This is a genomic window from Streptomyces marincola, from assembly GCF_020410765.1.
Taxonomy (GTDB): Bacteria; Actinomycetota; Actinomycetes; order Streptomycetales; family Streptomycetaceae; genus Streptomyces; species Streptomyces marincola.
Genome location: NZ_CP084541.1, coordinates 3157843 through 3270532, shown reverse-complemented (window position 1 = coordinate 3270532; position 112690 = coordinate 3157843). Strand labels below are relative to the sequence as shown.

Below are 112690 nucleotides of genomic sequence, written 5' to 3'. Positions count from 1 at the left end.
CCCCGGGCGCGGGGTTCACCAGTAGACGACGACGCGGTCGCCCTCGTTCACTGCGTCGAACAGCTCCGCGATGGCGGCCTCGTCGCGGACGTTCACGCAGCCGTGCGAGGCGCCGTTGTAGCCGTTGGCCGCGAAGTCCTCCGAGTAGTGCACGGCCTGCCCGCCGTCGAAGAACATCGCGTACGGCATCGGCGAGTCGTACAGCGTCGAGTGGTGGTTGCGGGACTTCCAGTACACGTCGAACACGCCCTCGCGGGTGGGCGTCTCCTCGGCGCCGAACCGCACGTCCACCGTCATCCGCACCTCGCCGTCGACGACCCAGGCCATCGTGTTCGACGTCTTGGAGATGCACAGGACGCGGCCTTCGAGGCAGCGCTCGTCGAGGCCCTGCGCGGGCTCGACCTCCGGGACTTCGAGCGGCGGATGGGTCTCGTCCCGGGTGGGCGTGGTCGTCTCCGCCCGCAGCGCGTCCCAGGTCGGCTCGAACACCGTGCCCGTCGCCTCGATGCCCGCGGCCTCCTGGTAGGCCCGCACGGCCGCCGCGGTCACATCGCCGTAGTACCCGGTGGGATTGTCGGCGAAGTGACCCAACTGCTTCAACCTGGCCTGGAGTTCACGCACCTGGTCGGAGTTGTCCCCGTAGCCCATCACCTGCTGCGGCGGGTACAGCTGCTCCTCGGTCGGCGCGGCCGTCGCGCCCGTGAGCGCCGCCCACGTGCTCTCGAACACCGTGCCCGACACCTCGAAGCCGGCCGCGCGCTGGTACTCGGAGACCGCGCCGACCGTGACGTCGCCGTAGTACCCGGTGGGCCGGGCCGCGAAGTGCCCGAGCTGTTCGAGCCGCGCCTGCAACTCCCGCACCAGGTCCGACTCGTCACCGAAGTCCAGCACGACCTGCTCGGCCGGCTCCTCGCTCTCCTCGGCCCCGTCGTCGCCCTCGCCGTCGTCCGGCGGCGCGGTCGTCTCCTCCCGCTCGGCCGCTTCGGTGGGAGCGCCGGACGCCTGGCCCTCCTCCGCCGAGCAGCCGGTCAGCAGCAGCGCGGTGGCGGCGGCGGCCGACACGGCGAGCCTGCGAACGTACGCGGAGCGCATGGATGTTCCCCCCTGGCACGACCAGATCTCTCAGACCTCATGGGTAAAGATGCGCGAACCCGGCGGATTGTTGCGCCGACAGCCATAACGATGGAGCCACGATCCGCGTTACCGGTCGCCCGCCGCCGCCGGACCCGTTCATCGGTTCACGGCGGCAACGCCCTGATCAGCGCAGCAACGCCCTGACCGCGGCCACCCGGTCGGCGTCGGCCGGGGCCTTGTCCGTCCGGTAGCGCAGCACGCGCGCGAACCGGAGCGTGACACCGGCGGGGTAGCGCGTGGAACGCTGCACGCCGTCGAACGCGACCTCCACCACCAGCTCCGGGCGCACCCGCACACCCCACGCGGCGCGTTCGACGGCCAACGCGCCCAGGCGTTCCGTCTGCCAGGCGAGCAGCGCGTCCGTCAGCCCCTTGAACGTCTTCCCCAGCATGACGAACGAGCCGTCGTCGCCGCGGGCCCCCAGGTGCAGGTTCGACAGCAGGCCGGTGCGCCGCCCGTGCCCCCACTCGGCGCCGATCACGACCAGGTCGAGCGTGTGCACCGGCTTCACCTTCAGCCAGGACCCGCCGCGCCGCCCCGCTGCGTAGGGGGCGCCGAGCGCCTTCAGCAGCACCCCCTCGTGCCCGCGCGCGAGGACCGCGCCCGCGAACTCCCGCACGGCGGCCCGCACCTCGGGGCGGTCCGGGTCCTCCGCCACGAGGCGGCGCACCCGGCGCGGCTCGGGGGCCAGCCGGGCCAGCTCCGCGTGCCGCTCCTCGGTGGGCAGGTCGAGCAGGTCCCTGCCGTCGAGCGCGAGCAGGTCGAAGAAGACGGGCGACACCGGCAGGGTGCCGCGCAGCGCGCCGACCCGCCCCGCCAGCTCCTGGAACGGGCGCGGCCTGCCCGTCTCGTCCAGCGCGATCACCTCGCCGTCGAGCACGGCCCGCTCGGCGGCCAGTTCGAGCGCGGCGGCGCGGACCTCGGGCAGCCGTTCCGTGATCTCGTCCAGCGTCCTGGTCCAGATCCGCACCTCGGCGCCCTCGCGGTGCACCTGCACCCGGACGCCGTCCAGCTTCTCCTCGACCGCGCACGGGCCGAGCCGGTCGAGCGCGGCGTCCACGTCCGGCGCGCTGCCCGCCAGCATCGGCTGCACCGGGCGGCCCACGCGCAGCCGGAACTCCGCGAGCGCCGCGGGACCGCCGGCCAGCACCGCGCCGGCGACCGCGCCGAGCGAGCCGCCCAGCATGACGGCCCGGCGCACCTCGTCGGGCGCCGCGCCCGCCGCCTCGGCCAGGGCCTCGGCCGCGACGGCGTCCAGCGCGCCCTGCCGCAGTTCCCCCGAGACGAGACGGATGAGGAAGTCCTGCTCGGGCGCGGTGGCCGCCGCGAGCAGTTCGCCGAGCAGCCGTCCGCGTTCCGCCGTGGCGCCAGGGCCCGAGACGGCCGCGATCCGCGTGAACGCCGCGTCGGTCTCCCGCACGGTCAGCCGCGCCCGCGCGGCCGGCGCGGGCCGCCGGGCCAGGGCCCGCGGGCCGACCCCGAGGCGCCGCTGCGGCAGCCGGCCCGCCAGGTAGGTGATGACGACGGGCGCGTCGGCCGGTTCCGTGGCGCGCAGCAGCCGCGCCAGCGCGGCGATCTTCGTGGTCCTCGCCGTGTCCGCGGCCACTTCCCGCCAGACCCGGGCCGGCTCGGAGAGCAGCATGCCTCCATCGTCGCCCGCGCCCCGCGTTCGCGCAGTCCGGCGCCCGCGCCGCGCCGGGCTCAGCGCAGCAGGTTCAGGCTGGCCACGACCGTGAACGCGAGCACAAGGCGCTCGAACTTCTTCTGGTCGAGCCGCTTCACCCCGGCCCGCCCGATGAACGCGCCCAGCAGCAGCGCGGGCAGCAGCGCGGCGTTCAGCGCCAGCGAATCGGCCGTGATCAGCCCGAGCCCCGCGCTGAACGGCACCTTGAACAGGTTCACGATCAGGAAGAACCAGGCGGCCGTGCCGAGGAACGTCAGCATCGCGTACCCGGCCGCCAGCAGGTAGAGGGACATGACGGCCCCGCCCGCGTTCGCCACCATCGTCGTGAACCCGGCGAGCAGCCCGTAGCAGAACGCGACCCACCGCCCCGCGGGCCGCGGCGGCGCGCCCGCGGGCCCTGCCTCGGCGGCGGCGCGCCGCCGCCTGCGCCGCTGCCACAGGTGGACGGCGACGACGGCGAGCAGCAGGCCGCCGATCGTGCGGCGCATGGCGGTGTCGTCGACTCCGGCCACGAACACCGCGCCGACCAGCACGCCGGCCGCCACCGAGGGGAAGAGGCGCAGCAGGGCCGGCCAGTCGACGTGCCGCCGGTAGGCGTGCACCGCGAACAGGTCGCCCACGATCAGCAGCGGCAGCAGCGCGCCGCTCGACTCGCGGGCCGGGAGCACCGCGGCGAACAGGGCCACGCTGATGGCGCCGACCCCGCCGATGGCCGTCTTCGCGATCCCCACGAGCAGCGCGCCGAGCGCGAGGACCGCCAGGTCCGCGGCCCCGAGCCCGCTCACGGCTCCCCGAGGTGTCGGCGCTCGCTCATCGGTGTCAACGATCCCCGGGTGCGCGTAGGTATCTGTACGAAACTGTTCGATTGCCCATCATGCCCGACCCGCTCCCCGCCGGGCCAGGCCGCCCCCGGCCGTCGCCCCGCACGGACCGGGCCACCCGTTCCGAACCGGGCCACGCCGGGCCGACCCCCCCGCCGAACCTAGGACCCGCGAACCCCCGGAGCTCGGGAACTCCCCCGCCCGGCGGGACGTGACACACGGTGTGACCACCGATCGACTGCGCCGCCTGGCGCGCGCCGCGCGGCCCCGCATGCCGCGCACGGTGCCCGGCAAGCGCCGGGCCGTACAGGCCGTCATGGCGCTGCTCGTCCTCGCGCTGCTGCCCTCCGCGTGGCTGCACGTGACGACGGACGGCCGGGTGCGCGACCTCGCCGACGCGCCCGCCGCGCCGGTGACCGTCGTCTTCGGCGCGGGCCTGCGGCCCGACGGCGAGCCGACCCAGTGGCTGGCGAACCGGCTCGACACGGCGGCCGAGCTGTTCCACAGCGGGCGGACCCGCGCGATCCTGGTGACCGGGGACAACAGCACCGAGGACTACAACGAGCCGGACTCGATGCGCCAGTACCTCATCGACCGCGACGTGCCGGGCGACCGCATCGTCGCCGACTACGCGGGGTTCAACACCTGGAACTCATGTGCACGGGCCCGTTCGGTCTTCGGGGTGACCGAGGCGCTCCTGGTGTCCCAGGAGTTCCACATCAGGCGCGCGCTCGCGCTCTGCGAGGCCGCGGGCATCGACGCGTGGGGCGTCGGAGTGCCGGAGCGCATGAGCGGTGTGTGGCTGTTCAGCGGGGTGCGGGAGATGGCGGGCGCGGTCACGGCCGCCTATCAGGCCGCGTTCGATCCGGCGCCTGAATTCGCGGGCCCCCGGGAAGGCGCCCTGGATGAGATCCTGGCAGAGCACTGACTGAGGACTCCCGGTGGTCGGCGCGCGCGCCGGCACCCGACGGTATGCCGTAGTTCACCTGACAGTCACTTCCCGGCGGCGGGACATTGCCGGAAGTCGGCTAGAAGTTCACGAACAACGGTTCCCGGAGCCAGGTCCGGTGCCACCGTTGGCAGCCAAGGACAGTCGTTGACAGTCTTGGACAGCCGTTGACAACGGGATGCCCACACCCAGCCAGACCCTGCGATCGGAACCCATGCCCGCCAAGAGCGCACCCTCCGCGACCCCGCAAACTGGGGCGGTCACGGACAAAGACGACCTGAACCCCGTGCCCGCTCCCAGGTCGGAACCGAAGCTGGAACACCGGTTCGACATCGATCTCATGCGGCTGATCTGCTCCTGCGCCGTGATCCTCGGACACGTCGCCGGCGCGTTCATCCTCGCCGTCGACCGGGAGGAGTCGAACGGCCCCGCCGCCTACTGGGTGGGGCACATAGCGGACGGCGCGAACGCGTTCGCGGTACCCATGTTCTTCGCCATGGCCGGCTGGGCCGTGCTGATGGGCGCCCCGCCGCGCGATAGCGCCCGCATGTGGACCCGCATCATCCGCAACGGCACGCCGCTGTTCGTCTGGACGGCCCTCTACCTGGCGTGGGCCTACCTGCGCGACCGCAACACCGACCCGATGTCCGACATGGCGGTCGAGGCCGTGTTCGGCTCCGTGCGGCCCGCGTACCACCTGTGGTTCCTCTACTCGTACATCCCGATCATCATGGCCCTCGGCTTCGTCGTGCTGATCCGCGCCGGGCGGCGCCCGTGGGGCCTGGGCATCGCGCTGCTCGTCATCGCCGGGCTGCCGCACCTGCTCGCCACCGTGGGCGAGTTCACCGGCTGGTCGCCGCCGCCGGTCGGCTGGAGCTTCGGCACCTACTCGGTGGTGTACGCGATCGGCGGCGCCCTGCTGTTCGCCCACCCGAAGCGCCTGTCGCGCCGCGCCCTGTGGCTGGTGGCCGCAGTGATGGTCGCGGCCATGGCCGGCTGCGTCTGGTGGGATACGCAGGTCCACTACGTGATCCCGAACGCGCACCCGTTCGTCGCCGTCCTCACCCTGTGCCTCCTGGCGCTGGTCAGCCGCATGCACATCAAGGAGTCCTGGCGCCCCCGGCTGACCAAGCTGTCCGCCGCCGCGATGGGCGCCTACATGGTGCACGTGTTCTTCGTCGAGGAGCTGGTGAAGCGCTGGGTGTCCGCCGACTCGGGCGCCGTCGAGGCGAGCGCGATGCTCGTCGCGATGGTCGCGATGACGATCGCGCTCTCGTACGGCGCGAGCCTGCTGTGGGGCAAGCTCGGAGCGCGCCGCTGGCTCGGCTGAGCCGCCGCGCGGCGACGGGCCCGCCCCGGCCCGCCCGCACCCCGGAACGCCCCCGGCCGCCGCACTGCTGGACGCGGCGGCCGGGGGCGTTCCGGTGCGGTGGCCGGGCCCGCGCGGTCAGCGCTTGGCGTTGTTGCGCAGGGTCGCCTTGCGCACCTTGCGGGCGAACCGCATGGCGGTCCCGCCGCCCGGCAGCTGCCGCGTGATCTGCGAGGCGAACCCGCCGGGCAGGGCCAGCGCGGTCAGCCTGGCCCGCTTGAAGTAGCGCCACGTCGTCTCGTCGAGGTGGGCGTCGAGCCACGCCTCGGCCTCGCCGCGCAGGCCCGGGTTCGTCTTGGCCTGCATGCAGTAGCCGACGGTCCGCACCAGCGGCGCGACCCGCGCGGCGGCGTCGGCGCGCTCGGTGACGACCTCACCGGCCCGCTGGGCCTCCAGGTCGGGCACCAGGGCGTCGACGATGGTCAGCGGGATGCGGTTGCTGTTCTGGTACGGGGTGATGCGCTGCATGAGCAGGTCCGTGCCGACCCGGGCGATCGGCACCCCGTAGTACGCGGACGCGGTCATCAGGGCCGTGGAGAAGCAGCCGACCACGAGACCGGGCCGGTAGTGCTCGAACACGGTCTCGGCGAGCATCGGGGTGTCGAGCACGGTCAGCCGCACGCCGGCCTCGGCCGCGGCCTTCTCCAGCGCCCTGGAGTACTGGACCGGCGCGGTCGGATGGGGCTTGAACACCACGTCGCGGAACCCGGCCGCCGCCGCGCCGCGCAGCATCCGCTCGTGCAGCTGCTCCTCCTCGGCGGGCGTGAGGATGTCGATCGCGGCGAGGTACTGGCCGAGCAGGACCGCGACCCGCCCCGGCGCGGCGGCCTCGGGGCCGTCCGCCGTGCCGTCCGCGTCGTCCGCCGTGCCCGTCTTCTCACCGTCCGCGGCCTCGCCGTCGGCCGCCTCGCCGTCCGGCGCCCCGGGGACCACGTGCTCGGCGCCGATCTCGTCGAGCACCGCGCGGAACGCCTCGCCCGGCACCACCTCGGCCGGCACCCCGTGCTCGGCGAGCAGCAGCGGTGCGAGCCCGGGCACCAGGTCCAGGTGCAGCAGGCGCTGCACGCGGATCGCCGTCTCCGGCGAGATCCGGTCCCGGGTCGGGCCGTAGCTCATCAGCCCGTCCGCGTACACGTGGACGTCCGCGTCACCGAAGATCTTGGCGAGCGCGGACGCCGGCTTGGCGTGCACGGACTCCACGGCCAGCTCCACCGGGCCGTCCCCCAGGCCCCAGTACCGGCGCAGCAGCCGTTCCCAGATCGGCGCGTCCCGGTCGGCCGGGCCCCAGTCGCTCGGGTGGTGCGGACGGATGGTGTCGTTCCAGTTGATGACCCGGTCGAAACGGGTCGTGATCCGCGCCCAGCCGGTCATGTCCGTCAGCGCGGCGGCCGTTTCCGGAATGGTCGCGTTGTTCGACACAAGGAGCACGCGCCGCGTGCCCTCCTCCCGGCCGAACTGCCCCGCGTCCAGTGCCGCCGCGAGCGTGGCGGCTCCGTAGAGCGTCGAAACCTCGAAGATCTGCGTGCGCACACCCATGGCTCAGGCCGCCTTCCTTCCCCGGCCGAGCAAGCGGCGCAGCACCTTGCCGCGCTCGTCGCCCATCGCCACCAGTGTCTTCTCCAGCAGCTGCGGAGGAAAGCCGCGCAGGGCCGCCGCCGACTCCTGTTTCAGCCGGCGCGCCGCGTCGGCCTCGTAACTCGCCGCGTTGCCCGCGTGGAACGCGATCATCGCGCAGTAGGTGCGCACGATCTTGGGCAGGAAGCGCTCGGCCTCCGGGTCCTGCTGGACCTCGCGCAGGATCAGGTCGTGCGCCGGGATGAAGTCCAGCTGCCGGTCGTCCTTTATCTGCGTCAGCGAGGTGGTCACACCCCGCCGGTAGAAGACGCCGAGCAGCCCCACCGTCGCGAACGTCCGCGCGCGCAGCTGGAGTTGCCAGCAGAACACCCGGTCCTCCGCGGTGCGCAGGTGGGTCTGGAACCGCAGCCCGTCCTCGAACAGCTCGCGCCGGTACACCCCCGCCCACACGAAGGGGTAGTCGACCATCGTCTTCTTGTCCGCCGGGGTGATCGCGTCCCTGGGGCTCATGGGAACGCCGCGGCGCGGCGCGGGCGCGCGGTTGACCGTGCGGCGCCTGCCGTTGGACTGCACGTGGTCGGTGCGCACGTAATCGCAGTCGAGTTCGTCGATGGCGTTGGTCAATTCGTCGAGGTAGCCGGGCGCGTACCAGTCGTCCCCGTCGAGGAAGGTCAGGTATTTGCCGCGCGCGGCCTCGATCCCGGTGTTGCGCGCGTGCGAGATGCCCAGATTCGTGTCGTGCCTGATCACTCTGGCCCGCGGCAGCTCCCCTTCCGCACGGCCGAGGATCTCGCCGGTCGCGTCGGTGGACCGGTCGTCCACGAGGATGAACTCGGTCTCCGGCCCGGCGTTGGTGGCCAGGCTGCGCAGCGTATTGGGGACGAAATCCTGCACGTTGTGGCAGGCGACGATGACAGAGAGCTTGGGCACCGGTATTCCATGAGCTGTGAGCAGGACGAACGCGACGGTAAACACGCGAGCAGCGCGTCGTGGGTCGCTCAGATGACCACGCGGTGAACGCCGACTGTACGGTCGGCCAATTCCCCCCTTTTTCGGCGCGGATCGGTAACGGACATGCCCCCAGCATGCCATCCGGCCGGACCGGCCCGCGACGGACCGTGTCCGGCCGTGATGGCCCGCCGCCGGGTCAGTGCCCGCGGTCGATCCACTCCGCGAGGTGCGGGGCCTCGGCGCCGATCGTCGTGCTCTCGCCGTGCCCGGTGCGCACCACCGTGCCGGGCGGCAGCGCCAGCAGCCGGTCGCGGATCGAAGCGATGATCGTCGGGAAGTCGGAGAACGACCTGCCGGTGGCCCCCGGGCCGCCCTGGAACAGGGTGTCGCCGGTGAACACCGTGCCCAGCGCCGGCGCGTACAGGCACACCGCGCCCGGCGCGTGCCCCGGCGTGTGGAGCACGGTCAGCTCGGTGCCCGCGACGGTGAGCACCTGCCCGTCGGCCAGCTCGCCGTCCGGCTCGCGGTCCGGGTGCGTCAGCCGCCACAGCGGCAGGTCGTCCGGGTGCAGCAGCACCGGCGCACCGGTGCGTTCCGCGAGGGCGGGCGCCGCGCCGACGTGGTCGTTGTGCGCGTGCGTGCTGATCACGGCCCGCAGCGTCCGGCCGCCGAGCGCGGCGGCGATGGCGTCCGCGTCGTGCGCGGCGTCGATGACGACGGCCTCGCTGTCGTCGCCGACGATCCACACGTTGTTGTCGACGTCCCAGGTGCCGCCGTCGAGGGCGAACGTGCCCGAGGTCACGAGGTGTTCGACGCGCGCCCCGGCCATCACAGCACCACCACGGAACGCAGCACGTCGCCCGCGTGCATGCGGTCGAAGGCCGCCTCGACGTCGCCGAGCCCGACCGTTTCGGTGACGAACGCGTCCAGGTCAAGGCGCCCCTGCCGGAACAGGTCGACCAGCATGGGGAAGTCGCGCGAGGGCAGGCAGTCCCCGTACCAGGACGACTTCAGCGCCCCGCCGCGCCCGAAGACGTCGAGCAGCGGCAGCTCGATGCGCATCTCGGGGGTCGGCACGCCCACGAGGACCACCGTGCCCGCCAGGTCGCGCGCGTAGAACGCCTGCCGGTAGGTCTCCGGCCTGCCCACGGCCTCGATCACCACGTCGGCCCCGAACCCGCCGGTCAGCTCGCGGATCGCCTCGACCGGGTCCGTTCCCGAGGCGTCGACGGTGTGGGTGGCGCCCAGCCGCGTCGCGGTCTCCAGCTTCCTCGGGTCGATGTCGACGGCGATGATCCGGGCCGCGCCGGCCAGGCGCGCGCCCATCACCGCGGCCCCGCCGACTCCGCCGCAGCCGATGACCGCGACGCTGTCGCCGCGGCCGACGCCCCCGGTGTTGATGCTCGCGCCGATGCCCGCCATGACCCCGCAGCCGAGCAGCCCGGCCGCGGCCGGGGAGACCTCCGGGTCGACCTTCGTGCACTGCCCTGCGGCGACGAGGGTCTTCTCGGCGAACGCCCCGATGCCGAGCGCGGGCGTCAGCTCCGTTCCGTCGGTCAGCGTCATGCGCTGCCCGGCGTTGTGCGTGCTGAAGCAGTACTGCGGGCGGCCCCGCAGGCAGGCCCGGCAACGCCCGCACACCGCACGCCAGTTGAGGACCACGAAGTCGCCGGGCTCGACCTCGGTGACGCCCTCGCCCACGGACTCGACGGTGCCCGCGGCCTCGTGCCCGAGCAGGAACGGGAACTCGTCGGTGATGCCGCCCTGCTTGTAGTGCAGGTCGGTGTGGCACACCCCGCACGTCAGGACGCGCACCACCGCCTCGCCCGGTCCGGGGTCGGGGATCACGATGGTCTCCACCCGGACCGGCTCGTTCTTGCCCGGCGCGATGACGCCGCGTACTTCGTCCGCCATGGAAGGTGCCTCTCCGATCAGCCGGATTGCTTCGTTTCGCGTTGCTTCGTTCGCGTTGTTTCGTCGGTGTTGCTCGGTCGTCGCTGTGCGGCAGCGATTTGTCGATCATGCCGTGTTCGTGCCGGTGCCATTCTCGGGGAGAGCGCGCGGGGCGTCCACGCGGGGGGCGCGCCCGGCCGGGGCGCGGACGGGAGCGCGCGCCGCGCGGGAGAACGCGCGCTCGACCGCGCGTGCGAACGCCGCCGCCGGGGCAGGGTCGCAGGGGAGTCCGGGAGTCCGGGAGTCCGGGAGTCCGGGAGTCCGGGAGTCCGGGAGGGCGTCTGGGGGAGGGCGAGTGCCGCAGCGGCTGCTGAACCGGCGGATGTTCCTGCTGCTCGTCGCGTCCCTCGGCGGGATGAGCGGCTTCAACGTGCTGCTCTCCGTCGTTCCGCTGTACGTGGCCGCGGGCGGCGAGGGCGGGGTCGGCGCGGGCCTGACCACCGGCGTGATGATGCTCGCCACGGTGCTGACCGAACTGGCCGTGCCGCGCCTGCTCGACCGGTTCGGCTGCCGGGCGCTGGTCGCGGCCGGTCTCGTGCTGCTCGGGGTGCCCGCAGCGCTGCTCGCGCTCTCGCCGTCCCTGCCCTGGACGCTCGCGGTGTGCCTGGCCCGCGGCGCCGGGCTCGGGATCGTCGTGGTGGCCGGCACGACGCTCGCCGCCCAACTCGCCCCGCCCGGGCGGCGGTCGGAGAGCCTGGGGCTCTACGGGGTGGCGATCGGGGTGCCGCCGGTGGTCGCGCTGCCGCTGGGCGTGTCGCTGAGCGACAGCCTCGGGTTCGCGCCGGTCTTCCTCGGCACGGCCGCGCTCACGCTCGCGGCGCTCGCCGCCGTGCCCGGGCTGCCGGGCCGGGCGGAGGCACCGGCCGTGGAGGCCGTGGAGGCCGTGCCGTCGGGCCCGGCCGCGCCCGGCCCGGCCGCCGGCGGCGGCGGCGTGCTCGGCGGGCTGAAGGTGCCCGCGCTCGCCCGCCCGACGCTGATCCTCGCCGCCGGCACCCTGGTGGCCGGGGTGGTGGTGACGTTCCTGCCGCTCGCCCTGATCGACGCGGACCGGAACCTGGTGGCCGCCGCCCTGCTGGTGCAGGCGGCGACCGCGCCTGTGGCCCGCTGGTGCGCGGGCTGGTACGGCGACCGGTTCGGCTCGGGCCGGCTGCTGGTCCCCGCGGTGTGCGCCGGGGCGGCCGGCACGGCGGCGCTCGCGTTCCCCGGCGCCCCGTGGGGGGTGCTCGTCGGCATGGCGCTGTTCGGGGCGGCGTACGGGGTGCTCCAGAACGTCACGCTCACGGTCATGTTCGAGCGCGTGCCGCGCGCCGCGTTCGGGCGCGTGAGCGCGCTGTGGAACCTCGCGTTCGACGCCGGCATGGGCGTCGGCGCGGTCGGGTTCGGCGTGCTGATCGGCTGGACGGGCTACTCCACCGGGTTCGCGCTCACCGCCGCGCTGCTGCTGGCCGCCGTCGTGCCCGCGTGGCTGGACACCAGGGCCGGGGACCGCGGCCCCCGGCCCGCCCGTCATTTGAGCAATCCGCGTTCCGCGGCGAGATAGCCCGCCTGGAACCGGCTCTCGGCACCGAGTTCGTCGAATATCTCGGCAACGTATTTCCGGCAGGTGCGCAGGGAAACACCGAGCCGCCGCGCCATCGTCTCGTCCCGCGCCCCCTCGCTCAGCAGGCGCAGCACACTGCGGTGCAGATCGCTGAGTACCGCGGGTTCGAGACGGTAGTTCTCCACGGGGGTGGCCCGTTCCCACGCGTGATTGAACGCCGTGCACAGAAAGGAGATGACGGAGGGGTCGCGGATCACCGCGGCACCGCCAGGAACGGTGTGGTGGGGGAGGAAAGCCACGGCCCGGTCGAAGACGATCATGCGGCCGAAGAGTTCCGTGCTCGTGCGCACCTCGGCGCCTGCGGCGGTGACCTGGTCGACATAGGCGCGCGTGGCCGTGTGGTGGCGCGACGCGTGCTGATAGAGGGTGCGCATCTTCACCCCGCGGTCCAGCATCTCGATATCCCGGACGACGGCCTGCTCCAACTGCTCGGGCGGGCGTCCGCCGCCGGGCTGCGAACTGATCATCTCGACCTTGCAGCCGGCGCTCGCCTCGTCGATCAAGGAAACGACATCGGTAAGCGCGCCGACGATCTCGATCGCCTTCCTGCTGCCGCCGCCGGAACCGAGAATCGAGTAGACATCCGACAACTGCTCGAAGTCCTGCCGCGCGCTGCTGAGGTCCACCATCAACTGCCGCAGCCTCGACTCCGTCGCGGCCAGCCTGGCCGCCGCGATCTGCGGGTTCAGCGCGCGCCACCGCCGTCCCGGGTCCGGGGCCGCCGCGTCCTCGGGCGGTCCCGAGGCGCCGGGCCCCGGCCGTTCCTCCATCAGGCGGGCGGCGACCAGGGTGCCGAGGGCCTCTCGCGCCTCGCCGCTGGCAAGACCGAGTACATCTGTTATTTCTTCCAACGAAACAAAGTTACGTGCGATGGCCCACTTATAGACGCGGGTGGAGGTCGCATTCAGCCGCTGAGCGGATAAGGCATCGCCCGCTAGATCCCATTTGTCCACTTTGCCTCCATGCAGCTTGCTGCTTGCAGCATGATGTCCCCGGGCCTTGCTTGACGCAAGATGCCCAGGCCAGGAACCTGAAATGGCCGAGAACATTCGGACTGGTCGTATTCAATTTCGGGGGAAGGACAGAAACCATGTCGCCCATGAGAGCAGCCGCGATAGCGGCACAAATGATCAGTTTTCCGTTCGAAATGACTCCCCGGCCCGCAGCGGAACTCGCCCACCGCGCCCCCGGAAATGGGGGCGACGACAGCGGCTGGGGCTGACACGGCGGCAGGCAGCCGCAACGGCAGGCCGAATCGCGCCCATCGACCCCCCACCCGTCGGTAACCCACCGGTCATGCCGGTATCTCAGCGCCGCTTGCCGAGGACGCGCGAGTCCGCCGGCCGCCTGGCACGCCCGGCCCGCATGACAGGTCATTTCCGCCTCTTACCCGCCCCGTCCTGACAACGCCCGTTCGTCACCCCCGTGTCCGGGGCGCCCGCACCAGTCATGCTCACACGCTGGAAAGCGTGATTTCTCCACGCTTTCTCACGAGCGAAAGAGAAGACGATGGCCACCGCACATTCCCACCCAACGGACGCAGAAATTCCCGCGGGCGCGGGCGACGCGCTCGATACCACGTGCCTGCCCGATCTGCTGGCCGAGCAGGTGCGGGCCCACCCGGACCGCGTCGCCGTCGTCCACGGCGACCGGCACCTCACGTTCCGCGCGCTCGCCGGGCGCGCGGACGAACTGGCCGCCCGGCTGCGGCACCTCGGGGTCGCGGCCGACGACCCCGTGGGCATCTTCGCCGAACCCTCGCTCGACCTCATGGTCAGCGCCTGGGGAGTGCTCCACGCGGGGGGCGCCTACCTGCCGCTCTCGCCCGACTACCCCGAGGAGCGCCTGCGCTACATGATCGAGGACGCCCGCGTCCGCACCGTGCTCGCGCCCCGCCACCTGCACGACCGGCTGCTCGCCCTGGCCCCGCCGGGCATCCGCGTCGTCGCCCCCGAGGACGCCGGCGCCCCCCGCCCGGCCCGCGCGCCCGCGCCCGCCGGGCCGCCGGGGCCCGACCGGCTCGCCTACGTGATCTACACCTCGGGCAGCACGGGACGGCCCAAGGGCATCATGATCGAACACCGCGGCATCGTCAGCCAGATGCGCTGGCTCGCCGCCGCCCACGGCCTCGACGGCACCACCACCGTGCTCCAGAAGACCCCGATGAGCTTCGACGCGGCCCAGTGGGAGATCCTGGCCCCCGCCTGCGGCAGCCGCGTCGTCATGGGCGCGCCCGGCATCCACCGCGACCCCGAGCAGCTGATCGACACGATCCTCCGGCACGGCGTCACCGCGCTCCAGTGCGTGCCGACCCTGCTCCAGGCCCTCCTCGACAGCGAACGGTTCCACCACTGCACCTCGCTCACCCAGGTGTTCAGCGGGGGCGAGGTCCTCTCCAAAGCGCTCGCGCTCCAATTCTTCGACACGCTCCCCGGTACCGCGCTCATCAACCTCTACGGACCCACCGAGACCACCGTCAACGCCTCGGCCCACACCGTCGACCCGCTCACCGTCGCCGACGGCCCGCAGGCCGTCCCCATCGGCACGCCCGTGGACCGCACCGCGTTCCACATCCTCGACGCCGCGCGCTCCCCCGTGGCCGCCGGAGAGGTCGGCGAACTGTACATATCCAGCGTGCAGTTGGCCCGCGGCTACCTCAACAGGCCCGAGCTGACGGCGGAACGCTTCCTCACCGACCCGCGCCTGCCCGGCACCCGCCTGTACCGCACGGGCGACCTCGCGCACTGGAACGCCGACGGCACCGCCCAGTTCGTCGGCCGCGCCGACAACCAGGTCAAACTCCGCGGCTTCCGCGTCGAACTCGACGAGATCCGCCTCGCCGTGGAGGCGCACGACTGGGTCAAGAACGCGGCCGTCCTGGTCAAGGACGATCCGCGAACGGGCTTCCAGCACCTCATCGCGTGCGTCGAGCTGAGCCCCAAGGAAGCCGCCCTGATGGACCAGGGCAACCACGGCGCCCACCACCAGTCCAAGGACAGCAGGCTCCAGGTCCGCGCCCAGCTCGCCGGCCTCGGCACCCGCGAGGACGCCGACCTCGCCGGCCGCCCGGCGTTCGCCCTGCCCGGCGCGACCGCCACCGCACACCAGCGCCGCCGCGTGTTCGCCCGCAAGACCTACCGCTTCTACGAGGGCGGCGAGGTCACCCGCGCCGACCTGCTGCGGCTGCTCGCCCCGCGCCGCGCGCCCGGCGCCGCCCCCCGCGCCCCGGAAACGCTCACCGCGGCCGGACTCGGCGAGATCCTGCGGTACTTCGGCCAGTTCCGCAGCGAGGAGCGGCTGCTGCCCAAGTACGGGTACGCCTCGCCCGGCGCGCTCTACGCCGCCCAGCTGTACATCGAGACGGCCGGCGTGCCGTTCCTGCCGGACGGACTGCACTACTACCACCCGGTCCACCACCGGCTCGTCCTCATCGGCGGCCGGGCCGCCCCCGCCGGCGGCGCGCCCCGGCTGCGCGTCCACGTGGCCGGCAAGCGGCAGGCCATCGAGCCGGTGTACCGCAACAACATCAGGGAAGTGCTGGAGATCGAGACCGGCCACATGGCCGGGCTGTTCGACGAGGTCCTGCCCGCGCACGGCCTCCGCCTGGGCGAACCCCTGTGGGAGCCGGAGGTCCTGCCCGCACTCCACTGCGCGGACGACGACTTCTACCTGGGAACGTTCGACATCGGCCCGGCCGCGGGACCCCGGCCGCCCGACCCCTGGGACCTCTGGGTGCAGGCGCACCCGGGACGCGTCGCGGGCCTGCCGGCCGGCCAGTACCGCTACCGCGACGGCGACCTGCGCCACGCGACCGACGAGGTCGTGCGCAAGAAGGACGTCATCGCCATCAACCAGCAGGTGTACGAGGCGGCCGGCTTCGGCATCACCGCCGTCAGCAGGCGCCGCGCCGGCTGGCCGCGCTACATCGACCTCGGCCGCGCGCTCCAGCGGCTGATGATGAACGACGAGGGCATCGGCCTGATGTCCTCCGGCTACAGCTCCGAGACCGGGCACCCGCTGCCCGCGGCGGAACGCGTCAACCGCGTTCTGCGGGCGGCCGGCGAGGAGCCCGGGCCCTCCTACTTCTTCGTCGGCGGCCGGGTCAGCGAGCGGCAGCGGCGCAGCGAGGGCATGCACGAGGACAGCGTCCACATGCGCGGCCCGGCCGAGATGATCCGCGCCGACCTGACGAACCTGCTGCCCGACTACATGGTGCCGGGACGGGTCGTCGTCATGGACCGCCTCCCGCTCACCGCGAGCGGCAAGATCGACGTGCGGGCCCTTGAGACGGCCGAGGCCGTCACCTCCGCCGCGCCCGACCGGACGTTCGTCGCGCCGCGCACGCGCACCGAGGAGCGCGTCCGCGACATCTGGGAACGGCTGATGAAGCGCGACGGCGTCTCCGTCCGCGACGACTTCTTCGCCACCGGGGGCAACTCGCTGATCGCCGTGGGCCTCGTCGGCCGGGTCAACAAGGAGTTCGGCGCCGCGCTGCCCCTCCAGGTCCTCTTCGACTCCCCGACCATCGAACGCCTCGCCGCGGCGCTCGACCGGGCCGGGGCCGCCACCGCACCGGAACCCGCCTCGCGCCTGGTCAGGCTGCACGCGGGGAGCGGCGGCCCGCCCGTGTTCTGCTGGCCAGGACTCGGCGGCTACACGATGAACCTCAGGCCGCTGGCCGCCGGGCTCGGGGACCGCCCCTTCTACGGCGTGCAGGCGCACGGCATCAACCCGGGCGAGACGCCCTACGGCACCATCGCGGAGATGGCCGAGGCGGACATGGCGGCCATCCGCCGCCTCCAGCCCGAGGGCCCCTACACGCTGTGGGGCTACTCGTTCGGGGCCCGCGTCGCCTTCGAGACGGCCTACCGGCTGGAACGCGCGGGCGCCGAGGTGGCGCACCTGTTCCTCATCGCGCCCGGCGCACCCCGGCTCGACCCGGCGCCCGCCACCGCCCCCGCGCCCCCGCGGCCCGAGGGAGCCGATCCGGCCTACGCCGACCGGGCGTTCGTGACGATCCTCCACTCGGTCTTCTCGGGCAGCGTCACGGGACCCGCGCTCGACGCCTGCCTGCGCGCCGCGCACGACGACGACAGCTTCGCCGCGTTCATCACGGGCACGCATCCGCACCTCGACCGGGACCTGGTGCTCCGCGTGGTCGCGGTGGTGCGCAGGACCTACGAGTTCACCTACACCTTCCGCGAACTGGCCAGCCGGCGCATCGACGCGCCCGTCACCCTCTTCAAGGCCCGGGGCGACGACTACGCGTTCATCGAGAACAGCAGCGGCTACGCCGCCGCGCCGCCCACGACGGTCGACCTCGACGCCGACCACTACAGCCTGCTCAGGGAGCCGGATGTGCGCACCCTGCTGAGCGCCGTGCACGCGCGCCTCGCCGCCGGGGACGCGCCGTTCGCGCAGGCGGCCGGGGGGACGGAGGAGGCGGGCGAGTCGCAGGAGACGGGAGAGACACAGGAGACAAGGGGAGACATCGTGCCGCACGTCAACATCAAGCACTTCCCGGTGCCGCTCACCGAGGAGGAGCAGTCGCGGCTCGTGGCCGCCGTGACCACGGCCGTGCAGACGGCCTTCCGCTGCGACGAGGGAGTCATCTCCATCGCGCTCGAACCCGTCGAACAGGAGGCGTGGAACGAACGCGTCTACATCCCCGAGATCGTGAACCGGAAGGCACTGCTCCGCAAGTTCCCGCAGTACTGACCGGCACCGACACCGCAACCGCACGACCCAACCACGGAGTCCAGATGCTCAACGCAACCGCCGGCCGGTTCCTGCTCCTCGCGCTGCTCTGGGGAAGCAGCTTCACGTTCATCAAGGTGTCGCTCGAAGGACTGACCCCGGGCCAGCTCGTCCTCGCCCGCCTCTTCCTCGGCGCCGCCGTCCTCTCCCTCATCGTCGCGTTCCGCCGCGTGCCGCTGCCCAGGCAGCTCGGCGTGTGGGGCCACGTGGCCGCCGCCGCGCTGTTCGGCAACGTCATCCCGTTCCTCCTCCTCTCCTACGGCGAGCAGACCACGGGCGCCGCCATCGCCGGCGTCCTCATCGGCGGCACCCCGCTGCTGACCCTCGCCATCGCCACCGCCGCCCTGCCGAACGAGCGGGTCACCGGCCGCAAGGCCACCGGCCTCGCCTTCGGCTTCATCGGGGTCGTGGTGCTCATGGGCCCGTGGGGCGACGCGCTCGGCTCCTTCGGCGGCCAACTCGCGTGCCTCGGCGCGGCGGTCAGCTACGCCTGCGGTTTCGTGTACGTGCGGAAGTTCCTGTCGCCCAAGAAGCTGCCCGCCATGGGCGCCGCCGCCTCCCAGCTGATCGCGGCGTTCGCCATCCAGGCCGCCGTGACGCCGTTCCTCGCCTGGGAGACGCCCGACTTCACCGGCCGCGTGACCGGCAGCATCGTCGTGCTCGGGCTGTTCAGCACGGGGCTCGCCTACGTGCTCTACTTCCGGCTCATCAACGACGTCGGCGCCACCACGGCCTCCGCGGTCAACTACGTCGTGCCGGTCGCCTCCGTCCTCGTCAGCATCGTCGTGCTCGACGAGACGATCACCTGGAACCTCGTGGCCGGCGGCCTCATCGTGCTCCTGGCCATGGGCTACGCCGAGAACCGCGACGGCCAGCTGCGCCGCGGGCCGGGGGCCGCGGACGCCGCCCCCGCGCCCAAGGCCCCGCCCGCCGCCGCGCAGCCCGGAGCCGCGGAGTCCACAACCGCCGCCGGCCGCGACGAGCCGGTCGCGACCAGGGCGGCGGAGGAACGGCGTTGAGCCCCCGCGGGACGCCGGGGCCGCGGACCCCGCGGCGGGCCTACCGCCGGGCCGTCCGCGACCTCGACACCGTCAGGGCGCGCGACCCCTCGGTGCGCTCCCGCACCGAGGCGCTGCTGCACCCCGCGGTCCTCGCCATCTGGAGCCACCGCGTCGCGCACCGGCTGCACCGGCGCGGCCTGCGCCGCACCGCGCGGCTGTGCTCGGTCCTGGCGAGGCTCGCGACCGGCGGCATCGAGATCCACCCGGGGGCCACCATCGGGCGCGGCTTCTTCATCGACCACGGCGCCGGCGTCGTGATCGGGGAGACCGCCGTGATCGGCGACGACGTCACGATCTTCCACCAGGTGACGCTCGGCTCGGTCGGCTGGTGGCACGACCGGGAGCGGGGGGAGGGCGCCCGGCGCCACCCGCGCGTCGGCGACCGCGTCGTCATCGGCGCCAACGCCAGCCTCCTCGGGCCGATCACCGTCGGCGACGACGCCGTGATCGGCGCGCAGGCCCTGGTGATCGACGACGTCGCCGGCCGCACCCGCGTCCTCGCGCCCCTCGCGCGGGCCCGCACCCGCACAGCCGCGACCGCACCCGGTCCCGTCACCCGCCCCGTTCCCGTGCCCCCGACCGCGCCCGCCCTGCCCCGGGCCGCGCCCGCCGCGCCCCGCTCCTTCCCCGTCTGGTGACCCAGCCGGCCCGCCGACCGCCGACCGAACGGAGGACACCATGCTCACCTCGACCCCCCGGAGGCCCGCCGCAACGCTCGACCACCTGATCGGCGGCACCCCCGTCATCGCGCTCGACCTCGGTCTCCCGCACGCCGGTACCACCGTCTACGCCAAGCTCGAATCCGCCAACCCCCTGTCCAGCGTCAAGGACAGGACCGCCCTCTACATGCTCGACGCGGCCGAGCGGCGCGGCGCGCTGCTGCCCGGCGTGAGCACCGTCGTCGAGGCCACCTCGGGCAACACCGGCATCTCCCTGGCCGCGCTGTGCGCCGCGCGCGGCTACCCGTGCGTGATCGTGCTCCCCGACAACGCGACCGGTGAACGGATCAGGCTGCTCCGGGCGTTCGGCGCGGAGATCGTGTTCACCCCGCACGAGGAGGGCTACGCGGCGGCCGTCGAGAAGGCCGAGGAGATCCACGGCTCGCTGCCCGACTCCTGGTTCGCCTGCCAGCACGAGAACCCCGACAACGTCCAGGCCCACTACGCCACCACGGGCCCGGAGATCTGGGCCGACACCGAGGGCAGGGTCGACGTCTTCGTGTGCGGCGTCGGCACCGGGGGAACGCTGTCCGGCACGGCCCGCTACCTCAAGGAGCGCAACCCCGACCTGACCGTCGTGGCCGTCGAGCCCGCGTCCTCGCCGGTGCTCAGCGAGGGCTGGGGCGGCCTGCACCGCATCCCCGGTCTCAACGGCGGGTTCCTCGCGGCCACCACGGACACCGACGTGATCGACGAGGTCGTCACCGTGTCGGACGCGGACGCGTTCGCCACCATGCGGCTGCTCGCCAGGACCGCGGGGCTGCTGGTCGGCGTCTCCTCGGGGGCCGCCGCGCACGCCTGCCGCGTCGTCGGCTCCCGCCCCGAGCACGCGGGCCGCACCCTCGTCGGCCTGTTCCCCGACACCGGCGAGCGCTACCTCTCGTGGCTCGACGCGGAACCGCCGGCCGAGCCGGCCGCCGAACGCCCCGACGGCCCCGCCACAGAACGCGCCACCGAGCCCGCCACCGAGCCCGCCACCGACCGCACCGCCGACCAGAGGAGTGAGTCCCGATGACCATGCTGCCCCGCATCCTGCTTCCCGGCGACGGCGAGAAGGTGCAGATCGGCACGACCACGCAGACCACGTTCAAGGCGGTCGGCGGCGAGACCGACGACCGGCTCGGCATCTTCGAGCACCGCATGGACCCGGGCGCGCCCGGCGCCTCGCCGCACGTCCACCGCGAACAGCTCGAAGCGTTCTACGTGCTGCACGGAGTCGTCGAACTCCACCTGGACGGCGAGACGTTCGCCGCGCCCCCGGGCACGTACGTCAACGTGCCGGAGAACATGTCGCACGGCTTCCGCAACCCGTACCAGGACCAGGCGACCATGCTCATCATCTTCACCCCCGCGATCAACCGCGAGGAGTACTTCCGGGGCTTGGCCGAGCTGTACGCCGACGGCAACCGGCCCACCGAGGACGAACTGCTCGACCTCATGGCCCGCTACGACCAGTTCGAGCTGACCCTCGACGGAACAGCCCCCGGCTGGGGCCGCCACTGACGCCGGGCACCCGCCCGGCGCACGGGCCCCGCCGGGCGGAGCGTTCCGCCCGGCGGGGCCCCGCGCGTTCCCGGGGAACGCCTCGCGCGAGCGGGTGACGGTCGGCATGAAACGGCCGGACGTGGGCATTCACTGCCAGTCCGGGCAGCGACCGGAACCACGCACACACCACCCGAGGACACGATCATGAGCGGCACGACCGACGGGACCGGCGACCGGACCGGCGAGACGACCAGTGAGGGACAGGACACCGCGGCGGGCGGCGGGGACGGCAACTCCCAGTACGGCAGGAAGAAGTTCAGCCGGTCGCCCGGCCACTTCGCCGACCGCGTCACGGCCGACGGCGCCGACGGCTGGCCGGTGGCGGCCGGGCGGTACCGGCTCGTCGTCAGCCGCGCCTGCCCCTGGGCGAGCCGGGCCCTCATCTCGCGGCGGCTGCTCGGCCTTGAGGCCGCCCTGTCGCTCGCCGTCGTCGACCCGATCCAGGACGACCGCAGCTGGCGCTTCACGCTCGACCCCGGCGGCAAGGACCCCGTGCTCGGCATCCGCTTCCTGAGCGAGGCGTACGACGCGCGGGAGACCGGCTACCCCGGCGGCGTCAGCGTCCCCGCGGTCGTCGACGTGCCGACCGGCGTGCTCGTCACCAACGACTACCAGCGGATCACCCTCGACCTCGCCACCGAGTGGACCGCCCTGCACCGCGAGGGCGCCCCCGACCTGTACCCGGAGGCGCTGCGCGAGGAGATCGACGAGGTCATGGAGGGCGTCTTCCGCGACGTCAACAACGGCGTGTACCGGGCCGGGTTCGCCACCGATCAGGGCGAGTACGAGGCGGCCTACCGGGACGTGTTCCGCCGGCTCGACGAGCTGTCGCGGCGGCTCGCCGACCGCCGCTACCTGGTCGGGGACACCATCACCGAGGCGGACATCCGCCTGTTCACGACGCTGGTCCGCTTCGACGCCGTCTACCACGGCCACTTCAAGTGCAACCGGAACAAGCTGACCGAGGACCCCGTGCTGTGGGCCTACACGCGCGACCTGTTCCAGACGCCAGGATTCGGCGACACGGTCGACTTCGACCACATCAAACGGCACTACTACCTCGTGCACACCGGCATCAACCCGACCGGCGTGCTGCCGGCGGGGCCCGACCTCTCCGGCTGGCTGGGGCCGCACCACCGCGAGCAGCTCGGCGGCCGGCCCTTCGGCGACGGCACGCCGCCGGGGCCGCCGCCCGCCGTCGAGGAGGTGCCGCCGGCCGGCCGGCCCTGACCGCTCGGCCGCCCCTGACCGCTGGGCCGCACGGCGCCGCGCCCGCGGCGCGGCCCGCCGGGCGGTCAGCGCGTCACGAACTGCGTGAGGATCGCCTGCACCTCGTAGATGTCGACGCCCTTGGTGAACGTCTTCTCCACGGGGGTCGCCGCGCCCGAGATCCAGATCTTCAGCTCGGCGTCCAGGTCGAACGTCCCCGCCGTCTCCACCGCGAAGTGCGAGATGCTGCGGTACGGGATGGAGTGGTACTCGACCTTCCTGCCCGTGATGCCCTGCTTGTCGACGAGGATGAGCCGCCGGTCGGTGAACAGGATCGTGTCGCGGATCAACTGGAAGGCCGCGTGGACCTGTTCGCCCTGACCCAGCAGCCGCGCGTACTCCTGCTGCGCCGATACCGGATCGATGGTGTGCGCGTTCCCGAAGAGTGCCACAGCAGTCCCCCGCCCTTGAGAGTGCCCGGTGCGCTTTCCTCCGCACTGTAACCCGCGGCACGCGCCGCCCGCAGGGCCCGACCGCCTCGGTCCTGCCCCGGGGTGCGCGGCGCGCGCGCCCGGCGCGACGGCCGTTCGGTACGAACGGCCTTGGGGCGCGCGCCCGTTCACACCGGCGCGTGAGCCTCCAGGAACCGCCGGGCGTGCGCCGCGCCCGCGGCCGTCTCCCAGTCGCCCGCGCCGACGACCGCGGCCAGCAGCTCCTCGGTGACGTCCCCGTCCGCGGCGATCAGCGCGTCGACCGCGGCCTCGGACGGCGCGGGCCGCGACGCGTCCCGCCGCCCGCCGCGCGGGTCGTACCGGCAGGCGTCCGCGATCCGCCGGTGCGTGGCCTCCCGGGTGAGCGCGGGCAGGTTCACCGCGCGGAAGCCGTCGTCGACCTCGTACGGGGCGCGCGACCACGCCGCGCCGTCGAACCCGTACAGGAACCCGACGAACTCGTACTCCCTCACCGCCGCCCGCAGCACGGGCGCCCACCACTCCGGCGCCCCGGCCAGCAGGTCGATCCCCTCCTCCGGCTCGGGCGAGCACTCGTGGTCGTGCCCGACGAGCACCGCCCGGCCCCCGTCGAGGTGGTGCAGCTCCAGCCAGTTGCCCCCGCCGTCGTCGTAGTGCCACACCGGCCCCGCCGCGCGGCAGCCGCGCCCCGCGCGCCCGGCGCGGTGCACCGCGGCCCAGGCCGCCCACCGCCCCCGCAGCGCGGCGGGCGCGGGCAGGTCGAGCGCGACACGCTCCATGGGGTTCCCCTCCCGTTCCTCGCACCGGGAACGCTCCGTGGCCCGGCACTAGGCCCCGCCGGGGCGCGGGCAACCCGGTGCCCGCCTCGTGGGTCATCTCATAGGTTGAGTGTCGGTGCCGGTGACGAGGCCGGCGCGGTGTGCCGGGACGGTGAAGTCCCGCAGGGGAAGGGCTGGGGCCGCATGGGTCGTCGTTCTCAAGGGGTGGTCGGGGCATGGGCGCAGGCCCAGCGCCAGCAGCAACTGCGGGCGCAGGCGGCGCAGCGGGCCTGGTCGCAGCAGCAGCGTGAGCAGGAACGGCAGCAGCGCGCCTGGGAGCGCGAACGCGCCCGCACCGAACGGGAGCAGCAGGCCGCCCACCGGCGCGGGCGCGAGGCGAGCGCGCGCCGGCGCACGGAAGAACTGGAGGCGCGCGTCACCGCGTTGACCGGCCTGCTGGCGGCCGGCTGCGCCGCGCCCGCGTTCCGCACCGAGGCGCTGCTGAGGCCCGAGGCGGTCGAGCCGTTCGACCCCGGCCCGCTCGGCGTGCCGGTGCCGGTGCCCGACCCGTTGCGGTACCGGGCGCAGAGCGGCGGCTGGTCGTTCGGGGCCGGGCGGCGGGCCGAGGCCGAGGCGCGGGCCAGGTACGAGCACGACCTGCGCGCCGCCCAGGCCGCCGAGGCCCAGCGGCAGCACCAACTCGCCGGCTACCGGCAGCAGTACGACCGCTGGGCGCACGAGCGGATCGCGGAGATCCGCCACCACAACGAGGGCGTGGCCCGGCTGCGCGACCGGCTCGCGCGCGGCGAGGAGGAGGCGGTCGAGGAGTTCTTCACGGCCGCCCTGTACGCGGCGGCGGCCTGGCCCGAGGACTTCCCGCGCCGCGTCGAGGCGTCGTTCGACCGGGCCGCGGGAACGCTCGTGCTCGACTGGGAACTGCCCGCGTTCGCCGTCGTCCCCGAGGCCAGGTCGGTGCGGTACGTCGCCTCGGCCGACGAGGAGCGCGAGACCGCGCGACCCGCCGCCCAGCGGCGCGCCCTCTACCGGGACGTGCTGGCGCAGAGCATGCTGCTGGTGCTGCGCGACCTGTTCGCCGCCGACGCCTCGCGCGCGCTGAACTCCGTGGTGCTCAACGGGTTCGTCGACGACCACGACCCGGCCACCGGGCGGCGCGCGGAACTGGTCCTGGCCGCCGTGACCGTCCCGCGCGCGACGTTCGACGGACTCGACCTCGCGCGCGTGAACGCCGTCGACTGCCTCGTGGACGGCCTCGGCGGCCGGCTGTCGGCCCGCCCCGACCAGTACGCCGCCGTCGCGCCCGGCCCGCGGCCCGCCGACGTCGGCCAGGGCGGTACCGCGCTCGGCGACGACGTGCCCGACCTGCTCGCCATGGACCCGGTCGCGTTCGAGCACCTGATCGCCGAACTGTTCAGGGCCAGGGGCATGCGCGCCGTCACCACCCAGCGCAGCAACGACGGGGGCGTGGACGTCGAAGCCCTCGACCCCGACCCGGTCAGCGGCGGGCGGATCATCGTCCAGGCCAAGCGCTACCGGGCCACCGTTCCGCCGAGCGCGGTCCGCGACCTGTACGGGACCGTGCAGGCCGCGGGCGCGAACAAGGGCATCCTGGTCACCACGTCCGGCTTCGGGCCCGGCTCGTACGCGTTCGCGAACGGAAAGCCCCTGACGCTCATCGGCGGACCGCAGCTGCTCGAACTGCTCGACGCGGCCGGGCTCTCCGGCCGTCTCGGCGCCCCCGGCCCGCCCGCCGCCGGGCCCCGGGCGCAGGACCCGGCGCCCGCGCCGGCCGGCGCGGGCGCCGAGGAGAACGTCCTCGGCATGGCGTGGCGCGGCGCCGTCGCGCTCGACGTGTGCGCGCTGCTCTGCCAGGGCGGACGCGCCCTCAGCGACGAGCACTTCGTCTTCTACAACAACCCCGCGACGCCGGAGGGTACGCTCCGCTCCGTGCCCGCCTCGGGGCCGGACAGGGCCGCGCTGCGCGTCGCGTTCGACGCCCTGCCGGAACGCGCCGACCGGCTCGTGCTCGCCGCGGCCGTCGACCCGGCCGCCGGCCCCGAGGCCGACCTGTCGGGCTTCACGGGCGCACACATCCGCCTGGCCGACGCCTCGGGTGCGGAACTCGACCGGCTCGACGTCTCGGACGGGCGCCCGGGCGAGACCGCCCTGGTCCTCGGCTCCTTCAGGCGCCGGGCGGGCGGCGACTGGACGTTCGTGCCCGGCGGCAAGGGCTACCCGGGCGGCCTCGCCGACCTCATCGCGGACTACGGCATCGACAGCGAATGACGCCTCGGCCGGGCGGGGGGTGCGCCCCCACCCGGCCGCGCTCGCCCGCGAAGGCGGCGTTCAGCTCACCCAGATGTTCGACCTGCCGCTGCTCCGGTAGCCCTCGGTCGCCATGATCATGTAGTAGCGGAACTGGCCGAGACCCATGCCTGCCCTCGACCACGCGTCGAAGTGGTTGCCCGTGGAGACGACGCCGTTCATCCGCTTGGCCTGCCGGACGCTCCAGTACTGCGGGAAGGTCTTGGTGCCCTCGACCGACGGCGCGTTGTAGCGCATCGTCCGGTAGATGTCGTACGTGCCGCCGTCGCTGTGGACGGTGCCCCGGTGCTCGCCCGTGGGCCGGTAGTCGCCCCAGTTCTCGACGATGTAGTACTCGACGAGCGGGTTCGACGTCCAGCCGTAGAGGCACAGGTAGCCGTTGCCCGAGGGCTGGAAGTTCCCGGAGAAGTTGACGTTCCTGCGGGAGCCGTTGCTCCAGCCCTTGCCGGCCACGAAGTTGCCGGTGTTGCTCCAGGTCGTGCTGTAGTTGCCGCCGGAGCCCAGCGTCATCGAGACCGTTCCGTTGGCGTCGGTCCAGAACGAGTAGTAGTAGCCGCTGTGCGTGCCGGTCTGGTTGTTGGTGATCGTCTGCGCGTTGGCGACGCCCGGCACCACCAGGGCCGACGCGGTCAGCGCGAGGCCGGCCCCGCCGATGAGGCTCCTGCGGCTGATGGGGCGTGCGGGGATGTGGTTGGCGTTGTCCATGCTTCCTCCTCGTGAGGGCCGGCGGGCGGCCGGGCAGCGTGGTACGACCGGCGGGCCTTCGAAGTCCGGGGCGGGGCCAGGGCGTTCGCGGGGGGCCGCCCGGCGCGCCACCGGTCGTCGTGCGGCTCGTGACCGGGGCCGGCGAGGGCTGCCGCTGTCGTTGCCATGACAGTGCTCCGGCCCGGCGGAGCTGTCAACGACTTCCGCAAGATTCCCGGAACGCTCCGGCGTTCGGCGCCCAGCATCGAAAAGGGATAGTGACTGTTCAGTCGCCTTTGAGGCCGATCAGAGGTGCGCACGGCCGGGGCAGCGCCGCCGCACGTTCCGGATTTTCGGCCCGGTCACATGAAAATTATCGGAGTCGTTCCGGATGGTGCACGGGGGCCCGGAGGCCGCCTCAGCGGGACCGGCGGCGCGGCTTCCCGCGCCGGTCGCCCTTGGGGCCGCCGCCGCGCCGCGCGTTCCGGCCGGCCGTTCCCGCCCGCCCCGCCCCGCCGGAGTCCGCGCGCTTGGGCTTGGGCTTGGGCTTCGCCTTCGGCTGCGGCGGGGTCGGCCGGCCGCGCGAGCTGTTGACCGTGCGCCCGCGCACGATCCCGATGAAGTCCTCCACCTGGTCGGTGGTCCTCTCCTCCGGCCACGCCAGCCCGACGCGCGACTCGGCGGCGCCTGGCATCGGCCGGTAGGTCAGGTCGCGGCGGTGGTGCAGGCGGGCCAGCGACTGGGGGACGACGAGCAGCCCCACCCCCGCGGCCACCAGCTCCACCGCGTCAGCCGTCGTCGCGGGACGCTCGCGCGCCGGGCGGCCGGGCGGCCGTTCCCACGGCAGCACGTCGTCCAGCGGATGCAGCACGATCTCGTCGGCCAGGTCCTCGGGCGCCACCTCGTCGACCGCCGCCACCGCGTGGTCCTTCGGCACCACGACCACCGTCGTCTCGGTGTAGAGGGGGATGACGCTCAGCTCCGCCCGGTCGGCCGGCAGCCGGAGGAACCCCGCGTCGGCCTCCCCCCGCCGCAGCAGGTCGGCCGCCTCGGCCGAGGGCACGGTGCGGAGGTGCAACGGCAGGTCGGGCAGCCGTTCGTTCCAGATCCGGACCCATTTGCCCGGCGTCACGCCGGGAACGTACGCGAGGCGGAACGAGGAGGGCGCATCCGAGCCGGTCATCGCGCCAGGCTATCCGCTCGCGGTCGAGGCCACCGCACGCGCTCGTTACCCTTGGCGGTATGAGCCCGCGACCGACGACCCAGACCATGAAGCCCGCCACCGCGGCGAAGAAACTGGGGGTGTACCTCCAGGCCACCCCCGCGGAGTTCCAGGAGGGCGTCGTCTCGCGCGGCGAGCTGAACGCGTTGCAGACCGACCCGCCGCAGTGGCTCGTCGAGCTGCGCCGCGACGGCCCCCACCCCAGGCCGGTGGTGGCGGCCAAGCTCGGCGTCTCCATCGCGGGGCTCGCCCGCGCGGGCGTCACCGACGCCCTCACCACGGAGGAGATCGAGGCGCTCAAGCGCGAGCAGCCCGCATGGCTGCTGCGGGAACGCGCCACCCAGGCGGAGGTGCGCAAGGAGGCGGCGCGCGTCAAGGAGAAGAACGCCGCGCGCGAGGACGCCACCGGCCACCGGCGCGCCTGACCCGCGCCGCTCGCCGCGGCGCGGCGGGTGGCCATGCGCACCGGAGGGGGTGCAGATAAGTACACGGTGATCCGGGTGTCGCGGGCCAATGTCCCGCGGTCGGCCGAACGAGAAGCTTTAAGCACTTGTTCGGACGCACCAGGAGGCCATCGTGAACCGCCGCCGCATCACCGCTGTTGCTCCCGTCGCCGCCGCCCTGCTGGCGGTGTCCGCTCCCGTCGCGGCCGCCGGAGGCGGGCAGCCGGGCGGCGGCACCGACCCCGTGCAGCGGCAGCTCGACCGGCTGGTGGCGGAGAACGGCGTGCCCGGGGTGCTCGCCCACACCGAGTCGCGGACGTGGACCGCGGGCACGGCGGAGACCGGCAGCGGGCGGCCGATGGTCGGGGCCGACGGGAGCGTCCGGGTGGCGAGCAACACCAAGTCGTTCACCGCCGTCGCGGTGATGCGGCTGGTGACCGAGCGGCAGCTCGGGCTCACCGACCGCGCCGGCCGCTACGTGCCGCAGCTCGCCGACAGCCGGGTGACCGTGCGGCAGTTGCTCAACCAGACCAGCGGCCTGCCCGAGCACGTCGCCCACATGGACTGGTCCGACCAGGACCAGACCCCCGAGGACCTGCTGGCGCTGGCCCTCGCGCAGGAGCCCGCCTTCGAGCCCGGGGCCCAGTGGGGCTACTCCAACACCAACTACCTCGTCCTCGGCATGATCATCGAGCGCGTGACGGGTGAGGACTTCCGCACCTACATCGAGGACACCATCCTGCGCCCGCTGCACATGGACGCCACGTACTGGCCCGAGCGCGGCGAACTCGGCCTGCGCGGCCCGCACGCCCACAACTACGGCGTCCACCCGGCCGACCCCGAGGCCGGCCCGACGGACCTGACCGAACTGCCCGGCCACCTGTTCGGCGCCTCGGGCGGGCTCGTCTCCACCCCCGAGGACCTCAACACCTTCTGGCGCGCGCTGTTCGACGGTCAGCTGCTGCCCCGCTGGGCGGTGTGGCTGATGACCCACGACACCACCGCCATCGGCGGCGACGGCATGCACCCGGCCGGCAGCCGCTACGGCTACGGCGTCGCCAGCTTCCCGCTCAGCTGCGGCGGCGTCTACTGGGGCCACGGCGGCGACCTGCCGGGCGACTCGGTGGCCGGCGGCCACGTGCCGGGACCCGACGGCGGCACGGTCACCGTGTACACCACGAGCATGGCCATGCCGGGCGAGACCCGCGACCGCCTCCACGCGGCGGCGGACGCCGCCCTCTGCACCGAACCCCGCTGACCCGGCCCCCACCGAGCCCCGCGCCCTCGGCGCGGGGCTCGGCGCATTCGGCCGGAGACCGCCGCCCGCACATGCGTGCGGCCGACGACGGCGCCCCGGCCGGCACACGGTCCTACAGCTTGCTCATCTTGGTGTAAGGACTCGGAATCCTCTCCCGCACCGGGCCGAAATCGACAAGAACGGCGACTCCTTCCTCGATGTCGATCACCCGGCCCAGGCCGTACATGTCGTGGGTGACCTGGTCGTCCACGGCGAACTGCTTGGGCGGCGGCGTGACCGGGGCCTTGAAGGGACTGGTGGGCAAGTGGCGCTTGGGCGCGGCTGACTTCGTCATTGCGGCCAGTATGCGCCCGCCAGCCGCCGTCCACACCCGCCTCGACGGCGCGCCGTCGGCCACGGCCACGTCCGATGAGCGCTCGCACCCAACGGGGCACGGAACGCCGAACGCCCCGACCGCCTGACGCTGCCAGGCCCTTTTCCGAAGCACACGGCATGCGGGCCGCGTTCGCCACCAACACCAGCATCGGCGTCCGGGCGATCTCGGCCATCGACGACACCGCGCTGCCGACCGAGCACCCCGTGCCGGCGTCGCTGCGCGACGCGTACATGAGCCTGCCGGGCGACCCTGTCCAGGGGCGCTGCCACGGAAATGGCTCGCTGGACCGGACGGGAGACGAAGGCACTACGACTCGCGCACCGCGTGACGGCCCGGGGGTTCGCCACGCTGATCACCGAACAGGCCGCAACCCGCGAGGATCCGCGCACCGAGACGTTACTCGCGTCCGACGTTCGCCAGCACCGGCGCCATCCCGCCCCGCACCGTTCTGACCTGCGGCGTAGCCACCAGCATGAGTGCTTCTGAACACCTCGGCACACCGGTGAACGCGACCAGAACGGCGACCACGTGCCTCCTACTTGCCCGGGGCGGGCCCGTACCACTGGAGTGCCTGCCCGGTGACGGCGGCGACGCAATCGAAGTCCCGGTCACGGTGCAGCAGTGTGAGTCCCTGGAGCTCGGCCGTCGCCGCCACGACGAGGTCGACGGCCCCCGCACTGCGATGCTGCCCACGCCGGGTGAGGGCTTCTTGTACCTGCCAGGCGCGCGTGTAGGCGCGATCGTCAACCGGAACCCAGCTGAAGATCATTCGCATGTCTTCGATGCCTTGTGCGCGGTCTTCGGCGGAACGTGCGCTGTAGAAGAACTCAAGCTCGGTGATCGGGCACGTGGCGATCAGCCCGGCTGCGGCAGCCTGGTCCCACCCGTGCTGCTCGGCGTCGCCGCGCAGGAACCGGGCGAGGGCGCTGGTGTCGATCAGGAACTGGGCGGCGTTCACCGACGGTAGTTCGCCTTGTCCTCGAAAAGGTCCAGGTCGAAGGCTCCTTCGTCGGCGGCGGCCCGCAGCCGGGTGAGTGCGAGTGCTCTCCGCCGGTTCTCCAGTACCTCACGCAGGGCGGTGTTGACGGTTTCCTTCTTCGTGCTGGTGCCGAGGGCCTTGGCCACGTCTGCCACGAGTTCATCATCGAGGTCGATCACGGTCCGGCTCATCTGTACACCTCCGTAGATATCAAAGATGCGACCAAGTATATCTCGCCAGGTTCTGCGGTGCCGCCGAGCGGATCGGGGTCCGGGGCGTCCGGCGGCGCCGGGCGGTGAGCAGTCGGATGGCCGAGCGCTCAGCCCGGCGGGGCGGCTCGGATGCGGGCGCGGTACATGCACGTGACCGGGGCCGTGCCGAAGAAGGTCGCGGGGCAGGTAGGGAGCGCGCTCCTGGCGGACCAGGCAGGCAACTGAGACGGAAACCGAGACGGCACGACGAAGGCCCCCGGCCGTGGATGGCGGCGGGGGCCTTCGGTCAGCCCGGTGAGAGCTGGCGGAGGATACGAGATTCGAACGCCGCCCGTCGGGGTTCACACTCGTTCTGACCTGCGGTGGAGCGATCCGCTTGGCGCCGACCGAACCCGGCCGGACGGGGGTGAATGAGACCAGATCTGAGACCACGCCGCCTGGGACTCGTGGCCGGTCCGGTCCACCTCGCACCTGGTCAGCCGTCCGATTCTCTGGTTGCCGAGGCGCAGGCAAGGTGAACGGTTTCGGGTCTGCAGGTCATCCGGGATTCGTCGTCGTCCGTGCGGGCCCCGCCTCGGCACGCGGACGGCTTGGCCGTCCGTCGGTCGGCCCGGAAGGACGTCGAGGTCGGGCGACGGATGCCGGGGTCGGGTGATTCGTGCCGGAGATGGGCGGGGCTGAGGGTCCCGGCCGGGCGGGTGCAGCCGACGCAGTAGCAGCCAGGTCGTTGAGAGCTGCGTTGACAACCGGCCAGCACATGTCGACCGTGTCGCGGTTGGGCCCGTGTCCGGTTCGTCGTTCTGCCGTTGGATGCACCAGGTTGCGGTAGTGTCGCACGAGTTCCGAAGCCAGCTTCGCGTCGTGCTCGATCCAACCGTTGTCGTGTGCGAGATCGACGAGCTCCTTCAGACCCATGTCCTCCGGTCGCTTTCTCAACGTCCGAGTAACTGCGCGCACCTGGGCGACGTGCACGAGAACCCCTTCCAAGAGGCTGCCCAGCATGATCACGGCTGCCGTGTACGCACTGTGCTCGTAACACGTGTGCGCCTCGTCGAGCCTGGTCTGGACTGCCGTTGCCAACGCCGGGTCGCTGATGACCTGCGACACGGAGACCTGCAGTTCGACCCTGGGCATCCGCACTGGCTCGTTGGCACCGGCCTCGACCGGTACGAGGATCGGCTGTCCCTCCGCGTAGCCGATTCGCCATCCTTCCAGGGCCAGAACTTCGTCGAGCCGGGCGACAGTGGCCTTGTACTCGCGTGGCTGGCCGACATACTCACGTCGGTCGGCGAGTCGCAGCACTGCCCTCAGGGTATCGCCCTCGCCCTCCTCCTGGTGTTCGCGAAGCAGCCCGAGCGTCCACTGGTGCCGCGGTGTGCCGTCGGGGTCGGGGACGTCCTCCCACTTCGCGCGGCGCAGGAACTCGGCGATCTCGTAGCCCTTGCGGTACAGCAGCGGTGAATCGTCGCCGCAGATCAAGGAGGCGATCTCGATGAGGACGCTCTCGTCGAACGACTGGCTCATGTCAGGTCTCCTCGGGCGTCATCGGCGGACAGATCCTCGTCATCGGTCGTTTCGTCATCAACGTCCGCGTCCTGCGCCTCGTCGTACAAGGCGACTGGGTTCCAGGTGCTCGCCCCATCAGAGGCAAACTGTTCGAATCCGGCCGTGCCCGGCTGGATATCGAGCGCTGCGAGCTTGCGCCACAGGGGTGCGAGAGCCTGGTCGGGTGCCAGCGCGAACTCGCTGCTGCGCACTCGCCAGAACGTCCATCCCGCACGCCGCAGGTCCCGCTCACGCTCGTAGTCCTCCTGGCGCTTCTTGCTGGTGGTGTGGTGAGGGCTGCCATCACACTCCACGGCCAGCCGCGCGTTCTCCCCGACCACGACCAGGTCGATGAACTTGCCAGCGACCTCCCACTGGGGAAGAACGTGGTACCCGCGCCGCCTGATCTCCAAGAAGACCTTCTGCTCGAACAGCGAGTCGAACGGGTCGCACCTCTCATCGGGAGTGACCGCCGCCAAGGTCGGCGGTGCGGGGTGCAGGGCCGGCGGGTTCTGCATGTAGGTGAGCAGGGAGTGTCGCAGATCCTTGCTACTCAGCTGGTCCGGGGTCACGGAGGTGAAGAGCCACATCTGATCACGGCCACGGCTCGCCGCGACGTTGAAGCGCCTGCCGTCGTTCAAGCCGGTCAGCGCCCGGGCGTGGTCGCCGTCCACCACCATGGAGAGCAGGATCACGTCCCGCTCGTCCCCCTGGAACTGTTCGGCGGTCCCGACTCGGATGTTGTGTCGCTCACTTGCTTCAGGACCGATCTCCGCATCGATCAGGTCCTCCAGCAACCGTGTCTGCGCACCGGACCGCAGGACGATGACGCCGATGCTCCGACCCGCGTACGCAGGGTCGCTGATCAGCTCCCGCAGCTTGCCGACCAGCCGTTCCGCCTCGGGCCGGTTGACGAGGCGCTCACGCGCCCCCTCGCAGTAGCCTTCGCGCACATGGACGACTTCCAGGGGCCTCAGCCGGTCGGCGCCGTACTGGCGCAGGGGAACCAACTCGTTGTCCGGGTAGAACTGCTGCGAGGACCACTTGATGATCTCCGGCATGCAACGGAAGTGCTCGGTCAACCGGATGACCTCGGGGAAGCGAGCGGACAGCAACTCGTACAGGTTCGATTTCGGGTTGAAGCCGTCTCGCTGCCAGTCGGTGAAGCCGGCAAGCCGCTCATCGACCTTCTGGTTGATCTGGTCGTGCTTGTTGCCGGTGTAGAACGGTGCGCACTGCTTGTCATCACCAACGACGATCACCCGGGGCGCCAACCACAGCAACAGCAGCCCGGACAAGCCGACCTGGCTGGCCTCATCGACGATGACGACGTCGAACGCGTCGGGTTCCGGATCCAGCATCTCGACCACCTGACGCAGCGGCATGACCCACGCGGGCACCGCTCCCCGTGCGTCACGCATCGCGGACCGGGCCGCGGCCAGATGCCGCTTTCCCTGTGCCGTGGCACCCCGGCCGGCATGCGACATCGCAGTGGCGTAGGCGCTCAGCGCCTGCTTCTGCCTGGTGGTCATCCGACTGAGGCAGTGCAGCAGCGCCCGGTCCGCAGCGAGTTGTTCCTTGACACCCTTGAGCTGCGCTTCGACCTCTGCGAGCTCGCGTTCGAGCTGCGGCTCTCGCCCCGGAGACAGCATGCGGTCCATGAAGCGCTTCGCCAGCTGCCAGGACCACGCCTGGTCAAGCGCCGCGAACCGGCCTTGCCACTGCGGGTCGGTGGGCGACGTGGCGAACGCGCGCCCGAGTTCGGGCAGTCCCTCCTGCAAATGTGTGAGCAGCTCGTACGCCTGCCTCCGGTCGGCTTCCCGCAGGTAGGCAGCTCCGACGGCGTCGATCGCCCGGGCGTACGCGGTTGCGTCACGGTTCGACGCTGCTCGGTGGACCTCGGCCAACTCGGGTACATCGGCGCCGCTCGGGTTGGGAAGCGACTCGATCAAGGAAGCGAGTTCACATTCCGCCAGCCTGGCTGACAGCACTAGCCGCGCGCGCTCGGCCGTCTGGCGTACCTCGTTCCACTGTTCCGGGGACCGCACCATGAGCCCCTTCACCCCGGCCTTTACCAGAGCGTCGTGCACGGAACGCGCCGCCCCGGTGAACGAGTCCACCGCCTGCAACAGCGTGTAGCGGTCCAACAACTCGGACAGGAGCACCTCTGAGTCGCCCTCAACCTTTGGAAAAGGGAAGGCCTTCCAGCGCTCTTGGAGCTGTCGCGCGCACTCCCGCAGTTCGAGGTGCACGACCACGGCCTCCACCTCTTCGGCCGTCCGCGGGACGCGGCCGTCGACGCGGCAGTTCTCCAGCAGGGGACGAGCCTGCTTGTGGAAGGGCTTCTTCAGCGCCCATCTGCTCGGCTGGCCGTTTGTCCTCAGATACTGCGCGAACTCGCGGGCAGCCGCCCGCTGGTGCGGCTCTTCGGTCTGCGATACCTGCGGCAGCACGACCTCCATCAGAGGCATGCTGAGCAGTTGGTCACGTTTCTCCTTGGCGCGGGCGGAGTGGCGGCGCACCCCTTCCCATAGCTGCTGACGCTTGTCAGACATGCCGTCGACCAGCGCGGTGGTCTCCCAATGGTCCTGCGGCCACGTCACCGGATCGGCTGGCAGCCCCTCCTGCTGGAGCGCTCGCTCAGCGGTGTCGAGGAGCCTGATGACGGTGTCGATCAATTTCTCTCCTCGTTCCGCCATCGTCAGCGACGCTTCCGAGGGCGCGCTCCCTGACACCTCCAGAGCGGCCTGCAGACTTCGCACGAGTTCTTCGAACCGGGCCGGAGCAGGCAGGGATTCGGGGGCAGGACACAGGAAGGCACGCGAAGTGAGCACCTCGAAACCGTGACGTCCCACGAGTCCGAGGAGCCGCTGGGCTTCTTCGGCCGTGATCGGTGGACGAGTAGATGCAGCCGCTGGCAGCTCGGGAAGCCACTCGTAGGACGCCTCTTGCCCGGAGACCAGTGCAACGATCTCTGCGAGCCGCCCGGAGTACCCCGGTGCCACTGCGGACTCGAGGTGCTCAACCCACTCGGCCTCCCGCAGGTCACGCAGGTCCGCGCGCAGTTCGACCTGCAGTTTCTCCAGGTCCGACCGGTCCTGCTGGTGCCCCTCAATGCGTTCGGCGAGCTGATCGGTTGTCACCGAGGCACTGAGATAGGACAGGGACCGGACGGACTGCCCGAGTTCGTCGCCACCCTCGTACCTGAAATCTCCCTGCAGGACGCAGAGTTGGCGCAGCTTTTGTGGGATCTTGTCGCGCAATACCCTCAGCGCCTGTGCCTTCTCGCTGGTCACCAGGACCCGCTTGCCGTCGGCCAGAAGTGCCGAGATCAGGTTGGCGATGGTGTGGGTCTTGCCGGTCCCGGGCGGTCCCTGGACCACGACACCAGTGTCCTTCTGCAACCGGCTCAGCACTTCGCGCTGTGCTCGGTTGACCGGGAGCGGGAACAACGGATCTGGTCCGAGCGCGGCCTCGAAACCTCCCGCCCCTCCAGCCGCCCAGCCCGTCCGCTCCTCAGGCTCGATCTGGAACAGCAACTGCGCGAGCCCGAGAGGGCTCACAGCGCCCGGTCGAGCCAATCGGCGGGCGATGCCGTCGTAGAACGTGACCAGCGCCCCTTGGCCGCGCTCGCGCAGCACGATCGCCGGCGTGAACGAGACGCTGGGCTCGGCGGGGGAAGTCTCGTCCGGGCGGCTCCAGGAATCGTCGAAGCGGGCCGCGTGCTCCATGCCGAAAGCCCGCTCGCACCAAGAACGCAGCACCTCCAGGGCATCCGTGGACAGAGGGTGGAAGGTGTCTTCCTCGACCCGGGACCGCAGCGCGTTGAGCAACTGTGCCGTGTAGCCGTGGGACTCGTCCAGGAAGTCCCCGTCCTCCAGCCTCGGGCTGTCACCGTCCGACAGCGAGACTGTGATGTGAATCGTCACCGGGTCCACAGCCAGCACCAAGGGGACCGTCAGAACATGCCTGTGCACCCGCTCCCTCTTGCTCCCACGGTCCAAGGACAACAGTCCGGTACTCAGGACTGCCTCGAAGACCTCTCCCTCCCGCTGGATCTGGGTCGCCATGCGGTAGAGGCGGCGGTGTAGCTGCCGGTACGGCTCTTCCGCCTGCTCACGCTGGGCCCAGCGCCTCCACTCGGGAAGCCAGCGGCTGTAGGCGCTCAGTACCTCCAGGGCGTCTTCCCTGGCGATCTCGTCGGTCTCGTAGGTGTTGCCGTCCTCGTCTTCCGCATAACCGCGGCCGGGCCCGACGTCAGCCAAATGAGGGTCCCCGGCTGTTGCGGAGGCCACGTCTTGCGGCTCGATCCAGCCCTGCAACACGTCGGGAACTGTCGGCGCGGGTCGTACCGGATAGTGCTTGACCTTGAACAGCACCCCGCTGGCTGCCAGCTTCGCGGGAACGAGCTCGTCGGGGCATTCGGCAAGCCAGAGCACCTGCTTGTACTTCGAACAGTCACGCACCGGCTTGTAGGAACTGCGTACGAATTCCCGCAGGAACTCGACCAGGTCACGCGTATGCCTGACAACCTGCGGATCATCTGCGCGCAGCACTGGCTGTTTCAAGGCTTACTCCTCCAACTGCCGTCTGTAGAAAGCCTTTCAGGATGTGTGGAAGTCGGTCACAGGGCAAACGTCGCAAGTTGTCGGCGGATGAATCCGGTCATGATCGCCATGATGGATCCATCAGGCAACAGGTCGTGCTGACCTTTGGTGGCTACCTGGCTACACCCAGGTGCTCGCGGAAACATCGGCCAGTTCGAGTACCGATCTGCTGGTTCGAGCAGTATCCGACTCGTCCTTTCTGTCTGAATATTGCCCGGGGGAAGTCTGGCGGCGGCCGTGTCACGGCCGTTGTCGAGGGACAGCGCGTCGCCTATACGTTGACGCTCAGCCTCGTGGTCCGCGCAGCTCTCGACTGACGTCGTCGGACACCCAGAGATGCCCGACGACTGCGTTCGCCTGTTACCTGGTTGCCAGAAGTTCCCCGCGCTCGACGGCTTCGCGGAGGACGGAGGCGATCTCCTGGGGCGGGAGGTTGATCGCGTCGAGGGCTTCGGTGTTTAGGGGGATGTCCTCCAGGAAGTACTCGCCTCGGCCTCCCTGGCTGAACTCGGGGCCGGTGCGGTCCCGGCAGGTGAGGTAGTGGATGGTGAGGTTGGACTCGATGGCGCCGTCCCATTCCGCTTCGCCGAGGTCCTCCCAAGGGGTGCGGGGGTAGGTGCCGGCGTTGTTGACGAGGATGTCGATCGGGCCGAGCTCGGATTCGACCTGGCTGGTCATCGCGGCGACGGCGTTCGGGTCGGTGAGGTCGGCGCTGACCTCGATTCCCGTGCGGCTCTCGCGGCGGACGTCGCCGAGGACGGCGCGGGCCTGGTGGATCTGTGCGAGGTGGTTGACGGCGACGGAGGCTCCGGCGGCGGCCAGGGCTCGGCTGATTGCGGCGCCGATCCCGGTGGCTCCGCTGGTGACCAGGGCGACCCTGCCCTGTAGGGGGAGGGCGGCGATGGGCAGTTCAAGCGGCGTGAGCGCGGTCATCGTCGGGGCCGGTGGCGGGCGCGGGCTGGGTTCGGGTGAAGGTCTCGTTGGCGGCTTCGGGGTCGTGGGCCTCGGGGAGCTTTGCCAACAGCAGGAGCAGGTCGTGGCCGGTGAGGCGGGAAGGCGGAATGACACCGAGGATCCGAAGCGCCAGGAAGTGGCGGATCTGGGCAAGGAATCGGTCTGGGCTCAGGCCGGCCGCTGGGCCGAGGTCGGCTCGGATGCGTAGCAGCAGACGGCCGATCGCTGCCTGGCGTCCGGCGCTGACCGTCCAGGTGTAAGTGACTTCGAGTCGGCGGTGGCGCTCGTCGTGGTCGACGTGTTCGAGGCGCGGGGTGGTGATCGGGGGCAGGTGCAGCGGCAGCGTGCGGGCCTACACGTCGGGCTGGTAGGTCGGCACAGGCCATCCGCCCATGTCGAGCAAGTACCAGAGGAGGATGACGATCTCACCGGCGAGCGTGTTGCGTCCGGCGTACTGGAGGTCGAGCCAGCACAGCGGGTCGGCGATGTTCGGCGCGGTTGGGTCGCCCTGGCTGAGGACGATGACTGAGCCGTACCGAGATTTGTGGAGTCCCTGATGTGCCCGGGGTTCGGCGGAGTCAGGTCGCTGGGCAATCAGTCATTCAGCGCCCCTGGAGGCCCACATGCTCCGCAAGCACGCCGATGCGCAGGCGCGCCAGCGCCAGGCGGCCGGTGACCTGTGGGTCGTGTCGGACTACGTGTTCAACAAGCGTCTCGGTGGCCCGCTGAGCCCGAACACGAACTACCACGACTGGAAGCAGCTACTCACGGACGCGAGCGTGCGGGCAGCTCGCCTGCATGACGCTCGGCACACCTCAGCCACTGTGCTGATGCTGCTCGGCGTCCCGGACCGCGTGATCGACCAGATCATGGGATGGGAACCGGGCACTCCCGCGCGCATGCGGGCGAGGTATCTCCATGAGCCCGACGCGATGCTCAAGGACGTGGCCCAGAAGATCGCGGACACCGTCTGGAGAGCCCTGGCCGCACCCGCTGTGGACAAAAACCAGGGCAACTGGGGCTGAGGCACAACGAAGGCCCCGGCCGTGGAGGCGGCGCGGGGCCTTCGGTCAGCCCGGTGAGAGCTGGGCGGAGGATACGAGATTCGAACTCGTGAGGGTGTGAACCCAACACGCTTTCCAACTGTTCGTATGGGCGTCCGGCAGAGGCTGTCGGCGTCCTGACGTGCGTCGGAGTGACCAGGCTGACCGCGTCCGGACAGCCCCGGAGGGGGCGAATGAGACCAGAACTGAGACCAGCGCTGCTGGCTGTCCCTGCGTCGTGCGCTCGGCGAGAGGCTCCCAAGGCTTCGTCTGCACTCGGCCCTGAGAGGGAAGACTGTTTCTCCGTAGCCACTACGAGCAGCCTTGCCTGACTGTCAGTCCCGATAGCTTGCGGATTGCTTTGAATGCTCCTCACGGGTAGGGCAGATGGTGTTTACTGCCCCTCTAAGGGCTGATCACATGGGGTGAGCATGAGGGGGAGGAACAGGTGGGGCAAGTAGGGAGTGGAGAGGGCGCCTCTCCGGAGCCGTCCAGTGTCAGGAACGAGATCTCCGGACAGGTGACGGGCCCAGCTATCCAGGCAGGGGCGATCCACGGCGACGTGAACATCACGATGACGAATCCACCGTCGATAGCCGAGGCTACGGACCAGGACCTCGCCGAGGAATTGCGCAGGTCGTCACAGATTTGGCGGGCCCGGTTCTCTAGTGTTGACTTGGTCAATCTGCCGCGGATGGCGATGCTTACACAGAGCGACGCGGTGGCGGCTGCGGCAAGGAGGGCCGGACTCGACAGCACGAAGCCGTTCAGGGGGCAGGGTATGGCGCCGGGGGAGTTCGTTCGAATCGTTCGCCCCTTATTTGAGACATGGGATGCGGAGGCGGTAACGCTCTGCGAACGTACGGCAGAGAGGGTGCATCGTGGCCTCCTGATCTCCTTTGAAAGCGCTATGCGCTGCAGTAACCCGCCCGAGGTTCCGCTGAAGGAGCCGACTGGAGTCCTAACTAGGGATCCCCACCTCGTTTTTCGAATCGGGGCAAGGAGGGTGATTATCACCTTCGACCCGCGTTGGCTGACGACTTCGACAGCGACTACAACGCTCCATGAAGCTGCCCGGGAGCCCCTAATGTTTTCGGGTATTGGATCCGTTGCGTCGGTCTCTGAAGGGGGATGCATTCGGATCTCCGCGCTTGTGTTCGGGCAGCCGGAGACGCCGGCGCAGGCTGAGTTTGAGTATGCGAAGAACTCTATTTTTCCAGTGCCATCTGGTTTGGCATCGGCAGACTTTCGTAACGAGTTGTCGATGTCGCGGCTATCGCAGGTCAATGAGGATCAAGCACGGGAAAGGGGAAGTGTGAGCGGCAAGAGCATCGCTCTGCTATTTGATGAAGATAAGGTGCTGCCGGGGCAGGTCGACCGAGACGTGTTGACCCAGGTCTCGCGGGTTGTTCCCGAGTATCGACGTGATCTGGGTGTGGCCGTTGCAAGTCTGATCTTCGGCAATGACGGTGCTTCGGCTTCTGACCTCGCTGCGCATTTCCTTGCTCGGGACCCCGCGCTCTGGAAGTCCTTTACGGTGCCGGGTCTCACCACCCTCATCAGGTCCTGCAACCTCGCTGTCTCTACTGTTTCTGGGCTCAGTCAGGAGCAGGCGTCAGATCTGCACGAGGTGATGAGTGAGGCAGTTGCCAGTTATCTCGGATATGTCGAGGTGGATAGAGATTTGCCCCTACATGATCAGACGCTTCCGGTGCACGACGATTACCATGTTGTCGGCTCCGAGTTGCGACTGGTCTATAGCGCAGCAAGGCGTGTTGTTGAGGAGGCTAATGGTGAGGACCTCGAAGCGCCCCTGAGTGAATGGCGACAACGAGGTTTGTTTCGCGACGTGAAATGGGAAGAGGATCTGGAACGGTCTGCGGATGAGGAGAGGGAGGCGTCGATGCTTATCGAGGCTTGGCTGAAGGCGCAGTCTGGAAATGATTTGCTTGGTTGATCGGCCCGAAAGCGCGGGCCCTGCTGACCTAGATGTTGAGCGCCTCTGGGAATTCACCCCGCAGCGCTGCTCGTGGGTCGGCATGGTTCGGGTGCGAGCCCTCGTTCCGGCCCTTGTGCTGGGGCATGTCGAAGCGGATGCGGGCCCCAAAGGGTGGCGACTGGTCGGTCGGCCCCTGCCCTGTCATTGGCGCTGCGGGCGTGCTTGACGGTGCATGTGTACGACGTGCCCGCGGGATGGAGCCCCTTCGGTCAGCGGCCGAGGATCGCCTCGCGCGCGGCGCGTGCCCAGATGGACTGTTGGCGGGTGGTGAAGCCCATGCGGTTCCAGTGGAAGAGGATGTGCCTGGCCAGGATGCTGCGCAGCCCGAGGTCAAGTTTGCCGGCGTGGGCGGCGTTTCCGAGGGCTCGTCCGGTGCTCCGCACATCGGTGAACCAGGTTCGCAGTGGCGTCAGGGGACCGTCGGAGAGAAGCGCGTCGGTGTCGAGGGTGAGGAGGCGTCGCAGTGGGTGCGCCATGCGACCGATTTGGTTGCGAGGCACGTCAGGGGGTAGTGGTCGGCTTGCTTCGACTCGACCCCAGATGTCTCCCTGTTCGCCCCCCTCCAGTTCGGCGGCGCGCAGGAGCGTGGTGATGAGAAGAAAAGACGTCTCTTTAGGTCCCAGGAGATCGCCGCTGCCGTCTGTCGCCTGCTGGTGGTAGTCGAGAACTCCGACGCTGTCTGTATGGAACAACGCGTGCGCGAGCGTCATGCCGTACGGGCCGCCGAACGCGACCGTCTCAGGCTCGTACAGGGAGGGCCACCATCGTTCGACAACGCCTCGGGATGCTGCGTGGTCGAGAGCTTCGGCGATGTTTCTGACGGTGTCCTCGCTCCGCGCGTCCGTGTCCGGCTGGACGCGTAGGCGCCAGCAGGGGTACTTGCGCACGAACCACCAAGCTCCGACCGGGCCGGTACGCAGGGACGGCAAGAGGGAATCACGAAAGGCATGTTCCGCGGTGGGGTAGTCGGCGAACTCGATGTTCACCTGTTGCCAGCCCGCAGGCTGGGTATCGAGCGCGGCCAGGCCCGCGCTGCGGTAGCGGTCAGCCATCTCGGCGAGCCGGGTCGGGGAGACGCCCGCCCTGGGGGCGGCTTCGCCCACCGGCGTTCCGGTCAGGACGGACAGGATGGCGTCTTCCATCGTGGAGGCGTCCTTGTGGTCCACTTCGTCATCTCCTCAGCACAGGAGCAGGCAGGCATCCCAGTCAGTGGCGGGCTCGGAGTCCGCTTCGGCGCTCTGGAATGCCAGGGCTGCTCCTGCCGTCCCCTCGAGAAGTCCGTCTTCTTCCGGAGGGTGGAGGGCGATGAAGCGTGCGCGGAGTTCGGGGAGATGGGACGTGAATACGGCGGGGTCCTCCGCGTCCTGGGCGACGCGTTGGGCCGTGCGGAGCAGGCCACCGATGCCGTGGCACAGGCCGCGGTTGGTAAGTCGGTCGAGTTGGAGTGGATCGGAGAGGCATGCGAGGAGTGCCCGCTCGGCCATGCGTTGCCGGTGGGGTTCTCCGAGCGCGATGGCTGCGAGTTGCTGGGCGCGGGCCAGGCCGGGGGTGCCGTAGCACCAGGACGGGGTGGCCGGGTGGGCCGGGACTGTGGTGGTCGCGGTGACCCATCGTGGCCAGCGGATTCCGTGGTGATCGCTCTGGCGTATCCGGTCCAGCCAGCGGCAGATCCGGAGCACGGCATCGTGGTGGCCGGGCACGGTGATGCCGCGCCGTGCGGCGAGCGCGAGGAGTGCGAGCGGGCCGACGATGCCGTGGGCCAGGCCGGCGTTGGCGTGGCCGCCGGGGGTGGGTGCGTCGAGGTGTGTGGGGCCGTGCCAGACCCACCAGCCCGGCAGGGTGTCCCCGTCGGGTCCGGTGATCGGCTCGGTGAGGCGTACCAGGTACTCCAGTACGCCCTTCATCGCATTGCTTTCGGGGGCGCGGCGCAGCAGGAGGGCGCCGAGTCCGGTCAGTCCGCGTAGTAAGTCGTACTCGGCGAAGCTGGTCTGGGCCCCGTCGTCAATGCGCGCGTGGGCGGCGTCCAGTCGACGACGGGTGTGCGCGGCGACGATCGTGTCCAGGGTCTGGAGGGCGCCGGCGTATCGGTCGCTGTCGGCGGCTGCCAGGTGCAGGACGTAGGTCATCGCGGGTGCGCCGAGGAAGAGGCTCGCCTCGGTGCCTTCGATGAGGGGGCCGATGGTGGCGAGCTGGGTGTGCACGGCGTGCCAGGACCCGGTGCCATGGTGGGCCCGTTCGATATGGAGCAGGGCGGCACCGAGTGGGCCGTGGGCGAGCGACTGCCGGGTGGCGTTCAACGGCGAGGCGGTCGTCACCTCGGTGCTCCTTGGTGTCGTGCGGTCCAGGACAGCGCGGCGGTGCGCGCCAGGCGGCGGCAGGTGGCCTCGCCGTCGGGGTCGATGCCTGCGGCGCGGTTGTGGTGCATGTGCAGGAGGGAGGGCAGGACGGCGAGTGGATCGGCGTTGCCCTCGTGGGTGAGGGCGGTGCGGTACTGCTCCAGGGCAGTCCTGCGGCGGGCCCAGGTTGCGGCGACGCGGTCGCCTCCGGGCAGTGAGTGCAGCGTGGCGAGGTCGGTGTCCGGGGCGGACAGGTGTATCGCCCGGTGCTGTAAGTCGCGGGCGGGCGCGGTGCCTTCCGACTTCAGCAGGTTTTCCACCAGCCAGCGGTGGCCGGTGGCCGGGTTGCCGGTGAAGGCCGCCGCGATGTCCACGAAGCTGGCCGCGGTGACGGCCGGGCGCAAGTCGGCCTGGATGACGAGAGCCAGCTGCGCGGTTGCGGCGGCGGAGTCCGCGGCGAAGAAGTGCTCGGCGGCGTCGAGGACGTGTCCCGTTCCGTAACGGCCGGTCTCGGGCTCGTCGGTGTCCCACTGGACGCGACTGATCAGTCCGTCGTCGCGGAGCACCGCCGCCCAGGTCCCGACGCGCTGGGCGGTGTCGCCGAAGGCGTGCGGGCCGGGCAGCTTGAGCCGGAGACGGAGGTGGGTGCCCGAATCGCTGTAGCGGGTGAACCACCATGGCGGTGCGCCGTCCTCCCACTGTTCGAACAACGTGGGCAGGTGCGTGGTCAGGATCTCCGCGGCGCGCTCGGGATGGCTGTAGAGCTTCAGATAGGCCCATGGGGAGGTGCCGGGCAGGCGACCGGAGTGACGGCGAACCACCGTTCCGTGGAACGGAAGTGGGGTGGCGGGCGGGAGGGTGGAGGCGAACGGCATGGTGATCTCGTGTGCGCGGCCGAGCCAGCCGTAGGCGTCCTCCTCCGGTGCCTCGTGCACAGTGACCGTGTCGGTGCGTTCCACCTCGATATGGAGCATTCGCAGGTGCGTGGGGTCGTCGAGGTCGAGGCGCAGGCGCTGGTCGTCGGAGCCGACGAAGACCGTGCGGGGCACCCCGTAGCGGCAGCGCCAGTCCATGAGTCGGCGTATCCAACCAGTGCCATCGTGCGCGCCCAAGTCGCGCTTCTTCAACCGCCAGCAGGCCGGGGACAGGATCGTGCGGCCGACGCGGATCTCGGGCAGGAAGGGCAGGCGAGCGGCGGCTCCCCAGGCGAACGGGGCCAGCACGGCGACGTGCGAGCGGTGGACCTCGGTCACGAAGCGGACCAAGGGGTGTGTGGCGTTGGTGAGTTCCACGGCGTTCAGCACCGACGGCTCGACGCGCCTGCCGGTGGCGAGCGATACCAGGTAGAGGCGTTGGGAGTCCGCGCCGACGGCGAGATCGTCCAAGTGGAGTGTGGCGGCCGGGTTGTGCTCGCCCAGGGAGAGCAGGTGCGGTACGACGGCGGGGGCCCGGCTGACGTTCTGGGTGCGCAACCGCAGCGGTGGACTGGAGACTTGAGCCCGGTCGGCGCCCGCGTCCAGAGTGGGCAAGACGGCGTACGCGGCCAGCGCCCGCTGCCGGTCGGCGTCCTCCAGCGTTGCCAGGAAGCGTCCAGTTGTCGTTCCCGCCGCCAGCGACAGGCCCGCGAGGGACAGTTTGAAGCGGCCCTGCTGCAAGGCGGCCTGGGATGTCGCTAGAACCGTGAAGCACAGCTCGACGTGCGCGGGCACCTGGGAGACATCGCCAACCGCGAGCGCGGCGAAGTCCTCTTCCGCAAGGACGACCTCCCGAACGCCATTCACTGCGGCGTCCTGGGCGAGGGCGAGGAGGTGTTCGTCCCGGCGGGTGGTCGCCAGAACGGGCCGGCTCAGGGCGGAGTCCCGGTAGCCGGCCGGGAAGCCCAGGCCGATGTCGGGGTCGGTGAGATCGCGTAGCGGGACCAGGGCGCCCATGCTGTACCGCTCCAGGAAGCGGGCGCGGTAGTCCTGCCAGGCCACGGGCCCGTTCGGGAACGGCGAGATGCCTGCCATGACTTTCAGGGCGCGCTCCGCCTCACGGGCGACCTCCGTGGGGAGAGCGATGTCGCAGTCCGGGCGCAGGTTCACTGCGAGTACCCGGTCGGTCGCCCCGGTCACGGCCGTCATGCGTTGGGTCGCCTCGGCGCGGATGGTCCGCTGCTCGTCGGCCGGTGCGGCGTCGTGGCGGGTGAGGCGCCGGTGGATCCCGTGAAGTTGCCCGATGGTGGATGCGGCCTCGGGGATGGCGTCCGCGCCGAGGGCGATGAGCTGGGATACAACGTGGCCGAGGGCGTCGTCGGTGGTCATGGGCGCCCGCAGGCTGGTGAGGAGAACGCGGTGCGCGACGAGGTGGCGCAGCATGTCCTCGATCACGGTGGTGGGGGTGTCGGGGTAGTCGGCCCGCAGCTTGTCCACGATGTCCGCGACTGTGATGGGGGTGCGGGCGAGATCGAGCACGGTCTCGACGGCTGGGGTGCGCCGCAGGACCACTTCCACGGGCCCGTCCACACCGGGCTGGTGCGGCACGACGACCTTGGTGCCCCGGATGACGCGGGTGGGGTCGGCCATGACGGGCAGGAGCCGCAGCAGGCCGGGGGTGGTCTCCAGGGCGGTGACGGCGTCGTTCAGCCACTTCGCGTCCGCGCGGGCGGTGACGCGGTGCCGCGTTCCCCAACGGACTTCCACGGTGTCGCCAAGGCGTAAGGGCGCGGCTCCCGCGAACAGGCCGAAGGGAGTGGCGCGGTGCCGCATTCGCAGGAGGTAGCGGACCAGGGACACGACGGCGCGTCGCACCGTACGGGGCCGTTGGATGTGGCCGGCGAGCACGCCGCGCACGGCTTCCGCCAGCCGAGGGCTGGCGACCTCGATGGCCGCCGCCGTGGTGTCGTCGGACCAGATGCGTCCCATCCACTTCCGCCAGCGGTGAACGTCGGCGGCGCTGTCGCCGTCCACGTCCGGCCAGGAGGGCGGCTCTGCCGCCAGCGGATGGGCCGCGGTTCTGATGAGCGCGGCGTCAACGGCGTGGTACATCGCTATGCCTCCTTCCTCGTCGCGGTGTGATGCCGGATCCGGGGCGGCCTCTGGGTACCGCCCCGGACCCCGTGCCGCTTGATCAGCCGCCGATGCAGGTGCTGTTGGAACAAGCGGACTGGCAGGTGGAGGTGCAGCCGTCGCCGGTGTCGTTGAGCAGGCCGGCCACGACCGGCGCGGAAGCGAGGATCTCGATGTCGAGGTCGAAATCCGAGCCGGCTTCGGGCGCGTACTCGATGCCGGTCTTGAGGGTTGCGCTGGTCTGCGGTGCCATCTCGTTCCTCCTGTGAATGTGGTGGTGGCTGTGCCCTTGCTGCCCGGCCCGTGGTGCCATCGGCGCTACGGCCAGGTGATCGTGATCCGCGTGTGCGGCCGGTCGATGACGCGGCCCGCGGGTAGCTGGTCGTCCGGCGTGTCCGCCGGATAGACCCCGATGCGGGCGCGGTTGCCGCGCTGCTCGCGGCCCCAGACCTGGATCTGCTCGACCATCGCGTCGCCGACCGCGTGCGCACGGGGGCCATGAGCGATGACGCCGAGCTCGAACCGGTCGGGGTCGTCGGTCGGCCGGACCGTCCGGTAGGCGAAGCTGTCGCCCTCGACGAGCGTGGGGATGCCGTGCGGGGAGATCGACGCGACCAGCCCCCGGGCACGGGCCGCAGGCTTGCCGGTGAGAAGCGGGAGGTTGTCGAAGACGGTGGTCAACCACAGGTCGAGGTGTTCGTTCGACTCGTCGCCCGCCAGCGTCACCCCGGACCACGTCTCGACGCGCGGAGTGTTCAGGGCGGCGCGCAGGGCCCCGGCGTCGGGCTCCGGGTGACCGTCCAGCCGCAGACCGACCTCCTCGCCCTCGACGTCGTGCATCAGCACCAGGCGGACCCGGTTCTCACCGGCTCCCTGCATGGGGACGAAGCCGCACAGCTCGAACCCGTCGCTGACCAGCCGGTGCCCGCGGCGGACGAACGCCACCGTGCGCGTCATGCCGCGCATCCGCAGCGGGACGACGAGCCGGCCCCCCTCCACGAGCTGGTCCCGCCACGCGGGAGGGATGTCGGCGGCCTGCACCGTGACGATGACGCGGTCGTACGGGGCGTGCTCCGGTACTCCCGCTTCGCCGTCCCCCGTGAGGACGCGGACCCGGCCCTCGTAGCCGGTCTCGTGCAGGAACTTCTCCGCGCGCCCGGTCACCTCCGGGTCGATGTCGGCGGTGACCACCAGACCGTTCTCCCCGACGATCTCAGCCAGGTATGCGGCGTTGACGCCCCCGGAGCCGATCTCCAGAACGCGCATGCCCGGATGGATGTCACCCTGCTCGATCTGCATGGCCTGGATGCGGGGCGCGGACACCGAACTGAGCTGAACGCCGTCGGTGTCCGTCTTCGTGATCACAGCGTGTTCCACGCGGTAGGTCGTCGCCACGTCTTGGTCGGGGGTGGCGAGATGGCGCGGGACCTTCTGGAAGGCGGCCACGGCGCGGCTGTTCCGGAGGGCTCCCATGTCGACGAGCTGCCTGACCATCTCGTCCCGCAGCTGCTGCGCTGGCACAGCGGGTTTCACGTCGTCGGTCGTCATGTCGGGGTGGTTCTCCACGGTTCTCCTTCTCGGCGTTGCGCGCCGGGTCCGGATTGAGGCTGGTGGCGACGTTCGGTAGCGGCGTCGTGACAAGAAAAACGGTGGAGGTGCCGCTCAGGGAAGGAACTTCTGCCGAACTTCGGTCGCGCCGGCAAGGCTGGGTCTGCGGCTCCGCGGCCGAACTCGCCCCTGCCTCCGGACGAAGAGGGCGGTGGCTGCGGAACTTCTGCTGAACTTCCGCGTCAATTCGCAGTCTGCGGGGTCGGGTGCCCAAGCACCCGCTGCCACACTGACCCGTGTGATGGAACTGAACGGACGCCCCGCCAATCCCGAGTCCCTGAAGGCCCTGGCGCTGACCAACTATGGGCACTTCACCTCGATGCGCGTGGACGACCAGCGGGTACGCGGTCTTGCCCTGCACCTGGAGCGGCTCGAACGGGACTGCCGGGCCGTGTTCGACGCCCAGCTCGACACCGACCGCGTACGGGAGTACGTGCGCCGTGCCGTGAACGGGCAGGACGGATCGTTCGTGGTCCGGGTGAGCGTCTTCGACCCGGCCCTGGACATGGGGCACCCGTCATCGCCGGCCACCCCGCACATCCTGGTGACCACGCGCCCCACCGGCCCGATGCCGCTGCCGCCACTGCGCGTGAAAACCGTGCCGTACGTGCGTGATCTGCCCGCCGTCAAGCACCTCGGCCTGTTCGGGGCCCTGCACGCCAGGCGCGCCGCGCAACTGTCGGGCTTCGACGACGCGCTGTTCGCCGGGCCCGACGGCCTCGTGTCCGAGGGCGGCACCTGGAACGTCGGGTTCATCGACGCCGACGGCGCCGTCGTCTGGCCCAAGGGCGAGGTCCTGCCGGGCGTCACCATGGCCTTGCTCCAGCAGCACCATGCCCATACGACGTCGCCCGTGCCGTTGGACGAGGCACGCGCGATGCGGGCCGCGTTCGCCACCAACACCAGCATCGGCGTCCGGGCGATCGCGGCCATCGACGACACCGCGTTGTCGGCCGAGCACCCGGTGCTGGCGTCGCTGCGCGACGCGTACCTGAGCCTGCCGGGCGACCCTGTCTAGGAGCCTTGCCATGGGGGTGGTCCGCTGGACCGGACGAGAGACGAAGGCGCTACGACTCGCGCACCGCATGACGGTCCGGGCGTTCGCCGCGCGGATCGGTGTGAGCGACCGCATGGTCTCCAAGTGGGAGAAGCGCGGTCCCGGCATCGTCCCGCGTCAGGGCACCCAGGCCGCGCTGGACACCCTCTTGTCCGTCGCCGGAACGGAGATTCAGGAGCGGTTCGCCACGCTGATCACCGAGCAGGCCGCATCCGGCGAGGATCCGCGCACGGAGACGTTACTCGCGGCCGACGTTCGCCAGTACCGGCGCCATCCCGTGGACAGCAAGCTGATGGTGCTGGTCGACGAGGGCATCTATCTCTCCGGCCCGGACAACGAGGCCCAGTGGCTCCCCGCTTTCTGGATCGACGTCTTCCCCACCACGAACGCCGACTACGCCCGGTACGTCCAGGACGCCGGCGCGGCGCCGCCCCGGCACTGGGGCGGCGACAGCCGATGTCCGGACAGCGTCCACGACCACCCCGTGGTGTGGGTGACCTGGCACGAGGCCGCCGCCTACGCCGCCTGGGCGGGCAAGTCGCTGCCGACCAGCCGGCAGTGGGAGAAGGCCGCTCGCGGCCCCCGGGGCAACGCGTATCCGTGGGGCGACTCCGCGACCGCCGCCAAATGCAACGTCCGCGAATCCGGGATAGGGCACACCACCGCGGTCAGCCGCTACCAGAGCGGGGTGAGCCCGACGGGCGTCTTCGACCTGTGCGGCAACGTCTGGGAATGGTGCGCCACCGAGTCCCGTCCCGGGCGCTACCAACTGAAGGGCAGCGCCTTCACGAGCCCCTTCGAACGCGCCGCGCCGGCCTCGTTCAACGACGCGTCCGGGAGCATGCGGGACGACGACACCGGCTTCCGCTGCGTCGCAGCGGTGGAGAGCATGCCGCCTGCCGGCTGACCGTGGTGGGGCGCGAGCTCCGCCGATGGACACGGGAACGGTGGCCGGCCGGTTCGTCGGCATCCAGTGCCAGCGATCACCAAGGTCTCCGCGCTGAGTCAGCGGCCTCTGCGCCGAGGTACGCGCGAGACGGGCGGCCAGCGCCCCATCAGCGTCCGCAAAGAGTTGCTTTAGTTGCTTCGGTAGCACCGCGACGAGCAGGTGCGCGAGCGTCTGCGGGCCCGTGGCCTGGAAGCGCCTTACCGGTGAGGGCATGAGCGCAGGGGGTGAGGCGGGGAGGTAGTCCCCGCCTCACCCCCTGCCCGTGTCTCGGTGCTGGGCGGGCTGAGTAGTTGTAGCACCTCTTCGTAGACGCCGTCCGGGTCGTCAGTCTCCAGGATCAGCATGGCCAACACGTCGAGGGCATGGTGGATCTCCCTGTCGGATTCCTTCTTCGCCTGCTCGATTCGTTCGACGTGGCGGGCCACCTCGGGCCGGGCGGAGGCGAACGCGGCGGGCAGCCTGGTGAGAGCGTCGGACAGGTTCCAGCCTTCCGGGACGAAGTACACCGCCTGCGTCGGGTCGTGGCTGAGCACCTTCACAACGGGTTCGGTGATCCGCGGCCCGCTGGTGATCTCCACGTTCAGCAGCAGTTTTGAGGCAGCGCGGTACAAGCTCGTAAGGTCTGGGTCGTGACCTTCGAGGACCACATCGAAGATGGTGATGCTCTCGGAGGAGAGGTGGACGCGCGTGAGCGTGACTGCCACGTCGAGAGACACCTGCTCGGCATCGTAAGTGGCGGTGAAACGGTTGCCGTCACGGCGCAGCATGATGGCCATCGTCTGTTGGGCGTCACCTTGGCGCAGGCAGAGTGACACGGGCTGGAGGCGCTCACGGGTGAAAATCTTCATGCCGTAACCTCCCCCTTCTGCCAGGTCCGACCAAGGGCGTCACTGTGGTCGTCGCTGTGACCGTGCTGCTGGGTGCAGGGCAGGCGGTCGGGCCAGGTGTCGTCGGTATCCGACTGGCCGTCCGTACGGTTGCCGGTCAGCGGATCGCGGCCGGGGCGTCGCTCCAGACACTCGGAACCGACAAGGCTGGTGAGGAGCGTGCGTAGCGGGGACTCGACATGGGTGCGCAGGCCGGTGATCTCCGCCGTGTGCTTGGCGATGAGTTCCGGGAGTTCTTTGAGCACGACCTGTGGGGCGCCAGCCTGTCGGCAGGTGGTGACCAGGTCATCGGCCACCTTCGCGATGACCTGTTTCCCGATCGGGGTGACCTGGCCGTTCTCAACGATGAGGGTGTCCGGCGGGAGTGTGTCGAGGGCAATGTCGTTGGTGGGCATGATCGTTCTCCTCACCTATCGCTTAAAGCCAAAGAGGGCCTACCCACGGGCTGACCAGGTGCCTGTGCTCCATCCGAGGGGTATCCGGCCGAGCCTCGTTACGGGGTGTCAGGCACCCGGACGTCTGGTGGCCAACCCGGCCGCGCGAGCAACTGGAGCAGGGCCCGTGATCGACGGGCCGCCGGATCTGGGGAGGGCGCGAGGCCCGGAGCACGGCACAGGGATGCGTCGCTCGGCAGGCGCTGCGGGCGTTGTACGCCCGCGTCCATGCCGGTCCGATCACGGCGAATGAGACGGAAACCGAGACGGCACGACGAAGGCCCCCGGCCGTGGATGGCGGCGGGGGCCTTCGGTCAGCCCGGTGAGAGCTGGCGGAGGATACGAGATTCGAACTCGTGAGGGTGTGAACCCAACACGCTTTCCAAGCGTGCGCCCTAGGCCTCTAGGCGAATCCTCCGCCGGACACGATACAAGACAACGTCGCGTGGTCGCGAACCACTGGACCCGGGGGCCGGGGGAGGCCGAGTCGTCCGGTAGGGTGGGGCACAGCCCCTCACGCGGCGCTATCTCGCTGAAACCCCCCAGGGCCGGAAGGCAGCAAGGGTAGGTGAGCTCTGGCGGGTGCGTGAGGGGCCCTTCGTCTGTCAGCGGTGGCCTATATCGTCGGAGTCGTGTCCTCCCTCGCGCTGTACCGACGTTACCGACCCGAGACCTTCGCCGAGGTCATCGGGCAGGAGCACGTCACCGATCCCCTCCAGCAGGCCCTGCGGAACAACCGGGTCAACCACGCCTACCTCTTCAGCGGGCCCAGGGGCTGCGGCAAGACGACCAGTGCGCGCATTCTCGCCCGCTGCCTCAACTGCGAGCAGGGACCGACCCCCACGCCCTGCGGCGAGTGCCGGTCGTGCCTCGACCTCGCGCGGAACGGGCCCGGGTCCATCGATGTGATCGAGATCGACGCCGCCTCGCACGGTGGCGTCGACGACGCGCGGGAGCTGCGGGAGAAGGCCTTCTTCGGGCCCGCGGCCAGCCGCTACAAGATCTACATCATCGACGAGGCGCACATGGTCACCCCGGCGGGGTTCAACGCCCTGCTGAAGGTGGTGGAGGAGCCGCCTGAGCACCTCAAGTTCATCTTCGCGACCACCGAGCCCGAGAAGGTCATCGGCACCATCAGGTCGCGGACCCACCACTACCCGTTCCGGCTCGTGCCGCCCGGGACGCTGCGCGAGTACCTGGGCGAGGTGTGCGAACGGGAGTCGATCCCGGTCGACGGAGCCGTGCTGCCGCTGGTGGTACGGGCCGGCGCCGGTTCCGTGCGGGACTCCATGTCGGTCATGGACCAGCTGCTCGCCGGGGCCGGTGCGGACGGGGTCACGTACGAGATGGCCACGTCGCTGCTCGGCTACACCGACGGCGCGCTGCTCGACGCGGTGGTCGACGCCTTCGCCGCGGGGGACGGCGCCGCCGCGTTCGAGGTCGTGGACCGGGTGATCGAGGGCGGTCACGACCCGCGGCGGTTCGTGACGGACCTGCTGGAGAGACTGCGCGATCTGCTGATCCTCGCGGCCGTGCCGGACGCCGCGGACAAGGGCCTGATCGACGTGCCCGCGGACGTGCTGGAACGGATGAGCGGCCAGGCCGGCGCCATGGGCCCGGCGGAGCTGAGCCGGGCGGCGGACCTGGTCAACGCGGGGTTGACCGAGATGCGGGGTGCCACGTCCCCGCGCCTCCAGCTGGAGCTGATCTGCGCCCGGGTGCTGCTGCCCGCGGCGTACGGCGACGAGCAGGCGCTGCTCAGCCGCCTGGACCGGCTGGAACGCGGCGTGGCGCTCGCTCCGGCCCCCGCGCCGGCCGCACCGCAGCCGCAGGCACCACCGCAGCCGCAGCAACAGCCGCAGCCGCAGGCCCACGCCCCGGCCGCCGAGCCGCCGCCGGCCGCGGTCGCGCCCCCGCAGCCGCCCCCGCCGCGTTCCGAGCCCCGGCCGCAGCCGGGGGCCCGGCCGGGCGCGTGGCCGACCGCGTCCCGGGCGCCCGTTCCGAACGCTCCGGCGCCCGCGCCGGCGGCGCCCGCCGCGCCGCCCGCCCGGCCCGCCCAGTCCGCTCAGCCCGGCGTCGCCGGTGGGCCCGACCAGGACCGGGTGCGGCAGATGTGGCCGACCGTGCTGGACGCCGTCAAGGGCAAACGGCGCTTCACCTGGATCCTGCTCAGCCAGAACGCGCAGGTGCTCGGCGTGGACGGCGGGGTGCTGCGGCTCGGGTTCACGACGCCGGGGGCACGGGACAGCTTCGTGAACGGCGGCAGCGAGGACGTGCTGCGGCAGGTCCTGAGCGAGGCGCTGGGCGTGCAGTGGCGGGTCGAGGCGGTCGTCGACCCCGGCGGCGGTGGTGGCGGTGGTGGCGGTGGTGGCGGCGGGCGCCCGGTTCCGCCCGCACCGCAGCCCGTGGCCCCCAGGCCCGCGCCCTCGGCCCCGCGACCGGCCGCGGCCCCCGTTCCCGCGTCCGAGCCGACCGCGCCGCCGCAGCCGCCGCCGGGGCCCGAGCCGGCCGGGCCGCCGCCCGTGGCGGTCGAGGACGACGTGCCCGCGGACGACGACCCGGACCTCGACGAGACGGCGCTCAGTGGATATGAGTTGATCGTCAAGGAACTGGGGGCGACCGTTATCGAGGAGTTTCAGCACGAGTGAGATTGCGGAGGCCCGAGCCCGTAGGCTCAAGGGGTAGCGAACCGTCGTCGACGAGCCAGGAGTGAGGCCGTGTTCCCCGGTGGTGGGGTCGATATGCAGCAGTTGTTGCAGCAGGCCCAGAAAATGCAGCAGGATCTTGCCGCGGCGCAGCAGGAGCTGGCCGAGACGCCCGTCGAGGGCTCCGCGGGCGGCGGACTGGTCAAGGCGACCGTCACCGGCTCGGGCGAGCTGACGGGTCTGGTGATCGACCCGCGCGCGGTCGACCCCGAGGACACGGAGACCTTGGCGGATCTGGTGATCGCCGCGGTCCGCGACGCGAACAACGCGGCCCAGGAACTGGCCAAGGAGAAGCTCGGCCCGCTCGCACAGGGGCTGGGCGGGGGCGGCGGCCTCCCCGGACTGCCGTTCTGATGTACGAAGGCGTCGTCCAGGACCTGATCGACGAACTGGGCCGGCTGCCCGGCGTCGGCCCCAAGAGCGCCCAGCGGATCGCGTTCCACATCCTCCAGGCCGAGAGCACCGATGTCCGGCGCCTCGCACGGGCGCTGACCGAGGTCAAGGAGAAGGTCAGGTTCTGCGCCGAGTGCGGCAACGTCGCACAGGAGGAGCGGTGCCGGGTCTGCCTCGACCCGCGCCGCGACCTCTCGGTGATCTGCGTGGTCGAGGAGCCCAAGGACGTGGTCGCGATCGAGCGCACCCGCGAGTTCAGGGGCCGCTACCACGTACTCGGCGGGGCGATCAGCCCGATCGACGGGATCGGCCCCGGCGACCTGCGGATCCGTGAACTGCTCGCCCGCCTCTCCGACGGCGCGGTCACGGAGCTGATCCTGGCCACGGACCCGAACCTGGAGGGCGAGGCGACCGCGACCTACCTGGCGCGGATGGTCGGCTCGCTCGGCTTGCGGGTCACTCGGCTAGCCAGCGGGCTGCCGGTCGGGGGAGACTTGGAGTATGCGGACGAGGTCACCTTGGGACGCGCCTTCGAGGGTAGGCGGCTGCTTGATGTCTGACGCGGCCCGTACGGATCGTACGGGCGCGGACGGGCACAGAGCAGCCGCAGACGCCACGACCGTTGGGGAGGCGACCCGGTGATGTCCGAGTCGACGCCGATATCGCAGACGCCACAGCACGCGGAGGGGCCGCACCGCGCCGCCCCGGGCCCGGACGACTTCGCCGTCCAGATCGCCGATCAGGTGGAGAGCTTCATCGTCGCGGTCACCGAGGTGGCCAAGGGCGACGACCCGGACAGCGCCGTTCCCTACCTGCTGCTCCAGGTCTCGCAGGTGCTGCTCGCGGGTGGGCGGCTCGGCGCGTACGAGGACATCGTTCCCGAGGAGCGCTACGAGCCCGACACCGGTCCCGAGCCGGACATGGACGAGCTGAGGGAACGGTTGGCCGCGCTCCTCGATCCGGTCGACGTCTACTCGGAGGTCTTCGACCCGTACGTGCCGCGCAGCACTCCCGTGGCCGCGCGGCTCTCGGACGACCTGGCCGAGGTCATCTCGGATCTGCGGCACGGGATGGCGCACTACCGCGCGGGCCGGGTGAGCGAGGCGCTGTGGTGGTGGCAGTTCTCCTACCTGTCGAACTGGGGGCCCACGGCGAGCGCCGCGCTGCGCGCGTTGCAGTCGCTGGTGGCCCACGTGCGGCTGGACACGCCGCTGGCCGAGTTGGACGGCCTCGACACGGACAGCGAAGCCGAGGACGGGGACCTGGAACGGCAGGCCGGCCGGGTGATGGCCGCGGAGATCGCGGCGCCGCTCGGCCTGCGGTCCAGCGGCTCCTGAGGCTTCGGCGGCTCCTGAGGCTTCGGCACGCCCCCGTGGGCCCGCAGGCCCTCGCGCCTGCGGGCCCACGCGTTGTCTTCCGGTGGTCGCCCCTGCGTTGCCGGCGGCCGCCGGGCGGCCCCCTCGCATAGCCGGCGCCGATGAGGGCACTCGGGACGGGACGTCGATTTCCCGACCTGAGGGAGGATCACATGGCGGGCCACAGCACGGGGTTGGCGAGGCGCGAAAGCAGTGGACTGGCAACGGCCAGCCTGGTGTGCGGAATTGTCGGTCTCTTCTTCGCCGGGATCATTCTGGGAACGATCGCCCTGGTCCTGGGTGGCGTCGCGTACCGGCGCGTTCCCAGCGGCATGGCGAAGGCGGGCATGGTGCTCGGTGTCGTGGACATCGTGCTGGCGATCGTGGTACTCGCGACGCTGAACTCGGACGGCGGCGGCTGGTTCATCGGCGGCTGACGCGCTGACGCGCCGGAGTGCGCCACGTCGGGCCGGCGCGCACGACGAGCAGGCGGGGGCGGGCCGTGAACGGTCCGCCCTCCGCGTGTGCCCCTCGCGAGACCCGGGCGTCCGGTCGGGCCGTCGGTGGCCGTCGGTGGAGTGTGCGAGGGCTGCCCCCAGGCCGACGGATATCCCGGTTCGGAGTGGCGTGACGCCTTTCGGGGGATTTCCCCCGCTTTCCGGTCCGATCAAAGCATCGCCCTGTGACATCCCTTACGTTTCGGGCACGTTTCCGTGTGTGCTCCGCTCCTCGGGGCAGGGGTGGTCGCTGAGCGGGCAGGTCGACGGGGCCGCTCGGTAGACTTTATCCGGCCGTGGTCGATTTTCGGCCATGGAAGTGAGAGAACGAGGAGCGAGCACACGTGGGCCTTGTCGTGCAGAAGTACGGCGGCTCCTCCGTTGCCGATGCCGAAGGCGTCAAGCGCGTCGCCAAGCGGGTCGTGGAGGCCAAGAAGCGCGGCCACCAGGTGGTCGTCGTGGTTTCGGCGATGGGCGATACGACGGACGAGCTGATCGATCTGGCGGGCCAGGTGTCCCCGGTCGCGCAGGGGCGCGAACTGGACATGCTGCTGACGTCGGGAGAGCGCATTTCGATGGCCCTGCTGGCCATGGCGATCAAAGCGCTCGGTCACGAAGCACAATCGTTCACCGGCAGTCAGGCCGGTGTCATCACCGACTCCGTACACAACAAGGCCCGCATCATCGACGTCACCCCGGGACGCATCCAGAGTTCCGTGGACGCGGGCAACATCGCGATCGTCGCCGGCTTCCAGGGGGTGTCCCAGAGCAGCAAGGACATCACCACGCTGGGGCGCGGCGGCTCCGACACCACCGCGGTGGCGCTCGCCGCCGCGCTGAACGCCGAGGTCTGCGAGATCTACACCGACGTCGACGGGGTTTTCACGGCCGACCCGCGGGTGGTCAAGAAGGCCCGTAAGATCGACTGGATTTCGTTCGAGGACATGCTGGAGCTGGCCAGTTCCGGATCGAAGGTGTTGCTCCACCGCTGTGTCGAATACGCGCGGCGCTACAACATCCCGATCCACGTCCGGTCGTCGTTCTCAGGGCTTGAGGGCACCTGGGTCAGCAATCAGCCGCTAGGAGGGCAGCCCATGGAGCAGGCAATCATCTCGGGTGTCGCCCACGACACCTCCGAGGCGAAGATCACGGTCGTCGGGGTGCCGGACAAGCCCGGCGAGGCCGCGAAGATCTTCCGCGCCATCGCCGATTCCGAGGTCAACATCGACATGGTGGTCCAGAACGTCTCCGCCGCGTCGACCGGACTCACCGACATCTCGTTCACCCTGCCGAAGTCGGAGGGGCACAAGGCGATCGAGGCGCTGGAGAAGCGGCGTTCGCTGATCGGCTTCGACGCCCTGCGCTACGACGACCAGATCGCGAAGATCTCGCTGGTCGGCGCGGGCATGAAGACGAACCCCGGGGTGACCGCGACGTTCTTCGAGGCGCTGTCGAACGCGGGGGTCAACATCGAGCTGATCTCCACGTCCGAGATCCGGATCTCGGTCGTGACCCGTGAGGACGACGTGAGCCAGGCCGTGCGCGCCGTGCACTCGGCGTTCGGGCTCGACAGCGACTCCGAGGAGGCCGTCGTCTACGGGGGCACCGGCCGCTGACCCCGCCAGGACGCCGCGCCCGCCGCCGCCACGGGCGGCGGGCCGCGGATCGCGGGTCACGGGCCGCCCGGTCGGGCCCGTGCGGGACGGCCGGAACCGGTACCCGCTTCGCGCGCATTCGATCACTGCCGCGCGTTATCGCTCACCGCGATGCTCGAAGTCATGCCTGACTCGGTCAACGTTGGCCAGATGTGAAGCTCCCGTGACCAAGTCGTAGGCCCGTACCGCTTGCTCAGGACCAATCCGCCGAGAGACCATTTCTAGTCCCCGCACCGCTGGCAACCAACTGCGGTGCGGGGTGCGTCTTTACCGGCCCATTCGGCAGGGGACGCGAACTGATCGGGATCTTCACGGCGGGCGGTGGGCGTGACACGAAGTGATTCGGGAACCGGCATTCCCCCCGCGCCGTACAACCTTTGCGGGGGAGAACGTGTCCTACAGACGTGGCAGAGGTTGCAGAGGTTCTCGGTTTCCCGGCGGCACGTCCTCGGCGCCTTCCCGTTCCCGGGAGCGCACCGGTGACCGCTCCCCTCCCCGCCTCCCGGCCGGCCCGCGTCCACGCGGCCGGCGAGGACGCGGACACGGCCATGGCTGAGAGCGCGGCCGGCACGACGATCGACTTCCTGACCGAGACCTACCGCGCCCACTACCGTTCCCTGCTCGGGCTCGCCGCCCTGCTGCTCGACGACACCGCCTCCTGCGAGGATGTCGTCCAGGAGGCGTTCATCCGCGTGCACTCCGCGCGCGGGCGCGTCCGCGACCAGGAGAAGACGCTCGCGTACCTCAGGCAGACCGTCGTCAACCTGTCCCGCTCCACCCTCCGCCGCCGCATACTCGGCCTCAAGCTGCTGTCGAAGCCGCTGCCCGACATGGCGAGCGCCGAGGAAGGCGCCTACGAGCAGCTCGAACGCGCCGACCTGATCAAGGCGATGCGCGGCCTCCAGCGCCGGCAGCGCGAGGTCCTCGTGCTGCGCTACTTCGCCGACATGTCCGAGGCCGAGGTGGCCAAGACCCTCGGTATCTCGGCCGGTTCGGTCAAGGCGTACGGCTCGCGCGGCATCGCCGCCCTCCGGGTGGCCATGGAGTCCGCCCGATGAGTGACCACGAGCCCGGCCGCCGTCCTCCTGGCGGGCCGGCGGATACGCCGCCCGGGGACCCGGCGCGGACGCCGCCGGGCGACCCCGCCGGAACGGCGGCGCCCCGGCAGGCCGCCGGGGTGCTCGACGAGGAAGAGCACCTGCGGGCCCTGTTGCGCGACGCCGTGGACGGCATCGAGCCCTCGTCCGACTCGCTCGCCCACCTCCGCGAGGCCGTTCCCGCCCGGCGCCGCAGGAAACGGCACCTGCTGCTCGGCACCGCGGCGTCCGTTGCCCTGCTCGGCTTCGGCGCCCCGATGGTCGTGACCGCGACGGTGGGAGCGGACCGCGGCGGCGGCGACCAGGCGCGCGACGTGCGCGGCTCGTTGCCCTACGACGGCGAGGACGGCGAGGGCCACCCCCCGGGCGACGCGGCGGGGTACGGCGCGCCCGGCGGCCATCCGGTGCGTCCCGGCGAGAGCGCGGAGGGCGGCGCCGACCCCGTGCGGCCGGAGGACGGCGCGGGCGGCGGCCACTCGGCGGCCCCGTCCGACCCCGAGGTGACCATGGGCGTCACGTCCCCGGTCTGCGACCGCCGTCAGCTGGGCCGGGCCGAGACCCACCTGGAACCGCCCGACGCCCAGGGCCGCGTCTACGGCCTGATCCGCCTGGCCAACGTCTCCGACCAGCCCTGCCGCGTCCGCGGCAACGGCGAACTCGCCGCGCTGCCCCTCGGCTCGGGCGGCGGCGCCGACGTGCAGATCGTCGACAGGACCGAGGGGGACCGGGCCACCGGCCTGCCCGCGCCCGACGAGTCGCGCGAGGAACTGGTCCTGCCGCCCGGTAGGGCGTACCAGATCCAGTTCGCCTGGGTGCCTACCTCGCCCGGCACCGGGACCTGCGCCGTCGACGGCGGCGAGCGCACCGCGCGGCCCGGCGGCGAGGGGACCGCGGGCCCGTCCGCCGCCCCGACGGACGCCGGCGGCACGTCCCCGTCCGGCTTCGCCCCGATGTCCGGCGACGCGGCAACGACCGCCCCGGCCACCGACCCGGTGAACGGCGGAGAACCCGACGGGGGCGCCCCGGACGGCGGAGCCGACGGAAGCACAGGGGACGGGTCGGGCGGCAACGGGGGCGGCGCCCCCGGACCCAAGCCGACGGCCCCCGACACCAGCGGCCCGAGCGACCCCGACGGGCCCGGCGGTCCCACCGACGAGCCGACCGAGGAGGAACGTCCCGGGAGCGAGGTACCGGGCGGGGGAGCTCCCGGCGCGGACGGCGACGCCGGAGGCGACAGCGGCGTGCTGCTGCGTTACACACCGGACGCGGGGGAGCCCGCCGCCGCGCAGATCCGGATGGAGGGCACCTGCTCGGGAACGGTGTATCGCACGGGTGTCCTCCAGGCCCCGAACGCGTAGCCACCGCGCGGCGCAAGTACCGTTGAGGCCGTGTACCGGTTCCTGCTGACCCCCCGCTGGTGGGCGATCAACGTCTTCGTCGTCCTGGCGATCCCGGTCTGCCTGGTCGCCGGCAGCTGGCAGCTGGCGCGCTTCGAGGACCAGGTCGACTCGCATCGCGAGCACCAGGAGCGCTCCGAGACGGCCGGTGAGCCGCGGCCCCTGGCGGAGCTGCTGCCGCTGACGACCGAGACCGTCGGCCGGCAGGCCGAGGTCACCGGCACCTACGACGCCGACCACCAACTGCTCGTGCCCGACCGGGTCCTGGACGGCGAACGCGGCCACTACGTGCTGACCCCGCTGCGGCCCGCCGACGGCGGTCCCGCCGTGCCCGTGGTCCGCGGCTGGCTGCCCGGCGCCGCCGACACGGCCGGCGCCCCGGCCCCGCCGGAGGGCGAGGTCACCGTGACCGGCGCCGCCCAGGCCGCCGAGTCGCCGAGCGAGATCACCTCGGCGACCACCGGGCTTCCCGCCGGTCAGCTCGGCGTGATCGGCGCCGCCTCGCTGATCAACATGCTGCCGTACGAGGTCTCCGACATGTGGATCACCGTGCGCGACGCGGAGGCCCCCATGGCCGCCGTCCCCGCGGAGGCACCGACCGGGACCGGGCTGGACATCGACGCGTTCCAGAACCTCGGGTACACGGCCGAGTGGTTCGTGTTCGCGGCGTTCGCCGTGTTCATGTGGTTCCGCCTGTTCCGCCGCGAGGTGGAGACGCAGCGCGACGCCGAACTGGGGATCCGCGTCCCCGGTCCCGGCGCCGCGCCCGACGCGGCCACCGCGCCGCACGGCGACGCGACGCCGCGGGACGGCGCCGCGCCGACCGCGCCCGCTACGGCAGCGGCTTCAAGTGCTGCCGCGCGAAGCGGATCTCCTGCGCCACCTGCTTGATCCGCTCCTCCACCACCAGCGAACCGTGCCCCGCGTCGTACCGGTACACCTCGTGCGGCGCGTCCCGGGCGGCGAGGCGGTCCACGTAGTTCTCGATCTGGCGGATCGGGCAGCGCGGGTCGTTCACCCCGGCGGAGATGTACACCGGCGCCCGCACCCGGTCCACATAGGTGATCGGTGACGAGGCGGACCACCGTTTCGGCACCTCCTGCGGCGTGCCGCCGAGGAGGGTGCGGTCCATCGCCTTCAGCGCCTCCATCTCGTCCTCGTAGGCCGCGACGTAGTCCGCCACCGGTACCGCGGCGACCCCGACCGCCCAGGACTCCGGCTGCACGCCGAGGCCGAGCAGCGTCAGGTAGCCGCCCCACGAGCCGCCCGTGAGCACGAGCCGTTCCGGGTCGGCGAGCCCCGAGGAGACGGCCCACTCGCGGACGGCCGCGATGTCCTCAAGCTCGATCAGCCCGATGCGGTGCTTCAGCGCGTCCGTCCACTCCCGCCCGTACCCGGTCGAACCCCGGTAGTTGACCCGGACGACCGCGAACCCGTGGTCCAGCCACGCGGCCGGGCCCGCCGCGAACGCGTCCGTGTCGTGCGCCGTCGGCCCGCCGTGGATCTCGAACACCGTCGGGAACGGCCCGCTGCCGTCCGGCGGGGTCTGCACCAGCGCGTGCACCAGGCCGCCGGGGCCGTCCACCCACGCGTCGGTAACCGGCACGGAGGACGGCGCCCGCATGCCGGGCGGTTCGAGGACGACCGCGCCCGTCGACGACCTGATCTGCGGCGGCTCGGCCGCCGACGACCACAGGTACTCGGCCGAGCCGTCCGGGCGCGCGGTGGCCCCCGAGATCGTGCCGGGCGGCGTCTCCATCCGCGCCGACGTACCCCCGGCCAGGTCGTAGCGCCACAGCTCGCTGCGGGCCTGGTGACTGTGCTCGATCAGGAGGCCCGAGGCGTCCGGATACCACTCGGCGTGCACGTCGCCCGGCAGGTCGAGGTCCGGCTCGCTCTGCTCGCCCGTCACCGGGTCCCAGATCATCGGCTCCCAGCGACCGCGCCGCTGGTGCCCGATCAGCAGCCGCGTGTCCCCGTCCACCGGCGCGAAGCCGAGCACGGAGAGGCCCAGCTCCTTCGTGCCGCCCTCGGTGTCGTCCAGCTCCGCGACCGTGCTCCCGTCGAGCCGCACCACGCGCACCGCCGAGTGCATCGCGTCGCCGTGCTCGGTGTGCTCGACGGCCAGCAGCGTCCCGTCGTGCGACAGGTCGCCGACGCCGGCCGACTGCCGGTGCCGGTAGATCTCCACCGGCTCGGCGCCCGGCCGCGCGACGTGGATCGTGCTGCCGTCCTCCTCGGTCATGCGGCCCACGACGACCGTGCCGTCCCGGCCCTGCGCGAGACCGGCGGGGAACGACGGGCCGAGCCCCGGCACCGCCGGCTCGTCCGGCCCGCCGCCGAACGGCTGCCGCCGCCACACGCCGAACTCGTCGCCGTCGGTGTCCGCGAACCACCACACCCACGCGCCGTCGGGGCTCAGCGTCCCGGCCACCGTCCCGTTCGGCCGGTCCGTGGCCTGGCGCTGCTCACCGCTCGCCCGGTCCCACGTGTACAGCTCGAACGTGCCCGTCGCGTTCGACACGAACAGCGAACGGTCCGGGGCGTCCAGCGCCCACTGCGGCAGGCCGACGCGCGGTGCCCGGAAGCGCTTCTCCCAGTCCGGCATGTCCTCGCCGCCACCGGAACCGCCACCGGAAACACGACCGGAAACACGACCGGAACCGCCACCGGCCGCCGCGGCCCCCGGCGCCGGAGCCGCGTCGTCACTCATCGCCGAGCTCCACCACCAGCTCGACCTCCACAGGGGCGTCCAGCGGCAGCACGGCCACGCCGACCGCGCTGCGCGCGTGCCTGCCCCGCTCGCCCAGCGCCTCGCCAAGCAGCTCGCTCGCGCCGTTCACCACCTGCGGCTGGCCGGTGAAGTCGGGGGCCGAGGCCACGTACCCCACGACCTTGACCACGCGCACGATCCGGTCCAGGTCGCCGACGACCGACTTCACCGCGGCCAGCGCGTTCAGCGCGCAGATCTGCGCCAGCTCCTTCGCGCGCTCGGGGCTGACCTCGGCACCGACCTTCCCCGCCGTCGGCAGCTCGCCGCCCACCATGGGCACCTGCCCCGAGGTGTACACGTAGCGGCCGGTCCGCACGGCCGGGACGTACGCCGCCACCGGCGGCACCACCTCGGGCAGCGCGAGCCCCAGCTCGGCGAGCCGCGCCTCGACCGCGCCGCCCTCCCCCGGCGCGCTCACTGCTGCTTCTCGCGCTTGAAGTACGCCACCAGCTGCTCCGGGTTCGGCCCAGGGATCACCTGCACCAACTCCCAGCCGTCATCACCCCAGTTGTCCAGGATCTGCTTGGTGGCGTGCACGAGGAGCGGCACGGTCGCGTATTCCCACTTCGTCATGGCCCTCACTCTAGCGACCGCCACCGACACTCCCCGGTGGCGTTCCGCGGCCCTCACGTACGCTCGCAGCGTGAGCGGTACAGGCGGGGAGCGCGCCGGGCCGAGCGGCCCGGCCGGCGAAGCGGGCGAGCGGCCCGCCGGGGCGTCCGAGGGAGCGGGCCCCCGGCTGCACGTCGTGAGCGGCAAGGGCGGCACGGGCAAGACCACGGTCGCCGCGGCCCTCGCGCTCGCCCTCGCGGAACGCGGCCGGCGGACCCTGCTGGTCGAGGTGGAGGGCCGCCAGGGCATCGCCCAGTTGTTCGAAACGCAGGCGTTGCCGTACGAGGAGCGCAGGATCGCCATCGGGCCGGGCGGCGGGGAGGTGTTCGCGCTCGCCATCGACCCCGAGCAGGCGCTGCTCGACTACCTCCAGATGTTCTACAAGCTGGGAGGCGCGGGGCGCGCCCTGCGGCGCATCGGCGCGATCGACTTCGCCACCACCGTCGCGCCGGGACTGCGCGACGTGCTCCTCACCGGCAAGGCGTGCGAGGCGGTCAGGCGCCGCGGGGCCGACGGCGGGCGGGCCTACGACGCCGTCGTCATGGACGCGCCGCCCACCGGCCGCATCACCCGCTTCCTCGGCGTCAACCACGAGGTGGCGGGCCTGGCGCGCGTGGGACCCGTCCACCACCAGGCGCAGGCCGTGATGCGGGTGCTGACCTCCGCCGAGACCGCCGTGCACCTGGTCACGCTCCTTGAGGAGATGCCGGTGCAGGAGACGGCGGACGGCGTCGCCGAACTCCGCGCCGCCGGGCTCCCCGTCGGGTCCGTGCTCGTCAACATGGTCGGGCCCGCCCGCCGCGCCGCCCGCCCGGCCGGCGGCAGGACCGGCGAGCGCGCCCTGGCCCGCGCGCTCGCCGCGGCCGGTCTGCCGGACGCCGAGGCGCTCGCCGCGCCGCTGCTCGCGCAGGGCCGCGAACACGCCCAGCGGCTGGCCCTTGAGGAGCGGCGGCGCGCGGAACTCGCCGGCCTCGGGCCGCCCGTCCACGAACTCCCCCTGCTGCCCGACGGCGTCGACCTGGCCGGTCTCTACCGGCTCGCGCGCCTGCTGCGGGACCTGGAGTGGTGACCGTGCCGACCGTCCAGGCCCCGGGTTCGGCCCCGGCGACCCCGAGGCTGCCCGCACGCCGGGGAACGCCGCCGCTCCCGGCCGCGCCACGCGTCGCGCCGGAGGGGAACGCCCGGTGCCCGGCGCCCGTCCGGCGGTCCGGGGACATCCGGCCGACCGGAGGCGTTCGGCGCGCCCGAGGCGTTCGGCGCGCCCGAGGCGTTCGGCCGACCGGAGAACGGGAAGGGAGCGGCCGTGAGCGATGAGGTCCCGGGGCTCGACATCGACCCGCTGCTCGACGACCCCGCCATCCGCATCGTCGTCTGCTGCGGCTCGGGCGGCGTCGGCAAGACGACGACCGCCGCCGCGCTCGGCCTGCGCGCCGCGGAGCGCGGACGCCGGGTCGTGGTGCTGACGATCGACCCGGCCAGGCGGCTCGCGCAGTCCATGGGCCTGGCGGAACTGGACAACGTGCCGCGCCCGGTGCCCGGCGTCGACCCGGCGGCCGGCGGCGAGCTGTTCGCGATGATGCTCGACATGAAGCGCACGTTCGACGAGATCGTCGAGGCGCACGCGGACCCGGCGCGCGCCCGCGCGATCCTGGACAACCCCTTCTACCAGTCGCTGTCCGCGGGCTTCGCCGGCACGCAGGAGTACATGGCCATGGAGAAGCTTGGCCAGCTCGCGGCCGGCGGCACGTGGGACCTGATCGTCGTCGACACCCCGCCGAGCCGTTCCGCGCTCGACTTCCTCGACGCGCCGCAACGGCTCGGGTCGTTCCTCGACGGGCGGCTCATCCGCGTGCTGGCCGCCCCGGCCAAGGCGGGCGGGCGGGCCGGGCGCAAGGTGATGAGCCTGGGCATGGCCGGGCTCTCCATGGTCACCGGCACGCTGGGCAAGGTGCTGGGCGCGGCGCTGCTGCGGGACGTGCAAACGTTCGTGGCCGCGATGGACACGATGTTCGGCGGGTTCAGGACGCGCGCCGACGCCACGTACCGGCTGCTCCAGGCGCGCGGCACCGCGTTCCTCGTCGTCGCCGCGCCGGAGCGGGACGCGCTGCGCGAGGCGGCGTACTTCGTGGAACGGCTCGGTGAGGAACGGATGCCTCTCGCCGGGCTCGTCCTCAACCGCGTGCACACCTCGGACGCCTCACGCCTCGGCGCCGAGCGCGCGGTGGCGGCGGCCGAGGCCCTGGAGGCGGGGGAATCCGGTCCGGACGGCATTGTCGATCATGGAACGGGGGAGGATGACTCCCGACGCGGTCGCCACTCTCCCGGCATCGGCTCCCCGGCGGCCCGTTCCGCGGCGTCCGCGGCTCCCGGACCCGCCGCACCCCCGTCGGGCGACGAGGCCGACGGGCACGTCCGCGACCCCGATGACGGTCGCGGTCCTGAGGACGACGACACGGCGGACGCGTTCGCGGCCCATCTGCTGCGGGTGCACGCCGAGCGCATGCGCCGGATCGCACGCGAGGCGCGCACGCGGGCTCGTTTTACGGCGCTGCATCCCGAGGTGCCGGTGGCCGAGGTGCCCGCGCTGCCCGGTGACGTGCATGATCTCGCCGGGCTGCGGGTGATCGGTGACAGGCTCGCGCGCGGGGGGAGCCGGCCGCGGGACTGACCCGCCGCCGACGGCGCGGCGGCCGTGTCAGCCGGCCTGCGCGTAGTCCTGGCAGGGCCGCAGGCGCGCCTCCGCGTACTCGCCCGTCGCCGGAACGACCGTCCGCGCCGCGCCGCGTTCGTACTCGGTGCGCGCGGTTTCGAGCAGCCGCCGCCACGAGGTGACGGTGGGCCGCCGGCGCAGCAGCGCGCGTCGCTCACGTTCGGTCATGCCGCCCCAGACGCCGAACTCGACCCGGTTGTCGAGAGCGTCCGCCAGGCACTCGGTCCGTACCGGACACCCGGTGCAGACCGCTTTCGCCCTGTTCTGAGCAGCCCCTTGTACGAACAGTTCGTCCGGATCCGTCGTGCGACAGGCTGCCTGCGCACTCCAGTCGGTAACCCAGCTCATGCCGGTGCCGTCCTCTCCCGAATCGAGGCTCCCCCACGGCGGCAAGCGGCATATTCACCCTTGCCAGAGCAGGACGTTACGGAAGGCGAGCACGGCACAACACCCCCAGCGGGCCCATTCTCGAATGGCCCGAACGGACTATGGCCTGCGCGAAGTCACCCGCACGGGTGACGCAGGTGGGGCACTCGTCAATGTTGTGGTGACGGAGGGCACGGGCCCTCCTCAAAGTCACCCCTACGAGTGATCATGTGCTTGACGTATGGCCGTTCATGTGAACCGTAAGTAGCTTAAGCGAACAGGTGGACCCCTGTCCGGGTTTTGAGAACGTAGGCTTGCGGCCATGAGTAGGAAGCGTCCCGGTGGCGGGCTGAGCGCGTCTCAGCAAGTAGCCAAGTTCCTCGGGGTCAGCGTGCTGTCGGGTGCGGTGCTCGCGGGGCTCGCCCTGCCCGCCGTGGGTGCCTTCGGCCTCGCGGCCAGAGGCACGATGGAGGGGTTCGACGAGATCCCCGCCATGATGGAGCGCCCGCCGCTCACCCAGATGACGACCATCCTGGATGCCGACGGCAACCGCATCGCGGATGTCTACTCCAGGAACCGCACGGTCGTTCCCCTGGACGAGATGTCGGAGCACCTGCGGCAGGCCATCGTCGCGATCGAGGATGCCCGCTTCTACGAGCACGGCGCGGTCGATCTGCAAGGCATCCTGCGGGCCCTCACGACGAACGCCCAGTCGGGCAGCGTCGAACAGGGCGCCTCGACCCTCACCCAGCAGTACGTGAAGAACGTGTTCGTCGAGGCAGCGGGCGACGACCCGGAGGCCGTCGCGGAGGCGACCATCCAGACCGGCGCCGCCGGCCTCGGCCGCAAGATCCGCGAGATGAAGTACGCCATCCAACTGGAGGAGGAGCTGACCAAGGATCAGATCCTGGAGAACTACCTCAACATCACCTACTTCGGCCAGCAGGCCTACGGCGCGGAGGCGGCGTCCCAGCGCTACTTCTCCAAGCCCGCCGCCGAACTCGCCCTCCACGAGGCCGCGCTGCTCGCCGGCCTCGTCCAGTCGCCCAGCCAGTACGACCCGGTGCAGTACGAGGACACGGCGCTCCAGCGGCGGAACACCGTGCTGGCGAGCATGGTGGACAACGGCGCCATCACCGAGGCCGAGGCCGACGAGGCGATGGCGCTCGACCTCGGCCTGAACGTCAGCCAGCCGCGGCAGGGCTGCATCACCGCGGTGAACGACGCCGGCTTCTTCTGCGACTACGTGAAGTGGGAGTTCCTGAGCAACCCCGTCTTCGGCGAGACCCGCGAGGAGCGCGAGGCGCTGTGGGCGCTCGGCGGCCTCACCATCAGGACCACCCTCGACCCGCAGGCCCAGGAGGCCGCCGCGCAGGCAGCGAAGGACGGCGCGTTCGCAGAGGACTCCGTCTCCGCGACCGTCGTCGGCGTCCAGCCGGGCACCGGGCACATCCTGTCGATGGCGCAGAGCCGCCCCTACGGCAACGACCCTGAGCAGCACCAGACCACCATCAACCTCAACGTCTCAAGCGAGATGGGCGGTTCCGCGTACGGCTTCCAGCCGGGCTCCACGTTCAAGCCCATCACGGCCGCCGCCGCCCTTGAGGAGGGCATCTCGCCAGCCCTCGAATACACCACGGACAACGAGATCGCCGTTCCCAAGAGCGACTTCCGCGACTGCGAGGGCCGGCCGCTGACCGACGAGGCCGAGCCCGACTACGAACTGGGCAACGAGCGCGACGACATGGTGGGCACCTGGGACATGACCGCTGCCCTCGCGGACTCGGTCAACACCTACTTCGTCGAGCTCGAACGCGAGGTCGGGCTCTGCGAGACCATGCAGATGGCCGACGAACTCGGCGTCGAACGCGGCGACAACGAGCCCCTGGCCGCCGTTCCCTCGCTCACCCTCGGCAGCGAGACCGTCGCCCCGCTCCAGATGGCCAACGCCTACGCCACGTTCGCCGCCCGCGGCATGCACTGCGCGCCGGTGTCCATCACCGCGGTGACCGACGCGGAGGGCGAGGAACTGCCCGTTCCCGAGCCCTCGTGCGAGCGCGTGATGGCGGAGGACAACGCCGACACCGTCAACGCGATGCTCCGCAACGTCGTCGAGGAGGGCACCGGCAGCTCCGTCGCGCTGCCCGACCGGCAGAGCGCCGGCAAGACCGGTACCACCAACGACCGGCGCGACGTCTGGTTCGCCGGCTACACCCCCGACCTGGCCACGGCCGTCCACGTCGGCAACGAGAACCAGAACGAGGCCATGGTCGGCATCACCATCGCCGGCCAGTACCACGCGCAGGCCGGTGGCGCCAGCGTCGCCGGGCCGATCTGGCGGCAGGCCATGAACGGCGCGCTCGCAGGCGTGGCCCCCTCCACGTTCCCCGAGGTGGACGTGCCCCGCGGCGAGGGCGACGAGGAGGAGGACGACCGTCCCGGCGACAACCGGCCCGGCCGCGACGGGGACGAGGACCGCGACAACCGCGGCCGACCCGGTCGCGACCGGGACTGAGCCGCCCAGCGGACCGGGCGGCCCCCTCGGGGGCCGCCCGGTTCAGCCCGCGAGGGCCCGCTTGACCGCGGCGGCCACCCGGCCGCCCTCGGCCCGGCCCGCGACCCGCGGGTTCACGATCTTCATGACCGCCCCCATCGCCTTCTGGCCCTCCGCGCCGCCCGCCCTGGCCTCGGCCACCGCGGCGTCCACGAGCTCGGCCAGCTCCGCGTCCGTCAGCTGCTGCGGCAGGTAACCGGCCAGCACCTCGCCCTCGGCCCGTTCCCGTTCCGCCTGCGCGGGGCGCCCGCCCTTGTCGAACGCCTCGGCCGCCTCCCGGCGCTTCTTCGCCTCCCGGGCGAGCACCTTCTGCACCTCGGCGTCGGACAGCTCGCGCGCCGTCTCGCCGGCGACCTCCTCCGTGGTGATCGCCGCGAGGGCCATCCGCAGAGTGGCGGAACGCAGCTCGTCGCGCTCCTTGATCGATGCCGTGAGGTCGTCCCGCAGCCGGGACTTGAACGTGGTCATGCCCCCCATTGTGCGGTACCGGCCATCTGAAACGATGGCTTCATGCGCGCCCGCTACCGCATCCCCCTCAACGCTGCCCTCGCCGTCACCGCCGTGTCCGCCGCCACGGTCGCCTACGCCGCCGGCTTCGAGGCCAGGTCCTTCCGGCTGCGCCGGGTCACCGTCCCGGTACTGGCCCCAGGCGCCCGCCCGCTGCGCGTGCTGCACGTCTCCGACATCCACATGGTGTCGGGGCAGCGCAAGAAGCAGCGGTGGCTGCGGTCCCTCGCCGGGCTCCGCCCGGACGCCGTGATCAACACCGGCGACAACCTCTCCGACCCCGAAGCCGTCCCCGAGGTCCTCGACGCCCTCGGGCCGCTCCTCGAATTCCCCGGCGCCTACGTCTTCGGCTCCAACGACTACTACGCGCCGCGCCTGCGCAACCCCGCGCGCTACCTCGCGGAACGCGCCACCGGCCGCCACGGCCTCAACGGCAACGCGCCCGCGCGCAACGTTCCCCGCAACCCCTGGTGGGAGCTGCGGGACGCGTTCGACGACGCGGGCTGGGCCGACCTGACCAACGCGCGCGGGCGCATCAAGGCGGCCGGCGCGGAGATCGCCCTCACCGGGCTCGACGACCCGCACATCCGCCGCGACCGGTACGACGAGGTGGCCGGCGGGCCGGAGACGGGCGCGGACCTCTCCCTCGCCGTCGTGCACGCCCCCTACCTGCGCACCCTCGACGCGTTCACCGCCGACGGCTACCCGCTGATCCTGGCCGGGCACACCCACGGCGGCCAGCTGTGCGTCCCGTTCTACGGCGCCCTGGTCACCAACTGCGACATCGACCCGGGGCGCGTCAAGGGCCTGTCGACCCACGAGTCCGCCGGCCGCACCAGCTACCTGCACGTGTCCGCCGGCTGCGGAACCAACCGCTACACCCCGGTCCGCTTCGCCTGCCCCCCGGAGGCGACCCTGCTGACGCTGGCCCCGCGCGAAAGCTGATTTCCCGTACGGGGGGGCGGTCGAGTAGAGTAGTCGTCGCTGCACCGGGGTGTGGCGCAGCTTGGCAGCGCGCTTCGTTCGGGACGAAGAGGTCGTGGGTTCAAATCCCGCCACCCCGACGCAAACGATGAGGTCAGGACCTCGCTCTTCAAGAGAGCGGGAATCCTGACCTCATCTGCGTGTCCAACTGCGTGACTACGGTTCCCGCTCCGCGCTGAAGATGCGGTCCATGGCGACGGCCCCGGTCTGGATCACGGGCCGGATCTGCTTGCGGTACACCTCCTCCGTGACGGACGTGCTGGAGTGCCCGACCAGCCGGGAGATCTCCTCCAGCGGGACTCCCCGGTCGGACAGCAGGGACACGAAGCTGTGCCGCAGCTCCCGGGGCGTCCACTCGGCCGGAACGATGCCCGCGGCCTTGGCTACGGCCCGCCGGAAGGCGCGGCGGACGTTCGCCGCGTCCAGCTCGGTGCCCACCTCGGAGGCGAAGACGAGCCCGCGATCCTGCCACTTCACGCCCGCGATCCCGCGGCGTTCCTCCTGCCGGGCGCGGTGAGCCCTCAGGGCCTCCACACAGCGGCCGGGCAGGGCGAGGGTCCGCCGGGACTTCCTGGTCTTGGTGTCGCCGCCGTGCCGGACCGACCGCCACACCGCGATGTGCGGCGGGACGGCCGGCACGGCGTGCGGGCGGCCGTCCAGGTCCACGTGGTCCCAGGTGAGCGCGCGCAGCTCCTCGGTGCGGGCCCCGGTGAGGAGCGAGACCACGATGTACGCGTGCATCGGATCGCCCTCGACGGCCCTGAGCACGGCTTCGGCCTGGGTGAGCGTGAGCGCTTTGGACGGCCGCCCGGCCCGGCCCGTGGGGACGCTGCACAGCTCGACGACGTTCCGCTTCACCTTGTCGCGGGCCATGGCCCGTTTCACGGCGCGGTTCAGGCACCCGTGGAGCGACTGGAGGGTGCGGGTGCTCAGCGTTCTCGCCTTCTCGGCAAGCCACTTGTCCACGTCTTCGGCGCCGAGATCACGGAGCTTGAGCCTGCCGAGATCCGGGAGGATGTGCGTGCGGCTGAGGATCGTGCAGGTCTGCACGGTCGCGGCGGTACGTCCGGCCAGGCCGTAGGCGAGCCAGTCGTTGACGGCGTTCTCCACGGTGTAGCCGGTGGGCGCGATGGCCAAGCCGTCCTCGTAGTCGCGCAGGACTTCCTTCAGCTTGGCCTTCGCCTCGGTCTTGGTCCGGCCGCTCCCGCGCTTGACGATGCGCTTGCCGCGACCGTCGTAGCCGAGGCTGGCCGTGGCGATCCAGCGTTCCCGCTTGGGGTCCCAGTGCAGCCCGCCGTCCCCTCTGCTGCGGCGCTTGGTCATCGGCCGCGCACCGCCTCACGTTCGAGGAGCGCCACGTAGTCGCGAATGGCGCTGGCCGGGATACGCCGAGCGCGCCCCTGCCGCACGGCCCGCAGCCGCCCGGCGCGGATCTGCTCGTAGATGACGCTGCGGCTCAGGTTCAGCACACGCATGGCTTCCTCGACCCGGTAGAGGAACGGTTCGGGGGCCGCCGCCTCATGGTCGACGGACAGAACCGTCGTCATCGCCACTCCTCTTCGCGTGCGGTGGTGCGGTGGGTCTGGTCGGTTCGGGCGAGGGTGATGGAGAGCCATGCTTCGGCGGGGCTGAGGCCGGTTCCGGCGTAGGTCCAGTGGCCGAGGACGAGGGTGGTTCCCTCGGGCCGGTCGTTGTTCTGCTGGCGTCGCCATTCGGCCCGCGCGTCGCGCAACGCGCCGAGGGTGGTGGAGTAGCGGCGGGATTTGGTGGAGAAGTGGCCGCGGAAGCCGAGCATGTGGGCCCAGGCGCGGAGGCGGAGGTGTTCGAGGTCTTTGCGTGCGCCGAGGGTCCAGGTGGTGCGGATCATGCGGCGTGCGTGGTCGGTGATGTCCAGGGGCGCGAGTTCGGCCAGGAAGCGCAGGGGCCGGTCGAGGGTGCCCGTTGCCGCTTCGGCGCCTTTGGTGGCGTACTTGGCGATGTAGCCCGCGACGGCTTGTTCGGTCAGTTCTTGTCCGTGGTCGAAGTCGGCGGAGCGGATGGTGCGGATGTCGAGCTGTCGGCCGAAGCGGAAGCGGTGGCCGCGTCCGTCAACGACTGGTCCGGCCACCTCGGCGGAGTTGGCAGCGGCTCGGATGGCGTCGGTGAGCAGGCCGGCCGTGGCCCAGGACGGTGGCGCGCTGTGGCCGCCGTCGGGGCCGTCGAGGCGGATGACGGCGTGGAAGTGGACGGCTCCGCGTTTTTGGTACTCAGCGACTTTGGCGAAGGCCATCCGGGCGTGGCTGGCGAAGGCCCGTTGGGTGATTCCGGCGCGTTTGGCGATTTCGCGGCGCAGGTAGATGGTGAAGCGGCGCCACAGGGCTCCGGCGTGGGCGTTCCACAGCACGGCCGCCTCGTAGTCGTACCGCTCCGGGTCGATCGGTGTACCGAGGGCCGGGTCATCCGGCCCGTGAACGGCGCCGCACCGGCAGGCCGGGCGCGCGTTGGGCCGGTTGTGGACGGGGCCGAAGCCGGGTGCGGTGAAGGTGGCGAAGACGCGCGGGTGCGTTCCGACGTGTTCGGGTACGCCTTTGCCGCCTTTGAGTCCTGCGGTGATGAGGTGGTAGGTGTCGCGGCGGTAGGTCTCGGCGCATGCCGCACACTGGGTGGCGCGGCGGTTGTTGCAGCGCGTGAGCAGGTTCCCGGCGGGCATGGCGTCGGAGTCGAGGCGCCGCAAAGCTGTGCCGATTTCGCCGGTGGTGATGTCGAGGTGGTGTTCGGTGCGGTGGCCGGTGAGGCGGATGGGGCGGGTGCATCCGCCGAGCGTGGAGAGTTGCCGGGCGAGGGCGGGGAGGGTGCCGGTGGCGGCGAGTTTGGTGAGTTCGGGCAGCGGTGCGGGGGTGGTGCGGGGGATGATGGGAGTGCTCCTTCGCGGGAGTGGGCCCCGGTGGCGGTGGATGCTTGGCGGTATCGAGCCACCGGGGCCGCATGTGGCTAGTTGTCTAGTCGTGTTGGTCGTTGATGATCTCGACGCCGGTGCGGGTGCCGGAGTCGATGGCGGGGGCGGCGAAGGTGTCGGAGAGGTAGAAGCCGAACAGGGCGATCACGGCGACGAGCCAGGGGCGGACGCCGAGGAACTTCACGGCGGCCCAGACGGCCAGGCCGAGGAGGACGACCAGGGGCAGGTTCACGTCCACGGGTGGTGGGCTCCGTTCAGTGGGCAGGGCAGCGGTGGGTGCGGGCGGCGAGTTCGGCGGCGGAGCGGGTGTCGTACTCGGCGGAGAACCCGCAGCGCGGCGCGGTGCACGCGGCGGTGTGTCTGGTCCGGCCGCGGCAGTCGTTGGCGGTGCCGACCTCGACCGGGCCGATACGGGCGAGGTTGCGGAAGCGGCGCAGCATGGCTGTTCTCCCTTCAGAGTTGTTGGGTGATGGCGTCGGCCAGCGGTGCGGGGACGCCGAGGCGGGCGCGCAGGGCGGGTGCGTCGATGGGTTGGCCGGTGCGGGCGTGGTGGTCGGCGGCGATCTTCCGTGCGTGCGCGAGCAGCGCGTCGGGCACGGGGATGGCGGGCCGTTCCGGTGGCGCCGGTTCGGCTGGGACCACTGCGGATTGGGTTTCTGGTTGGTGGGCGAGGAGGGTTCCGCCGAGGAAGGCGACGGCAGGCCATCCGGCCACGAGGATGCGCAGCCAGGCCGGCACGTTGCCCATGTCGAGGAGGCCAGCGGTGGCGATGTTCGCGCCGAGTGAGGCGGCAAGAGCGATGAGGAACCAGCACCACCCGGCCGCCCGGCCCGTTCCGCTGCGCAGGCGCCGCCAGGCCGCGACCATGAGCAGGTCGACGGAGATGGGGTAGGCCCAGGCTTTCCAGCCGTCCTGTCCGGCCGCTGCTGCGAGGTCGTGGATGTGGGCGAAGGACAGCGCGGCGGCGATGACCGCCTGCACCAGCACGGCATCCACCCGCGCCAGGTGAGCACGCACGAGTAGGCACCTCCTTTCTGTCTCCGGGCATGGCAGGGGTATCTGTCTCCGGGCATGGCAGGGGTAGGGACACGGCGCGAAGACGGTCACGCCGACCGTGAGCGGGGAAGCGGGAGATCAGGCGGTGGCCGGGTCGGATTCGACCGGCAAGGCCGTCAGCGGCTGGAACGGCTTGAGCGCGGGGATGTCCGGGGCCAGGTGTGCGAAGGCACGGCAGCGGGCGGAAGCTTCGGCCAGGGACAGGAACGGGGTGCGGATGCGGGACCATCCGCCGGAGGTGTCGCCTGCCACGGCGAGGCCCGGTCGTTCGGCGGGGATGGCGCAGGCCGCCGCGACGGCTTCGGGGGCGATGTCGCCCAGCGCCATCTTGGCCGATGCCTCATCGTTCACCCGGTGGCACACGCGCCCGGAGAGCTGGGCGCGCAGCATGGTCGCTCCCTTGCCCAGCTCGGCGCCGAAACGCTGCCCGCACACCTCCAGATAGATCCCCGCCGCACGGCCGAGCTGCGCCAGCCGGACGAGCTGGGTGACCATCTCGTCCCGCCGTTCCTCATCCTTCCGTGTCGCGGTGAGGAACAGTTCGGCCACCTCATCGACGAACACCACCACCGGCACGGGACGTTCCTGCTCTGGCAGACCCCAGACGTCAGAGGTGATCTCCCCGTCCGCGACCGTGGGCGGGATGCCCTGACGGGCGCGTATCAGGTCGTAGCGCTCCTCCATTAGCGTCACCAGGACCGGCAGCAACTCGGCCGCCTGCCGTGGGTCGGTCGCCAGTGCCGACAGGCGAGGGGCGAACGGCGCCAGCTCCACCCCGCGCTTGCAGTCGATGCCCACCAGGGCCACCGGCTCGGGCGCCAGGCCGGAGACCAGGTGCCGCAGGTACATCGACTTCCCCGACAGCGTCGCGCCCAGCGTCAACTGGTGTGGCACGGCGCGGTAGTCGCGCACGAACGCCGTGGCGTCCTCGCGCAGCGCCACCGGCACCCGCAGAAGACGGTTCTCTGTTCTTCTGGGCATGCGGACGTGGTGCAGGACGTCGTAGCCGACCAGCCGCAGTTCCACCTTGCCCGGCTTGATCTCCGCCACGTGCACGGCGTGCACACCCCAGGCATGCCGCAGCCGTTCCGTCGAGGCGGCAACTGCGGGTACCTGGCCCGCGCGTAGACGGCCCCGCCACCGATCGCGGCAACGGGACCCCCTGCCCCCAGCCTGTACTGGTCGGCGGTCGGCGCGCCCGTCTCGGCCGCCCGGCTGCTGGGCTCCTACGGGTCGGTGATGGACGCGTGCGGTCTGACCGTTCCGCCGTCCCGGCTGCGGGCGCTGGCGGTGCGGGCAACGCCCCGGCGTGAGGTGCGGCCCGTTCCGCCCCGGCGGGGCATGCTGCGTCCGACCGCGACCGGGCTGCGCCTGCGGCTGCGGCTCGCTCCTGGTCAGGAGGTCGCGGATCGCGGCGGGGGTGACGGCAGCGGCGCGGAAGGCGATGCCGTGGCGCTGCTGCCCGTTGAACACCGACTCCCACGGCCGCGCCACCAGCCCCGGCAGCACCACCGGGGCGCCCAGCGCCAGCCCTTCCGACACCCCCGACTCCGGCACCGTGACCTGAATTAGCGAGGACTCCCCGTCTTCGATGTAGACCACACCCAGACGCATCAACGCCTCGCCGGACACCGCGTCCTTCGCGATCTCCCCCGTCTGCCGGTCCCGCACCTTCGGCGCCGGAGCCTCCGTCAGCAGGATGGTGGCGGCGGACGTCTCAACTCGGATGGAACGCAACTCAACTTCTCCTTCTGTACCGGGATCGACCCACTAGCCAGCTAGTCGTCTAGACAAGATGCGGCGAACCGATCCCGTGAGGGGCGGTGACGCGCTCCAGCATGCCACACACTCAGCCACTCGTCTATACGAGTAGGGGAGAAGGTGCGTACAAGTCACCCGGAGAGAGGCACCCGCCCACCCGCTCCTACGTGGCGGGGAGTTGGTAGGCCAGCACGTATGCGTCGGCCGCCATGACCGTGTCGCACACCTCGACCGGCCGCCCTTCGGTGTCGAACGCGGTCCGGATCAGGTGGATGACGGGCACGCCGGAGGCCAGCCGCAGTGTCTTGACCTCCCCGGGCGTGGGCATCCGGGCCCGAATCTCCTCCTCGAAGTGGTCGAGCCGGTGGCCCAGTTCCTCCAGTCTGGCGTAGATGCCGCCGGGGCCCGGGTTCGGTTCGGCGATGGGGGTGTTCCGCGCGAGGTCCAGTGGCAGGAAGGATGCGGCGAACTCCACCGGCCGGCCATCCAGCAGATACCTGCGGCGCCGGGCCAGCACCCGGCGGGGCGAGCCCAGCCGCGCGGAGATGTCCTGTGTCGGCCGTTCCTCCTTCACCTCCAGGCTGTCGACCTCCGGACGGCTCCCCGCGGCTTCGGCCTCCACGGTGAACGCGGACTTCCCCTGCTCGCGGTGCCGCCGGGCGAACCGGTCGGAGGCCAGACGCCGCACCGGCGGCCGGGGGCGGACGAACACGCCCTTGCCGTGCTCCGAGTGCACCAGGCCCTCACCCTGAAGAACGGACAGAGCGTTGCGCACGGTCATCCGGGAGACGCCGTAGTGCTCCACCAGCTCGGATTCGGACGGCAGCTTGGCACCCTCCTTGAAGCGTCCTTTGTCGATCGCTTCCCGCAGCTGGTCAGCGATCTGGCGGAACACCGCGCGATCACTCGTGGAGTCCAGCGCGCCCAGCACGCCGGAGGGGAGAGCCACCATGTCCGGTTACTCCTTTAGGTATCTAGACGAGAAGCTGTGTTTCGTTGCTACGGTGGAAACCTTAGCCACCAGAAAGAGGCCACGACAGTGAGCACCGAACGCCCCCACTCGGTGAGCGTCGCCGGAGTCATCATCGACGGCGCAGGCCGCGCGCTGCTCATTCAGCGGCGGGACAACGGGCACTGGGAGCCGCCGGGCGGAGTCCTCGAACCGGGCGAGACGATCCCCGACGCTCTTGCCCGGGAAGTCCTCGAAGAGACCGGCATCAAGATCGCCCAGCCCGCCACGCTCACCGGCGTCTACAAGAACATGACCCGACTGATCGTCTCCCTCGTCTTCCGCTGCCAGGCGATCGAGGGCCAGGCCACCACCGGGGCCGAGACCAAAGCCCTGCGGTGGGCCACCCGCGACGAGGTCGCCAACCTGGCCGACGAGGCATACGCCGTCCGCGTCCTCGATGCCATGAACGCCACCACCCCGCCGGCCGTCCGCGCCCACGACGGCGTCCGACTCATCTAGCACAGCCATCCTGTCCATAGCCGCCCACTAGCAGAAAGCAACTTGTATGCACGAGTATATGAGTGATTGGTTCGTGTGGGTAGTCGACTGTCCAGGACTCCCCGAAGAACTCAGCCGCACCCGCGACTTCACCCACCGAATCCTGTCCGGGACCCCGTGGGCACACGACGCGGCCCTGATCATCACCGAACTGGCCACCAACGCCATCACCCACACCGACAGCGGCAAGACGACCTTCCGGCTGAACATCATCCTCACGCCGGACACCCTCACCATCACGGTCACCGACGCCGGAGGCACCGCCACCGAGCCCCGCATCACCCACCCGAACACCACCGAGCCCCACGGCCGGGGCCTGGCCCTGGTCCAAGCACTCGCCACCACCCTGACCATCCGGGGCAACCAGCACGACGGGCACGCCGTCACCGCCGAACTGAGCAGAACGAGCCCGCAGCCATGACCCCCACCATGGAACCGCGGCTCGGCTACTGGTGCGAAGCCATCGCCTACACCGTCCACGACAGCCACACGTACTGGCTCGGCTCCCGCCCCGCAGCCACACCACGCCTCGCCCTGCGCTGGCTCCGCGCACGCGCCGGCCACATCACCGACCAACTCGACCCCGCCACCGCCGGACCCGCCCACCACTGGCTCATCGACAACCGCGAGCACCAATACGCCCTCGACGTCCTGACCGAAGGAGGCATGTACACCCACACCATCCACGACGGAACCGTCCGCTACCTGCTCTCCGCCCGCCCCGCAGGCCGCACCGCCCTACCCCGACAGGACCCATGACCAACGAAGACGCCCGACGCCAGGCCGAGGAAGCCGAACACCGCTACCGCGCCGAAATCACCAACGTCATGAACGCCGTCATCCGAACCTGCGCCCACATCCTCGACCACCACAGCAACGGCCGCACCTGGACCCCACGGGCCCCCAACACCCACCACACCGACCTCATCACCCAAGCCCGCCGCGACATCCTCAACCGACTCCAACTCACCATCCACCAAGCCGAAGCAGCCACCTACGCCATCGAAGCCCACCGCCAACAACACCAACCACCACACCCCAGACGCCCCAACGAGTAACAACCTTCTCCACGACTTCAAGGCGCCGCGCGTAGCGCGGCGCGCGCGGCAGCGGCGGCCCCCGGGCCGCCGCTCATGTCTCCGCCCCGCTCCGGCCCAGGCCCGCCGACCGCGCACCAACATGCAGGCCGTAGGAAGTTGCTGTCCCGGGCGCCGTCGTGGCTGGGGGTCGGCTCCACGGCTTTACGCACCTGCCGGGCTCGGGGCCCGCGTCGGGCAAGGCCAGGGGGCCATCGGCCGGATTAACCGGGCAGGGCTCCGCCCCGCCCGATCAGCTGAGGAAGCGTACGGCCCCCTGACCATGCACGACCCCAACCCCGACAGGACACCGCCCAAACCCGCTCCACCGACGTTCGCTGACGCTTCCATGCCCTGCAAGGTAGGGCTACTCGCGTCGCCCTTTTATTGATCGGTCGATACTCTGAATCGACTGGGCAATCTTCTTCAAGCTCGCGCGCACCTCTTTTGCTTGATTCTCCATGGATAGTGAAGAAGATGACCAGGTTTCTCCCTTCATGACCTCAACGTCTAGATCGTAAGCATCTGTGTACACTTGCTTGCTATCGGCAGACTCATACGAGATTGTGACTACAACCTGCTCGGGCATGGGCTCCGAATTGACGAAAACGCCGTCTCGGGATTCTCCGACGTAGTAAATATTTTTGAGTTCGGCGCCCGGCGTCAAGGTGGGGATCTTTTTCGAATAGCGAGCCCTTATGTAGGACGCCAGGCTTTCGCTGGAAGTTTCGATAATTTCGGGTGCGAAGGTGATCTTTATATTTTTTGCCACCGATGGGCCGTAGTTTCGAATGACAAGGTACAAGGTGCTTGGGGACGGTCGAGCATCTCTGAATTCTGCGGCTACCATTGGCCTGCTTTTGCTGATGCTGTCGCGCCGGGTTTGACGGAGTGTGCGCACACCGTTTGCAGCAGCGAACCATGCTGCTCCGGCTCCCGCCGCCCCTGCTGCTGCCGCTAGCCATGCGGGACCAGTGGACATCGCCCCTCCTTCTTGTCTCTGTGTTTCAGAATACGTGTCCTGATCGAGCCATGTCCGCTGAACCTGAGAGATAAGTCAATCGAACCAGGTAGATAGGCGCCCTGCGCTAGCCAGTAGGCTGGAGCCCGAAACCGCAAAGGATCGTGAGCGGTTCTTCGAGGCATGGCGCCACGCCTGACCATGTCGTAAGGCCCGGTAGCGGTACAGCAGCGAAGTACAACCACCCCACGACCGCCCAGGGCTCATCCTGGCCCTCAACAGCCTCCGGACAGCCTGTATAGCCTCCCATGACCGGTCTCTTTCGAGTTACGGATCAGAAGGTTGGCGCCTCGGAGCGTCTCGCGTTGTCATGCCTCCCAGCGATCTTCGCCGCCGGGGCCGACCGTGATGGGTGTGACACCGTGGCCGTCCAGGCGCCAGGACTCGAACTGTGCGTCCGGGGGGACGCGCAGGCTGGCACCGTCGCCGAAGTCGAGGGTCAGCATGCCTCGACCGTAGATATCGACCGTCGTGATCGACTGGCCGAAGAGGCCGAGCACTGGGGCAAGTGAAACGCCCGACCCGGGTGTCAGTTCATGCCAGCTGTCCCCGGGAGGACGGATCAGAAATGGTGTCTCCACAACCAACTCGGCGTCGACCGCGCCGATCATGCTTGCAGGGTAGGTCCGGAGGAGGAGCCGCACCTGGTAGTCGAACGCCGTGCGCTCCACCCCCGCCCCGACCAGAGCCCTGGGTACCTTCACCGCTTCTCCTGACCGCCGACGTCCCCCTGCCATGAACCACCCGGATCCCGGCGGGCCCGACGGCCACCGTCTCAGTTTCCGTCTCATTCAGCCACGACCGCAGTCGTTCAGGGAAGTCTGTCGCGGCCCTCCGCAGCCCGACGTAGACGCACGTGAACGAGCCCGAACGGTCGGCGGGGAGGCACCAACAGACCTGGAGAGCGTGCGCCTCGGCCAGCAGGAAGGCAACCGGGGCTGCGTGACCAACTGCGTGACAACGGGTGCGAACACCGCCGGACGTCGGTGGACGCCCGCGAATGGTTGGTGCAGCTCAGGGCAGGGGGAGCGGCAGGTGCCAGGGCCAGGGTGGTTGCTTCGGGACGAAGAGGTCGTGGGTTCAAATCCCGCCACCCCGACACAGGTCAAGGGACCTACTCATTTGAGTAGGTCCCTTGTTCTGTTGTCCGTACAGCAGCGAAGTACAGCAACCGCTACGACTTGTGCCGACCCTTCCCGCCGAGGGCCTTGCCCAGCTTCCGCAGCGCCTTCCGCGTCTCCTTGGACGGCACGTGGGTGTACACCTCCATGGTGACCGCGATCTCGGAGTGCCGCAGGATCTGCATGGCGATGCGCGGGTGCACGTCCATCGCGGCCAGGAGCGACCCGCAGGTGTGCCGGGTGTCGTGCACGCGGATCACGCGGACGCCGGCCCGCTCGCAGCGGCGGACGAACTCTCGGTTGAAGTTCCTCGGAGCGATCGGTGTGCCGTACCGGGTGGTGAAGACCATGTCCGAGTCCGGCCAGACCTCTTTGGCCGCTTCCCGTGCCGCCGCTTGCTCCTTCCACCGGGCCCGGAGGGCGGCGGTGCAGATATCCGGCAGGGGCAGCACGGCTTCCGACGCCTCGGTCTTGGCGACGTCCGAATGGATCAGTCGGCGCCGGACCCGCTGAAGCTGATGCCGCACGCGCAGCTCCCCCGCGTCGAGGTCCACGTCCGACCAGGTGAGCCCCAGCACTCCCCCTTCCGCAGGCCGAGGACGAGCACCAGGACGTAGGCGGCGTAGAGGTAGTCCCGTTCCGCCTCGGCCCGTTCCAGGAAACGGCAGGCTTCCTCCACTGACAGTGATGATATTCATGGTGACGCCGCTGGCGGGTCTGACCCACCCACTGACAGTGGCCTGCTGTGCTTGCCGGCGAGGCATGGGCGCGCCGTCACTTCCCGCTGGGCCAGTGACTGTGGAAATACACTCCTGAGCATGGCCGACGTGACTTCGCTGAGCGTTCTTGACGCGCTGGACGACGCCCAGTTGGAGGCCCTGGAGGCGCTAGGCGGGCCTGTCCGGTTCCCCGCAGGGCACACAATCTTCTGGGAGGGGCAGCCTTCTCGCGATGCCCTCATCTTGCGGAAGGGGCTTGTGAAGGTGGCGCAGGCGTCGCAGTGGGGGACGGTCTCGCTCCTCGCTGTCCGAGGTCCCGGGGAGGTGCTGGGGGACGAGGGCGTGCTGTCGGGGGAGCCGCGTTCTGCCAGTGTCACCACGATCACTCCCGTCGAAGGGCTGTCGATCAAGGGCGAGGATCTGCTGTTCTTTGTCGAAGGGCAGCGGTTGTGGCCCGTGATGTATCGGGCAGCGGTGCGTCGGCGCCGTCAATCTGACGCGGCGCACCTGGCGTACCTCGCGCTTCCGGTGAGTGCTCGGCTTGCTCGTCTGTTGATCGGCTTCGCCGATGCGATGACCCGAGAGGGCGGTGGCAAGCGAGGGATCAGCGTGCCGCTCTCCCAAAACGATCTCGCGAGTGCTGCCGGGGCCTCTCGCGAAGCCGTCGTCAGGTCCTTGAGGCTGCTCCGTGACCGAGGGCTCGTGGCTACGGGAAGGGGCGCGATGGTCGTGGAGGACGTTGAGGCTCTACGGAGATTCATTGACAATCGATGATTGACACGCCCTCACGTGAGGGTAAAAATACCCACACGGTTAGGTAATTTTACGGGTGGGGGTAGGGCTGTGTCCCTGGAGGTGATCGGTGCGATCTGCGTAGCGATTGCGTTAATCGGTGGAGGCATGCGTACGCAGGACTTCGAGATCGCGGCTCTCTCCGGTCGGCGTGCGTTCGCACTCGGACTCGCAGGTTCTGTCTTCATCGTTGTCGGACTCATGGCTCAACAGTTGCTGACCTGAGGCGTTCGTCAGTCTCTGGCTTGCAGAAGGGTGCGTCACCATGAACGAGGAATTGGGACCGTTCCAGCCTCTCTGGGATGCGTGGGACGAGGCTCACCAGGCCCTGCTGAACGAGCCGCTGCTCCACTTCCGCCGGGCGTCGGACGCTCAGTTCGACGAACTGGAACAGCACTTGTTCGCGAAGAACCGCGACGCGGCTGTACGCGAAGCAGTGGACATGGTCAGCGTGGCGCTCAACGTGATGCGCTGGCTGGGATGCGGCCCCAACGAGATCGCCGCAGCAGCCCGTGAGCGTGCGGAGCAGCGGATCGTGGGGCAGACCGCGGAGATATTGGAGAAGTACTCGGTCTCGCGCGAACGTCGACCTCGTGCGTCGTCATGACCCCAGCCGCGTGCTCACAAGACTCATGGAAGACGGTTTCGGCCCAGGCCGTCAGCAGATGTGGACGGTGGCGGGAGTACCGCTTGCCCGCAGCGGGCTGGGGCCTGTCGTTCTGAGATACGCGGGCCGGGTTTCATGCCCGCTCTCCGTGCGCGCGGTCAGGGGGTGGGGGCGCAGGTGGGGCAGAGGCCGCGGTAGGTGACCTCTACGCCCGAGACGGTGAAGCCGAAGTGCTCGGAGGCCGGCAGGTCGGCGAGGGGGTCGCCGGTGGGGTGCACGTCGCGGATGGTGCCGCAGCCGGAGCAGACCAAGTGGTGGTGCGGGCGGTGGGCGTTGGGGTCGTAACGCTTGGCGCGCCCGTCGGTGGCCACTTCGAGGACCTCGCCGAGCGAGACGAGTTCGCCGAGGGTGTTGTAGACGGTCGCCCGGGATATCTCGGGCAGCCGGGCGGTCGCGCGCGCGAGCACCTCGTCCGCGGTGAGGTGGACGTGCTCGCCATCGAGCACCTCGGCGACGACCCGGCGCTGAGCGGTCATTCGCCAGCCGCGCCCGCGCAGTCGTTCCAGCAGGTCACTCATGGCCACCAATCTAACAGTGCATTGTCGGACGAATGAGCTTGTATGACCCTGGTGGTCATATTGACTTGGAATATGTCCATCGTAGGATCGGTTCCGGCGACAGCCAAGGGACAGCACCACAACGGGGAAAGGCACGTGACGGCTCCCTCCATCACCGTACGAGCTCGCCCCGGTCGAGGGCAGTCGCGGCCCTCCTTGCTCGTGGCCGCCCGTCCGGCGCGGCCGAGAGGGCGCCAACCGACGCCCGTGGCGCGGCTGTTCCGCCACCACTCATCCTGAGCACCGTCATTCGCTTTCTCCGAGAGGATTCCCATGGCCGAGAACCCCGACGCGATCGTCACCGATCCCAAGACGGAGGGGTCGGGCGGTTGTCCTGTCGCGCACCAGCGCGCCCCGCACCCGACGCAGGGCGGCGGGAACCAGCAGTGGTGGCCGGAGCGGCTCAACCTGAAGATCCTCGCCAAGAACCCCGCCGTCGCGAACCCGCTGGGTGAGACGTTCGACTACGCCGAGGCGTTCAAGAGCCTCGACCTGCCGGCCGTGAAGCGGGACATCGCCGAGGTGCTCACGACCTCGCAGGACTGGTGGCCGGCCGACTTCGGCCACTACGGGCCGTTCATCATCCGGATGGCGTGGCACAGCGCGGGCACCTACCGCATCAGCGACGGCCGCGGCGGCGCCGGGGCCGGCCAGCAGCGTTTCGCGCCCCTCAACAGCTGGCCGGACAACGGAAACCTCGACAAGGCCCGCCGCCTGCTGTGGCCGGTCAAGAAGAAGTACGGGCAGAGCCTGTCGTGGGCGGACCTCATGATTCTCGCGGGCAACGTCGCGCTGGAGTCGATGGGCTTCGAGACGTTCGGGTTCGCCGGCGGTCGCGAGGACGTGTGGGAGCCCGAGGACGACGTCTACTGGGGCCCGGAGACCACCTGGCTCGGCGACGAGCGCTACACCGGTGACCGCGACCTCGAAAGCCCGCTCGGCGCGGTGCAGATGGGCCTCATCTACGTCAACCCCGAGGGCCCCAACGGCAACCCGGACCCGATCGCCGCCGCGCGCGACATCCGCGAGACGTTCCGCCGGATGGCGATGAACGACGAGGAGACCGTCGCCCTGATCGCCGGAGGCCACACCTTCGGCAAGACGCACGGCGCCGGCCCGGCGGACGCCGTCGGCCCCGACCCCGAGGCCGCCTCGATCGAGGAGCAGGGCCTCGGCTGGCGCAACAGCCACGGCACCGGCAAGGGCGCCGACACGATCACCAGTGGTCTTGAGGGCATCTGGACGGACACCCCGACCACCTGGGACAACAGCTTCTTCGACATCCTCTTCGGCTACGAGTGGGAGCTGTTCAAGAGCCCCGCGGGCGCGAACCAGTGGCGGCCGAAGGACGGCGCCGGGGCGGACACCGTGCCCGACGCCCACGACCCCGCCAAGCGCCACGCCCCGACGATGCTGACGACCGACCTGTCGCTGCGCTTCGACCCGGCCTACGAGCGGATCTCGCGCCGCTTCCACGAGAACCCGGACGAGTTCGCGGACGCCTTCGCCCGCGCGTGGTTCAAGCTGACCCACCGCGACATGGGCCCGGTCGTGCGTTACCTCGGTCCCGAGGTGCCCCAGGAGACGCTTTCGTGGCAGGACCCGCTGCCGGCGGCGACGTACGAGCCCATCGGCGCCGATGACATCGCCGCCCTCAAGGAGCGCATCCTCGCCTCGGGCCTCTCCGTCACCCAGCTGGTGTCCACCGCCTGGGCCTCGGCCTCCACCTACCGGGGCAGCGACATGCGGGGCGGCGCCAACGGCGCGCGCATCCGCCTCCAGCCGCAGAGCGGCTGGGAGGTCAACGACCCGGACCAGCTGGCGACGGTGCTGCGCGCGCTTGAGGAGATCCAGGAGTCCTTCAACGCCGCCCAGACCGGCGGCAAGCGCGTGTCGCTGGCCGACCTGATCGTGCTGGGCGGCAGCGCGGCCGTCGAGCGGGCCGCGCAGGACGGCGGGTTCGCCGTGGACGTGCCCTTCACTCCGGGGCGTGTCGACGCGTCGCAGGAGCAGACGGACGTGGAGTCGTTCGCCGCGCTCGAACCGGTGGCCGACGGGTTCCGCAACTACCTCGGGAAGGGCAGCCGGCTGCCGGCCGAGTACCTGCTCATCGACCGGGCGAACCTGCTGACCCTGAGCGCACCCGAGTTGACGGTCCTCGTCGGCGGCCTGCGCGTGCTGGGCGTGACCGCGCCGCAGTCGTCGCTGGGCGTCCTGACCGCCAACCCCGGCTCGCTGACCAACGACTTCTTCGTCAACCTGCTCGACCTGGGCACGACGTGGAAGTCCGTGTCCGAGGACGCGAACACGTTCGAGGGCCGCGACTCCGCCACGGGCGAGGTCAAGTGGACCGGCAGCCGCGCGGATCTCGTCTTCGGGTCGAACTCCGAGCTGCGCGCGCTCGCGGAGGTCTACGCGAGCGATGACGCGAAGGAGAAGTTCGTCAACGACTTCGTCGCGGCGTGGGTCAAGGTCATGAACCTGGACCGGTTCGACCTCGTCTGACGGTGACGCGTCCGGGTCGGCCGGTACCGGTCGACCCGGACATCACTGTGCGGTGGCCCGCTACGCGACCTGGATCAACGCGTGTGTGCCGCTGGTGCGCCATGTCGCCCCCGAACGTTCCAGGGCGTCCACCGTCCCCCGTTCCAGCCCCGTGATCACGTCCGACTTCAGCGTGCGCAACGCCGCGACCGGGCCGGGGAAGTACGCGGTCACGGCGGCGAACGGCGTGGTCGGGTCCCACAGCCGGTCGCCCACGAGGCGGCGGTAGTTGAGGTCGCCCTTCAGGATGGTGAGTCGCGCGGCGGCGAACTGCTCGCGCAGGTCCGGCGGCATCTCCTCGTACGGCAGCGGGGCGCAGAAGAACGGGTGGGTGCGGACGTCCAGTTGGCCCGTCGCCATGGCGTCCCACAGCCGGCCGCCGATCCGGCCCGCCGCCCCCGGCGCCCCGGCGAGGCGGCGCAGGCAGTCGAGAACGTCCGCCAACATGGCGTCCGAGACGTAGTACGGCGTTGGTTTCACGTGAATCATCACCCGCCTCGCGAGCCCGCGCGTGAGCAGGTGGTCGATGAAGATGAGGTCCGGAACGAGTTCGCGCCCCGCGTTGTCCGCCACCACGGCCACGGTTCCGGGATGCGCGTCGGTCAGCAGCGACCACAACGCGGCGCTGTCGTCCGCGACCAGGCCCGGGGTCGCCTCGCCCGGCGCGGGCTCGTCGGCCGTGGCGCGGAAGCCGAGGTCGGCGCGGTTGCCCCACAGTGATGCCAGCAGCAGGGCGTTCGCCCGTTCCTCGGCGGGCGCGTCGGCGAGCGCGTCCAGGGCCCGCAGTTCCTCGTCCACGGTGGTCCCGTCCAACTCCGCGCGCTTGAACGGCGCGAAGGGGTCGACGCCCTGCCACGGGCCGTCGTCGAAGTACCCGACGGCGCCGAGCAGTCTGCGGTAGAAGTAGCTTTCCGCCCAGAGGAACGGCGCGTCGAACCACAGCCGTCCGATGTGCTCGCGCCCCCAGTCCGACCACTGGCGGTGGTCGTGGGCCGTGGTGGGAAGTGGGGCGACGGCGTCGCCGGTGATCTCGTCGAGCAGGCCGTCGAGGGCACGGGCCTGCCGGGGACCGTACGGGAACGCCTCGCGCACCTGCCGGATCAGGGCCGGGTGGCGCTCGGCCAGGACGCCGTGGGCGAACGAGCCGGGCTCGTTGCCCAGGATGAGTGGTGCCCGGTCCCCGCGCGGGGCGCGGGCGTCGTTGCGAGTCCGGTCGGTCATGGTGTCCGTGTCCTCCGCGCGTCCGTGGTGTGCCCGGGGCGGCGCCCGTCCTTCGGTCGGCGCCGCGACCTCCCCGTCCATTCCAGCACCACAGTGCCTCCGTGCCGCGCGTGGTCCCGGCGACGGCGTCCGTCGGCACGGAACGCGTCCGCATCGGCCGGGCTAGCTGCTGTTGCGGCGTGCGAGTGCGGAACGTTGGGTGGGCATATGGGACGTATCGCTGCGGAAGCACTGGTGGACCGGCTCGCCGACTGGGGGGTCGACACCGTGTTCGGCCTGCCGGGGGACGGGATCAACGGACTCATGGAGGGGCTGCGGCGCGCCCGCCGCCGCGTGCGCTTCATCCTCGTGCGGCACGAGGAGGCCGCCGCCTTCATGGCGACCGGCTATGCCAAGGCGACCGGTCGGCTCGGCGTGTGCTTCGCGACGTCGGGGCCCGGGGCGATCCACCTGCTCAACGGGCTGTACGACGCGAAGATGGATCACGTGCCCGTGCTCGCGGTCACCGGTACGCAGGAGACGGCCGTGCTCGGCACGGGCTACCAGCAGGAGGTGCACCTCGAACACCTCTTCCAGGACGTGGCCGCGTACAACCTGGTCGTCGGCAACCCGGCGCAGTTGCCCGGGGTCGTCGACATCGCGGTGCGCGCCGCGCTCGCCCGGCGCGGCGTGGCGCACCTGTCGGTGCCCAACGACATCCAGGTGGCCGACGCGGACGCCGATCCGTGGCAGCACGTCGTGCCGGCCAGGCCGCCGGTGTCCTCGCCGGTGTACCTGGCGCCGCCGGGAGTCCCGCGCGAGGCGGATCTGCTCGCCGCGGCCGAGGTGCTGAACGCCGGGCGCAGGGTGGCGGTGCTCGCCGGGGCGGGCGCGCTGGGCGCGCGGGACGAGGTGCTCGCCGTCGCCGACGTGCTGGGGGCGCCGGTGATCAAGACACTGCCGGGCAAGGCCGTCATCCCGGACGACTCGCCGTTCGCCGTCGGCGGGATCGGGCTGCTGGGCACCCGGCCGGGTGAGCAACTGATCGATGAGTGCGACACGTTGCTCATGGTCGGTACCAACTTTCCGTACACCGAGCACCTGCCGGACCCGGCCCGGGTCCGGACCGTGCAGATCGAGGCGGACGCGGCGCGTGCCGGGGTGCGCATGCCGACCGAGGTACCGGTGATCGGGGACGCGAAGGCGGGCCTCGCCGCGCTGCTGCCGCTGCTCGACCGGAAGCGGGACCGCGCACACCTCGCCAAGTACCGGAAGGCGATGGAACGCTGGCGCCGGGACATGGCGGCGCTTGAGGAGCCGCGGCGCCACCCGGTGGCGCCGCAGTACGTGGTGGGCGCGCTGGACGAGCTGGCGGCGGACGACGCCATCCTGACCTGCGACAGCGGAACGATCGCCACGTGGGCCGCCCGGCACTGGACGATCCGCGGCGACCGGCAGTTCTTCCTGTCGGGCAACCTCGCGACAATGGCGCCCGGGCTGCCGTACGCCATCGCGATGCAGCACGCGTTCCCCGGCCGGCAGGTGATCGCGTATGTCGGTGACGGCGGGTTCTCGATGCTGATGGCGGACTTCCTCACCGCCGTGCAGGCGAAGCTGCCGGTCACCGTCGTGATCAACAACAACAACTCGCTCGGTCAGATCCTGTGGGAGCAGATGGTGCTCGGCTACCCCGAGCACGGCGTGCGGTACCGGGAGCCGGTCGCGGACTTCGCGGCCTGGGCGCGGGCCTGCGGCGCGTTCGGGGCGAAGGTCTCGCGGGGCAAGGACGTCGCCAGGGCGCTCAAGGAGGCGCTGCGGCACAAGGGGCCCGCGCTGGTGGACGTCGATGTCGACCCGGACGAGCCGCCGATGCCGGGGCAGGTGCGGTACAAGCAGGCGAAGAAGTTCGCCGAGGCGTTCGCGAAGGGGCAGCCGCGCCGGGCGACCATCGCCACGACGCTCGCGAAGGACCGGATCCAGCAGTTCGGCAAGGCGGGTCGGGGCCGGAAGCGGGGAGCCAGGGAGTGAGGATCGGCTGTGTCGGCGCGGGGCAGGTCGGCGGCACGCTCGCCCGGTTCTTCACGGGGCTCGGTCACGAAGTGCTCGTCGCCAACTCGCGCGACCCGCGGACGCTGTCCGGCCTGGTCGCGGACATCGGCGGCGCGACGCGGGCGGGAACGGCCGCCCAGGCGGCGGCGTTCGGGGACGTGGTCGTCGTGAGCGTGCCCTGGGGCAGGTACCGGGAGCTGCCGGCCGACGCGTTGGGCGGCAAGGTCGTCATCGACACCTGCAACTACCTTCCCCGGCGTGATGGTCACGATCCGGACCTGGACGACGGAACGACGACATCGAGCGAAAAAATCCAGTCGTTCACGCAGTCACGCCTGATCAAGACGTTCAACGTGTCCTTCGCCGCGAACCTCCGCGACCGGGCGCGTCCGCCGGGCGACCCGGACCGCCTCGCCCTTCCGGTGTCGGGCGACGACGCGGAGGCGAAGGCGTTGGTCTGCGGCCTGGTGCACGCCGTCGGCTTCGATCCGGTGGACGCCGGTGGGCTCGCCGCCGGCGGGCGCAGGCACGAACCGGGCAGGCGCGTGTGCGTGACCGAGCTGCCGGCCGGGGAACTGACCACCCTGCTGCGCACAGGGGCGTGACCCGGCGCCCAAGCCGGGTGAACGCCGGGGCGCGCGCCGGAGGCCGTGCCCACGGAGACGACCGGGGCCGGGGACGGTGTCGCGACGGCGGCCGGGGCCGTAGCATCCCGGGCATGGCAGCAACCGGAGGCCAATGGTTCCCCGCGAACTGGCCCGACCGCGTCCGGGCGATCGCCCGGGGCGAGTTGACCCCCGTCCCACCGCGCCGGGCCGCGACCGTGATGCTGGTGCGGGACGGCACGGAAGGGGTGCTTGAGGTGTTCCTGTTGCGCCGGCGCGCTTCCATGTCCTTCGCCGCGGGGGCGTACGCCTACCCGGGCGGGGCGGTCGACTCGCGGGACGGCGCCCCGGGCCGCACGGCACGCCCGCCCGGCCCGGCCCCCGCCGGCCCCGACGGGGAGGGCGGCGCCGAGGCGGACGGGGGCGCCGACGAGGCACTGGTCCTCGCCGCCGTGCGGGAGACGTTCGAGGAAGCCGGGGTGCTGCTCGCCGGCCCGACCCCCGACCGGCTCGTCACGGACGTCACCGGCCAGGACTGGGAGGCGGACCGGGCGGACCTGGTGAGCGGCCGGCTCGCGTTCGGCACCTTCCTGGCCCGCCGCGGCCTGGTGGTGCGCCCCGACCTGCTCGGGCACTGGGCCCGCTGGATCACGCCGGAGTTCGAGGAGCGGCGGTACGACACGCACTTCTTCCTCGCCGCCATGCCGGCCGGCCAGCGGACCAGGAACGCCTCGACCGAGGCCGACCGCGTCCTGTGGCTGCGGCCGGCGGACGCGGTGGCCGGCTACGAGCGAGGCGAACTCCCCATGCTGCCGCCGACCATCACCACCCTGCGCGACCTCGCCGCGTTCCCCACGGTCGCGGCAGCGCTCGCAGCGGCGCGCGGACGCGAGGTCACGCCGGTCATGGCGCGGGCGCGCGTGGAAGGGCGCGACGTTGTGCTGAGCTGGCCGGGGTACGAGGAATTCGAAAGACGGGGGACGGCGGTCGACAACAGGGGGCAGAACCGGTGAACGACACGTCCGCGCCGCGCGGCGGCGCGCAAGGACCCGCGGGCACGCCGGCGACCGCGGGGGAGCCGGGCGCCCCCGAGGCCGGTGTGATCGAGGGCGCCGTGACGGAACGGGCCGCGTGCGTGCTGGCCCCCAACCCGTCGCCGATGACGCTCGACGGCACGAACACCTGGATACTCGCGGAACCGGACGCCCGGGCGGCCGTGGTCGTCGACCCGGGCCCGGAGGACGAGGGGCACCTGCGGCGCGTGCTCGAAGCCGTCGAACGCTCCGGGCGGCGGGTCGCGCTGACCCTGCTGACCCACGGGCATCCCGACCACGCCGACGGCGCGGCCCGGTTCGCGGAGCTGACCGGGTCGCCGGTGCGCGCCCTCGACCCCCGCCTGCGGCTCGGGGACGAGGGGCTCGGCGCCGGTGACGTGATCACCACGGGCGGGCTCGAACTGCGGGTGGTCCCGACCCCCGGGCACACGTCCGACTCGCTGTCGTTCCAGCTGGTGGCGGACGCCGCCGTGCTGACCGGGGACACGGTGCTCGGCCGGGGCAGCACGGTCGTCGCACACCCGGACGGGCGGCTCGGCGACTACCTGGACTCGTTGCGCAGGCTGCGGTCGCTGACCGTGGACGACGGCGTCCGCACCGTGCTTCCGGGGCACGGGCCCGTGCTGCGGGACGCGCAGAGCGCGCTCGACCACTACCTCGTGCATCGCGCGCGCCGGCTCGCGCAGGTCGAGACCGCGCTGGAGAGCGGCCACCGCACGCCGGCGGAGATCGTCGCGCACGTGTACGCGGACGTCGACCGCGCGGTCTGGCCGGCTGCCGAGCTCTCGGTGCGCGCGCAGCTCGACTACCTGCTGGAACGCGGGCTGATGTAACGCGCCGTTCCGCCGCCGCACCGCGCCGCCGCCCGGAGCGGCAGGGCCCAGGCGACCGGCGGGGGGCGGGTCAGCGGGAGCGGCGGGCGAGCCGTTCGATGTCGAGGAGGATGACCGCGCGGGCCTCAAGGCGCAGCCAGCCGCGGGCGGCGAAGTCGGCCAGTGCCTTGTTGACCGTCTCGCGCGAGGCGCCGACCAGCTGGGCCAGCTCCTCCTGCGTGAGGTCGTGCACGACGTGGATGCCCTCCTCCGACTGCACGCCGAAGCGGCGGGACAGGTCGAGCAGGGCCCGCGCCACGCGGCCGGGCACGTCGGAGAAGACGAGGTCGGACATCTGGTCGTTGGTGCGCCGCAGCCTGCGGGCCACGGCGCGCAGCAGCGCGGCGGCCACCTCGGGGCGCGCGCTGAGCCAGGGCTGGAGGTCGCCGTGGCCGAGGCCGAGCAGCCTCACCTCGGTGACGGCGGTCGCGGTCGCGGTGCGGGGGCCGGGGTCGAACAGGGACAGCTCGCCGATCAGCTCGCCGGGGCCGAGCACGGCCAGCATGTTCTCGCGGCCGTCGGGGGACGTGCGGTGGAGCTTGACCTTGCCGTCGGTGACGACATAGAGGCGGTCCCCCGGGTCTCCCTCGTGGAAGAGGGTGTCGCCGCGGGCGAGGGTGACCTCGGCCATGGAAGCGCGCAGCTCGGCGGCCTGCTCGTCGTCGAGCGCGGCGAACAGCGGGGCGCGCCGGAGAACGTCGTCCACGAGTTCCTCTCCTTGTCGGCCAGTGCGGTCGGCCAGTGCGGTCGTCGGCCGGAGCGGTGTCGGCCGTGTTGCGGTTGGCGGCCGGTCGGGTGCCGGCCGGGCGACCGGACGTCCCTCATGATGCCGGACGCCTCGGCAGTGCTATCAGTCACAAGTTTGACGTACCGGGACAGCGGGGCCCACCCAGGGGGCGCGTCGGCGGTCGATTGCGCGGAGCGCCGGGCGGATGTCCGTGCCGCCGTTTAGGCTGGCCGGGTGGTCAACGACCCCATGGCGCGCGGCGGGACGCCCGCGCGCGGCACGTGAGAACGGGAGGACCGGACGGGTGAGCGCTACCCAGGGTTCCGCTGAGAGCGAACAGGGCTCCGGTGGCGGCCGGAAGCCGGAGAGCCGGCTCGCCATGGTGCGCCGGGCCCGCAGGATCAACCGCGAGCTCGGTGAGGTGTACTACTACGCCCACCCCGAGCTGGATTTCGAGAATCCGTTCGAGCTGCTGGTGGCCACGGTGCTGTCCGCCCAGACCACCGACCTGCGCGTGAACCAGACCACCCCGGCCCTCTTCGCCGCCTACCCCACGCCCGAGGACTTGGCCGCGGCCGACCCGGCCCGGCTTGAGGAGATCATCCGGCCCACCGGCTTCTTCCGCAGCAAGGCGAAGGCACTGCTCGGCCTGTCGGCCGCCCTGCGCGACCGCTTCGGGGGCGAGGTGCCCGGGCGCCTTGAGGACCTGGTGTCGCTGCCCGGTGTGGGCCGCAAGACCGCGCACGTCGTCCTCGGCAACGCGTTCGGCAGGCCGGGAATCACTGTCGACACGCACTTCCAGCGCCTGGTGAGGCGCTGGCGCTGGACGGAGCAGAAGGACCCGGACAAGATCGAGGCCGAGGTCGCCGAGATCTTCCCGAAGAAGGACTGGACGATGCTCTCGCACCGGGTCATCTTCCACGGGCGGCGGATCTGCCACAGCCGTAAGCCGGCGTGCGGGGCGTGCCCCATCGCACCTCTGTGCCCCTCCTACGGCGAGGGGGAGACGGACCCGGAGAAGGCGCGCGCGCTGCTGAAGTACGAGATGGGCGGCAAGCCGGGGCAGCGCCTGAAACCGCCGGCGGACTACCCAGGCCGGGCCGCCGCACCGCTGGACGCGGCATGACCAGCGTCCACCGGGCCGCGGGGCCCGACGGAACGGGCGCGCCGGAGCTGCCGCGCTGGCTGCGGCCGCTGGCCGACGCCGCCCGCACGGTCACGGCGGGGCAGCTCAGCACGTTCCTGCCGCCCGCGATCGGCGGCCGGCCGTCGGCGGTGCTGGTGCTGTTCGGCGAGGGCGCGCGCGGCCCGGAGCTGCTGCTGCTCGAACGCGCCTCCAGTCTGCGCGAGCACGCCGGGCAGGCGTCCTTCCCCGGCGGTTCGCTCGACCCGGAGGACGGGGACCCGGAGGGGGAAGGCCCGCTGCGCGCGGCGTTGCGCGAGGCGGAGGAGGAGACCGGTCTCGACCCGGCGGGGGTGCAGGTGTTCGCCACGCTGCCGCGCCTGTACATACCCGTCAGCGGCTTCGTGGTGTCGCCTGTGCTCGGGTGGTGGCGCGAGCCCTCGCCGGTCGCGCCCGTCGACCCGAGGGAGACCGCGCGGGTGTTCACCGTTCCGGTGGCCGAGCTGGCCGACCGGCGGCGGCGGGCCGTCGCGGTGCATCCCAGCGGCTACCGCGGGCCGTGCTTCGAGGTCGCCGAGACCCTGGTGTGGGGCTTCACGGCCGGGGTGATCGACCGCGTACTGCACTTCGCCGGCTGGGAGCAGCCCTGGGACCACGACCGGGAGATATCACTCGACCACAAGGCGTGAGACCGTAACGGGCATGAACGCGCTCGACGTCCTGCTGCTGCTCGCCGCCGCGTGGTTCGCCCTCATCGGCTACCGCCAGGGCTTCGTCGTCGGGGTGCTCTCCGTCACGGGCTTCATCAGCGGCGGACTGCTCGCCGTCCACGGACTGCCGGTGGCCTGGCGCGAGCTGAGCGACGAGGCCGAACCGGGACAGGCCGGGGTCATCGCCGCCGTGGTCGTCGTCATCCTGTGCGCCACGGTCGGACAGGCGCTGACGACCGTCCTCGGCAACCGGCTGCGCCGTCACATCACGTGGACGCCGGCGCGCGCCCTGGACGCCACCGGCGGCGCGCTGATCAACGTGTTCGCGATGCTCCTGGTCGCCTGGCTGCTCGGGTCCGCGCTCGCCATGACCACGCTGGGCACCGTGGGCCGCGAGGTGCGCGACTCGCGGGTGCTGCTCGGCGTGTCCCGGGTGGTGCCGGACAGCGCGAACACCTGGTTCCGCGGCTTCAGTTCCGTCCTGGCGCAGCACGGCTTCCCGCAGGTGTTCTCCCCGTTCACCGCCGAGCCCATCACGGACGTACCGCGCCCGGACCCGTCGCTCGCGCAGCGCCCCGCCGTCGCCGAGGCCAGGCGTTCCATCGTGAAGGTCGTCGGCACCGCGTCCGGCTGCGGAAAGGTGCTTGAGGGCACGGGCTTCGTGTTCTCCCGCGGCAGGGTGATGACGAACGCGCACGTCGTGGGCGGCGTCGCCGAACCGACCGTGCAGGTCGGCGGCGAGGGCCGGCTGCACACCGCTCGCGTCGTCCTCTACGACTGGGAGCGGGACGTGGCCGTCCTCGACGTGCCGGGGCTTACGGCCCCGCCGCTCAAGTTCAGCGAGGGGGACGCGATCACCGGCGACGGCGCCGTCGTCGCGGGCTTCCCCGAGAGCGGCCCGTTCGACGCGGGGGCCGCCCGGGTGAGGGAACGCTTCCAGGCCGACGGGCCCGACATCTACCGGCGCGGCGAGGTCAGCCGTGACGTGTACTCGCTGCACGCCACGGTCCGGCCGGGCAACTCCGGCGGCCCGCTGCTCACGCCCGACGGCGAGGTGTTCGGCGTCGTGTTCGCCAAGTCGCTCGACGACAAGCACACCGGGTACGCGCTCACCGCGGACGAGGTCCGCGAGACGGTCACGCGCGGCCGGGCCGCCGACGAAACGGTCGACAGCCAGGGCTGCGCGATGTGAACGAGTCGGTCACGGACGACGGGGAAACGGGCCCGTTCGTCCCGGCCCGGCTCAGCTTCTGGGGTGCCGCAACCGCGCGCTCACCCAGCGCGCACGTCGGCGCAGAATATCCGGAAACCCGATCGGCGGATCCTCCATCGTGCCGCCCTGGACCCGCCGCACGGCGCTCTGCGCCTGGGTGGCGGCTCCATTGCCGCTTCGATCACGTGCCACGTCACGGTAGTCGTGCGTCCAGCCCATACTTCCGTCCCTGCCCGGACGGGAAGGTCAGTAACCTCCCCCGCGCGAAGTCGGTGGGCGTATGCGTCCGGCACATGCTGCGGCGCGCTGCCCGGCTCCTGGCCGACCCGCGGGAAAGGGGGCGCGAACGGGCGTCGCGGGGCGCGTCGCGGGCCCGGTTCAGCGATCGGGCTCCGGGTCCCGCAGCCAGTCGATCAGCTCGGTGCTGAACGCGGCCGGGTCCTCCTCGTGCGGGAAGTGGCCGAGCCCGTCGAAGAGGCGCCACCGGTAGGGGGCCTCGACGTACTCGCCCGAGCCGGCCGCGCTGCGGGTGCGCATCACCGGGTCGAGCGAGCCGTGCAGGTGAAGCGTCGGCACCAGCACGGGGCGCTTCATCCGGCGGTTGAACAGGACGCCGTCCGGCCGGACCAGGGACCGGACCAGCCAGCGGTACGGCTCCACCGCGCAGTGCGCGGTGGAGGGGATGACCATGGCCCGGCGGTAGACGGCGATGTCCTCGTCCTCGGGCTGGCGCGGTCCCGACCAGTCGCGCAGCAGGCGTTCCACCGCCTCGGCGTCATTGGCGACGAGCTGCCGTTCCGGCAGCCACGGCCGCTGGAAGCCCCAGATGTACGAACTGGCCGCGGTCTGCCTCGGGTCGCGGAGCAGGGCGGAACGCCAGTTCCGCGGATGCGGCATGGAAGCGACCGCGAGCCGCCGCACCAGCTTGGGCCGCATCACCGACGCCGTCCACGCGAGGTACCCGCCGAGGTCGTGGCCGACCAGCGCGGCGTCCGGCTCCCCGAGCGAACGGATGACGCCGGTGACGTCGAGCGCCAGGTTCGCCGGGTCGTAGCCGCGGGGCGTCCGGTCGCTGCCGCCCACGCCGCGCAGGTCCATGGCGACGGCGCGGAACCCGGCGCCGGCCAGCGCGGTCAGTTGGTGCCGCCAGGTCCACCAGAACTGCGGGAAGCCGTGCAGCAGCAGTACCAGCGGGCCCTCGCCCAACTCCGCGATGTGGAACCTGGCCCCGTTGGCGGCGACGTCGCGATGGGTCCAGGGGCCGTCCCGCAGGATGACCGAGGACCGCATCCCGGCCTGGTCGGCGGTGGTCATGCGGACGGGCCCGCCTGGTCCGCGGGCGCGCGGCGCGGGTGGGGTTTGACGCTGGAGAGCACGGCCGCCGATTCCTTGACGGACCGCATGGACCGCTCCGGCTTGGAGACGCCGCCGAGCTTGCGCTTCGCCAGCAGCACCAGCACCAGCGCGAGGACCACGTACAGGCCGCCGACGATCGTGCAGGCCAGGGCGAGCGGGATGTCCCACCAGTTGCGCAGCCAGAACGCCAGGGCGAAGCTGAACAGCGGCACCGCGAAGAGGGCGAGGAACGCCGCGACCATGCCCGCGGTGCTGCCGAGCACCGCCTTCTTGGCGTCCTGCCGCATCTCGGCCTTGGCCAGTGCGATCTCGTCGTGCACCAGACCGGACAGCTCGGCGGTGGCCGAGGCGACCAGCTCCCCGAGGCTGCGGCCCTCTTCGGCTGCGCTCATCGCGTTCTCCCTCTTCTTTCTCCCGGGGCGGATGTCAGTGCACGTGACAGTAGTGCTGCGGTGGTGAGGCGTCAGTTGGCGACACCTCGCCGTCGCTCTGGGGAGTGATGTCGCAAATGGTATAGGGGCGCCCGGCGGCAGGCCGGGCGCCCCTGTGGTCGACGGTCGCGCGAGCGGGTCAGTCCTCGCTCGACGCCGTCGGCAGCTTGCTCTGGATCAGCTCCATCACCGTCGAGTCGGTGAGGGTCGTGACGTCGCCGAGCTCACGGTTCTCCGCGACGTCGCGCAGCAGGCGGCGCATGATCTTGCCCGACCGGGTCTTGGGCAGCTCGTCCACCGGCAGGATGCGCTTCGGCTTCGCGATCGGGCCCAGCTCCTTGGCGACGTGCGCGCGCAGCTCCTCGACCAGGCCCTCCTCCTCCGCGGCCCCGCCGCGCAGGATCACGAACGCGCAGATCGCCTGCGTCGTCTGCGGGTCCGTGGCGCCGACGACCGCGGCCTCCGCGATCCGCGGGTGGGAGACCAGGGCCGACTCGACCTCGGTCGTCGAGATGTTGTGGCCCGACACCAGCATCACGTCGTCGACGCGGCCCAGCAGCCAGATGTCGCCCTCGGTGTCCTTCTTCGCGCCGTCGCCGGCGAAGTACACGCCGGGGAACCGCGACCAGTAGGTGTCGATGTAACGCTGGTCATCGCCCCAGATCGTGCGCAGCATCGAGGGCCAGGGCTCGGTCAGGGCCAGGTAGCCGCCCGAGCCGTTCGCCACCTCGTTCCCGTCGTCGTCGACGACCGTGGCGGCGATGCCGGGCAGCGGAACCTGCGCCGCGCCCGGCTTGGCGGCGGTCACGCCGGGGAGCGGGCTGATCATGATGCCGCCGGTCTCCGTCTGCCACCACGTGTCGACCACCGGGGTGCGGTCGCCGCCGATGTGCTTGCGGTACCAGATCCACGCCTCGGGGTTGATCGGCTCGCCGACGGAACCGAGGATGCGCAGGCTCTCCAGGTTGAACGCGGCGGGCACGTCGTCGCCCCACTTCATGCAGGTGCGGATCGCCGTGGGCGCGGTGTACAGGATGGTGACCCCGTACTTCTGTACGATCTCCCACCAGCGGCCGTTGTGCGGGGTGTTCGGCGTGCCCTCGTAGAGGACCTGGGTGGCGCCGTTGGACAGGGGGCCGTAGACGATGTACGAGTGCCCCGTGACCCAGCCGACGTCGGCCGTGCACCAGAACACGTCCGTCTCGGGCTTGAGGTCGAACACCGCGTGGTGGGTGTAGGAGACCTGGGTGAGGTAGCCGCCCGAGGTGTGCAGGATGCCCTTGGGGCGGCCCGTGGTGCCCGAGGTGTAGAGGATGAACAGCGGGTGCTCGGCGTCGAACGCCTCCGGCGTGTGCTCCTCCGGCTGGCGCTCCGTCAGCTCGTGCCACCACACGTCCCGGCCCTCGGTCCACGCAACGTCCTGGCCGGTGCGCCGGACGACGAGCACGTTGCGCACGTTGGCGGCGCCCGGGCGGGTCAGGGCCTCGTCCACCGCGGGCTTGAGCGCCGAGGGCGCCCCGCGGCGGTAGCCGCCGTCTGCGGTGATGACGACGCGGGCGTCCGCGTCCTCGATGCGGGCGGCGAGGGCGTCGGCGGAGAACGCCCCGAACACCACCGAGTGCGGCGCGCCGATCCGCGCGCACGCGAGCATCGCGATCACCGTCTCGGGCAGCATCGGCATGTAGATGGCGACCCGGTCGCCGGTCGCGACGCCCAGCTCCGTGAGGGCGTGGGCGGCCCGGGACACCTCGCGGCGCAGCTCGGCGTAGGTGATCGCCCGCGAGTCGCCCGGCTCGCCCTCGAAGTGGATGGCGACCCGGTCGCCGTGGCCTGCCTCGACGTGCCGGTCCACGCAGTTGTACGCGACGTTCAGCCGGCCGTCGGCGAACCACTTGGCGAAGGGCGGGTTCGACCAGTCGAGGGTCTGGTCCGGCGCCGTCTCCCAGCTCAGCCGGCGGGCCTGCTCGGCCCAGAAGGCCAGCCGGTCCTCGGCGGCGGCCTCGTACGCCGCGGCGGTGACATTGGCATCGGCGGCCACCTCGGCCGGCGGCGCGAACTTCCGCGTCTCCGTCATGAGGTTGGCCAGACTTTCGTTGCTCACGGCATCTCCTCGCGGCGTCGGCTGTGTCCCACGGCACACCTCATCAGTCCGTTCGCCGCTTTGACAAGGGCAACGAGGCAACTGGTGTAGACCTATTGCGGTGAACGGCCGCACGCCGCGGTGAGCGGGCCGCCGCGGCGCCGGACGCGCGCCGGACGGCCGCTCGACGGTCACGGGTCAGCCGGTCAGCAGGCCGGAACCGACATCGGGCCGCACCGCCGTGAACACCGGTGCCTGCCCGTCCATCCCGCTCAGCACGTAAGCCTGCGCCTCACCCACGTGGAAGTACATGCCGCGCAGGGCCAGCTTCCCCTCCGCCAGGCGCCGGGCCACGCACTCGTGCGCTGCGAGGTGGTCGAGCTGCTGCACGACGTTGGTCAGGCAGAGCACCTCAAGCGCGTCGGTGGCCGGGCGCGCGTCGATCCGGGGCGCCGCGCCGGGCGGGCGCGCCAGCCGGTCGAGCGTCGGGCGCCCGTGCCGCAGCCAACGCTCCAGGGGGCCCTCGCCGCCGGTGCCCGCCGCGGGGCCCGCGGTCGGCGACGGAGCCCCCGGCTGCGCGGACGGTGCCCCGCGCCGGGACACGTCCGTGGTGCTGAGGGCCTGCATCGCCCCGCAACCGGAGTGCCCGCACACGGTGATGGAGGAAACGCGCAGCACGCTCACGGCGTACTCGATGGCCGCGGCGACCGAGTCGTCCGTGGAGCCGCCTCCCGGTGGCGGTACGAAGTTGCCCACGTTCCGCACGGTGAACAGGTCACCGGGACCGCTCGACGTGATCATGCTGGTGACCAGCCGGGAGTCGGCGCAGGTCAGGAAGAGCTGCCCGGGGCGTTGCCCCTCCTGCGCGAGCCGTGCCAGCTCCCGGCGCACCAGCGGGGCCGTGGTGCGCTGGAAGTTCCGCACGCCGCCCAGCAGTTGATCGTGCGACCGGGGGCCCGCGCCCGCCGTTCCGCCGTCGGGCACCGCTGCCGTGCACTGGTGGTTGTGCCAGGGCTGCCACGGGCGGCAGTCGTGGGCCGTCGGGGCACCGATCCGCTGCCCGGCGCGGCCCGTGATCTCCACCGGCGCGCCCTGTGCCGCGTGCGCCGCGCGCCAGTCGTGCAAGGACTCGTAGGCCGCGTGGTCCATGAACGTCCCGTCGAGCTCGACCGTCACCGCGGCGGCCTCGGGGACCCCGCCGAGCACCCGGCTCAGCCTGGGCACGGCCAGGAACGTCAACTGCCCGTGCACGCGCACCTGGTGGGAGCCGTCCGGCAGCACCTCGTGCGTGATGCGCGTGTGGGTGAGGCGGTGCAGCGCGACCGCGACGGACACGGCCACCCCGATCGCCACGCCCTCCAGCACGCCGAGCAGGGTCACCCCGCCTGCCGTGGCCCCGTACACCAGCACCTCCCGGTGCTTGGTGACGCTGCGGATGTGCGTGATGTTGACCATCTGGACGCCGACCACCATCACCAGGGCGGCCAGCGCGGCCAGCGGGATCACTTCGAGCAGTGCCACCAGCAGTCCGGTGGCGATCAGCACCCAGCAGCCGTGCAGCACCGTGGAGGCACGGCTCACCGCGCCCGCCGCCACGTTCGCCGAGCTTCGCACCGCGACGCCGGTGACGGGCAGTCCGCCCAGGACGCCCGAGACGACGTTGGCCGCTCCCTGGCCGCGCAGCTCGCGGTCGAGGTCGGCCCGCGGCACCCGGACGCCGCCCGCCCGGTGCCGCGCCGCGGCCAGCTTGTCGACCGCCACCGCGGAGAGCAGCGATTCGACGCTCGCGACCAGGGTGATGGTGAGCACGGCGGCGAGCAGGCCGAGCACGGGGCCGTCCGGCATCTCGGGCAGTGCGTGACTGCTCCAGGCCGGCAGGTCCACCCGGGGCAGGTCCAGATCGGCCGCCCAGGCGAGCGTGGTCGCGGCGGCGACCGCCGCGAGTGCCGCGGGAGCGGCCCTGCGCACCCTCGCGCCGCCGCGGCCCGGCAGGCGCGGCCACAGCAGGAGCACGGCCACGCTGACCAGGCTGACCGCTATGGCGGCCGGATGCGGGTCGGCCAGCAACCCCGGGATCCGCGCGGCGTTTTCGAGAGCCGAGCTCTCCGCGGCACCGCCGAGCACGATCGTCAGCTGGGCCAGGGCGATGGTGATGCCGATGCCCGCGAGCATCCCGTGCACGATCGCCGGGCTGACCACCAGGGCGGAACGCGCGACGCGCAGCGCGGCGAGCCCCAGCTGGGTGAGACCGGCCAGCGCGGTGATGGCGCAGGTGGTGCGCCACCCGTACTCGTGGATCAGCTCGGCGGTGATCACCGTGAGCCCGGCGGCCGGGCCGCTCACTTGCAGGTGGGACCCGCCGAGCGAGCCGGCCACGATGCCGCCGACGGCCGCCGCCACCAGCCCGGCCTGCAAGGGCGCGCCGGTGGCGAGGGCGATGCCGAGCGAGAGCGGCAGAGCGATGAGGAAGACAGAGATCGAGGCGGACAGATCGGCGCGGTGGGGGGCGGACATAACCGTCTCCGTCCATGGGACCGGTATGGCGGCTCTCAAGCGCTAGTAAATAGAGAGTAATGCCACGTAAAGCTCGCTACTAGTCCAGCGACTCAATTGGCCCTGTAATTACTCCTTTTGAGGGAAATAGTCATCTGAAAAGCTTGTCGTCCCACTATCTCTCCCGATCGGAGGGGACGTTTGTCGGGAAATATGAAGAACCCGACGGACGGTTCCACGGACGGCAGGAGGATCGATGGCGGCTGGACCAGGCGGCCGGGGGAGAAGAGCGACGGGCGCGGTGATCGCCGCGCTGGCACTGGGCCTCGCGGCGTGTTCGGGCGGCGAGGACGGCCCGGCGGTGGAGGACAAGGGGGAGAAGGCGGCGCCGCCCGGCGGCACGGAGCGGGTGGTCCGCCTGATCGGCGACGGCTCGACCGCCTTCACCGGCCGGCAACCGCACCAGCCGAAGGCCGAACGGCTCAAGCCGGGGCAGGAGCCGCCGCAGTTCGTCGTCTTCTCCTGGGACGGCGCGGGCGAGGACGGCAACCGCCTGTTCTCCCACTTCCGGGAACTCGGCAAGGAGTACGACGCGCACATGACCTACTTCCTCTCCGGGGTCTACCTCCTCCCGGAGAGCCGGCGCACCGATTACCACCCGCCGGGCAAGCCGCCCGGCGCCTCGGACATCGGCTACCTGCGGGACGAGAACATCGCGGCCACGCTGGAGCAGCTGCGTGCCGCGTGGCTCGACGGCAGCGAAGTGGGCACCCATTTCAACGGGCACTTCTGCGGCCCGTCCGGCGTCGGGACCTGGTCGGTCGCGGATTGGCACAGTGAGATCGAGCAGGCCAAGTGGATGGTCAAGAACTGGCGGACAACGACTGGATTCGCCGACGCGGAACCACTGCCGTTCGACTATGACCAGGAATTGATCGGTGGCCGAACGCCATGTCTCGAAGGGCAGGACAACCTGCTCGTGGCCGCCGCGGAGGCGGGCTTCCGCTACGACTCAAGCGGCAACGGCCGCCAGGTGTGGCCGGAGCAGCGCCAGGGCATCTGGGACATCCCGCTCCAGTCCGTGCCTGTCCCCGGGCGGACGTTCGAAACGCTGTCCATGGACTACAACTTCATGGTCAACGGTGCCGGGGAGGCGGAGATGCGCGACGGGCTGCTGGCCGCCTTCGAACGGGCCTACGCAGGAAACCGAGCACCTCTGATCATCGGTAACCACTTCAACGACTGGAACGGCGGCGTCTACATGAACGCCGTCGAGGACGTGATCAAGGAACTGTGCCCGCGCGACGACGTGCACTGCGTGTCGTTCCGGCAACTCGTCGACTGGCTCGACGCCCAGGACCCGGCCGTTCTCGAACGGTTGAGGTCTCTCGATGTCGGTGAACGCCCGGAGAAGGGCTGGGCGGCGTTCCTGCGGGAGCGCGGAACGGCGTGACACGACGGGCGCGCGCAGCGCGGGTCGCCGGCGCGCGCCCCGTGGCGCGGCCGGTCAGGCCGGCTGAGGGCTCGCGCCGCGGCCGGCGTCTGACGTCTCGCGCAGGACGAAAGCCGGATCGACCTGCGCGGCCAGATCGGTACCGGTCCGCTCGTTGCCCCAGCTCGCGGCGTTCTTCAGGTGGAAGTGCACCATCTGCTGGGTGTAGCGCTCCCAGTCCCGCCGCTCGTAGGCCGCGTCCGCCGTCGCGTGCAACGCGGCGAGCGCCCGGCGGTTGGTCTCCTCAAGCGCCTCGAACGGCCGGGACTCGCCGCGTTCGAGCGCGCGCACCCAGTCCGAGTGCCCCAGCGTCACCAGCAGGTCGTCGCCCACCTGCGCCCGCAGGAACGCGACGTCGTCGGGGCCCTGCACCTTGTTGCCGATGACGCGCAGCGCCACACCGTAGTCCCGGGCGTACTCGCGGTACTGCCGGTAGACGGACACGCCCTTGCGGGTGGGCTCGGCGACCAGGAAGGTCATGTCGAAGCGGGTGAACATGCCGGAGGCGAACGAATCGCTGCCGGCCGTCATGTCGACCACCACGTACTCGTCGCGCCCGTCGACCAGGTGGTTGAGGAGCAGCTCGACCGCGCCGGTCTTGGAGTGGTAGCAGGCGACGCCCAGGTCGTCGGCGGTGAACGGGCCGGTCACGAGCAGCCGTGCGGACGCGGCCCCGCCCAGCTCCACCGTGCGGGCGCACGCGTCGAAGACCGGATTGCCGTCGTCGAGCCGCACCAGCCGCGAACCGGCCCCGGGCGGCGTCGTCTTGATCATCGCATCGGCCGAACCGATGCGCGGGTTGTCCCCGCGCAGATAGTCCTTGATCAACGCGAGGTGGCCGCCGAGCGGCGGCACCGCGGCAGCCTGCTCCTCCTCCAGGCCGAGCGCGACCCCCAGGTGCTGGTTGATGTCGGCGTCCACCGCGGTCACTGGAACCCCGCGCCCGGCCACGTGCCGGATGAACAGCGAGGACAGCGAGGTCTTGCCGCTGCCTCCCTTGCCAACGAAAGCGATCTTCATGTTCATTAGCGTAGCCGCGTCCGAGGAACGGGCGGGTGCGGACAGTGGCGAAGTCCACTCGAACGTGTAGTGGGCGCGGACTGGACCGGCTCTAGGCTCGGTGCTATGGCTGCGAACAAAGATGTGCGATGAACGCCGGCGCGCACGCCGGTGCGGGAGCCGATCCGCTCGCCCGGCTGGCGGCGCTGCCGGGTGTGGAGGCGGCGGTCGAGGCCGTCAGGAAGGCGGTGGACGGCGTCTACGGGCACAGGGTGATGCGCCGCCGCAGCCAGGAGGTGTCCGCGGAGGGCGCGTTGCGGGGCGCGCGTGGCTCTGCCGCGCTGGACGGCGCCGACTGGGCGCTCGAAGAGGTGCGTCGCCGCAGCGACTTCGGCGCCTCCCCGGACGCCAGAACGGTGGGCGCCGCGTTGCGCCTCACCGCGGAAGCGGGACACATGCTGTCGATCTGGCGTGAATCGCCGCTGCGCGTCCTGGCCAGACTGCACCTGGTGGCGGCCGGCGACGCCGAGCCCCGCGAAACGGTCGGCCGACCGAGATTGCCGGGTGAACCGGTCAGCGAGCCGGGGCTCGCGGGGCTCGACGTGCCCGCGCCCCCGCAGGAGGAGGTCGCGGCGCGGCTCGACGCCCTCGGAAACCTCGTGCGTGCCGGGTCGCGTGCGCCCGCGCTCGTGGTCGCGGCGGTGGTGCACGGCGAGTTGCTGGCGCTGCGGCCGTTCGGCACCCGCAACGCGCTGGTGGCGCGCGCGGCGGAGCGCGTCGTGCTGATCGGCGCGGGGCTCGACCCGAAGGGCGTCACGCCCGCGGAGGTCGGCCACGCCGAACAGGGCCGGACCGCCTACCTCGCCGCTCTGCGCGGCTATCTCACCGGAACGAGTGAGGGGGTCGCCGGGTGGATCGCGCACTGCGGACGCGCGGTGGAACTGGGCGCGCGCGAGTCGGTCGCCGTCTGCGAGGCGCTGCAACGCGGCGCCGCCTGACCCGCGGGAGGCGGCCGGGGCGGGTCCGCGGCCGTCATACGGTGCCGAGCCCGGGCCCGCCCACCCGCGCCGCCCGGCGCTTGCTCGCCCACCACACCAGGCCGGCCGCGCACGCGGCGGCGGCGACCGCTGCTCCCGCGGCGAGCGCGGGCCGCGGCGGGATGCCGAGGGCCGGCAGGCGCTGCTTCAGCCGCACCGGGCGTTCGAACGTCAGGACCGGCCACTCGCGCGACACGGCCTCCCGGCGGAACGCCCGGTCGGGGTTGACGACATGCGGGTGCCCGACGGCCTCCAGCATCGGGAGGTCGGTCACCGAGTCGCTGTACGCGTAGCAGCGTGACAGGTCGTACCCCTCGGAGACGGCCAGCTCCGCGATGGCCTCCGCCTTCGCCGGGCCGTACGCGTAGTACTCGACCTCGCCCGTGTAGCACCCGTCCGCGACGACCATGCGGGTGGCCACCACCCGGTCCGCGCCCAGCAGTTCCCCGATGGGCTCCACGACCTCGGCCCCCGAGGTGCTGACGATCACGACATCCCTGCCCGCCGCGTGGTGCTGCTCGATCAGGGACGCCGCCTCGTCGTAGATGATCGGATCGATCACCTCATGGAGCGTCTCGGCGACGATCTCCTTGACCTGGTTCACGTTCCAGCCGCGGCAGAGCGACGACACGTACTCCCGCATCCGCTCGGTCTGGTCGTGGTCCGCCGCACCGAGCAGATAAACGAACTGGGCATAGGCGGAACGCAGCACGGCGCGCCGGTTGATGAGGCCGCCCTGGTAGAACGACCGGCTGAAGGTGAGAGCGCTCGACTTCGCGATGACCGTCTTGTCCAGGTCGAAGAACGCGGCGGTACGCGGCTGGGCGAGTATTTCCACGCCCCGAGCATAAGGCCCGCCATTCGGCGTACGCCGAGGCGCGGTGGTTTGCCTATGAGGGCACTCGGGTACACCATGGAAGTCACGGATCGTTCGCGACCGTGCTAACCCGGTCCGACTCCTCCCCCCCCGAGTCGGCCGAGGAAGACGACCCCCGCTCTCCCCCCCGGCGGGGGTCGTCGCATGTCCGGGGGCACGTGGCTCCCCGACCGCCGCCGCCGGGCGTGGTGCGGCCGCCGGCCTGTGGGAAGCCGACCGGCGCGGTCATCCTACCCCATGCGCTCACTGTAGGTAACCCCCTTGTGACTCCGTCGTATTCGTGCGGCGATCGTCCCCGAGCGGGTGACGGAGTTTTCCACAAGCCCGCAGTTATCCACAGATTTTGGTTGAGCCCTCCGAAATGCGACGAGAGGCGGCACCGTGAATGGCGTGGCTGTCGATGCGTTCGGCGACTGACCGGACGCACAGTGCGAAGGGGGCGGCTGTGGCCGAATCCATTTTGATTCTCACGGAGGACGAGGACCTTCTCGACGACCTGCTGCGGCTGTGCGCGGCGGCGGGCGCGCAGGCGGAAGTGGCGCCGGGGCCGCCGGTGGCGGCGGGCCGCTGGGAGCGCGCGCCGCTCGTCCTCGTCGGGGACGACCGCGCCACGGCCCTGTCCGCGGCCGGTCAGTGGCCCGGGCGGCGCCCCGGGGTGCTGCTGGTGGGGCGCGACCTCGACGATCACACGGTCTGGGCGCGCGGCGTCGCACTCGGCGCGGAGCAGGTACTGCACCTGCCCGCCGACGAGCCCTGGCTCGCCGACCGCATCGCGGACGCCGTCGAACGGCCGGGACCCCCCGCGCTGACCATCGGCGTCCTCGGCGGGCGCGGCGGCGCCGGGGCGTCCTCCCTGGCGTGCGGCCTCGCCGTCACCGCGGCGGCCAAGGGACGCAGGAGCACACTCATCGACGCCGACCCGCTGGGCGGCGGCCTCGACATGCTCCTCGGCGGTGAGCGGACACCGGGCCCCCGCTGGCCCGCGTTCGTCTCGGCGCGCGGACGGCTGTCAGGAGCCGCGCTTGAGGACTCGCTGCCGCTGCTCCACGGCGTCAGCCTGCTCAGCTGGGACCGCGCCGACAGCGCCAGGCTCCCGGCCGAGGCCATGTGCACCGTTCTCACCGCCGCCCGCAGGCGCGGCGGTGTCGTGGTCGTCGACCTGCCGCGCTCCGCCGACCCGGCGGCGGCCGAGGCGCTCGCCCAGCTCGACCTCGGGCTCCTGGTGGTCCCCGGCGAGCTGCGGGCGGCGGCAGGCGCCCAGCGCGTGGTCGCCACGGCGGGCGCGCTCGTCCGCGACCTGCGGATCGTCGCGCGCCCCGCCGGCGGCGGGGGACTCGCGCCGGCCGAGCTGGCCCGCCTGCTCGGCCTGCCGCTCGCCGGCGAACTGCCGGACGAGCCCGGCCTGCCCGCCGCCGCGGACGCGGGGGAACCACCGGGCACGGACGGCAGAGGGGCGCTGGCCAGGTTCTGCGCCGCACTGCTCGAACGCGCTCTGCCCGCCGCCGGAGCCGCCGTATGAGCCCCGTGACCGGAAGCCGGGCCGCCACGGCACCCCTGCCCGCGACACCGGCACCGACATCCGCACGGCCCATGGTCCCGGCGCGCCCCGCGCCCACCGGCACGAGCCTCGCCCCCGCCGCGGTCGAGCCGGCCGACCTGCCGGAACTGCTCGAAGCGGTGCGCCTGCGCCTGGCCGAGGAAGGCGCGGAACCGACGCCGGGCAGGGTGGCGGCCGCGCTGCGCGACCACGGCCGGCTGCTCGGCGACAGCGCCGTGCTCTCGGTGGTGCGCGCGCTGCGTTCCGAGCTGGTCGGCGCGGGCCCGCTGCAACCGCTGCTCGCCGAGCCCGAGGTCACCGACGTCCTGGTGAACGGACCCGCGGAGGTGTGGGTCGACCGCGGACGCGGGCTTGAGCGCACCGCCGTCCGTTTCACCGACACCTCCGCGATCCGCAGACTCGCCCAGCGGCTGGCCGCGGCGGCGGGCCGCCGCCTCGACGACGCCCGCCCCTGGGCGGACGCCCGGCTGCCCGACGGCACCCGGATGCACGCGGTGCTGCCGCCCGTGGTCGTCGGCTCTCCCTGCCTGTCCCTGCGCGTGGTCCGCCGGCGCGCGTACACCCCGGCCGAGCTGACCGAGGCCGGCACGCTCCCTCCCGGCGGTGAACGGCTGCTGCGGGCCATCCTGGCCGCGCGCCTGTCCTTCCTGATCACCGGGGGCACCGGAACGGGCAAGAGCACGCTGCTGGCCGCGTTGCTCGGCCTCGTCCCTCCCGACGAGCGCATCGTCCTCGTGGAGGATTCGGCGGAGCTGCGCCCCAGCCACCCCCATGTCGTCCGCCTTGAGACCCGGCCGGCGAACCAGGAGGGCGCCGGCCGGATCACCCTGCACGACCTGGTGCGCCAAGCGCTGCGGATGCGCCCGGACCGGCTCGTCGTCGGCGAGGTCAGGGGCCGGGAGGTCACCGAGCTGCTCAGCGCGCTGAACACCGGGCACGACGGCGGCTGCGGAACCCTGCACGCCAACGCGGCGACAGATGTGCCCGCGCGGCTCGAAGCACTCGGCAGCACCGCGGGACTGCCGAGGGCCGCCCTGCACAGCCAACTCGCCGCCGCGCTCTCCGTGGTGCTCCACCTGGTGCGCGATCGTTCGTCGGGCCGGCGCAGGCTCGCGGAGATCCACGTCCTGTGCCAGGACGACACCGGCCTGGTGCACACGCTGCGCGCGGCCAGATGGGCCCCCGAGGGCTACGCCCGAGGGCCCGGCTGGCAGCGTCTCGCCGCCCTGTGCGCCCCGAGCGACGGAGACCTCCTGTGACCGGGCAGCTCGGTCCGTTCACGGCTGCGCTCTGCGCCGGAGCGGGTGCGTGGCTGCTGGCCGCGGGCCCGCGCGGGCGTGGCCGGACCGCGGCGCTGCCGGCCGGCCCCGGCGCCGCGGTCCCCGTCCCCCGGGCCGGTCGGCGGATGCCGCGCATCGCCGGCGCCGCCGAACTGCGGATCGTGCTCGGCTGCGCCCTCGCCGGGGGGCTGCTCGCCCTGTGGGGCGGCTCCCCGCTGCCGTTGCCCGCCGCGGCGCTCTCGGTGCCCGCCGCGCTGCGCGCGTGGCGCGGGCGGGCCGCAGAACGGGCCGCCGAGCGCGCGCGTGAGGCGGTCATCGCGTTCTGCTCGGAACTGGCCGCGGAGGTGCGAGCGGGACGTGCGCCCGCACAGGCCGTCGTCGCGGTCGGCACGGACGGCCTCGGGCCGCCGGGCGCGGGCGTCCTGGCGGCGGCCAGGTACGGCGGTGACGTGCCCGCGGCGCTGCGGGCCGCGGCCGTCCGGCCGGGCGCGGACGGCCTGCGCGGCGTCGCCGCCTGCTGGTCGGTCGCGGTCGACGGCGGCGCCTCGTTCGCCGCAGGGCTCGAACGTGTGGCGGGGGCGCTGCGCGCGGAGCGCAACCAGCGGGACGAGCTGCGGGCCCAGCTCTCCGGGCCGCGGGCGACGGCCGCGGTGCTCGCGGCGCTGCCGCTGTTCGGCCTCGTGCTCGGAGCCGTCATGGGCGTCGCGCCGCTGCGGGTGCTGCTCGGCACCCCGGCCGGACTGGTGTGCCTCGCCACCGGCGCCGCCCTCGAATGGGCGGGTATCGCCTGGGTTCGGGCCATCGTCGGCGCTGTCGAGCGGGGTGCGCCGTGATGCCGGCGGACGGCCGCGCGGCTGTGCTCGCGGCCCTCCTCGCCCTCGCGGCCATGGCCGTGCCCCGGTGGCCGCGCGGCGGCCGTGCCGTGCGCGGGCGCCTTGAGGTGCTGCGCGGCGAGCCGCCGGGTACCGCGGCGCGGGCGCGCCGGGCGCCATGGCGCCTGCCCGGCCCGAGGCCCCCGTGGCGGAGGTCCCCGGCGGGCGAGGACGGCAGGCTGGCCCTGGCCGGGGAACTGCTCGCCGCCTGCCTGATCGCGGGCGCGTCACCGGGCGCGGCGGCCGACGCGGTCGGGGCCGCACTCGGCGGGCCGCTCGGCGAACGGCTGCGCCGCGCCGCGCACGAGCTGCGTCTCGGCCGCGAACCGGCGGCCGTGTGGGCGGCGTTCGGCCGGCTGCCGGGAGCGGGCGGGCTCGCGCGGCGGCTGGCGTCGGCGGAGACCAGCGGCACGCCGATGGTGGCGGCGGTCACCGCGGAGGCCGCCGAGACCCGGGCCAGACGCCGCCGCGCGGCACAGGTCCGTGTCCGGCGGGCCGCCGTGCATGTGACCGGCCCGCTGGGGCTCTGCTTCCTTCCCGCGTTCCTTCTGATCGGGGTGGCGCCCGTCGTCATCGGGATGGCCGGGGAGCTGCTGTGAATGGTTCCGTCCCGAAGTGGCGCCCCGGCGCCCGGGCCGGGCCGGGACACCCCGTCCGTCCGCGGACCCGCCACCCCGTCCGGCTCTCCCACCGGAACCACTCGTCGAACAGGACCGTGCGCGTCACGCGCGCACGGCGGAAAGGACCATCCATGTCACCGTTCAGGTCGCCGTCCATGTCACCACTGGGGAGTCCGTTCGGGTCCCGGATCGGGACGGCGTTGCGACGCTGGGCCGGCGCCCGCCGCCTCCGGGCACGCGACGACGGAATGAGCACCGCGGAGTACGCCGTCGGAACCATCGCCGCCGCCGCCCTCGCCACCGTGCTGCACCAGGTCGTCACGTCCGGGGCGGTGAGCGATGCGTTGCAGGGGGTGGTCGAACGGGCGCTCGGCACCCAGCCGTGACCGCGCGGGCGACCGCGGCTACGTCACGGCCGAGAGCGCCCTGGTGATCCCCTCGCTGGTCCTGCTGCTCGGCTTGCTGCTGTGGGGACTCGCGGCGGTCGCCGTGTCGGCGCAGTGCGGCGACGCCGCCCGGGCCGGTGCCCGGGCGGCGGCCAGGGGCGAGCCGCCCGAAGTGGTCGAACGGATCGCGCGCGAGGTCGCGCCGCCCGGCGCGGAGGTCAGGACGGCCCGGGACGGCGACCTGTACCGGGTCGCGGTGTCCGCGGGCACACCGGGCCCCGGACTGCTGACCATCCCGGTGGACAGGAAGGCGGTGGCGTATGCCGAGCAGGGCTGAACGCCGTCCGGCGGGGGCGCGCGACCGCGGCTCGGCGACCGTGTGGGGCGCGCTCTGCGCGACGCTGCTGTGCGTGGTGTTCGGGGTCGTCCTGGCGCTCGGGCAGGTGACAGGCGCCAAGCAGCGGGCGACCGGCGCCGCGGATCTCGCGGCGCTCGCCGCGGCCGACGCGGCCGGGGACGGGGCCGAGGCGGCCTGCGACCTCGCCCGCCGGGTGGCAGCCGCACAGGACGCCCGCGTGGTGCGGTGCCACGTCGGCGGTGAGATCGCCGACCTCACCGCCGAGGCGGGGGCCGGGCCCTACACGGTCCGGGTCAGGGCGCGGGCGGGGCCGGGTGACGCAGCAGTTCGGTGAGGAGCCGGAGCGCGCCGGCCTTGTGCAGCGGCTCGTTCCCGTTGCCGCACTTGGGCGATTG

At 71.7% G+C, this 112690-nt stretch carries 105 protein-coding genes, 2 tRNA genes, 1 other RNA gene and 1 pseudogene (1 of these 109 cut by a window edge); 56 read left to right on the top strand and 53 right to left on the bottom strand.

What is annotated here, in order from left to right:
• Nucleotides 1-15 precede the first annotated feature (15 nt).
• The 3 genes from LC193_RS14000 to LC193_RS13990 all read right to left on the bottom strand — a co-directional run bounded on the left by LC193_RS14000 (nt 16) and on the right by LC193_RS13990 (nt 3603).
• The gene (locus LC193_RS14000) at nt 16-1092 is read right to left on the bottom strand and encodes a L,D-transpeptidase family protein (RefSeq protein WP_226074433.1); all 1077 of its coding nucleotides are present in this window, start codon (nt 1090-1092) and stop codon (nt 16-18) included.
• A 166-nt stretch (nt 1093-1258) separates the two neighbouring features.
• Entirely contained in the window at nt 1259-2776 is a 1518-nt protein-coding gene (locus tag LC193_RS13995; RefSeq protein WP_226074431.1) for an ATP-dependent DNA ligase, read from the bottom strand.
• 59 nt (nt 2777-2835) lie between these two features.
• Nucleotides 2836-3603, bottom strand: a complete 768-nt coding sequence (locus LC193_RS13990) for a sulfite exporter TauE/SafE family protein (RefSeq protein WP_226074430.1) — start codon at nt 3601-3603, stop codon at nt 2836-2838.
• Between the two features lie 307 nt (nt 3604-3910).
• On the opposite strand from LC193_RS13990, the gene LC193_RS13985 reads away from it, so the two are divergent.
• Together LC193_RS13985 and LC193_RS13980 are read left to right on the top strand one after the other, a co-directional pair.
• A complete protein-coding gene (locus tag LC193_RS13985; protein WP_226078594.1) occupies nt 3911-4567 on the top strand; it encodes a SanA/YdcF family protein in 657 nt (218 codons plus the stop codon).
• A gap of 307 nt (nt 4568-4874) precedes the next feature.
• Nucleotides 4875-5918, top strand: coding sequence for an acyltransferase (locus tag LC193_RS13980; RefSeq protein WP_226074429.1), 1044 nt, complete (start codon nt 4875-4877; stop codon nt 5916-5918).
• Between the two features lie 117 nt (nt 5919-6035).
• On the opposite strand, the gene LC193_RS13975 is transcribed toward LC193_RS13980, so the two are convergent.
• The 4 genes from LC193_RS13975 to LC193_RS13960 form a co-directional block, all read right to left on the bottom strand.
• The gene (locus LC193_RS13975) at nt 6036-7493 is read right to left on the bottom strand and encodes an alpha-2,8-polysialyltransferase family protein (RefSeq protein WP_226074428.1); all 1458 of its coding nucleotides are present in this window, start codon (nt 7491-7493) and stop codon (nt 6036-6038) included.
• Between the two features lie 3 nt (nt 7494-7496).
• Nucleotides 7497-8462: a glycosyltransferase family 2 protein gene (locus LC193_RS13970; protein ID WP_086159750.1), complete on the bottom strand. Its 966-nt coding sequence runs from the start codon at nt 8460-8462 to the stop codon at nt 7497-7499.
• Nucleotides 8463-8679: 217 nt separating this feature from the next.
• Complete coding sequence (locus LC193_RS13965) at nt 8680-9312, bottom strand: MBL fold metallo-hydrolase (protein WP_226074427.1); 633 nt, start codon at nt 9310-9312, stop codon at nt 8680-8682.
• Nucleotides 9312-10397 carry an S-(hydroxymethyl)mycothiol dehydrogenase gene (locus tag LC193_RS13960; RefSeq protein WP_226074426.1) on the bottom strand — a complete coding sequence of 362 codons (1086 nt, stop codon included), beginning with the start codon at nt 10395-10397 and terminating at the stop codon, nt 9312-9314. The genes LC193_RS13965 and LC193_RS13960 overlap by 1 nt, the downstream gene beginning before the upstream one ends.
• A 334-nt stretch (nt 10398-10731) precedes the next feature.
• Here LC193_RS13960 and LC193_RS13955 point away from each other — a divergent pair, with 334 nt between their 5' ends.
• Nucleotides 10732-11976 carry an MFS transporter gene (locus LC193_RS13955; RefSeq protein WP_226074425.1) on the top strand — a complete coding sequence of 415 codons (1245 nt, stop codon included), beginning with the start codon at nt 10732-10734 and terminating at the stop codon, nt 11974-11976.
• On the opposite strand, the gene LC193_RS13950 is transcribed toward LC193_RS13955, so the two are convergent.
• On the bottom strand, nt 11943-12989 hold the full coding sequence (locus LC193_RS13950; RefSeq protein ID WP_226074423.1) for a helix-turn-helix transcriptional regulator: 1047 nt from the start codon (nt 12987-12989) through the stop codon (nt 11943-11945). The genes LC193_RS13955 and LC193_RS13950 overlap by 34 nt on opposite strands.
• A 556-nt stretch (nt 12990-13545) precedes the next feature.
• Here LC193_RS13950 and LC193_RS13945 point away from each other — a divergent pair.
• The 6 genes from LC193_RS13945 to LC193_RS13920 all read left to right on the top strand — a co-directional run bounded on the left by LC193_RS13945 (nt 13546) and on the right by LC193_RS13920 (nt 22348).
• The gene (locus LC193_RS13945) at nt 13546-17754 is read left to right on the top strand and encodes an amino acid adenylation domain-containing protein (protein ID WP_226074421.1); all 4209 of its coding nucleotides are present in this window, start codon (nt 13546-13548) and stop codon (nt 17752-17754) included.
• Between the two features lie 44 nt (nt 17755-17798).
• Nucleotides 17799-18812 (top strand): DMT family transporter, encoded by a 1014-nt coding sequence (locus tag LC193_RS13940; RefSeq protein WP_226074419.1) that lies wholly within the window; start codon nt 17799-17801, stop codon nt 18810-18812.
• Nucleotides 18809-19492: a serine O-acetyltransferase EpsC gene (gene epsC / locus LC193_RS13935; RefSeq protein ID WP_226074417.1), complete on the top strand. Its 684-nt coding sequence runs from the start codon at nt 18809-18811 to the stop codon at nt 19490-19492. The genes LC193_RS13940 and epsC overlap by 4 nt, the downstream gene beginning before the upstream one ends.
• 40 nt (nt 19493-19532) lie before the next feature.
• Entirely contained in the window at nt 19533-20588 is a 1056-nt protein-coding gene (locus tag LC193_RS13930) for a PLP-dependent cysteine synthase family protein (protein WP_226074415.1), read from the top strand.
• Nucleotides 20585-21076, top strand: a complete 492-nt coding sequence (locus LC193_RS13925; RefSeq protein ID WP_226074413.1) for a cupin domain-containing protein — start codon at nt 20585-20587, stop codon at nt 21074-21076. Before LC193_RS13930 ends, LC193_RS13925 begins: the two co-directional genes overlap by 4 nt.
• Nucleotides 21077-21262: 186 nt before the next feature.
• Nucleotides 21263-22348, top strand: coding sequence for a glutathione S-transferase family protein (locus LC193_RS13920; RefSeq protein WP_226074411.1), 1086 nt, complete (start codon nt 21263-21265; stop codon nt 22346-22348).
• A gap of 65 nt (nt 22349-22413) precedes the next feature.
• On the opposite strand, the gene LC193_RS13915 is transcribed toward LC193_RS13920, so the two are convergent.
• Nucleotides 22414-22779 (bottom strand): PH domain-containing protein, encoded by a 366-nt coding sequence (locus LC193_RS13915; protein ID WP_086159759.1) that lies wholly within the window; start codon nt 22777-22779, stop codon nt 22414-22416.
• A gap of 167 nt (nt 22780-22946) precedes the next feature.
• Nucleotides 22947-23576 carry a proteophosphoglycan 5 gene (locus LC193_RS13910; RefSeq protein ID WP_226074409.1) on the bottom strand — a complete coding sequence of 210 codons (630 nt, stop codon included), beginning with the start codon at nt 23574-23576 and terminating at the stop codon, nt 22947-22949.
• Between the two features lie 183 nt (nt 23577-23759).
• On the opposite strand from LC193_RS13910, the gene LC193_RS13905 reads away from it, so the two are divergent.
• Nucleotides 23760-25859: a restriction endonuclease gene (locus LC193_RS13905; protein WP_226074407.1), complete on the top strand. Its 2100-nt coding sequence runs from the start codon at nt 23760-23762 to the stop codon at nt 25857-25859.
• A 60-nt stretch (nt 25860-25919) separates the two neighbouring features.
• Here the strand turns inward: LC193_RS13905 and LC193_RS13900 are convergent, their stop codons facing one another.
• Complete coding sequence (locus LC193_RS13900) at nt 25920-26603, bottom strand: glycoside hydrolase family 11 protein (protein WP_226074405.1); 684 nt, start codon at nt 26601-26603, stop codon at nt 25920-25922.
• Between the two features lie 397 nt (nt 26604-27000).
• On the bottom strand, nt 27001-27765 hold the full coding sequence (locus LC193_RS13895) for a LysR family substrate-binding domain-containing protein (protein WP_226074403.1): 765 nt from the start codon (nt 27763-27765) through the stop codon (nt 27001-27003).
• 59 nt (nt 27766-27824) lie between these two features.
• Here LC193_RS13895 and LC193_RS13890 point away from each other — a divergent pair, with 59 nt between their 5' ends.
• Both LC193_RS13890 and LC193_RS13885 read left to right on the top strand, forming a co-directional pair.
• Nucleotides 27825-28229, top strand: coding sequence for a DUF5997 family protein (locus LC193_RS13890; RefSeq protein ID WP_226074402.1), 405 nt, complete (start codon nt 27825-27827; stop codon nt 28227-28229).
• A 151-nt stretch (nt 28230-28380) separates the two neighbouring features.
• Nucleotides 28381-29505, top strand: coding sequence for a serine hydrolase domain-containing protein (locus LC193_RS13885; RefSeq protein WP_226074401.1), 1125 nt, complete (start codon nt 28381-28383; stop codon nt 29503-29505).
• 112 nt (nt 29506-29617) lie between these two features.
• Here the strand turns inward: LC193_RS13885 and LC193_RS13880 are convergent, their stop codons facing one another.
• From LC193_RS13880 to LC193_RS13850, 6 genes are all read right to left on the bottom strand, one after another.
• Nucleotides 29618-29839 carry a hypothetical protein gene (locus tag LC193_RS13880; RefSeq protein WP_226074400.1) on the bottom strand — a complete coding sequence of 74 codons (222 nt, stop codon included), beginning with the start codon at nt 29837-29839 and terminating at the stop codon, nt 29618-29620.
• A 577-nt stretch (nt 29840-30416) separates the two neighbouring features.
• Complete coding sequence (locus LC193_RS13870) at nt 30417-30839, bottom strand: PIN domain nuclease (protein ID WP_226074399.1); 423 nt, start codon at nt 30837-30839, stop codon at nt 30417-30419.
• Nucleotides 30836-31051 carry a type II toxin-antitoxin system VapB family antitoxin gene (locus LC193_RS13865; RefSeq protein ID WP_226074398.1) on the bottom strand — a complete coding sequence of 72 codons (216 nt, stop codon included), beginning with the start codon at nt 31049-31051 and terminating at the stop codon, nt 30836-30838. The genes LC193_RS13870 and LC193_RS13865 overlap by 4 nt, the downstream gene beginning before the upstream one ends.
• A gap of 558 nt (nt 31052-31609) precedes the next feature.
• Complete coding sequence (locus tag LC193_RS13860; protein WP_226074396.1) at nt 31610-32596, bottom strand: hypothetical protein; 987 nt, start codon at nt 32594-32596, stop codon at nt 31610-31612.
• Nucleotides 32593-37185 (bottom strand): AAA domain-containing protein, encoded by a 4593-nt coding sequence (locus LC193_RS13855; RefSeq protein ID WP_226074394.1) that lies wholly within the window; start codon nt 37183-37185, stop codon nt 32593-32595. Before LC193_RS13855 ends, LC193_RS13860 begins: the two co-directional genes overlap by 4 nt.
• 399 nt (nt 37186-37584) lie before the next feature.
• Nucleotides 37585-38157: an SDR family NAD(P)-dependent oxidoreductase gene (locus tag LC193_RS13850; protein WP_226074393.1), complete on the bottom strand. Its 573-nt coding sequence runs from the start codon at nt 38155-38157 to the stop codon at nt 37585-37587.
• Between LC193_RS13850 and LC193_RS13845 the strand changes: the two genes are divergently transcribed.
• From LC193_RS13845 to LC193_RS13830, 4 genes and pseudogenes are all read left to right on the top strand, one after another.
• Nucleotides 38144-38386, top strand: a complete 243-nt coding sequence (locus LC193_RS13845) for a hypothetical protein (protein ID WP_226074392.1) — start codon at nt 38144-38146, stop codon at nt 38384-38386. The genes LC193_RS13850 and LC193_RS13845 overlap by 14 nt on opposite strands.
• 69 nt (nt 38387-38455) lie before the next feature.
• A complete protein-coding gene (locus LC193_RS13840) occupies nt 38456-38707 on the top strand; it encodes a hypothetical protein (RefSeq protein ID WP_226074391.1) in 252 nt (83 codons plus the stop codon).
• 43 nt (nt 38708-38750) lie between these two features.
• A pseudogene (locus LC193_RS13835) lies at nt 38751-39203 on the top strand (tyrosine-type recombinase/integrase); the annotation flags it as partial.
• 1024 nt (nt 39204-40227) lie between these two features.
• Nucleotides 40228-41178 carry a hypothetical protein gene (locus tag LC193_RS13830; RefSeq protein WP_226074390.1) on the top strand — a complete coding sequence of 317 codons (951 nt, stop codon included), beginning with the start codon at nt 40228-40230 and terminating at the stop codon, nt 41176-41178.
• Nucleotides 41179-41429: 251 nt separating this feature from the next.
• Here LC193_RS13830 and LC193_RS13825 read toward each other — a convergent pair whose 3' ends face one another.
• The 5 genes from LC193_RS13825 to fxlM form a co-directional block, all read right to left on the bottom strand.
• Complete coding sequence (locus tag LC193_RS13825; protein WP_226074389.1) at nt 41430-42386, bottom strand: thiopeptide-type bacteriocin biosynthesis protein; 957 nt, start codon at nt 42384-42386, stop codon at nt 41430-41432.
• 12 nt (nt 42387-42398) lie between these two features.
• Nucleotides 42399-43535, bottom strand: coding sequence for a lanthionine synthetase C family protein (locus tag LC193_RS13820; protein WP_226074388.1), 1137 nt, complete (start codon nt 43533-43535; stop codon nt 42399-42401).
• Nucleotides 43532-46582, bottom strand: coding sequence for a lantibiotic dehydratase (locus tag LC193_RS13815; protein ID WP_226074387.1), 3051 nt, complete (start codon nt 46580-46582; stop codon nt 43532-43534). Before LC193_RS13815 ends, LC193_RS13820 begins: the two co-directional genes overlap by 4 nt.
• An 82-nt stretch (nt 46583-46664) precedes the next feature.
• Complete coding sequence (locus LC193_RS13810) at nt 46665-46856, bottom strand: FxLD family lanthipeptide (RefSeq protein WP_226074386.1); 192 nt, start codon at nt 46854-46856, stop codon at nt 46665-46667.
• A 65-nt stretch (nt 46857-46921) separates the two neighbouring features.
• Nucleotides 46922-48169, bottom strand: a complete 1248-nt coding sequence (gene fxlM / locus LC193_RS13805) for a methyltransferase, FxLD system (protein ID WP_318842154.1) — start codon at nt 48167-48169, stop codon at nt 46922-46924.
• Nucleotides 48170-48449: 280 nt separating this feature from the next.
• On the opposite strand from fxlM, the gene LC193_RS13800 reads away from it, so the two are divergent.
• Both LC193_RS13800 and LC193_RS13795 read left to right on the top strand, forming a co-directional pair.
• On the top strand, nt 48450-49229 hold the full coding sequence (locus LC193_RS13800; RefSeq protein WP_404819413.1) for an aminotransferase class IV family protein: 780 nt from the start codon (nt 48450-48452) through the stop codon (nt 49227-49229).
• Between the two features lie 10 nt (nt 49230-49239).
• Complete coding sequence (locus LC193_RS13795) at nt 49240-50175, top strand: SUMF1/EgtB/PvdO family nonheme iron enzyme (protein ID WP_226074385.1); 936 nt, start codon at nt 49240-49242, stop codon at nt 50173-50175.
• 239 nt (nt 50176-50414) lie between these two features.
• Here LC193_RS13795 and LC193_RS13790 read toward each other — a convergent pair whose 3' ends face one another.
• From LC193_RS13790 to LC193_RS13780, 3 genes are all read right to left on the bottom strand, one after another.
• On the bottom strand, nt 50415-51065 hold the full coding sequence (locus LC193_RS13790) for a hypothetical protein (protein ID WP_226074384.1): 651 nt from the start codon (nt 51063-51065) through the stop codon (nt 50415-50417).
• Nucleotides 51062-51499, bottom strand: coding sequence for a hypothetical protein (locus LC193_RS13785; protein ID WP_226074383.1), 438 nt, complete (start codon nt 51497-51499; stop codon nt 51062-51064). The genes LC193_RS13790 and LC193_RS13785 overlap by 4 nt, the downstream gene beginning before the upstream one ends.
• Nucleotides 51500-51868: 369 nt before the next feature.
• A tRNA-Ser gene (locus tag LC193_RS13780) sits at nt 51869-51956 on the bottom strand.
• 87 nt (nt 51957-52043) lie between these two features.
• On the opposite strand from LC193_RS13780, the gene ffs reads away from it, so the two are divergent.
• The 10 genes from ffs to LC193_RS13730 all read left to right on the top strand — a co-directional run bounded on the left by ffs (nt 52044) and on the right by LC193_RS13730 (nt 61528).
• Nucleotides 52044-52140: signal recognition particle sRNA small type (gene ffs, locus LC193_RS13775), an RNA gene on the top strand.
• A 30-nt stretch (nt 52141-52170) separates the two neighbouring features.
• A complete protein-coding gene (locus LC193_RS13770) occupies nt 52171-54186 on the top strand; it encodes a DNA polymerase III subunit gamma and tau (RefSeq protein ID WP_226074382.1) in 2016 nt (671 codons plus the stop codon).
• A gap of 69 nt (nt 54187-54255) precedes the next feature.
• On the top strand, nt 54256-54597 hold the full coding sequence (locus tag LC193_RS13765; protein ID WP_086159769.1) for a YbaB/EbfC family nucleoid-associated protein: 342 nt from the start codon (nt 54256-54258) through the stop codon (nt 54595-54597).
• The gene (gene recR, locus LC193_RS13760; protein ID WP_226074380.1) at nt 54597-55196 is read left to right on the top strand and encodes a recombination mediator RecR; all 600 of its coding nucleotides are present in this window, start codon (nt 54597-54599) and stop codon (nt 55194-55196) included. Before LC193_RS13765 ends, recR begins: the two co-directional genes overlap by 1 nt.
• Nucleotides 55197-55277: 81 nt before the next feature.
• On the top strand, nt 55278-55973 hold the full coding sequence (locus LC193_RS13755) for a DUF5063 domain-containing protein (RefSeq protein ID WP_226074378.1): 696 nt from the start codon (nt 55278-55280) through the stop codon (nt 55971-55973).
• 191 nt (nt 55974-56164) lie between these two features.
• A complete protein-coding gene (locus tag LC193_RS13750; RefSeq protein WP_226074376.1) occupies nt 56165-56428 on the top strand; it encodes a DUF4190 domain-containing protein in 264 nt (87 codons plus the stop codon).
• Nucleotides 56429-56832: 404 nt separating this feature from the next.
• Nucleotides 56833-58104: an aspartate kinase gene (locus LC193_RS13745; RefSeq protein ID WP_086159773.1), complete on the top strand. Its 1272-nt coding sequence runs from the start codon at nt 56833-56835 to the stop codon at nt 58102-58104.
• 443 nt (nt 58105-58547) lie between these two features.
• Nucleotides 58548-59201 (top strand): SigE family RNA polymerase sigma factor, encoded by a 654-nt coding sequence (locus LC193_RS13740; protein WP_086159774.1) that lies wholly within the window; start codon nt 58548-58550, stop codon nt 59199-59201.
• The gene (locus LC193_RS13735; RefSeq protein WP_226074373.1) at nt 59198-60598 is read left to right on the top strand and encodes a DUF4232 domain-containing protein; all 1401 of its coding nucleotides are present in this window, start codon (nt 59198-59200) and stop codon (nt 60596-60598) included. The genes LC193_RS13740 and LC193_RS13735 overlap by 4 nt, the downstream gene beginning before the upstream one ends.
• Before the next feature lie 30 nt (nt 60599-60628).
• Nucleotides 60629-61528, top strand: coding sequence for an SURF1 family protein (locus LC193_RS13730; RefSeq protein ID WP_226074372.1), 900 nt, complete (start codon nt 60629-60631; stop codon nt 61526-61528).
• On the opposite strand, the gene LC193_RS13725 is transcribed toward LC193_RS13730, so the two are convergent.
• From LC193_RS13725 to LC193_RS13715, 3 genes are all read right to left on the bottom strand, one after another.
• Nucleotides 61470-63245: a S9 family peptidase gene (locus tag LC193_RS13725; protein WP_226078587.1), complete on the bottom strand. Its 1776-nt coding sequence runs from the start codon at nt 63243-63245 to the stop codon at nt 61470-61472. The two genes, LC193_RS13730 and LC193_RS13725, sit on opposite strands and share 59 nt — an antisense overlap.
• Nucleotides 63246-63342: 97 nt before the next feature.
• Nucleotides 63343-63828 (bottom strand): RidA family protein, encoded by a 486-nt coding sequence (locus LC193_RS13720; protein WP_226074371.1) that lies wholly within the window; start codon nt 63826-63828, stop codon nt 63343-63345.
• The gene (locus LC193_RS13715; RefSeq protein ID WP_086159779.1) at nt 63825-63983 is read right to left on the bottom strand and encodes a DUF4177 domain-containing protein; all 159 of its coding nucleotides are present in this window, start codon (nt 63981-63983) and stop codon (nt 63825-63827) included. The genes LC193_RS13720 and LC193_RS13715 overlap by 4 nt, the downstream gene beginning before the upstream one ends.
• A 166-nt stretch (nt 63984-64149) precedes the next feature.
• On the opposite strand from LC193_RS13715, the gene LC193_RS13710 reads away from it, so the two are divergent.
• Nucleotides 64150-65091, top strand: coding sequence for an ArsA-related P-loop ATPase (locus LC193_RS13710; RefSeq protein WP_226078586.1), 942 nt, complete (start codon nt 64150-64152; stop codon nt 65089-65091).
• A gap of 234 nt (nt 65092-65325) precedes the next feature.
• Complete coding sequence (locus tag LC193_RS13705; protein ID WP_226074370.1) at nt 65326-66690, top strand: ArsA family ATPase; 1365 nt, start codon at nt 65326-65328, stop codon at nt 66688-66690.
• A gap of 27 nt (nt 66691-66717) precedes the next feature.
• Here LC193_RS13705 and LC193_RS13700 read toward each other — a convergent pair whose 3' ends face one another.
• Nucleotides 66718-67080, bottom strand: coding sequence for a WhiB family transcriptional regulator (locus LC193_RS13700; RefSeq protein WP_226074369.1), 363 nt, complete (start codon nt 67078-67080; stop codon nt 66718-66720).
• Nucleotides 67081-67420: 340 nt separating this feature from the next.
• Between LC193_RS13700 and LC193_RS13695 the strand changes: the two genes are divergently transcribed.
• Nucleotides 67421-69613 carry a transglycosylase domain-containing protein gene (locus LC193_RS13695; protein WP_226074368.1) on the top strand — a complete coding sequence of 731 codons (2193 nt, stop codon included), beginning with the start codon at nt 67421-67423 and terminating at the stop codon, nt 69611-69613.
• Nucleotides 69614-69655: 42 nt separating this feature from the next.
• Here LC193_RS13695 and LC193_RS13690 read toward each other — a convergent pair whose 3' ends face one another.
• Nucleotides 69656-70120, bottom strand: coding sequence for a GatB/YqeY domain-containing protein (locus LC193_RS13690; RefSeq protein ID WP_226074367.1), 465 nt, complete (start codon nt 70118-70120; stop codon nt 69656-69658).
• Nucleotides 70121-70162: 42 nt separating this feature from the next.
• Between LC193_RS13690 and LC193_RS13685 the strand changes: the two genes are divergently transcribed.
• Nucleotides 70163-71104 carry a metallophosphoesterase gene (locus LC193_RS13685; protein WP_226074365.1) on the top strand — a complete coding sequence of 314 codons (942 nt, stop codon included), beginning with the start codon at nt 70163-70165 and terminating at the stop codon, nt 71102-71104.
• 45 nt (nt 71105-71149) lie between these two features.
• A tRNA-Pro gene (locus LC193_RS13680) sits at nt 71150-71223 on the top strand.
• 76 nt (nt 71224-71299) lie between these two features.
• On the opposite strand, the gene LC193_RS13675 is transcribed toward LC193_RS13680, so the two are convergent.
• The 8 genes from LC193_RS13675 to LC193_RS13640 all read right to left on the bottom strand — a co-directional run bounded on the left by LC193_RS13675 (nt 71300) and on the right by LC193_RS13640 (nt 77847).
• A complete protein-coding gene (locus LC193_RS13675; protein WP_226074363.1) occupies nt 71300-72466 on the bottom strand; it encodes a site-specific integrase in 1167 nt (388 codons plus the stop codon).
• On the bottom strand, nt 72463-72690 hold the full coding sequence (locus LC193_RS13670) for a helix-turn-helix domain-containing protein (RefSeq protein WP_226074361.1): 228 nt from the start codon (nt 72688-72690) through the stop codon (nt 72463-72465). The genes LC193_RS13675 and LC193_RS13670 overlap by 4 nt, the downstream gene beginning before the upstream one ends.
• Nucleotides 72687-74009, bottom strand: a complete 1323-nt coding sequence (locus tag LC193_RS13665) for a replication initiator (protein ID WP_226078585.1) — start codon at nt 74007-74009, stop codon at nt 72687-72689. The genes LC193_RS13670 and LC193_RS13665 overlap by 4 nt, the downstream gene beginning before the upstream one ends.
• Nucleotides 74010-74121: 112 nt before the next feature.
• A complete protein-coding gene (locus LC193_RS13660; RefSeq protein ID WP_086159787.1) occupies nt 74122-74316 on the bottom strand; it encodes a hypothetical protein in 195 nt (64 codons plus the stop codon).
• A 16-nt stretch (nt 74317-74332) separates the two neighbouring features.
• The gene (locus tag LC193_RS13655; RefSeq protein WP_226074359.1) at nt 74333-74518 is read right to left on the bottom strand and encodes a mobile element transfer protein; all 186 of its coding nucleotides are present in this window, start codon (nt 74516-74518) and stop codon (nt 74333-74335) included.
• A gap of 13 nt (nt 74519-74531) precedes the next feature.
• Nucleotides 74532-75095, bottom strand: a complete 564-nt coding sequence (locus LC193_RS13650; protein WP_226074357.1) for a DUF2637 domain-containing protein — start codon at nt 75093-75095, stop codon at nt 74532-74534.
• Between the two features lie 117 nt (nt 75096-75212).
• Nucleotides 75213-76871 (bottom strand): SCO3933 family regulatory protein, encoded by a 1659-nt coding sequence (locus tag LC193_RS13645; protein ID WP_226074355.1) that lies wholly within the window; start codon nt 76869-76871, stop codon nt 75213-75215.
• A 187-nt stretch (nt 76872-77058) separates the two neighbouring features.
• Nucleotides 77059-77847: a GntR family transcriptional regulator gene (locus LC193_RS13640; RefSeq protein WP_226074354.1), complete on the bottom strand. Its 789-nt coding sequence runs from the start codon at nt 77845-77847 to the stop codon at nt 77059-77061.
• 87 nt (nt 77848-77934) lie between these two features.
• On the opposite strand from LC193_RS13640, the gene LC193_RS13635 reads away from it, so the two are divergent.
• From LC193_RS13635 to LC193_RS13620, 4 genes are read left to right on the top strand one after another with little or no spacing between them, the layout of a single operon-like run.
• On the top strand, nt 77935-78366 hold the full coding sequence (locus LC193_RS13635; RefSeq protein ID WP_226074353.1) for an NUDIX hydrolase: 432 nt from the start codon (nt 77935-77937) through the stop codon (nt 78364-78366).
• Between the two features lie 58 nt (nt 78367-78424).
• Entirely contained in the window at nt 78425-78826 is a 402-nt protein-coding gene (locus tag LC193_RS13630) for an ATP-binding protein (RefSeq protein ID WP_226074352.1), read from the top strand.
• Nucleotides 78823-79164 (top strand): hypothetical protein, encoded by a 342-nt coding sequence (locus tag LC193_RS13625; protein WP_226074351.1) that lies wholly within the window; start codon nt 78823-78825, stop codon nt 79162-79164. Before LC193_RS13630 ends, LC193_RS13625 begins: the two co-directional genes overlap by 4 nt.
• A complete protein-coding gene (locus LC193_RS13620; RefSeq protein WP_226074350.1) occupies nt 79161-79463 on the top strand; it encodes a hypothetical protein in 303 nt (100 codons plus the stop codon). The genes LC193_RS13625 and LC193_RS13620 overlap by 4 nt, the downstream gene beginning before the upstream one ends.
• Before the next feature lie 385 nt (nt 79464-79848).
• Here the strand turns inward: LC193_RS13620 and LC193_RS13615 are convergent, their stop codons facing one another.
• The 4 genes from LC193_RS13615 to LC193_RS13600 all read right to left on the bottom strand — a co-directional run bounded on the left by LC193_RS13615 (nt 79849) and on the right by LC193_RS13600 (nt 82302).
• Nucleotides 79849-80463: a COG1361 family protein gene (locus tag LC193_RS13615; protein WP_226074349.1), complete on the bottom strand. Its 615-nt coding sequence runs from the start codon at nt 80461-80463 to the stop codon at nt 79849-79851.
• A gap of 347 nt (nt 80464-80810) precedes the next feature.
• Nucleotides 80811-81206 (bottom strand): DUF6188 family protein, encoded by a 396-nt coding sequence (locus LC193_RS13610; protein ID WP_226074348.1) that lies wholly within the window; start codon nt 81204-81206, stop codon nt 80811-80813.
• Between the two features lie 470 nt (nt 81207-81676).
• Nucleotides 81677-82150 carry a tyrosine-type recombinase/integrase gene (locus LC193_RS13605; RefSeq protein ID WP_264086270.1) on the bottom strand — a complete coding sequence of 158 codons (474 nt, stop codon included), beginning with the start codon at nt 82148-82150 and terminating at the stop codon, nt 81677-81679.
• Nucleotides 82114-82302: a site-specific integrase gene (locus LC193_RS13600; protein WP_226074346.1), complete on the bottom strand. Its 189-nt coding sequence runs from the start codon at nt 82300-82302 to the stop codon at nt 82114-82116. The genes LC193_RS13605 and LC193_RS13600 overlap by 37 nt, the downstream gene beginning before the upstream one ends.
• A gap of 139 nt (nt 82303-82441) precedes the next feature.
• Between LC193_RS13600 and LC193_RS13595 the strand changes: the two genes are divergently transcribed.
• Complete coding sequence (locus LC193_RS13595; protein WP_226074345.1) at nt 82442-83116, top strand: Crp/Fnr family transcriptional regulator; 675 nt, start codon at nt 82442-82444, stop codon at nt 83114-83116.
• A 283-nt stretch (nt 83117-83399) separates the two neighbouring features.
• Nucleotides 83400-83741: a hypothetical protein gene (locus tag LC193_RS13590; RefSeq protein WP_226074344.1), complete on the top strand. Its 342-nt coding sequence runs from the start codon at nt 83400-83402 to the stop codon at nt 83739-83741.
• 158 nt (nt 83742-83899) lie between these two features.
• Here LC193_RS13590 and LC193_RS13585 read toward each other — a convergent pair whose 3' ends face one another.
• Nucleotides 83900-84319, bottom strand: coding sequence for a Fur family transcriptional regulator (locus LC193_RS13585; RefSeq protein ID WP_226074343.1), 420 nt, complete (start codon nt 84317-84319; stop codon nt 83900-83902).
• 312 nt (nt 84320-84631) lie between these two features.
• On the opposite strand from LC193_RS13585, the gene katG reads away from it, so the two are divergent.
• Complete coding sequence (gene katG / locus LC193_RS13580; protein WP_226074342.1) at nt 84632-86863, top strand: catalase/peroxidase HPI; 2232 nt, start codon at nt 84632-84634, stop codon at nt 86861-86863.
• A 60-nt stretch (nt 86864-86923) separates the two neighbouring features.
• On the opposite strand, the gene LC193_RS13575 is transcribed toward katG, so the two are convergent.
• Nucleotides 86924-88123, bottom strand: a complete 1200-nt coding sequence (locus LC193_RS13575; protein WP_226074340.1) for a damage-control phosphatase ARMT1 family protein — start codon at nt 88121-88123, stop codon at nt 86924-86926.
• A gap of 207 nt (nt 88124-88330) precedes the next feature.
• On the opposite strand from LC193_RS13575, the gene LC193_RS13570 reads away from it, so the two are divergent.
• The 4 genes from LC193_RS13570 (at nt 88331) to LC193_RS13555 (ending at nt 92644) form a co-directional block, all read left to right on the top strand.
• Nucleotides 88331-90130 (top strand): thiamine pyrophosphate-dependent enzyme, encoded by a 1800-nt coding sequence (locus tag LC193_RS13570; RefSeq protein ID WP_226074339.1) that lies wholly within the window; start codon nt 88331-88333, stop codon nt 90128-90130.
• A complete protein-coding gene (locus LC193_RS13565; protein ID WP_226074338.1) occupies nt 90127-90756 on the top strand; it encodes an NADPH-dependent F420 reductase in 630 nt (209 codons plus the stop codon). Before LC193_RS13570 ends, LC193_RS13565 begins: the two co-directional genes overlap by 4 nt.
• 113 nt (nt 90757-90869) lie before the next feature.
• Nucleotides 90870-91769 (top strand): NUDIX hydrolase, encoded by a 900-nt coding sequence (locus LC193_RS13560; RefSeq protein WP_226074337.1) that lies wholly within the window; start codon nt 90870-90872, stop codon nt 91767-91769.
• An 86-nt stretch (nt 91770-91855) separates the two neighbouring features.
• Complete coding sequence (locus tag LC193_RS13555; RefSeq protein ID WP_226078584.1) at nt 91856-92644, top strand: MBL fold metallo-hydrolase; 789 nt, start codon at nt 91856-91858, stop codon at nt 92642-92644.
• A gap of 70 nt (nt 92645-92714) precedes the next feature.
• On the opposite strand, the gene LC193_RS13550 is transcribed toward LC193_RS13555, so the two are convergent.
• Complete coding sequence (locus LC193_RS13550) at nt 92715-93389, bottom strand: Crp/Fnr family transcriptional regulator (RefSeq protein WP_086159807.1); 675 nt, start codon at nt 93387-93389, stop codon at nt 92715-92717.
• 400 nt (nt 93390-93789) lie between these two features.
• Here LC193_RS13550 and nth point away from each other — a divergent pair, with 400 nt between their 5' ends.
• From nth to LC193_RS13535, 3 genes are read left to right on the top strand one after another with little or no spacing between them, the layout of a single operon-like run.
• The gene (gene nth / locus LC193_RS13545; RefSeq protein ID WP_226078583.1) at nt 93790-94536 is read left to right on the top strand and encodes an endonuclease III; all 747 of its coding nucleotides are present in this window, start codon (nt 93790-93792) and stop codon (nt 94534-94536) included.
• On the top strand, nt 94533-95222 hold the full coding sequence (locus LC193_RS13540) for an NUDIX hydrolase (RefSeq protein WP_226074336.1): 690 nt from the start codon (nt 94533-94535) through the stop codon (nt 95220-95222). Before nth ends, LC193_RS13540 begins: the two co-directional genes overlap by 4 nt.
• A gap of 13 nt (nt 95223-95235) precedes the next feature.
• Nucleotides 95236-96435: a MarP family serine protease gene (locus LC193_RS13535; RefSeq protein WP_226074335.1), complete on the top strand. Its 1200-nt coding sequence runs from the start codon at nt 95236-95238 to the stop codon at nt 96433-96435.
• 399 nt (nt 96436-96834) lie between these two features.
• Here LC193_RS13535 and LC193_RS13525 read toward each other — a convergent pair whose 3' ends face one another.
• From LC193_RS13525 to LC193_RS13510, 4 genes are all read right to left on the bottom strand, one after another.
• Complete coding sequence (locus LC193_RS13525) at nt 96835-97770, bottom strand: alpha/beta fold hydrolase (protein WP_404819412.1); 936 nt, start codon at nt 97768-97770, stop codon at nt 96835-96837.
• Nucleotides 97767-98204, bottom strand: coding sequence for a phage holin family protein (locus LC193_RS13520; protein WP_086159813.1), 438 nt, complete (start codon nt 98202-98204; stop codon nt 97767-97769). The genes LC193_RS13525 and LC193_RS13520 overlap by 4 nt, the downstream gene beginning before the upstream one ends.
• A gap of 178 nt (nt 98205-98382) precedes the next feature.
• Complete coding sequence (gene acs, locus LC193_RS13515; RefSeq protein ID WP_226074333.1) at nt 98383-100344, bottom strand: acetate--CoA ligase; 1962 nt, start codon at nt 100342-100344, stop codon at nt 98383-98385.
• Between the two features lie 177 nt (nt 100345-100521).
• Entirely contained in the window at nt 100522-102837 is a 2316-nt protein-coding gene (locus LC193_RS13510; RefSeq protein WP_226074332.1) for a SulP family inorganic anion transporter, read from the bottom strand.
• 235 nt (nt 102838-103072) lie between these two features.
• On the opposite strand from LC193_RS13510, the gene LC193_RS13505 reads away from it, so the two are divergent.
• A complete protein-coding gene (locus tag LC193_RS13505; protein WP_226074331.1) occupies nt 103073-104269 on the top strand; it encodes a polysaccharide deacetylase family protein in 1197 nt (398 codons plus the stop codon).
• A gap of 54 nt (nt 104270-104323) precedes the next feature.
• Here LC193_RS13505 and LC193_RS13500 read toward each other — a convergent pair whose 3' ends face one another.
• On the bottom strand, nt 104324-105328 hold the full coding sequence (locus LC193_RS13500) for an ATP-binding protein (RefSeq protein ID WP_226074330.1): 1005 nt from the start codon (nt 105326-105328) through the stop codon (nt 104324-104326).
• A 128-nt stretch (nt 105329-105456) separates the two neighbouring features.
• Here LC193_RS13500 and LC193_RS13495 point away from each other — a divergent pair, with 128 nt between their 5' ends.
• On the top strand, nt 105457-106305 hold the full coding sequence (locus tag LC193_RS13495; RefSeq protein ID WP_226074329.1) for a Fic family protein: 849 nt from the start codon (nt 105457-105459) through the stop codon (nt 106303-106305).
• A gap of 34 nt (nt 106306-106339) precedes the next feature.
• Here LC193_RS13495 and LC193_RS13490 read toward each other — a convergent pair whose 3' ends face one another.
• Nucleotides 106340-107182, bottom strand: a complete 843-nt coding sequence (locus tag LC193_RS13490) for an HAD family hydrolase (RefSeq protein ID WP_226074328.1) — start codon at nt 107180-107182, stop codon at nt 106340-106342.
• 439 nt (nt 107183-107621) lie between these two features.
• Here LC193_RS13490 and ssd point away from each other — a divergent pair, with 439 nt between their 5' ends.
• From ssd to LC193_RS13455, 7 genes are all read left to right on the top strand, one after another.
• Nucleotides 107622-108740 (top strand): septum site-determining protein Ssd, encoded by a 1119-nt coding sequence (gene ssd / locus LC193_RS13485; RefSeq protein WP_404819411.1) that lies wholly within the window; start codon nt 107622-107624, stop codon nt 108738-108740.
• Nucleotides 108741-108811: 71 nt separating this feature from the next.
• A complete protein-coding gene (locus tag LC193_RS13480) occupies nt 108812-110038 on the top strand; it encodes a TadA family conjugal transfer-associated ATPase (protein WP_226074326.1) in 1227 nt (408 codons plus the stop codon).
• Nucleotides 110035-110892, top strand: a complete 858-nt coding sequence (locus tag LC193_RS13475) for a type II secretion system F family protein (protein WP_226074325.1) — start codon at nt 110035-110037, stop codon at nt 110890-110892. The genes LC193_RS13480 and LC193_RS13475 overlap by 4 nt, the downstream gene beginning before the upstream one ends.
• Nucleotides 110892-111530, top strand: a complete 639-nt coding sequence (locus LC193_RS13470) for a type II secretion system F family protein (RefSeq protein ID WP_226074324.1) — start codon at nt 110892-110894, stop codon at nt 111528-111530. The genes LC193_RS13475 and LC193_RS13470 overlap by 1 nt, the downstream gene beginning before the upstream one ends.
• 269 nt (nt 111531-111799) lie before the next feature.
• Nucleotides 111800-111937 carry a DUF4244 domain-containing protein gene (locus LC193_RS28985; protein ID WP_264086269.1) on the top strand — a complete coding sequence of 46 codons (138 nt, stop codon included), beginning with the start codon at nt 111800-111802 and terminating at the stop codon, nt 111935-111937.
• Nucleotides 111891-112274, top strand: coding sequence for a TadE family type IV pilus minor pilin (locus tag LC193_RS13460; protein WP_226074323.1), 384 nt, complete (start codon nt 111891-111893; stop codon nt 112272-112274). The genes LC193_RS28985 and LC193_RS13460 overlap by 47 nt, the downstream gene beginning before the upstream one ends.
• Nucleotides 112258-112629, top strand: a complete 372-nt coding sequence (locus LC193_RS13455; protein ID WP_226074322.1) for an Rv3654c family TadE-like protein — start codon at nt 112258-112260, stop codon at nt 112627-112629. Before LC193_RS13460 ends, LC193_RS13455 begins: the two co-directional genes overlap by 17 nt.
• Here LC193_RS13455 and LC193_RS13450 read toward each other — a convergent pair.
• Nucleotides 112589-112690, bottom strand: partial view of a DEAD/DEAH box helicase gene (locus LC193_RS13450; protein ID WP_226074321.1) — the 3' portion only. The gene runs 2289 nt beyond the window's last position; only the last 102 of its 2391 coding nucleotides appear in the window; its start codon lies off the right edge, out of view; it ends in the stop codon at nt 112589-112591. The genes LC193_RS13455 and LC193_RS13450 overlap by 41 nt on opposite strands.

Excerpts from the sequence above, each read along its gene's own strand:
- LC193_RS14000 (WP_226074433.1), bottom strand. The coding sequence starts at position 1,092 with ATGCGCTCCGCGTACGTTCGCAGGCTCGCCGTGTCGGCCGCCGCCGCC.
- LC193_RS13995 (WP_226074431.1), bottom strand. The coding sequence starts at position 2,776 with ATGCTGCTCTCCGAGCCGGCCCGGGTCTGGCGGGAAGTGGCCGCGGAC.
- LC193_RS13985 (WP_226078594.1), top strand. The coding sequence starts at position 3,911 with ATGCCGCGCACGGTGCCCGGCAAGCGCCGGGCCGTACAGGCCGTCATG.
- LC193_RS13975 (WP_226074428.1), bottom strand. The coding sequence starts at position 7,493 with ATGGGTGTGCGCACGCAGATCTTCGAGGTTTCGACGCTCTACGGAGCC.
- LC193_RS13965 (WP_226074427.1), bottom strand. The coding sequence starts at position 9,312 with ATGGCCGGGGCGCGCGTCGAACACCTCGTGACCTCGGGCACGTTCGCC.
- LC193_RS13960 (WP_226074426.1), bottom strand. The coding sequence starts at position 10,397 with ATGGCGGACGAAGTACGCGGCGTCATCGCGCCGGGCAAGAACGAGCCG.
- LC193_RS13945 (WP_226074421.1), top strand. The coding sequence starts at position 13,546 with ATGGCCACCGCACATTCCCACCCAACGGACGCAGAAATTCCCGCGGGC.
- LC193_RS13940 (WP_226074419.1), top strand. The coding sequence starts at position 17,799 with ATGCTCAACGCAACCGCCGGCCGGTTCCTGCTCCTCGCGCTGCTCTGG.
- LC193_RS13930 (WP_226074415.1), top strand. The coding sequence starts at position 19,533 with ATGCTCACCTCGACCCCCCGGAGGCCCGCCGCAACGCTCGACCACCTG.
- LC193_RS13925 (WP_226074413.1), top strand. The coding sequence starts at position 20,585 with ATGACCATGCTGCCCCGCATCCTGCTTCCCGGCGACGGCGAGAAGGTG.
- LC193_RS13920 (WP_226074411.1), top strand. The coding sequence starts at position 21,263 with ATGAGCGGCACGACCGACGGGACCGGCGACCGGACCGGCGAGACGACC.
- LC193_RS13910 (WP_226074409.1), bottom strand. The coding sequence starts at position 23,576 with ATGGAGCGTGTCGCGCTCGACCTGCCCGCGCCCGCCGCGCTGCGGGGG.
- LC193_RS13905 (WP_226074407.1), top strand. The coding sequence starts at position 23,760 with ATGGGTCGTCGTTCTCAAGGGGTGGTCGGGGCATGGGCGCAGGCCCAG.
- LC193_RS13900 (WP_226074405.1), bottom strand. The coding sequence starts at position 26,603 with ATGGACAACGCCAACCACATCCCCGCACGCCCCATCAGCCGCAGGAGC.
- LC193_RS13895 (WP_226074403.1), bottom strand. The coding sequence starts at position 27,765 with ATGACCGGCTCGGATGCGCCCTCCTCGTTCCGCCTCGCGTACGTTCCC.
- LC193_RS13890 (WP_226074402.1), top strand. The coding sequence starts at position 27,825 with ATGAGCCCGCGACCGACGACCCAGACCATGAAGCCCGCCACCGCGGCG.
- LC193_RS13880 (WP_226074400.1), bottom strand. The coding sequence starts at position 29,839 with ATGACGAAGTCAGCCGCGCCCAAGCGCCACTTGCCCACCAGTCCCTTC.
- LC193_RS13865 (WP_226074398.1), bottom strand. The coding sequence starts at position 31,051 with ATGAGCCGGACCGTGATCGACCTCGATGATGAACTCGTGGCAGACGTG.
- LC193_RS13860 (WP_226074396.1), bottom strand. The coding sequence starts at position 32,596 with ATGAGCCAGTCGTTCGACGAGAGCGTCCTCATCGAGATCGCCTCCTTG.
- LC193_RS13850 (WP_226074393.1), bottom strand. The coding sequence starts at position 38,157 with ATGACCGCGCTCACGCCGCTTGAACTGCCCATCGCCGCCCTCCCCCTA.
- LC193_RS13815 (WP_226074387.1), bottom strand. The coding sequence starts at position 46,582 with ATGTACCACGCCGTTGACGCCGCGCTCATCAGAACCGCGGCCCATCCG.
- LC193_RS13810 (WP_226074386.1), bottom strand. The coding sequence starts at position 46,856 with ATGGCACCGCAGACCAGCGCAACCCTCAAGACCGGCATCGAGTACGCG.
- LC193_RS13795 (WP_226074385.1), top strand. The coding sequence starts at position 49,240 with ATGGGGGTGGTCCGCTGGACCGGACGAGAGACGAAGGCGCTACGACTC.
- LC193_RS13790 (WP_226074384.1), bottom strand. The coding sequence starts at position 51,065 with ATGAAGATTTTCACCCGTGAGCGCCTCCAGCCCGTGTCACTCTGCCTG.
- LC193_RS13785 (WP_226074383.1), bottom strand. The coding sequence starts at position 51,499 with ATGCCCACCAACGACATTGCCCTCGACACACTCCCGCCGGACACCCTC.
- recR (WP_226074380.1), top strand. The coding sequence starts at position 54,597 with ATGTACGAAGGCGTCGTCCAGGACCTGATCGACGAACTGGGCCGGCTG.
- LC193_RS13755 (WP_226074378.1), top strand. The coding sequence starts at position 55,278 with ATGTCCGAGTCGACGCCGATATCGCAGACGCCACAGCACGCGGAGGGG.
- LC193_RS13750 (WP_226074376.1), top strand. The coding sequence starts at position 56,165 with ATGGCGGGCCACAGCACGGGGTTGGCGAGGCGCGAAAGCAGTGGACTG.
- LC193_RS13735 (WP_226074373.1), top strand. The coding sequence starts at position 59,198 with ATGAGTGACCACGAGCCCGGCCGCCGTCCTCCTGGCGGGCCGGCGGAT.
- LC193_RS13725 (WP_226078587.1), bottom strand. The coding sequence starts at position 63,245 with ATGCCGGACTGGGAGAAGCGCTTCCGGGCACCGCGCGTCGGCCTGCCG.
- LC193_RS13715 (WP_086159779.1), bottom strand. The coding sequence starts at position 63,983 with ATGACGAAGTGGGAATACGCGACCGTGCCGCTCCTCGTGCACGCCACC.
- LC193_RS13700 (WP_226074369.1), bottom strand. The coding sequence starts at position 67,080 with ATGAGCTGGGTTACCGACTGGAGTGCGCAGGCAGCCTGTCGCACGACG.
- LC193_RS13695 (WP_226074368.1), top strand. The coding sequence starts at position 67,421 with ATGAGTAGGAAGCGTCCCGGTGGCGGGCTGAGCGCGTCTCAGCAAGTA.
- LC193_RS13690 (WP_226074367.1), bottom strand. The coding sequence starts at position 70,120 with ATGACCACGTTCAAGTCCCGGCTGCGGGACGACCTCACGGCATCGATC.
- LC193_RS13685 (WP_226074365.1), top strand. The coding sequence starts at position 70,163 with ATGCGCGCCCGCTACCGCATCCCCCTCAACGCTGCCCTCGCCGTCACC.
- LC193_RS13675 (WP_226074363.1), bottom strand. The coding sequence starts at position 72,466 with ATGACCAAGCGCCGCAGCAGAGGGGACGGCGGGCTGCACTGGGACCCC.
- LC193_RS13670 (WP_226074361.1), bottom strand. The coding sequence starts at position 72,690 with ATGACGACGGTTCTGTCCGTCGACCATGAGGCGGCGGCCCCCGAACCG.
- LC193_RS13655 (WP_226074359.1), bottom strand. The coding sequence starts at position 74,518 with ATGCTGCGCCGCTTCCGCAACCTCGCCCGTATCGGCCCGGTCGAGGTC.
- LC193_RS13640 (WP_226074354.1), bottom strand. The coding sequence starts at position 77,847 with ATGGTGGCTCTCCCCTCCGGCGTGCTGGGCGCGCTGGACTCCACGAGT.
- LC193_RS13630 (WP_226074352.1), top strand. The coding sequence starts at position 78,425 with ATGAGTGATTGGTTCGTGTGGGTAGTCGACTGTCCAGGACTCCCCGAA.
- LC193_RS13625 (WP_226074351.1), top strand. The coding sequence starts at position 78,823 with ATGACCCCCACCATGGAACCGCGGCTCGGCTACTGGTGCGAAGCCATC.
- LC193_RS13620 (WP_226074350.1), top strand. The coding sequence starts at position 79,161 with ATGACCAACGAAGACGCCCGACGCCAGGCCGAGGAAGCCGAACACCGC.
- LC193_RS13615 (WP_226074349.1), bottom strand. The coding sequence starts at position 80,463 with ATGTCCACTGGTCCCGCATGGCTAGCGGCAGCAGCAGGGGCGGCGGGA.
- LC193_RS13595 (WP_226074345.1), top strand. The coding sequence starts at position 82,442 with ATGGCCGACGTGACTTCGCTGAGCGTTCTTGACGCGCTGGACGACGCC.
- LC193_RS13590 (WP_226074344.1), top strand. The coding sequence starts at position 83,400 with ATGAACGAGGAATTGGGACCGTTCCAGCCTCTCTGGGATGCGTGGGAC.
- LC193_RS13585 (WP_226074343.1), bottom strand. The coding sequence starts at position 84,319 with ATGAGTGACCTGCTGGAACGACTGCGCGGGCGCGGCTGGCGAATGACC.
- katG (WP_226074342.1), top strand. The coding sequence starts at position 84,632 with ATGGCCGAGAACCCCGACGCGATCGTCACCGATCCCAAGACGGAGGGG.
- LC193_RS13575 (WP_226074340.1), bottom strand. The coding sequence starts at position 88,123 with ATGACCGACCGGACTCGCAACGACGCCCGCGCCCCGCGCGGGGACCGG.
- LC193_RS13570 (WP_226074339.1), top strand. The coding sequence starts at position 88,331 with ATGGGACGTATCGCTGCGGAAGCACTGGTGGACCGGCTCGCCGACTGG.
- LC193_RS13560 (WP_226074337.1), top strand. The coding sequence starts at position 90,870 with ATGGCAGCAACCGGAGGCCAATGGTTCCCCGCGAACTGGCCCGACCGC.
- nth (WP_226078583.1), top strand. The coding sequence starts at position 93,790 with ATGGTGCGCCGGGCCCGCAGGATCAACCGCGAGCTCGGTGAGGTGTAC.
- LC193_RS13540 (WP_226074336.1), top strand. The coding sequence starts at position 94,533 with ATGACCAGCGTCCACCGGGCCGCGGGGCCCGACGGAACGGGCGCGCCG.
- LC193_RS13535 (WP_226074335.1), top strand. The coding sequence starts at position 95,236 with ATGAACGCGCTCGACGTCCTGCTGCTGCTCGCCGCCGCGTGGTTCGCC.
- LC193_RS13525 (WP_404819412.1), bottom strand. The coding sequence starts at position 97,770 with ATGACCACCGCCGACCAGGCCGGGATGCGGTCCTCGGTCATCCTGCGG.
- LC193_RS13520 (WP_086159813.1), bottom strand. The coding sequence starts at position 98,204 with ATGAGCGCAGCCGAAGAGGGCCGCAGCCTCGGGGAGCTGGTCGCCTCG.
- LC193_RS13510 (WP_226074332.1), bottom strand. The coding sequence starts at position 102,837 with ATGTCCGCCCCCCACCGCGCCGATCTGTCCGCCTCGATCTCTGTCTTC.
- LC193_RS13505 (WP_226074331.1), top strand. The coding sequence starts at position 103,073 with ATGGCGGCTGGACCAGGCGGCCGGGGGAGAAGAGCGACGGGCGCGGTG.
- LC193_RS13500 (WP_226074330.1), bottom strand. The coding sequence starts at position 105,328 with ATGAAGATCGCTTTCGTTGGCAAGGGAGGCAGCGGCAAGACCTCGCTG.
- LC193_RS13495 (WP_226074329.1), top strand. The coding sequence starts at position 105,457 with ATGAACGCCGGCGCGCACGCCGGTGCGGGAGCCGATCCGCTCGCCCGG.
- ssd (WP_404819411.1), top strand. The coding sequence starts at position 107,622 with ATGCGTTCGGCGACTGACCGGACGCACAGTGCGAAGGGGGCGGCTGTG.
- LC193_RS13480 (WP_226074326.1), top strand. The coding sequence starts at position 108,812 with ATGGTCCCGGCGCGCCCCGCGCCCACCGGCACGAGCCTCGCCCCCGCC.
- LC193_RS13470 (WP_226074324.1), top strand. The coding sequence starts at position 110,892 with ATGCCGGCGGACGGCCGCGCGGCTGTGCTCGCGGCCCTCCTCGCCCTC.
- LC193_RS28985 (WP_264086269.1), top strand. The coding sequence starts at position 111,800 with ATGAGCACCGCGGAGTACGCCGTCGGAACCATCGCCGCCGCCGCCCTC.
- LC193_RS13460 (WP_226074323.1), top strand. The coding sequence starts at position 111,891 with ATGCGTTGCAGGGGGTGGTCGAACGGGCGCTCGGCACCCAGCCGTGAC.
- LC193_RS13455 (WP_226074322.1), top strand. The coding sequence starts at position 112,258 with ATGCCGAGCAGGGCTGAACGCCGTCCGGCGGGGGCGCGCGACCGCGGC.